104 protein-coding genes, 1 tRNA gene and 2 riboswitches (2 of these 107 running past the window's edge) are annotated in these 115343 nt (G+C 70.9%); of the genes, 64 read left to right on the forward strand and 41 right to left on the reverse strand.

The annotated features are described in order from the left end of the window. From trpB to ACZ7CD_RS11655, 3 genes are all read left to right on the forward strand, one after another. Positions 1-459, forward strand: partial view of a tryptophan synthase subunit beta gene (gene trpB, locus ACZ7CD_RS11645; protein WP_360390347.1) — the final stretch only. The gene continues 762 nt to the left of window position 1, outside the view; only the last 459 of its 1221 coding nucleotides appear in the window; its start codon lies beyond the left edge, outside the window; the stop codon is at positions 457-459. Next, positions 459-1247 carry a tryptophan synthase subunit alpha gene (trpA, locus tag ACZ7CD_RS11650; RefSeq protein ID WP_458430764.1) on the forward strand — a complete coding sequence of 263 codons (789 nt, stop codon included), beginning with the start codon at positions 459-461 and terminating at the stop codon, positions 1245-1247. Before trpB ends, trpA begins: the two co-directional genes overlap by 1 nt. Positions 1248-1477: 230 nt before the next feature. After that, a complete protein-coding gene (locus tag ACZ7CD_RS11655; RefSeq protein ID WP_360390344.1) occupies positions 1478-1999 on the forward strand; it encodes a Uma2 family endonuclease in 522 nt (173 codons plus the stop codon). Here the strand turns inward: ACZ7CD_RS11655 and ACZ7CD_RS11660 are convergent. Beyond that, positions 1996-3138, reverse strand: a complete 1143-nt coding sequence (locus ACZ7CD_RS11660; protein ID WP_470370672.1) for an FAD-dependent monooxygenase — start codon at positions 3136-3138, stop codon at positions 1996-1998. The genes ACZ7CD_RS11655 and ACZ7CD_RS11660 overlap by 4 nt on opposite strands. 86 nt (positions 3139-3224) lie before the next feature. On the opposite strand from ACZ7CD_RS11660, the gene lgt reads away from it, so the two are divergent. The 3 genes from lgt (at position 3225) to ACZ7CD_RS11675 (ending at position 6370) form a co-directional block, all read left to right on the forward strand. Next, on the forward strand, positions 3225-4226 hold the full coding sequence (lgt, locus tag ACZ7CD_RS11665) for a prolipoprotein diacylglyceryl transferase (protein WP_458430767.1): 1002 nt from the start codon (positions 3225-3227) through the stop codon (positions 4224-4226). A gap of 4 nt (positions 4227-4230) precedes the next feature. Further along, a complete protein-coding gene (locus tag ACZ7CD_RS11670) occupies positions 4231-4893 on the forward strand; it encodes a response regulator transcription factor (protein ID WP_360390339.1) in 663 nt (220 codons plus the stop codon). A 130-nt stretch (positions 4894-5023) separates the two neighbouring features. Further along, a complete protein-coding gene (locus ACZ7CD_RS11675; protein ID WP_360390336.1) occupies positions 5024-6370 on the forward strand; it encodes a sensor histidine kinase in 1347 nt (448 codons plus the stop codon). Here the strand turns inward: ACZ7CD_RS11675 and ACZ7CD_RS11680 are convergent. Next, positions 6360-7262, reverse strand: coding sequence for a TAXI family TRAP transporter solute-binding subunit (locus tag ACZ7CD_RS11680; protein WP_360390333.1), 903 nt, complete (start codon positions 7260-7262; stop codon positions 6360-6362). The genes ACZ7CD_RS11675 and ACZ7CD_RS11680 overlap by 11 nt on opposite strands. Positions 7263-7375: 113 nt before the next feature. On the opposite strand from ACZ7CD_RS11680, the gene dctA reads away from it, so the two are divergent. From dctA to ACZ7CD_RS11695, 3 genes are all read left to right on the forward strand, one after another. Then, positions 7376-8734, forward strand: coding sequence for a C4-dicarboxylate transporter DctA (gene dctA / locus ACZ7CD_RS11685; RefSeq protein WP_360390330.1), 1359 nt, complete (start codon positions 7376-7378; stop codon positions 8732-8734). 531 nt (positions 8735-9265) lie between these two features. Continuing rightward, positions 9266-13789: a glutamate synthase large subunit gene (gltB, locus tag ACZ7CD_RS11690; protein ID WP_360390327.1), complete on the forward strand. Its 4524-nt coding sequence runs from the start codon at positions 9266-9268 to the stop codon at positions 13787-13789. Then, positions 13782-15287 (forward strand): glutamate synthase subunit beta, encoded by a 1506-nt coding sequence (locus tag ACZ7CD_RS11695; protein WP_360390324.1) that lies wholly within the window; start codon positions 13782-13784, stop codon positions 15285-15287. Before gltB ends, ACZ7CD_RS11695 begins: the two co-directional genes overlap by 8 nt. 75 nt (positions 15288-15362) lie before the next feature. On the opposite strand, the gene ACZ7CD_RS11700 is transcribed toward ACZ7CD_RS11695, so the two are convergent. Beyond that, the gene (locus tag ACZ7CD_RS11700) at positions 15363-16022 is read right to left on the reverse strand and encodes a hypothetical protein (protein WP_470378852.1); all 660 of its coding nucleotides are present in this window, start codon (positions 16020-16022) and stop codon (positions 15363-15365) included. Positions 16023-16302: 280 nt separating this feature from the next. Here ACZ7CD_RS11700 and ACZ7CD_RS11705 point away from each other — a divergent pair, with 280 nt between their 5' ends. The 4 genes from ACZ7CD_RS11705 (at position 16303) to ACZ7CD_RS11720 (ending at position 19602) form a co-directional block, all read left to right on the forward strand. After that, positions 16303-16623 carry a hypothetical protein gene (locus ACZ7CD_RS11705; protein WP_458430769.1) on the forward strand — a complete coding sequence of 107 codons (321 nt, stop codon included), beginning with the start codon at positions 16303-16305 and terminating at the stop codon, positions 16621-16623. Positions 16624-16784: 161 nt separating this feature from the next. After that, on the forward strand, positions 16785-17258 hold the full coding sequence (locus tag ACZ7CD_RS11710) for a carbonic anhydrase (RefSeq protein WP_360390315.1): 474 nt from the start codon (positions 16785-16787) through the stop codon (positions 17256-17258). A gap of 15 nt (positions 17259-17273) precedes the next feature. Next, a complete protein-coding gene (locus tag ACZ7CD_RS11715; protein WP_360390313.1) occupies positions 17274-18662 on the forward strand; it encodes a SulP family inorganic anion transporter in 1389 nt (462 codons plus the stop codon). Positions 18663-18777: 115 nt separating this feature from the next. Continuing rightward, a complete protein-coding gene (locus ACZ7CD_RS11720; RefSeq protein ID WP_470378853.1) occupies positions 18778-19602 on the forward strand; it encodes a DNA/RNA non-specific endonuclease in 825 nt (274 codons plus the stop codon). On the opposite strand, the gene ACZ7CD_RS11725 is transcribed toward ACZ7CD_RS11720, so the two are convergent. Next, positions 19592-22474 (reverse strand): NACHT domain-containing protein, encoded by a 2883-nt coding sequence (locus ACZ7CD_RS11725; protein ID WP_470378854.1) that lies wholly within the window; start codon positions 22472-22474, stop codon positions 19592-19594. The genes ACZ7CD_RS11720 and ACZ7CD_RS11725 overlap by 11 nt on opposite strands. Positions 22475-22509: 35 nt before the next feature. After that, complete coding sequence (locus ACZ7CD_RS11730; RefSeq protein ID WP_470378855.1) at positions 22510-24426, reverse strand: helicase-associated domain-containing protein; 1917 nt, start codon at positions 24424-24426, stop codon at positions 22510-22512. A 75-nt stretch (positions 24427-24501) separates the two neighbouring features. On the opposite strand from ACZ7CD_RS11730, the gene ACZ7CD_RS11735 reads away from it, so the two are divergent. Continuing rightward, the gene (locus ACZ7CD_RS11735) at positions 24502-25149 is read left to right on the forward strand and encodes a DUF2461 domain-containing protein (protein ID WP_360390303.1); all 648 of its coding nucleotides are present in this window, start codon (positions 24502-24504) and stop codon (positions 25147-25149) included. On the opposite strand, the gene ACZ7CD_RS11740 is transcribed toward ACZ7CD_RS11735, so the two are convergent. Continuing rightward, positions 25097-25441 (reverse strand): VanZ family protein, encoded by a 345-nt coding sequence (locus ACZ7CD_RS11740; protein WP_470378856.1) that lies wholly within the window; start codon positions 25439-25441, stop codon positions 25097-25099. The two genes, ACZ7CD_RS11735 and ACZ7CD_RS11740, sit on opposite strands and share 53 nt — an antisense overlap. Positions 25442-25505: 64 nt before the next feature. Here ACZ7CD_RS11740 and pyk point away from each other — a divergent pair, with 64 nt between their 5' ends. The 4 genes from pyk (at position 25506) to ACZ7CD_RS11760 (ending at position 28696) form a co-directional block, all read left to right on the forward strand. Next, the gene (gene pyk / locus ACZ7CD_RS11745) at positions 25506-26930 is read left to right on the forward strand and encodes a pyruvate kinase (protein WP_360390298.1); all 1425 of its coding nucleotides are present in this window, start codon (positions 25506-25508) and stop codon (positions 26928-26930) included. Positions 26931-26942: 12 nt separating this feature from the next. Beyond that, positions 26943-27842 (forward strand): acyl-CoA thioesterase II, encoded by a 900-nt coding sequence (tesB, locus tag ACZ7CD_RS11750; RefSeq protein WP_470378857.1) that lies wholly within the window; start codon positions 26943-26945, stop codon positions 27840-27842. Positions 27843-27854: 12 nt separating this feature from the next. Next, positions 27855-28442, forward strand: a complete 588-nt coding sequence (locus tag ACZ7CD_RS11755; RefSeq protein WP_470378858.1) for a Uma2 family endonuclease — start codon at positions 27855-27857, stop codon at positions 28440-28442. A 131-nt stretch (positions 28443-28573) separates the two neighbouring features. Continuing rightward, the gene (locus ACZ7CD_RS11760; RefSeq protein ID WP_470378859.1) at positions 28574-28696 is read left to right on the forward strand and encodes a hypothetical protein; all 123 of its coding nucleotides are present in this window, start codon (positions 28574-28576) and stop codon (positions 28694-28696) included. On the opposite strand, the gene ACZ7CD_RS11765 is transcribed toward ACZ7CD_RS11760, so the two are convergent. Beyond that, positions 28693-29175, reverse strand: a complete 483-nt coding sequence (locus ACZ7CD_RS11765; RefSeq protein ID WP_360390287.1) for an Lrp/AsnC family transcriptional regulator — start codon at positions 29173-29175, stop codon at positions 28693-28695. The two genes, ACZ7CD_RS11760 and ACZ7CD_RS11765, sit on opposite strands and share 4 nt — an antisense overlap. A gap of 54 nt (positions 29176-29229) precedes the next feature. Here ACZ7CD_RS11765 and ACZ7CD_RS11770 point away from each other — a divergent pair, with 54 nt between their 5' ends. After that, positions 29230-29856, forward strand: coding sequence for a LysE family translocator (locus tag ACZ7CD_RS11770; protein ID WP_470378860.1), 627 nt, complete (start codon positions 29230-29232; stop codon positions 29854-29856). On the opposite strand, the gene ACZ7CD_RS11775 is transcribed toward ACZ7CD_RS11770, so the two are convergent. Then, positions 29839-30138, reverse strand: a complete 300-nt coding sequence (locus ACZ7CD_RS11775; protein ID WP_360390281.1) for a DUF2218 domain-containing protein — start codon at positions 30136-30138, stop codon at positions 29839-29841. The two genes, ACZ7CD_RS11770 and ACZ7CD_RS11775, sit on opposite strands and share 18 nt — an antisense overlap. 121 nt (positions 30139-30259) lie before the next feature. Between ACZ7CD_RS11775 and gndA the strand changes: the two genes are divergently transcribed. After that, positions 30260-31690 carry an NADP-dependent phosphogluconate dehydrogenase gene (gene gndA, locus ACZ7CD_RS11780; RefSeq protein ID WP_360390278.1) on the forward strand — a complete coding sequence of 477 codons (1431 nt, stop codon included), beginning with the start codon at positions 30260-30262 and terminating at the stop codon, positions 31688-31690. After that, a complete protein-coding gene (gene dacB, locus ACZ7CD_RS11785; protein ID WP_360390275.1) occupies positions 31687-33225 on the forward strand; it encodes a D-alanyl-D-alanine carboxypeptidase/D-alanyl-D-alanine endopeptidase in 1539 nt (512 codons plus the stop codon). Before gndA ends, dacB begins: the two co-directional genes overlap by 4 nt. A 58-nt stretch (positions 33226-33283) precedes the next feature. Here the strand turns inward: dacB and ACZ7CD_RS11790 are convergent, their stop codons facing one another. Further along, positions 33284-35509 (reverse strand): SulP family inorganic anion transporter, encoded by a 2226-nt coding sequence (locus tag ACZ7CD_RS11790; protein WP_360390272.1) that lies wholly within the window; start codon positions 35507-35509, stop codon positions 33284-33286. A 405-nt stretch (positions 35510-35914) separates the two neighbouring features. Beyond that, positions 35915-36232, reverse strand: coding sequence for a hypothetical protein (locus ACZ7CD_RS11795; RefSeq protein WP_360390270.1), 318 nt, complete (start codon positions 36230-36232; stop codon positions 35915-35917). Between the two features lie 149 nt (positions 36233-36381). Here ACZ7CD_RS11795 and ACZ7CD_RS11800 point away from each other — a divergent pair, with 149 nt between their 5' ends. The 13 genes from ACZ7CD_RS11800 to ACZ7CD_RS11860 all read left to right on the forward strand — a co-directional run bounded on the left by ACZ7CD_RS11800 (position 36382) and on the right by ACZ7CD_RS11860 (position 54148). Next, the gene (locus ACZ7CD_RS11800) at positions 36382-37230 is read left to right on the forward strand and encodes a helix-turn-helix domain-containing protein (protein ID WP_360390267.1); all 849 of its coding nucleotides are present in this window, start codon (positions 36382-36384) and stop codon (positions 37228-37230) included. A 24-nt stretch (positions 37231-37254) separates the two neighbouring features. Then, positions 37255-37446, forward strand: a complete 192-nt coding sequence (locus ACZ7CD_RS11805; protein ID WP_360390264.1) for a DUF397 domain-containing protein — start codon at positions 37255-37257, stop codon at positions 37444-37446. A gap of 335 nt (positions 37447-37781) precedes the next feature. Next, positions 37782-40610: an AfsR/SARP family transcriptional regulator gene (locus tag ACZ7CD_RS11810; RefSeq protein ID WP_360390262.1), complete on the forward strand. Its 2829-nt coding sequence runs from the start codon at positions 37782-37784 to the stop codon at positions 40608-40610. An 82-nt stretch (positions 40611-40692) separates the two neighbouring features. Beyond that, a complete protein-coding gene (locus tag ACZ7CD_RS11815) occupies positions 40693-40848 on the forward strand; it encodes a hypothetical protein (protein ID WP_360390259.1) in 156 nt (51 codons plus the stop codon). Between the two features lie 11 nt (positions 40849-40859). Then, positions 40860-43832 (forward strand): helix-turn-helix transcriptional regulator, encoded by a 2973-nt coding sequence (locus ACZ7CD_RS11820; RefSeq protein WP_470378861.1) that lies wholly within the window; start codon positions 40860-40862, stop codon positions 43830-43832. Positions 43833-44027: 195 nt separating this feature from the next. Continuing rightward, positions 44028-44780: an ABC transporter ATP-binding protein gene (locus tag ACZ7CD_RS11825; RefSeq protein WP_360390253.1), complete on the forward strand. Its 753-nt coding sequence runs from the start codon at positions 44028-44030 to the stop codon at positions 44778-44780. A gap of 4 nt (positions 44781-44784) precedes the next feature. Further along, on the forward strand, positions 44785-47301 hold the full coding sequence (locus tag ACZ7CD_RS11830; protein ID WP_470378862.1) for an ABC transporter permease: 2517 nt from the start codon (positions 44785-44787) through the stop codon (positions 47299-47301). A gap of 490 nt (positions 47302-47791) precedes the next feature. Next, positions 47792-49054, forward strand: coding sequence for an ABC transporter substrate-binding protein (locus tag ACZ7CD_RS11835; RefSeq protein ID WP_458430780.1), 1263 nt, complete (start codon positions 47792-47794; stop codon positions 49052-49054). Between the two features lie 71 nt (positions 49055-49125). Further along, positions 49126-50031, forward strand: a complete 906-nt coding sequence (locus ACZ7CD_RS11840) for a carbohydrate ABC transporter permease (protein WP_458434337.1) — start codon at positions 49126-49128, stop codon at positions 50029-50031. A 7-nt stretch (positions 50032-50038) separates the two neighbouring features. After that, positions 50039-50863 carry a carbohydrate ABC transporter permease gene (locus ACZ7CD_RS11845; RefSeq protein ID WP_360390245.1) on the forward strand — a complete coding sequence of 275 codons (825 nt, stop codon included), beginning with the start codon at positions 50039-50041 and terminating at the stop codon, positions 50861-50863. 4 nt (positions 50864-50867) lie between these two features. Beyond that, positions 50868-52289, forward strand: coding sequence for a GH1 family beta-glucosidase (locus tag ACZ7CD_RS11850; protein WP_470378863.1), 1422 nt, complete (start codon positions 50868-50870; stop codon positions 52287-52289). A gap of 223 nt (positions 52290-52512) precedes the next feature. After that, positions 52513-53043 (forward strand): GNAT family N-acetyltransferase, encoded by a 531-nt coding sequence (locus tag ACZ7CD_RS11855; protein ID WP_360390239.1) that lies wholly within the window; start codon positions 52513-52515, stop codon positions 53041-53043. A gap of 79 nt (positions 53044-53122) precedes the next feature. After that, on the forward strand, positions 53123-54148 hold the full coding sequence (locus ACZ7CD_RS11860; RefSeq protein WP_360390236.1) for a LacI family DNA-binding transcriptional regulator: 1026 nt from the start codon (positions 53123-53125) through the stop codon (positions 54146-54148). Positions 54149-54191: 43 nt separating this feature from the next. Here the strand turns inward: ACZ7CD_RS11860 and ACZ7CD_RS11865 are convergent, their stop codons facing one another. Then, positions 54192-54575: a hypothetical protein gene (locus ACZ7CD_RS11865; RefSeq protein ID WP_360390234.1), complete on the reverse strand. Its 384-nt coding sequence runs from the start codon at positions 54573-54575 to the stop codon at positions 54192-54194. A gap of 351 nt (positions 54576-54926) precedes the next feature. Here ACZ7CD_RS11865 and ACZ7CD_RS11870 point away from each other — a divergent pair, with 351 nt between their 5' ends. After that, positions 54927-55499 (forward strand): DM13 domain-containing protein, encoded by a 573-nt coding sequence (locus ACZ7CD_RS11870; RefSeq protein WP_360390231.1) that lies wholly within the window; start codon positions 54927-54929, stop codon positions 55497-55499. Between the two features lie 224 nt (positions 55500-55723). Further along, positions 55724-56674, forward strand: a complete 951-nt coding sequence (locus ACZ7CD_RS11875) for an AraC family transcriptional regulator (protein WP_360390228.1) — start codon at positions 55724-55726, stop codon at positions 56672-56674. Positions 56675-56774: 100 nt separating this feature from the next. Here ACZ7CD_RS11875 and ACZ7CD_RS11880 read toward each other — a convergent pair whose 3' ends face one another. From ACZ7CD_RS11880 to ACZ7CD_RS11890, 3 genes are read right to left on the reverse strand one after another with little or no spacing between them, the layout of a single operon-like run. Further along, positions 56775-58757, reverse strand: a complete 1983-nt coding sequence (locus ACZ7CD_RS11880; RefSeq protein ID WP_470378904.1) for a 3-hydroxyacyl-CoA dehydrogenase NAD-binding domain-containing protein — start codon at positions 58755-58757, stop codon at positions 56775-56777. A gap of 49 nt (positions 58758-58806) precedes the next feature. Next, positions 58807-60009, reverse strand: a complete 1203-nt coding sequence (locus tag ACZ7CD_RS11885; RefSeq protein WP_360390226.1) for an acetyl-CoA C-acetyltransferase — start codon at positions 60007-60009, stop codon at positions 58807-58809. A 56-nt stretch (positions 60010-60065) separates the two neighbouring features. Then, a complete protein-coding gene (locus ACZ7CD_RS11890; RefSeq protein ID WP_470378864.1) occupies positions 60066-60500 on the reverse strand; it encodes a GNAT family N-acetyltransferase in 435 nt (144 codons plus the stop codon). 107 nt (positions 60501-60607) lie between these two features. Here ACZ7CD_RS11890 and ACZ7CD_RS11895 point away from each other — a divergent pair, with 107 nt between their 5' ends. The 8 genes from ACZ7CD_RS11895 (at position 60608) to glyA (ending at position 67566) form a co-directional block, all read left to right on the forward strand. Continuing rightward, entirely contained in the window at positions 60608-61744 is a 1137-nt protein-coding gene (locus ACZ7CD_RS11895) for an acyl-CoA dehydrogenase family protein (RefSeq protein ID WP_470378865.1), read from the forward strand. Further along, positions 61741-62865 (forward strand): CaiB/BaiF CoA transferase family protein, encoded by a 1125-nt coding sequence (locus ACZ7CD_RS11900; protein ID WP_360390220.1) that lies wholly within the window; start codon positions 61741-61743, stop codon positions 62863-62865. The genes ACZ7CD_RS11895 and ACZ7CD_RS11900 overlap by 4 nt, the downstream gene beginning before the upstream one ends. Positions 62866-63202: 337 nt before the next feature. Further along, the gene (locus tag ACZ7CD_RS11905; protein WP_360390217.1) at positions 63203-63382 is read left to right on the forward strand and encodes a hypothetical protein; all 180 of its coding nucleotides are present in this window, start codon (positions 63203-63205) and stop codon (positions 63380-63382) included. A 164-nt stretch (positions 63383-63546) separates the two neighbouring features. Beyond that, the gene (locus ACZ7CD_RS11910) at positions 63547-64038 is read left to right on the forward strand and encodes a helix-turn-helix transcriptional regulator (RefSeq protein ID WP_360390214.1); all 492 of its coding nucleotides are present in this window, start codon (positions 63547-63549) and stop codon (positions 64036-64038) included. Positions 64039-64167: 129 nt separating this feature from the next. Next, positions 64168-64551: a hypothetical protein gene (locus tag ACZ7CD_RS11915; RefSeq protein WP_360390211.1), complete on the forward strand. Its 384-nt coding sequence runs from the start codon at positions 64168-64170 to the stop codon at positions 64549-64551. A 14-nt stretch (positions 64552-64565) separates the two neighbouring features. Next, on the forward strand, positions 64566-64868 hold the full coding sequence (locus tag ACZ7CD_RS11920) for a DUF3817 domain-containing protein (RefSeq protein ID WP_360390208.1): 303 nt from the start codon (positions 64566-64568) through the stop codon (positions 64866-64868). Positions 64869-64913: 45 nt separating this feature from the next. Further along, a riboswitch (glycine riboswitch) is annotated at positions 64914-65004 on the forward strand. Between the two features lies 1 nt (position 65005). After that, positions 65006-65093, forward strand: a riboswitch (glycine riboswitch). Positions 65094-65192: 99 nt separating this feature from the next. After that, a complete protein-coding gene (gcvT, locus tag ACZ7CD_RS11925; protein WP_360390205.1) occupies positions 65193-66287 on the forward strand; it encodes a glycine cleavage system aminomethyltransferase GcvT in 1095 nt (364 codons plus the stop codon). Positions 66288-66300: 13 nt separating this feature from the next. Then, positions 66301-67566, forward strand: coding sequence for a serine hydroxymethyltransferase (gene glyA / locus ACZ7CD_RS11930; RefSeq protein ID WP_458430785.1), 1266 nt, complete (start codon positions 66301-66303; stop codon positions 67564-67566). 252 nt (positions 67567-67818) lie between these two features. Here glyA and ACZ7CD_RS11935 read toward each other — a convergent pair whose 3' ends face one another. After that, on the reverse strand, positions 67819-68373 hold the full coding sequence (locus ACZ7CD_RS11935) for a COG4315 family predicted lipoprotein (RefSeq protein ID WP_360390199.1): 555 nt from the start codon (positions 68371-68373) through the stop codon (positions 67819-67821). 295 nt (positions 68374-68668) lie between these two features. Here ACZ7CD_RS11935 and ACZ7CD_RS11940 point away from each other — a divergent pair, with 295 nt between their 5' ends. From ACZ7CD_RS11940 to ACZ7CD_RS11950, 3 genes are read left to right on the forward strand one after another with little or no spacing between them, the layout of a single operon-like run. Beyond that, entirely contained in the window at positions 68669-69862 is a 1194-nt protein-coding gene (locus ACZ7CD_RS11940; RefSeq protein ID WP_470378905.1) for a class I SAM-dependent methyltransferase, read from the forward strand. Next, positions 69859-70629, forward strand: coding sequence for a DUF1295 domain-containing protein (locus ACZ7CD_RS11945; RefSeq protein ID WP_470375705.1), 771 nt, complete (start codon positions 69859-69861; stop codon positions 70627-70629). Before ACZ7CD_RS11940 ends, ACZ7CD_RS11945 begins: the two co-directional genes overlap by 4 nt. 9 nt (positions 70630-70638) lie before the next feature. Then, a complete protein-coding gene (locus tag ACZ7CD_RS11950; RefSeq protein WP_470378866.1) occupies positions 70639-72687 on the forward strand; it encodes a S9 family peptidase in 2049 nt (682 codons plus the stop codon). Positions 72688-72757: 70 nt separating this feature from the next. Here ACZ7CD_RS11950 and ACZ7CD_RS11955 read toward each other — a convergent pair whose 3' ends face one another. The 4 genes from ACZ7CD_RS11955 to ACZ7CD_RS11970 form a co-directional block, all read right to left on the reverse strand. Continuing rightward, entirely contained in the window at positions 72758-73573 is an 816-nt protein-coding gene (locus tag ACZ7CD_RS11955; RefSeq protein WP_360391446.1) for a spermine/spermidine synthase domain-containing protein, read from the reverse strand. Positions 73574-73602: 29 nt separating this feature from the next. Further along, a complete protein-coding gene (gene speD / locus ACZ7CD_RS11960) occupies positions 73603-73998 on the reverse strand; it encodes an adenosylmethionine decarboxylase (RefSeq protein WP_030466682.1) in 396 nt (131 codons plus the stop codon). A 34-nt stretch (positions 73999-74032) separates the two neighbouring features. Then, positions 74033-75199 carry a type III PLP-dependent enzyme gene (locus ACZ7CD_RS11965; protein WP_360390188.1) on the reverse strand — a complete coding sequence of 389 codons (1167 nt, stop codon included), beginning with the start codon at positions 75197-75199 and terminating at the stop codon, positions 74033-74035. 107 nt (positions 75200-75306) lie between these two features. Further along, the gene (locus ACZ7CD_RS11970) at positions 75307-76491 is read right to left on the reverse strand and encodes a metallophosphoesterase (RefSeq protein WP_360390185.1); all 1185 of its coding nucleotides are present in this window, start codon (positions 76489-76491) and stop codon (positions 75307-75309) included. 89 nt (positions 76492-76580) lie between these two features. Between ACZ7CD_RS11970 and ACZ7CD_RS11975 the strand changes: the two genes are divergently transcribed. The 3 genes from ACZ7CD_RS11975 (at position 76581) to pabB (ending at position 79996) form a co-directional block, all read left to right on the forward strand. Next, a complete protein-coding gene (locus tag ACZ7CD_RS11975; protein WP_360390182.1) occupies positions 76581-77078 on the forward strand; it encodes a SigE family RNA polymerase sigma factor in 498 nt (165 codons plus the stop codon). Continuing rightward, positions 77075-77920, forward strand: coding sequence for a hypothetical protein (locus ACZ7CD_RS11980; RefSeq protein WP_470378867.1), 846 nt, complete (start codon positions 77075-77077; stop codon positions 77918-77920). The genes ACZ7CD_RS11975 and ACZ7CD_RS11980 overlap by 4 nt, the downstream gene beginning before the upstream one ends. Before the next feature lie 90 nt (positions 77921-78010). Further along, a complete protein-coding gene (pabB, locus tag ACZ7CD_RS11985) occupies positions 78011-79996 on the forward strand; it encodes an aminodeoxychorismate synthase component I (protein WP_470378868.1) in 1986 nt (661 codons plus the stop codon). A 123-nt stretch (positions 79997-80119) separates the two neighbouring features. Here pabB and ACZ7CD_RS11990 read toward each other — a convergent pair whose 3' ends face one another. Continuing rightward, positions 80120-80461 (reverse strand): histone-like nucleoid-structuring protein Lsr2, encoded by a 342-nt coding sequence (locus ACZ7CD_RS11990; protein ID WP_030466676.1) that lies wholly within the window; start codon positions 80459-80461, stop codon positions 80120-80122. A 323-nt stretch (positions 80462-80784) separates the two neighbouring features. Here ACZ7CD_RS11990 and ACZ7CD_RS11995 point away from each other — a divergent pair, with 323 nt between their 5' ends. The 5 genes from ACZ7CD_RS11995 (at position 80785) to ACZ7CD_RS12015 (ending at position 83407) form a co-directional block, all read left to right on the forward strand. Continuing rightward, positions 80785-81066 carry a metal-sensitive transcriptional regulator gene (locus ACZ7CD_RS11995; protein WP_360390172.1) on the forward strand — a complete coding sequence of 94 codons (282 nt, stop codon included), beginning with the start codon at positions 80785-80787 and terminating at the stop codon, positions 81064-81066. 52 nt (positions 81067-81118) lie between these two features. Beyond that, positions 81119-81192 (forward strand) — tRNA-Leu (locus tag ACZ7CD_RS12000). A gap of 150 nt (positions 81193-81342) precedes the next feature. After that, positions 81343-82089, forward strand: coding sequence for a hypothetical protein (locus tag ACZ7CD_RS12005; RefSeq protein ID WP_470378869.1), 747 nt, complete (start codon positions 81343-81345; stop codon positions 82087-82089). 122 nt (positions 82090-82211) lie between these two features. Further along, positions 82212-82823, forward strand: a complete 612-nt coding sequence (locus ACZ7CD_RS12010) for a ClpP family protease (RefSeq protein WP_360390166.1) — start codon at positions 82212-82214, stop codon at positions 82821-82823. Next, positions 82820-83407, forward strand: coding sequence for a ClpP family protease (locus ACZ7CD_RS12015; RefSeq protein WP_360390164.1), 588 nt, complete (start codon positions 82820-82822; stop codon positions 83405-83407). The genes ACZ7CD_RS12010 and ACZ7CD_RS12015 overlap by 4 nt, the downstream gene beginning before the upstream one ends. Here the strand turns inward: ACZ7CD_RS12015 and ACZ7CD_RS12020 are convergent. From ACZ7CD_RS12020 to ACZ7CD_RS12035, 4 genes are all read right to left on the reverse strand, one after another. Continuing rightward, positions 83404-83766: a helix-turn-helix domain-containing protein gene (locus ACZ7CD_RS12020; protein WP_470378870.1), complete on the reverse strand. Its 363-nt coding sequence runs from the start codon at positions 83764-83766 to the stop codon at positions 83404-83406. The two genes, ACZ7CD_RS12015 and ACZ7CD_RS12020, sit on opposite strands and share 4 nt — an antisense overlap. A gap of 65 nt (positions 83767-83831) precedes the next feature. Beyond that, complete coding sequence (locus tag ACZ7CD_RS12025) at positions 83832-84203, reverse strand: MerR family transcriptional regulator (RefSeq protein WP_470378871.1); 372 nt, start codon at positions 84201-84203, stop codon at positions 83832-83834. A 9-nt stretch (positions 84204-84212) separates the two neighbouring features. Further along, entirely contained in the window at positions 84213-84644 is a 432-nt protein-coding gene (locus ACZ7CD_RS12030) for a hypothetical protein (protein WP_470378872.1), read from the reverse strand. Between the two features lie 44 nt (positions 84645-84688). After that, positions 84689-85378 (reverse strand): hypothetical protein, encoded by a 690-nt coding sequence (locus tag ACZ7CD_RS12035; RefSeq protein ID WP_470378873.1) that lies wholly within the window; start codon positions 85376-85378, stop codon positions 84689-84691. 97 nt (positions 85379-85475) lie between these two features. Between ACZ7CD_RS12035 and ACZ7CD_RS12040 the strand changes: the two genes are divergently transcribed. After that, the gene (locus ACZ7CD_RS12040) at positions 85476-86051 is read left to right on the forward strand and encodes a DUF4232 domain-containing protein (RefSeq protein ID WP_360390150.1); all 576 of its coding nucleotides are present in this window, start codon (positions 85476-85478) and stop codon (positions 86049-86051) included. 82 nt (positions 86052-86133) lie between these two features. Beyond that, positions 86134-86742, forward strand: coding sequence for a LysE family translocator (locus ACZ7CD_RS12045; RefSeq protein WP_360390147.1), 609 nt, complete (start codon positions 86134-86136; stop codon positions 86740-86742). Positions 86743-86762: 20 nt separating this feature from the next. On the opposite strand, the gene ACZ7CD_RS12050 is transcribed toward ACZ7CD_RS12045, so the two are convergent. The 4 genes from ACZ7CD_RS12050 to ACZ7CD_RS12065 form a co-directional block, all read right to left on the reverse strand. Next, positions 86763-88883: an ATP-binding protein gene (locus ACZ7CD_RS12050; RefSeq protein WP_470378874.1), complete on the reverse strand. Its 2121-nt coding sequence runs from the start codon at positions 88881-88883 to the stop codon at positions 86763-86765. Positions 88884-88976: 93 nt separating this feature from the next. Beyond that, positions 88977-91454: a rhomboid family intramembrane serine protease gene (locus ACZ7CD_RS12055; protein WP_470378875.1), complete on the reverse strand. Its 2478-nt coding sequence runs from the start codon at positions 91452-91454 to the stop codon at positions 88977-88979. Then, entirely contained in the window at positions 91451-92752 is a 1302-nt protein-coding gene (locus ACZ7CD_RS12060) for an alpha/beta hydrolase (protein WP_470370641.1), read from the reverse strand. The genes ACZ7CD_RS12055 and ACZ7CD_RS12060 overlap by 4 nt, the downstream gene beginning before the upstream one ends. 91 nt (positions 92753-92843) lie before the next feature. Next, on the reverse strand, positions 92844-93782 hold the full coding sequence (locus ACZ7CD_RS12065; protein WP_470378876.1) for an iron-containing alcohol dehydrogenase: 939 nt from the start codon (positions 93780-93782) through the stop codon (positions 92844-92846). 99 nt (positions 93783-93881) lie between these two features. Here ACZ7CD_RS12065 and ACZ7CD_RS12070 point away from each other — a divergent pair, with 99 nt between their 5' ends. Both ACZ7CD_RS12070 and recQ read left to right on the forward strand, forming a co-directional pair. Next, complete coding sequence (locus tag ACZ7CD_RS12070; protein WP_470378877.1) at positions 93882-95732, forward strand: Xaa-Pro dipeptidyl-peptidase; 1851 nt, start codon at positions 93882-93884, stop codon at positions 95730-95732. A gap of 39 nt (positions 95733-95771) precedes the next feature. Then, on the forward strand, positions 95772-97796 hold the full coding sequence (recQ, locus tag ACZ7CD_RS12075; protein ID WP_360390132.1) for a DNA helicase RecQ: 2025 nt from the start codon (positions 95772-95774) through the stop codon (positions 97794-97796). A 7-nt stretch (positions 97797-97803) separates the two neighbouring features. Here the strand turns inward: recQ and ACZ7CD_RS12080 are convergent, their stop codons facing one another. From ACZ7CD_RS12080 to ACZ7CD_RS12090, 3 genes are all read right to left on the reverse strand, one after another. Then, positions 97804-98493: a hypothetical protein gene (locus tag ACZ7CD_RS12080; RefSeq protein ID WP_360390129.1), complete on the reverse strand. Its 690-nt coding sequence runs from the start codon at positions 98491-98493 to the stop codon at positions 97804-97806. Positions 98494-98545: 52 nt separating this feature from the next. Beyond that, on the reverse strand, positions 98546-100582 hold the full coding sequence (locus ACZ7CD_RS12085) for a hypothetical protein (RefSeq protein ID WP_470378878.1): 2037 nt from the start codon (positions 100580-100582) through the stop codon (positions 98546-98548). A gap of 232 nt (positions 100583-100814) precedes the next feature. After that, on the reverse strand, positions 100815-101003 hold the full coding sequence (locus tag ACZ7CD_RS12090; protein ID WP_360390123.1) for an antitoxin: 189 nt from the start codon (positions 101001-101003) through the stop codon (positions 100815-100817). Positions 101004-101170: 167 nt separating this feature from the next. Between ACZ7CD_RS12090 and ACZ7CD_RS12095 the strand changes: the two genes are divergently transcribed. Beyond that, on the forward strand, positions 101171-101866 hold the full coding sequence (locus tag ACZ7CD_RS12095) for a peptidylprolyl isomerase (RefSeq protein WP_360390121.1): 696 nt from the start codon (positions 101171-101173) through the stop codon (positions 101864-101866). Between the two features lie 4 nt (positions 101867-101870). Here the strand turns inward: ACZ7CD_RS12095 and ACZ7CD_RS12100 are convergent, their stop codons facing one another. The 6 genes from ACZ7CD_RS12100 to ACZ7CD_RS12125 form a co-directional block, all read right to left on the reverse strand. After that, positions 101871-102464, reverse strand: coding sequence for a TetR/AcrR family transcriptional regulator (locus tag ACZ7CD_RS12100; protein ID WP_360390118.1), 594 nt, complete (start codon positions 102462-102464; stop codon positions 101871-101873). A 63-nt stretch (positions 102465-102527) separates the two neighbouring features. Beyond that, a complete protein-coding gene (locus ACZ7CD_RS12105; protein ID WP_360390115.1) occupies positions 102528-103688 on the reverse strand; it encodes an acyl-CoA dehydrogenase family protein in 1161 nt (386 codons plus the stop codon). A 1-nt stretch (position 103689) separates the two neighbouring features. Continuing rightward, positions 103690-104769 carry a CaiB/BaiF CoA transferase family protein gene (locus ACZ7CD_RS12110; RefSeq protein ID WP_360390112.1) on the reverse strand — a complete coding sequence of 360 codons (1080 nt, stop codon included), beginning with the start codon at positions 104767-104769 and terminating at the stop codon, positions 103690-103692. After that, positions 104766-105890 carry a Glu/Leu/Phe/Val family dehydrogenase gene (locus ACZ7CD_RS12115; protein WP_360390109.1) on the reverse strand — a complete coding sequence of 375 codons (1125 nt, stop codon included), beginning with the start codon at positions 105888-105890 and terminating at the stop codon, positions 104766-104768. The genes ACZ7CD_RS12110 and ACZ7CD_RS12115 overlap by 4 nt, the downstream gene beginning before the upstream one ends. A gap of 25 nt (positions 105891-105915) precedes the next feature. Continuing rightward, complete coding sequence (locus ACZ7CD_RS12120) at positions 105916-107085, reverse strand: NAD(P)/FAD-dependent oxidoreductase (protein WP_470378879.1); 1170 nt, start codon at positions 107083-107085, stop codon at positions 105916-105918. A gap of 126 nt (positions 107086-107211) precedes the next feature. After that, a complete protein-coding gene (locus ACZ7CD_RS12125; protein WP_470378880.1) occupies positions 107212-108693 on the reverse strand; it encodes an aldehyde dehydrogenase family protein in 1482 nt (493 codons plus the stop codon). Between the two features lie 81 nt (positions 108694-108774). On the opposite strand from ACZ7CD_RS12125, the gene ACZ7CD_RS12130 reads away from it, so the two are divergent. Together ACZ7CD_RS12130 and ACZ7CD_RS12135 are read left to right on the forward strand one after the other, a co-directional pair. Next, positions 108775-109692, forward strand: coding sequence for a LysR family transcriptional regulator (locus ACZ7CD_RS12130; RefSeq protein WP_470378881.1), 918 nt, complete (start codon positions 108775-108777; stop codon positions 109690-109692). Positions 109693-109726: 34 nt separating this feature from the next. After that, positions 109727-110254, forward strand: coding sequence for a PH domain-containing protein (locus ACZ7CD_RS12135; RefSeq protein WP_360390097.1), 528 nt, complete (start codon positions 109727-109729; stop codon positions 110252-110254). Between the two features lie 8 nt (positions 110255-110262). On the opposite strand, the gene ACZ7CD_RS12140 is transcribed toward ACZ7CD_RS12135, so the two are convergent. The 3 genes from ACZ7CD_RS12140 to ACZ7CD_RS12150 are packed head-to-tail and all read right to left on the reverse strand — an operon-like array spanning position 110263 to position 112731. After that, the gene (locus tag ACZ7CD_RS12140) at positions 110263-110748 is read right to left on the reverse strand and encodes a mycothiol transferase (RefSeq protein WP_470375680.1); all 486 of its coding nucleotides are present in this window, start codon (positions 110746-110748) and stop codon (positions 110263-110265) included. Positions 110749-110803: 55 nt separating this feature from the next. Next, positions 110804-112384, reverse strand: a complete 1581-nt coding sequence (locus tag ACZ7CD_RS12145; RefSeq protein ID WP_470378882.1) for a thiamine pyrophosphate-binding protein — start codon at positions 112382-112384, stop codon at positions 110804-110806. A gap of 59 nt (positions 112385-112443) precedes the next feature. Then, entirely contained in the window at positions 112444-112731 is a 288-nt protein-coding gene (locus tag ACZ7CD_RS12150; protein WP_458430817.1) for a hypothetical protein, read from the reverse strand. A 261-nt stretch (positions 112732-112992) separates the two neighbouring features. Here ACZ7CD_RS12150 and ACZ7CD_RS12155 point away from each other — a divergent pair, with 261 nt between their 5' ends. Beyond that, positions 112993-113811 (forward strand): hypothetical protein, encoded by an 819-nt coding sequence (locus tag ACZ7CD_RS12155; RefSeq protein ID WP_470378883.1) that lies wholly within the window; start codon positions 112993-112995, stop codon positions 113809-113811. A 42-nt stretch (positions 113812-113853) separates the two neighbouring features. Beyond that, on the forward strand, positions 113854-114465 hold the full coding sequence (locus ACZ7CD_RS12160; protein ID WP_360390086.1) for an ANTAR domain-containing response regulator: 612 nt from the start codon (positions 113854-113856) through the stop codon (positions 114463-114465). Here the strand turns inward: ACZ7CD_RS12160 and ACZ7CD_RS12165 are convergent. Then, on the reverse strand, positions 114446-115343 hold the 3' portion of the coding sequence (locus ACZ7CD_RS12165) for a hypothetical protein (RefSeq protein ID WP_470378884.1). It continues 509 nt past the right edge of the window; 898 of the gene's 1407 nt are visible here — the last part of the coding sequence; the start codon falls outside the window, past its right edge; it ends in the stop codon at positions 114446-114448. The genes ACZ7CD_RS12160 and ACZ7CD_RS12165 overlap by 20 nt on opposite strands.

The raw sequence follows: 115343 nt of genomic DNA on the forward strand, positions 1-115343 counted from the left end.
GACGCGGACGTGCGCCTGGTCGGCGTCGAGCCCGGCGGCTCCGGCCTGGACAGCGGCAGCCACGGCGCGACGCTCACGGCCGGCACGCCCGGTTCGCTGCACGGCGCGATGTCGTACGTGATGCAGGACGACGACGGCCAGATCACCGAGGCCCACTCGATCTCCGCCGGTCTCGACTACCCCGGCGTGGGCCCTGAGCACTCGCACCTGAAGGACATCGGCCGCGCCGAGTACTTCCCGGTGACCGACGCCGAGGCCATGGAGGCCTTCGCGCTGCTCTCGCGCACCGAGGGCATCATCCCGGCGATCGAGTCGTCGCACGCGCTCGCCGGCGCGCTGAAGCTCGGCCAGGAGCTCGGCCAGGACGGGCTGCTCGTCGTGAACCTCTCCGGTCGCGGCGACAAGGACATGGACACGGCCGTGGAGTACTTCGGCCTCGCTGACGGGGGACGGGCCTGATGTCGTTGTCCGAGGTTTTCGCCACCGCACGCGCCGAGTCGCGGGCGGCGCTGATCGGGTACCTGCCCGCGGGCTTCCCGACCGTCGACGGTTCGAAGGACCTGCTGAAGGCCATGGTCGAGGCCGGCTGCGACCTCGTCGAGGTCGGCCTGCCGTTCTCCGACCCGGTCATGGACGGCCCGACCATCCAGGCCGCCGCCGAGCAGGCACGGCGTGCGGGCTTCCGGGTGAAGGACCTGTTCGACGTGGTCGACGCGGTGGCGCAGGCCGGTGGCCGCGCGGTCGTGATGACGTACTGGAACCCGGTGCTGCGCTACGGCGTGGACGCGTTCGCCCGCGACCTCGCCGCGGCCGGCGGGCTCGGCATCATCACCCCGGACCTGGTGCCGGACGAGGCCGATGACTGGATGGCCGCCTCCCAGGCGCACGGGCTGGACCGGACGTTCCTGGTCGCGCCGTCGTCGACCGAGGAGCGCATCGCGATGACCGCGAAGGCGTCCTCCGGCTTCCTGTACGCCACGGCGGTCATGGGCGTCACCGGCGCCCGCGACGTGGTGTCGTCGGATGCTCCCGAACTGGTCGCGCGGGTGCGTGAGCACACCTCGCTCCCGATCGGGGTCGGGCTGGGCGTGCGCAACGGCGCGCAGGCCGCCGAGATCGCCGGGTTCGCGGACGGCGTGATCGTCGGGTCGGCGTTCGTGTCCGCGGTCGCCGAAGGCGATGGCGCGGTGCGCGCACTGGCGGCGGACCTCGCGAAGGGCGTGCGGTCGGCCGCGGCCACCGTCTGACGGTCCCTTGGAGTGAATCCAAGGGGCTCTGGTTCGAACGCCTGATCGAATGAAATCGGCCCGTTCGAGGTCGAAAACGCCGAAAACCGCTGGTCGAGCTGCGATCGTGGTCGTATGCACAAGCCAGCTCCCGTTCCGGCGTGCCACACTGGTGTGCGCCGGGCGGTTTTCGGAGGTGATGCGCGGTGGCGGCTCCAGCCGAAGCCAAGTCTGACTACATACTCAGCCACGTGGGCCCGTGGTCGCTCGACGACGTCCTCGCCCTGCCGGAGGACCACCGGCAGCGCATCGAACTCGTCGACGGGACGCTCCTCATGAGCCCCCTCGGGTCCTTCCGGCACCAGGACCTGGTGTTCGGCGTCGCAGCCACACTGCGGTCCGCCTGCCCGAAGGACTTCAAGGCGACGATCGAGATCAACGTCGCGCTGTCCGACGGCCGATTGCTGATCCCGGACTTCACCGTGGTCGAACGGTGCGATGCCGGTGTGACGTTCCCGGTCGAGAAGGTGCTGCTCGTCGGCGAGGTGCTGTCCAAGAGCACGCGGGTGACCGATCTGGTCGTCAAACGGCAGCTGTACGCAGAGGGCGGCGTGCCTTACTACCTGGTCGTCGACCCGGTGCCGGATGCTCCGGTGTCCACGCTGTACATGCGGGGTGAGAAGCCCGAGTACTTCGAGATCGCGCGCAGCGTGAACGGCGTGCTCACGCTCGACCGCCACCCGTTCCCCGTCACGATCGACCTGAACGACTAGCCGTACAGCCACTCCAGCCGGCCGTGCAGGTCAGCCGCGCTCCACGCCGCGAACATCGCGTCACGGGCCGCGGCCGCCTCCCCGGCCGGGTGGTAGACCTCCCGCCCCATCGACCGTGAGGCGTGGTGCACGCGCGCCGTCCGCTCGGAACGCAGGGCGACGTACCGCGCGAAGGAGCCGTCCACGTCACGCGGGTCGAACACCGAGGAGAGGCACACGGCGTCCTCCAGCGCCTGGCAGGCGCCCTGCGCGGCGTACTGCAGCACCGGGTGGGCGGCGTCGCCGAGCAGCACGACCCGGCCGTCCCGCCAGTCCGCGACCGGCTCGCGGTCGCACAGCACCCAGGCCCGCCACTCGTCGGCCAGCGCCATGACCCGCGCCGCGTCCGGGCACAGCGGTGTGAAGTGCTCCAGGACGTCGGCGTGCTCGACGGGCACGCCGGACAACGGGTCGCGGGCGCCGTTGTCGGTGGTGGCGACGAGGTTCACGAGCCGGCCACCGGCGATGACGTACCAGACGACGTGGAAACGGGGACCCGCCCACAGCGTGACCACGTTCTCCTTCAGCTCCGCGGGCACGGCGTCCGCCGGGATGACCGCGCGGAACGTGGTGTGGCCGGACACCACCGGGTCGCCGTCGCCGACCAGCTGGCGGCGGACCGCAGAACGCAGGCCGTCGGCGCCGACCAGAGCCGTGCCGCGGACGCGCGCGCCGGAGCGCAGCACCGCCGTGACCCCGGAGCCGTCCTGCTCGTAGGACGTGACGGCGCTGTCCGGGCGCAGGTCCACGAGGTCGCGGCAGGCGGCGAGCAACGGCGCCAGCACGTCGTCGCGGTGTACGACCGCGTACGTGCCGAACCGGGCCCGGAAGCCCTCGTCGACCGGCAGCGACGCCACCACCCGGCCGGAGACGCCGCAGCGCAGCCGCAGCTCGTCGACGTGCACGGCCCGTGACCGCACCGCGGGACCGACGCCCAGCGCGTCGAGCGCGCGGAAGCCGTTGGGACCGATCTGGACGCCCGCGCCGATCTCGGTGAACTCGGCCGCCGCCTCCAGCACCGCCACGCGGTGCCCGGCGCGGGCGAGACCGAGCGCTGTCGCGAGGCCGCCGATGCCGCCGCCGACCACCAGGACCGTCATGTCAGGCCTTCCTCACCGGGGACGGTCAAGATAACGATCGAGCGTCCCCACAGGAGGCTCACGGGGCCACCGGTACGGTGGGCGGCGTGTTGAACGGGTTGAACTCCGTCGTGCTGGCCACGATCCCGAGCCCCGACCGCGGTGTCTGGTACCTCGGTCCGCTCCCCCTCAGGGCCTACGCGCTGTGCATCATCGCGGGCATCGTCATCGCCATCTGGTGGGGCGAGCGCCGCTGGGTCGCGCGCGGGGGCGTCAAGGGCGAGGTCACCGACATCGCCGTGTGGGCGGTGCCGTTCGGTCTCGTGGGTGGCCGGCTCTACCACGTCATCACCGACAACCAGAAGTACTTCGGGCCGGGCAGGAACCCGCTCGCGGCGCTGGAGATCTGGAACGGCGGCCTCGGCATCTGGGGCGCGATCGCCCTCGGTGCGGTGGGTGCCTGGATCGGTTGCCGGCGCAAGGGCATCCCGCTGCCCGCGATGGCCGACGCGCTGGCGCCCGGCATCGTCGTGGCGCAGGCCGTCGGACGCCTCGGCAACTACTTCAACCAGGAGCTCTTCGGCGCCGATACGACGCTGCCGTGGGGCCTGGAGATCTACCGCCGGGTCACGCCGGACGGCCGTGAGGACATGCTCGCGGGCGTCGCCGTCGACCACACGCCCATCCAGGTCGTGCACCCGACGTTCCTCTACGAGCTGCTGTGGAACCTCGGTGTCGCCCTGCTGCTGGTGTGGGCCGACCGCCGGTTCCGCCTGGGCCACGGCCGGGTGTTCGCGCTGTACGTCGCGGGCTACACCGCGGGCCGGTTCTGGATCGAGCTCATGCGCACCGACGAGGCGACGCTGGTGTTCGGCCAGCGCGTGAACGTGTGGGTGTCGGCGCTGGTGTTCCTGGGCGCGGTCGCCTACTTCGTGATCGCGAAGTCGCGTGGGCCGCGGGAGGACGTCGCGGCACTGCGCGGCACCGGCGAGCCGAAGACCGAGGACGGCGGCACCGAGACCGCGGAACCCGCCGAGACCGAGACCGCGGCCGTGGCGGCCGACAAGGACAAGACCGGCTCCCAGGCGGAGTCCGTCAAACCGGAGTGACCGAGTGCGCGTGCTCGTCGTCGAGGATGACGACCGGGTGGCCAGGGGCCTGCTGACCGCGTTGCGGCACGCGGGCTACGAGGTGCACCGGGTGGCCACGGCCGCCGACGCCCTCAAAGCCGCGCCCGCGGACGTGGTGCTGCTCGACCTCGGCCTGCCCGACGGCGACGGCCTGGACGTGCTGCGCGAGCTGCGGCACCGGCCGGGCACCGCGGTGATCACCGTGACCGCGCGCGGTGAGGAACGCGAACGCGTCCTGGGCCTGCGCGCGGGTGCCGACGACTACGTGGTGAAGCCGTTCGGCACCTCGGAGCTGCTCGCCCGCATCGAGGCGGTGCTGCGCCGCACCCGCACCCACCGGGCGGAGCCGGAGGCCGAGGGCCCGGTGCGGGTGGGCGCGCTGAGCATCTCCGTGCCCACCCGCGTCGCCACCCTCGACGGCACGCCGCTGTCGCTCACCCGCAAGGAGTTCGACCTGCTCGCGCTGCTCGCGACCAGGGCCGGTGAGGTGGTCAGCCGCGACTTCATCGTCGACCAGGTGTGGCAGGCGCACTGGGAGGCGCCCTCGCGCACGCTGGACACGCACATCGCGGCGTTGCGCGGCAAGCTCGGCACCGACGTGAAGATCGAAACCGTGAGGGGCGTCGGCTACCGCCTGGCCACCTAGCTTCTCCGGCAGGTGCGGGGCGAGCAGGGTTACCGGGGGTGACTTCGGGAACACGGCACTGCGGGGTGTCGTCGCGGTACCGGATGATGAACGCCGTGAGGTGCCCGATGCGAACCAGTGACGGCGGCTGATGCTGCGCAGACTCCTCGTCATCACCGTCCCGCTGCTCGTCGCCCTCGTCGCCGCGCTCGGCATCCCGCTCGCCTCCGCCGTGGTGCAGCGCGAGACCCAGACGACCTACCTCGACCGCCTCGGGGACGCCAGCCGGTTCGCCTCGCTCGCGGAGAGCGCGTTGCAGTCGGACCGCACGGAGCTGCTGCGCGACGAGTTCGACCGGTACGACGACGTCTACGGCATCACGGTGGCGCTGGTCAGCGCCGACCGCAGCGTGCTCATCACCTCCCGCAACGGCTTCGACCCGCACGACGACCTGGTCGAGGGCGGGCTCAGCGCGGCGCTGTCCGGGTACTCGCCGCCGGCCGGGTACTCGGGCTGGCCGTGGCGGACCGACCCGATGGTCGTGGTCGAGCCGGTCGGGCGGGACAGCGAGGTGGTGGCGGCGGTCGTCACGATCTCGCCGACCGCCGCGCTGCGCGGCGAGGTGCTGCGGCAGTGGGGGCTGATGGGGCTGGCCGGGCTCGCGCCGATGCTCGCGGTGGTCGCGGCGGCGTGGCCGATGTCGCGGTGGGTGCTGCGGCCGGTGCGCCGGCTCGACGAGGCCACGGCAGCGGTCGCGCAGGGCAACCTGGAGGTGCGCGCGGACGAGGTCGGCGGACCGCCGGAGCTGCGCAGGCTCGCCCGCAGCTTCAACACCATGGTCGACGTCGTCGGCAGGGCCCTGACCAGGCAGAAGGCGTTCGTGGCCGACGCGTCGCACCAGCTGCGCAACCCGCTGGCCAGCCTGCGGCTCGCCGTCGACAACCTGGAGCCGCACGTCGGCGGCGAACACGGGCGGGAAGCGCACCAGATCGCCGTGGACGAGGCGGAGGAGATGGGCCGGGTGCTCGACACGCTGCTCGCCGCGACCCGCCTCGACAGCGCCCGCGACACCGAACCCGTCGAGATCGACCAGCTCCTCGCCACGCACCGGGCCGGCTGGCAGGCGCTCGCCCACCGGGCCGGGGTCGAGCTGAAGGTCACCGTGCCACCGGGGCTCACCATGCAGGAACCGCCCGGCGGCCTGGGCAGCGTGCTCGACGAGCTGGTCAGCAACGCCATCCGCCTCGCCAACGCCACCGAGGTCGTGGTCACCGGCGCGAAGGGTGAGCTGCACGTGGTCGACAACGGCGACGGGCTCACCGCCGACGAACGCGAGCACGCGCTCCAGCGGTTCTGGCGCGCGACCAAGCACCAGAACGTGCCCGGCACCGGCATGGGCCTCGCGATCTGCGCCGAGCTGATCGAGTCCGCGGGCGGTGCGCTCACGCTGCACGACGCCGGTCCCGGCCTCGACGTGAAGATCAGCCTCAGCGCTTGACCGAGCGGAACCACCGCATGGCGCCCTCGTGCAACGGCACCTCACCGGTCGCGATGCCGGTGCGCACGTTGATCCGCGACGCCTCGGGGTGCCCCTCCACGATCCGCGCGGTCTCGGTGAACACCGTCCGCGTCACGACCTCCACCACGTCCGCGCTCAGCGACTCGTGCGCGAGCAGCAGGTTCGGCACCGCGAACGTGTGGCAGGCCGGGATCGGGTTGTACACCGACTGGGGGATCGTCGCCGGGATGTACGGGCCGCGGAACTCCCGGTGGAGCCGCACCGCCTCGTCCTGGAGGTTGATCAGCCGCACCTGGTCCTTGATGTTGTAGACCGCGTCGGTCGGGATGCCGGTCAGCGCGAGCAGCGCGTCCAGCGAGCCGTCGGCGAGTCGGCGCGAGGCCACCGCGTGCGCCATGCGTTCGTCCACAGCGGACGCACCGCCGAGGTACTGCAAGAGCCGCCGTCCGGTGAACTCCGTGCCGGAACCCACGGGCCCCAAAGAGATCCGCTTGCCCGCGAGGTCCGCGAGCCGTTCGATGGACGACTCCTTGCGCACCGCGATCTGCATGAAGCTGTCGTAGAGCCGCCCGACCGCGCGCACGCTCTCCGGCGGCTCGATCGCGTCCAAAGAGGACAGCGCCAGGTCGGCCTTCCCCTCGGCGAGCAGCCGCAGGTTCTCCACCGACGCGCCGGTCGGCTGCGCGACCACCTCGGTGCCGGGCAGCTGCTCGGCGAGCACCCGTGCGAGCGCCGCCCCGATCTCGCGGAACACCGCCCCGTCCGGGCCGGTGGCCAGCACGAGCCGCGCGGGTGCCTCGACCTTCCGCGGGGTGCACCCCGTGAGAGCGAGGGCACCCCCTAGCAGAAGTGTGCGACGGCTGAGCGACACCACCGAAGACTAACCGTTACGTCAGGTCTGTCTGAAGTTTCCGGGCACCGCCTTGTCGCTGTGCGTGGCGCGGCTCACCCTCCTACCCAACGCGAAGTGTTCGAGGAGGAACAGTGGCGACCACCACCACAGGCCGCAAACCGATCTACAGGCACCTCTACTTCTGGGTGCTGGTCTCCATCGTGCTGGGCGCCGCGGTCGGGTTCCTGTTCCCGAAGCAGGCGTCCGAGATGAAGTGGCTCGCCGACCTGTTCGTGAACCTGGTCAAGGTGGTGATCGCCCCGACCATCTTCGCCACGATCATCGTCGGCATCGCCGGCCTCGGGAACCTCGCCAAGGCGGGCGGTCTCGCACTCCGCACGATCCTGTACTTCACCGCGATGACGACCGTGGCGCTCGCCATCGGCCTGCTCGTCGTGAACATCGTGCAGCCGGGTCACCACGGCGGCGACATCCAGCTGAACGCGAGTGCCGCCGACAAGACGCTGAAGGACGCCTCCAGCGCGGAGACCGGTGTCACCGGCTTCATCCTGAGCCTCGTGCCGAAGTCGTTCGTCAGCGCGTTCACCGACGGGCAGCTGATCCAGGTGCTCGTGGTCGCGATCCTCGTGGCCATCGCGGTCGCCGGCATGGGCGAGCGCGGCGCCAAGGTCGTGTCCGCGATGGAGACGCTCTCCAAGGTGATGTTCGGCATCATCAAGATCGTCATGTACGTCGCGCCGATCGGTGCGTTCGGCGGCATCGCCTACACCGTCGGCAAGTTCGGCGGCAGCGTGCTCGGCAAGCTGCTGTGGCTGATGGGCTCCTTCTACGCCACCTGCCTGCTGTTCGTCGTCGTGGTGCTCGGCATCGTCGCGAAGGTCGCGGGCTTCAGCCTCTTCAAGTTCCTGCGCTACATCAAGGACGAGATCCTGATCGTGCTCGGCACGTCGTCCTCGGAGTCGGTGCTGCCGCGCATGATGGTCAAGCTGGAGGCGGCGGGCGCGCAGAAGTCGGTCGTGGGCCTCACCATCCCGACCGGGTACTCGTTCAACCTCGACGGCACCTGCATCTACCTGACCATGGGCGCCATCTTCATCGCCCAGGCCACCGGTCACGACGTGTCGATCGGCGTGCAGATCGGCCTGCTGCTGTTCATGCTGATCGCGTCCAAGGGCGCGGCGGGCGTCACCGGCGCCGGCCTGGTCACCCTGGCCGCCTCGCTGCAGGCGTTCGAGGCGCACAGCGCCATCCCGGCCGTCGGCATCGCGCTCATCGTCGGCATCGACCGGTTCATGTCCGAGGCCCGCGCCATCACCAACGTCATCGGCAACGGCGTCGGCTCGCTCGTGGTCGCCGCCTGGCAGAAGTCCCTCGACAGGGACCGCCTGACCGAGGTGCTGAACAACCCCGGCAGCGTCGACGTCGACGACCTGCTCGCGAAGCAGTCCGGCGAGGACGAGACCGCGAAGGTGGCGGTCCCGGCCCACTGAGGCGTCCGTGGCCGGGGGCGACCCCCTCTCGCTCCCGGCCACGTGACCTGACGGCGGCCAAGCCCTGCGAAGACCGAGGTCCCGGTCCTCCCGCACGCGACGCGGAGGACCGGGACCTCGGTTTTTTGACCGGAAACGAACGACATCCCGGCGGAGCGGGCGGTGCGGTGTGAGCGTCCGCTAACTGGGACGGCAGGCGTCTGACCAGGAAGAAGGAGGGGTTACCCAGCTGATCTTGTGGCAACACGCGAATGTTGTGCAGCTCTCATCGCGCTGGCCGAAGTTGAACGTTCGGTTACGCTAACTCAGCCGTAACGGGCCTCGACGTTCGCTGCAATGTCGCTCAGCGCTGGGAAATCGTTACGCTTCCATGACCTGGATCACCCATTGGATGGTGTCCCCGGGTTTCGCGGCTGTTAAAGTCGCGTCAACACGCGGGCCATCGTCGTCCCGTGCTCCCACCTGTTGGTTCGAGGTCTGAGCACGAGGACTTTAGTTCTTTACGCGAGGACGACGAAGGAGGTCTGCGCAGTGATCTTCTCCGCCATCCCCGGCCCCCAGGGTCTCTACGACCCCGCTGATGAACGCGACGCCTGTGGTGTCGCGATGGTGGCCGACATCCAGGGCAGGCGTTCCCACGGCATCGTGAGCGACGCGCTCACCGCCCTGGCCAACCTGGAACACCGTGGCGCAGCCGGAGCAGAGCCCACCTCGGGCGACGGCGCCGGCATCCTGCTCCAGCTGCCGGACGAGTTCCTGCGCGCTGTCGTCGACTTCGACCTGCCGCAGCGCGGCGGGTACGCGGCGGGAATCGCTTTCCTGCCGTTCGAGGCCGAGGACCGCGAGGCCGCGCGGGAGCAGATCGAGCGCATCGCCGTCGAGGAGAACCTCGAGGTGCTCGGCTGGCGCGACGTCCCGGTCGACGCCGAGAAGGCGAACGTGGGCCCGACGGCGCTGTCCGTGGCACCGCACTTCGCCCAGCTCTTCGTGAAGGGCACGCGCGACGAGACCGGCGTCGCCCTGGACCGCCTGACCTTCTGCCTGCGCAAGCGCGTGGAGCACGAGGGCAGCGTGTACTTCCCGTCGCTGTCGGCGCGCACGATCGTCTACAAGGGAATGCTGACGACCGAGCAGCTGCCGGCGTTCTTCCCCGACCTGCACGACGAGCGGCTGCGGTCGGCGATCGCGCTGGTGCACAGCCGGTTCTCCACCAACACCTTCCCGTCGTGGCCGCTGGCGCACCCGTTCCGGTTCGTCGCCCACAACGGTGAGATCAACACCGTGCGCGGCAACCGCAACCGCATGCGCGCCCGCGAGGCACTGCTGGAGAGCGACCTCATCCCCGGCGACCTCGCGCGGCTGTTCCCCATCTGCGACCCGGACGGCTCGGACTCCGCGTCGTTCGACGAGGTGCTGGAGCTGCTGCACCTCGGCGGCCGCAGCCTGCCGCACGCGGTGCTGATGATGATCCCGGAGGCGTGGGAGAACCACGCCACGATGGACCCGAAGCGCCGCGCGTTCTACCAGTTCCACGCCTCGCTGATGGAGCCGTGGGACGGCCCGGCGTGCGTCACGTTCACCGACGGCGAGGTCGTCGGCGCGGTGCTCGACCGCAACGGCCTGCGCCCCGCCCGCTGGTGGCAGACCGCCGACGGCCGCGTCGTGCTGGCCTCCGAGTCCGGTGTGCTGGACGTGCCGTCCGACCAGGTCGTCGCCAAGGGCCGGCTGCAGCCGGGCCGGATGTTCCTCGTGGACACCGCCCAGGGCCGCATCGTCGACGACGAGGAGTTCAAGTCGGGCCTCGCCTCCGAGCAGCCCTACGACGAGTGGCTGCACGCGGGCCTGCTCGACCTCGCCGACCTCGCCGCCCGCGAGCACGTGGTGCAGAGCCACGAGTCGGTCGTGCGCCGCCAGCTCACCTTCGGCTACACCGAGGAGGAGCTGCGCATCCTGCTCACGCCCATGTCGGTCATGGGCCAGGAGCCGCTCGGCTCCATGGGCACGGACACCCCGGTCGCCGCGCTGTCGCAGCGCTCCCGGCTGCTCTACGACTACTTCGTGCAGAACTTCGCCCAGGTCACGAACCCGCCGCTGGACGCGATCCGCGAGGAGATCGTCACCTCGGTCAAGCGCGTGATGGGCCCCGAGCAGAACCTGCTCGACCCCGGTCCCGTCTCCTGCCGGCACGTCACCCTCGACTACCCGGTGATCGACAACGACGAGCTCGCCAAGCTCATCCACATCAACGACGACGGCGACCTGCCCGGCTTCGCGTGCACCGTCCTGTCCGGACTGTACGAGGTGGACGGTGGTGGCGACGCGCTGGCCGCGGCGGTCGAGCGGGTGCGCCGCGAGGCGTCCGAGGCCATCGCGAACGGCGCCCGCACGCTGGTGCTGAGCGACCGCGACTCCGACCACCGGATGGCGCCGATCCCGTCGCTGCTGCTGGTCTCCGCGGTGCACCACCACCTGGTGCGCACCAAGGAACGCCTGCGCGTCGCGCTCGTCGTCGAGTCCGGCGACTGCCGCGAGGTCCACCACGTCGCCGCGCTGCTGAGCTACGGCGCCGCCGCGGTCAACCCGTACCTCGCGTTCGAGACGATCGAGGACCTGATCAGCCAGGGCGCCATCACCGGCGTCCCGGCGCACAAGGCGATCCGCAACTACGTCAAGGCGCTCGTCAAGGGCGTCCTGAAGATCATGTCGAAGATGGGCATCTCGACGGTCGGCGCCTACACCGCCGCGCAGATCTTCGAGGCCGTCGGCCTGTCGAACGACCTGCTCGACGAGTACTTCACCGGCACGCAGTCCAAGCTCGGCGGTGCCGGCATGGACGTGCTCGCCGAGGAGGTGGCGCTGCGCCACCGGCGCGCGTACCCGGACAACCCGACCGACCGCGCGCACCGCCGCCTCGAGGTGGGCGGTGACTACCAGTACCGCCGCGAGGGCGAGCTGCACCTGTTCACGCCGGAGACGGTGTTCCTGCTGCAGCACGCCACGAAGACGCGCAAGGAGGACGTCTTCCGCCAGTACACGGCGGAGGTCGAGCGCATCTCCCGGCAGGGCGGCACGCTGCGCGGCCTGTTCAAGTTCCGCACCGAGGGCCGCACGCCGATCCCGATCGACGAGGTCGAGCCGGTCAGCGCGATCGTCAAGCGCTTCAACACCGGCGCCATGTCCTACGGCTCGATCTCGGCCGAGGCGCACGAGACGCTGGCCATCGCGATGAACCGCCTCGGCGGCCGGTCGAACAGCGGCGAGGGCGGCGAGGACCGCGAGCGCCTGTACGACCCGGAACGCCGTTCCGCGGTCAAGCAGGTCGCGAGTGGACGGTTCGGCGTCACGAGCGAGTACCTCGTGAACGCCACGGACATCCAGATCAAGATGGCGCAGGGCGCGAAGCCCGGCGAGGGCGGCCAGCTGCCCGGCTTCAAGGTCTACCCGTGGGTGGCGCGCACCCGGCACTCCACGCCCGGCGTGGGCCTGATCTCGCCGCCGCCGCACCACGACATCTACTCGATCGAGGACCTGGCGCAGCTCATCCACGACCTCAAGAACGCCAACGAGCAGGCCCGCGTCCACGTGAAGCTGGTCTCCTCCATCGGCGTCGGCACGGTCGCGGCGGGCGTGGCCAAGGCGCACGCGGACGTCGTGCTCATCTCGGGCTACGACGGCGGCACCGGTGCCTCGCCGATGAACTCGCTCAAGCACGCGGGCACGCCGTGGGAGATCGGCCTCGCCGAGACCCAGCAGACGTTGCTGCTCAACGGGTTGCGCGACCGCATCACCGTCCAGGTCGACGGCGCCATGCGCACCGGCCGCGACGTCGTGGTCGCCGCGCTGCTCGGTGCCGAGGAGTTCGGCTTCGCCACGGCACCGCTGATCGTCGCGGGCTGCGTGATGATGCGCGTCTGCCACCTGGACACCTGCCCGGTCGGCGTCGCCACGCAGAACCCCGACCTGCGCGCCCGCTACACCGGCCAGGCCGACCACGTCGTGAACTTCTTCGAGTTCATCGCGCAGGAGGTCAGGGAGCTGCTGGCGGAGCTGGGTTTCCGCACGATCGACGAGGCCGTCGGCCACGCCGAGCTGCTCGACAAGGACGAGGCGATCGAGCACTGGAAGATCGAGGGCCTGAACCTCGACCCGGTCTTCGAGGTGCCCGAGACGCCGTACCCCACGGCCAAGCGCCGCGTCCGCGACCAGGACCACGGCCTCGACCGGGCCCTGGACCGCACGCTCATCCAGCTCGCGGAGGCGGCGCTGGAGGACGCGCACCAGGTGAAGCTGGAGCTGCCGGTCCGCAACGTCAACCGCACCGTCGGCACGTTGCTGGGCGCCGAGGTCACCCGCCGCTACGGCGGCGAGGGCCTGGAGGACGACACGATCCACGTGAAGCTCACGGGTTCGGCCGGCCAGTCGCTCGGCGCGTTCCTGCCGCGCGGCATCACGCTGGAGATGGTCGGCGACGCCAACGACTACGTCGGCAAGGGCCTGTCCGGCGGCCGGATCGTCGTCCGCCCGCACGACGACGCGCCGTTCCGCGCGGAGCTGCAGGTGATCGCGGGCAACGTGATCGGCTACGGCGCCACGTCGGGTGAGATCTTCCTGCGCGGCCGGGTCGGCGAACGCTTCTGCGTCCGCAACTCCGGTGCCACGCTGGTGGCCGAGGGCGTGGGCGACCACGCGTTCGAGTACATGACCGGAGGCCGTGCCGTCGTGCTCGGCCCGACCGGTCGCAACGTCGCGGCCGGCATGTCCGGCGGCATCGCGTACGTGTTGGACCTGGACCCGTTGTCGGTGAACCAGGAGATGGTGCAACTGCAGCGCCTCAGCGCCGAGGACCTGCGTTGGCTCAAGGACGTCGTCACCAGGCACCACGAGCTGACCGGCTCCGCCGTCGCGGCCTCGCTGCTCGGTGACTGGACCCGTCGAGCCGGTGCGTTCACGAAGGTCATGCCCGGCGACTACCAGCGCGTTCTCGAGGCCATGCGCCTCGCCCGCGCCGAGGGCCGGGACGTTGACGCGGCTGTCATGGAGGCGTCTCGTGGCTGATCCACAGGGTTTTCTCAAGCACTCCCGCTCCGACGCGCCCAAGCGCCCGAAGCCGGAACGGTTGCAGGACTGGAACGAGGTCTACCTCCAGGAGGCCCCGGAGGAGCGCAACGCCGCCGTGCGCACGCAGGCGACGCGGTGCATGGACTGCGGCATCCCGTTCTGCCACAGCGGAACCGCCGGTTGCCCGCTCGGGAACCTGATCCCGGAGTGGAACGACCTGGTGCGCCGCGGCGACTGGGAGCTCGCCTCCGACCGGCTGCACGCCACCAACAACTTCCCGGAGTTCACCGGGCGGCTGTGCCCGGCACCGTGTGAGGCCGCCTGCGTGCTGGCGATCTCCCACGATGCCGGTGGTGCCGTGGCGATCAAGCGGGTCGAGGAGACCATCGCGGACATGTCGTGGGAGAACGGCTACGTGCAGCCGTCCACGGCCGCGGTGTCCTCCGGCAAGCGCGTCGCGGTCGTCGGGTCCGGTCCCGCCGGTCTCGCCGCCGCCCAGCAGCTGACCCGCGCGGGTCACGAGGTCGTCGTCTACGAACGCGACGACCGCCTCGGCGGCCTGCTGCGCTACGGCATCCCCGAGTTCAAGATGGAGAAGAAGGTCCTCGACCGCAGGCTGTCCCAGCTGCGCAAGGAGGGCACCAGGTTCGTCACCGGCTGCGAGGTCGGCGTCGACATCACCGTCGAGCAGCTGCGCTCGGACTTCGACGCCGTCGTGCTCGCCGTCGGCGCGCTGCGCGGCCGTGACGACAAGTCCACGCCCGGCCGCGACCTCGACGGCATCCACCTCGCGATGGACCACCTGGTCCCCGCGAACCGGGCCTGCGAGGGCGACGGGCCGAGCGGCATCTCGGCCGAGGGCAAGCACGTCATCGTCATCGGCGGTGGCGACACCGGCGCCGACTGCTACGGCACCGCGACCCGCCAGGGTGCGCTGTCCGTGACGCAGCTCGACCAGTACCCGATGCCGCCGTCGGTCCGCGACGACGACCGCTCGCCGTGGCCGGTGTGGCCGCACGTCCTGCGCACGTACCCCGCGCACGAGGAGGCCGGCGAACGCCGCTTCACCGTGGCGGTCCGCCGCTTCGTCGGCGACGAAGCCGGCCACGTGCGGTTCATCGAGCTGCAGCAGGTGCGCGTCGAGCGGGACTCCTCCGGCCGCCGCCAGGTCGTGCCGGTGTCCGACGAGGTCGAGCTGCTGCCCGCGGACATGGTGCTGCTCGCCATCGGCTTCGAGGGTGTCGAGCACATGAAGGTCCTCGACGACTTCGGCATCCCGCTGTCGTCGCGCGGCACCATCTCGTGCGGTTCCGACTGGCAGACGACCGCCCCCGGCGTCTTCGTCTGCGGCGACGCCCATCGCGGCGCCTCGCTGGTGGTGTGGGCGATCGCCGAGGGCCGGTCCGTGGCGCACGCCGTGGACAGGTTCCTCACCGGCTCGTCCAACCTGCCCTCGCCCGTGATCCCCAACCAGCTTCCGCTCGCCGTGGTCTGACAACGACGTCCGACCAGCGGTCAGCAGCATGGCGCCCCGGCCCCGACAACGACGTCGGACCGGGGCGTTCGCCTTTCAGCGGACGGGGTAGCCCGTGGCGGCCACCCGGTCCGCCACCGCGGCCAGGGTCGTGGCGGGGTTGAGCGCGGTCACCACGTCCGAAGTCAGCGGCCGCCCGGCGTACACGTGCCGCACCGCGCCGAGGTCGACCGGCATCTCGTAGTAGTCCCGCGCCCAGTCCTGGTACGCCTCCGGTGTGCGGTCGGTCAGCAGCGCGAACAGCCAGTCCGCCCCGTCCTGGTCGTCGTCGGGGAAGTCGATCTCCCCGTGCTGCCAGGCGGTGTCGTCGGTGCGCCGCCACAGGCACACCGTGCTGCGCGGGACGCCCTCGTCGCAGAACGCCGGCTCCTCCACGCACTGCCGGAACACCTCGGGCACGGCGTCGACGACACCGGGCCACGGCTGGTCGTCGTCGGTGGCATAGGGACTCATCGGCGACTCGTGGTCGAAACCGCGCACGTACGCGCCCGCCGCCGTGAACACGACGGAGTACTCGTTGCCCGAGCCGTCGTCCATGGACGCCAGCTCCTCACCGGGCGCCCACGAGGCGTCGAACCGGTGGCGCCGGACGTCGTCGTCCGGGTTCAGCACGAGGTCCAGAACGGCAAGCGAACGGCACAACGCGCGCAGTTCCTCGATGACGGGCAGGAGCCGGGCGACGTCGTAGGCGGTCACGCCGTCATCCAAGCAGTTCCGCGCCGGTAAAAGTCCGCGTGAGGTGTCCTTCGTGATGGGAACGAGAAAGGTTCGGCCCTTCGCTGATGATTTGCGCCACAAACTGAATGGAGGACTAGGGTGTGTGTCAGGCGTGAGCGTCGTTCCACTCCGTGAAACGCGAAGCACCTTTCGGGTGAATTTGCCGGTTGAGACGGTGCAATCGCGCCCCCGTTAACCCATTGGTCATCCGCTCGGGTAAAACTGGAAGTGCGAGATCAACTCGGTCGGGGGGTGAACCATGCGCAGTGTGTTGCTGGCCGTCGTGGTCGCCCTGTGCGCCGTGCTGGCCCCGGCGGTGTCGACCGCGTCGATCGGCGCGCCGCCGCCCAAGTCCAAGACGTCGGCCCCGAAGGAAGAGGCGCCGCGCGAGGAGCGCGAACCGAGCCGGTTGCGCCTGCTGACGGCCGCTTCGGCGGTTGAACGTTCATCCACCGTGGCCAAGCCCCGTGAGGTGGCCCTCGCGCCGCGCGTCGAGGCGACCGGTGCCAAGCCGGTTCCCGCCGCCGAACCGACAGCGGTCTGGCGCACACCACCCGCACTGCAGGTGTTCCGGAACTGATCGGTCCCCGCCGGTCGGTTCCAACTGAACACAGATCTCAACCCCAGCAGTGAGGGATTCCCGTGGACTTCCACCGCTTTGTTCAGCATGCCCGCGCACACGCCAAGTCGCGGCCCCAGGCCATTGGCGAGCAGCTCGCGCGGGGGCAGAAGCCGTCGACGATGTTCATCACGTGCGCCGACTCGCGCATCGTCACCGCGGCCATCACCGGCGCGGAACCGGGCTCTCTCTTCGAGCTCAGGACGGCGGGCAACGTCATTCCGCCGTATTCGCTGAACGCGCCCACGAGTGAGATGGCGACGATCGAGTTCGCCGTCCTGCAGCTCGGCGTCAGCGAGATCGTCGTGTGCGGGCATTCGCACTGCGGTGCGGTGATGGCGCTCAACGGCGCCGCGATCGACCACCTGCCGGCCATGCGCGGCTGGCTCGGTGAGCAGCGGCCGCGCAGCTCCGCGGACCCCGCCCTGCGCGGCGAGGGGCAGGAGCACGTGCGCGCGCAGCTGAGGGCGTTGCTCGACTACCCGTTCGTGGCGGAGAAGGTCGACCGAGGCGAGCTCCGCGTGCACGGCTGGTTCTACGACATCGAGACCGGCGAGGTCTCCGCGTGCGCCGAGCACGCGTTCCTGCCGCTGTAAGGGGGCGGGGTCCGGATGAAGAACAAGGTGTGGGCCGACCTGGGTGCGTCGGTCGTCGTCTTCCTCGTGGCGCTGCCGCTGTGCGTCGGTGTGGCGGTGGCGTCGGGGGTGCCGGCCGAGCTCGGGATCGTGACGGGCGTGGTCGGCGGGATCGTCGTCGGATTGCTGCCGGGCAGCACGATGCAGGTGAGCGGACCGGCGGCCGGGTTGACCGTGCTGGTGGCGGACGCGGTCGGCACGCACGGGATCGCCGCGCTCGGCGTGATCGTGCTCGGCGCCGGACTGCTGCAGGTGGTCCTGGGCCTGGCGCGGTGCGGGCGGTGGTTCCGCGCGATCTCGCCGTCGGTGGTGCAGGGCATGCTCGCGGGCATCGGCCTGGTGCTGGTGCTCGGGCAGCTCTACCCGCTGGTCGGCGCGCAGGCGCCGGCCACGACGGGGGAGAAGGTCGCGGGACTGGTCGACCTCGCGGTGACGCCCGCGGCGGTGCTGCTGGGCGTCGCGACGATCGCGATCATGCTGCTGTGGCAGCGGTTCGCCTGGCGTGCGGTGCCGGGTGTGCTCATCGGAGTGGTGGTCTGCACCGCGGTCGCCGAGGTGGCGGGACTGCCGGTGGCGCGGATCCAGGTCGGTGAGCTGGCCACGGACGTGCACCTGCCGGAGTTCTCGCTGCTCGGCGCCGGGGTGGTCGGCTCCGCGGTGGTGTTCGCGCTGGTGGCCTCCGCGGAGAGCCTGTTCAGCGCGGCCGCGGTGGACCGGATGCACGAGGGGCCGCGGACGAAGTACGACCAGGAGCTGGTGGCGCAGGGCGTGGGCAACACGATCTGCGGCCTGCTCGGCGCACTGCCGATGACGGCGGTGATCGTGCGCAGCTCCGCCAACGTGGCGGCGGGCGCGCGGACGAAGGCGTCACGGGTGCTGCACGGCGTGTGGCTGCTGCTGTTCGTGGTGGCGCTGCCGGGGCTGCTCGCGCTGATCCCGGTGGCCGTGCTCGCCGCCGTGCTGGTGCACGCCGGGTGGAAGCTGCTCGGGCTCAAGCAGGTCGTCGCGCTGTGGCGCACCGACCGGGCCGAGGGCGCGGTCCTGGTGCTCACGGCTGGGCTCATCGTCGCCACGGACCTGCTGACCGGCACGCTGGTCGGCCTGCTCGCGGCGATCGTGAAGACCGCCTGGGACGTGTCCCGGCTGTCGGTGGTCGTCACCCCGGACGGGCTGGAGCTGAAGGGCAACGCCACGTTCCTGCGGCTGCCGAACCTGCTCGACGTGCTCGACGGCGTCGACAGGGACCACGTCAGGATGGACCTGAGCGGGGTCCGGCACCTCGACCAGGCCTGCGTGCAGGCGATCGACCAGTGGGTCGACGAGTCCCGCCGCGCGGGCCGCACCGTCGAGCTGGTCGGCAGGTAGTGCGGGGTCCGGTGCCGCGGCCGGCTGTGGTCGCGGCACTGGGCCGTTCGGGTGTACGCCGCTAACGGTCGTGGTGACACTGTCGATCCTGCAGGTGAGTCACAGGGGGCGACACATGACCAGCACAGCGGTGCAGACGGGCTTCGACACCGGCTTCCTCGGCACGGACGCCGGGATTCCGGTGCTGACCGGGGCGGGCGCCGAGGACGCGGTCGAGCTGAACGGCTCGACCACCATCGACTACACCCACTTCTCGCTCGCGCTGAGCAGGTCGCGCAGGTTCGCGAGCTGGGTGGCGTGGAACATCGACGGCGCCGCCATGAAGGCGTTGAGCCGCACCGGCATCCCGTTCGTCAAGGACCCGAGGGTGCCCGCGGAGTTCCAGACCGGTGACGAGCTCTACCGCGACAACCGGCTCGACCGCGGCCACATCGCGCGCCGCGCCGACCTGTGCTGGGGGCCGACGGCGGAGGCGAAGAAGGCCAACCGGGACTCGTTCTTCTTCACGAACATCACCCCGCAGATGGACGACTTCAACCAGAGCACCAAGGAAGGCCTCTGGGGGCGGCTGGAGGACGCGGTGCTCGCCGACGTCGACGTGGACGACCTGAGGGTGAGCGTCTACGGCGGACCGGTGTTCAACGTCGACGACCGGGTGTTCCGCGGTGTCCCGATCCCGCGCGAGTTCTTCAAGGCCATCGCGTTCGTCGTGGACGGCGAGCTGCGCTGCAGCGCGTTCCTGCTCACCCAGAACCTCGTGCTGGCCGAGGCGCTCGACCTCGACGAGTTCCGGGTGTTCCAGGTGTCGCTGACCGAGCTCGAACAGCGGGTGAGCTTCACGTTCCCGGCCGAGCTGCACGCCGCCGAGACGTCCGCCGTGCAGCCGCAGGACGCGTCGCGGCGCCCGCCGCTGGGCAGCCTCGCCGACATCAGGTGGTGATCCGCAGCCCCGGCAGCTCCCGGCGCAGCCCGGCCAGCCGGGCCGGTGACTCCGGCTGGTGCACGACGAGGTGCTCCAGCGCGGGCAGCACGCGCAGCTCGTCCGCCGCGGGCACCCCGAACACCTCCAGCGTCGTGATGGTCGGCCACCGCTCCAGCCCCGCCAGCGGGTAGGGCGGGCGGTGGTCGAGGGCCAGGTGCCGCAGCGCGGGCAACGCGGGCAGCGCCGCCAGACCGCCGTCGAGGCCCTCGTCGCGGACCTGCAACCGCCGCAGCGCACCGCCCTCCAGCGACGCGAGGTCGACCCGGCTGAAGTGCAGGTGCAGCTCATCGAGTCCCCGCACCGGCGCCAGGTCGAGCCGCCCCAGCGGCCGGCACCGGCTCAGGTGCAGCTCCCGCAGCGACCCCGACAATGCGAGCGGGGCCAGCTCGCGCACCACCTCGTTCTGCCACAGCTCCAGCCGGTGCAGCGCGGGCATGGCGCCCAGCGGGTCGAGCGGGTTGATGTTGCCGATGCACCGCACGTACCGCAGCTTCGCGAGGTGCGCGATGAACTGGATGCGGTGCCAGCCGCGGACGTCCACCCGCCGGTCGCCGAAGTCAACCCCGGACAGCACGGTCCGCGCGTAGTCCTCCGCGTCCGGGGTGTTCCGCCACGCCCTCAGCAGCTCGTCGACGACCATCACCTGGTCCACGGCCACGAACTCCGCGAGCCGCTCCCACGCGCCCTCACCGCCGATGTTCGCGAGCGTCCGCACGACGAACGCGGCCTCGGCCACCGCCTCCGGTCCCGGCAGCAGGTCCACGACGAACGACCCGGCCTCGGCCAGCGCGTCGGCGTGCGCGAAGCTCGTCGGCGGGATCAGCGCGGCCGCCGCCGACGTCACCTGCGCGCGTGCGGTCTCCGGTTCGATCACGTCGGCCTGCTCCAGGCACGCCAGCGCGAGCAGCCGCAGCCTGTCCCGGCCGCGTTCGTCCTTGCGCGTGTCGTCGTTGCCCGCCAGCAGGTCCATCAGCACCCTGGCCCGTTCGCGCGGCCGGGCGTGCGCGACGGCCATGACCACCACGTCGTGCCACTCGTCCAGGTGCGCCCGGTCCACCAGCAGGTTCAGGTCGCCCGCGTCCACGACCTCCTTGGCCGCCAGGTAGTCGCGGAACGTCCGGTGCACGAACTGCACCCGTTCCCCGGCCGCCTCCCGCAGCAGCCCGGCGCGTTCCAGCAGCCGCTGCATCGCCTCATCCGGGTCCACGTCGTGCGAGCGCAGGCCGCGCATCGCGTTCCCCAGCCGGTGCACCGCCTCCTCGCGCGGCACCATCAGCTCCCTGTTGCGCACCAGCGAGTACGCGAACCGCTGCAGCAGGACGAGCTGCTCCTCCTTGGAGAACGCCGGCAGCACCAGGCCGCGGTCCTCGTCCCAGCGCACCAGCAGCAGGTCCAGCGCCGCCTCGTACAGCGACCGCCGGTCCCGCGGCAGGTGCATGTTCCGGTCCTGGTGCAGCGCGCACAGCAGTCCCGCCAGCAGCGGGCTCGACGCGAGCCGCCGCAGGTCGGGGCGCTTCGCGAGGGTCGCCACCAGCCGCGTCTCGCACTCGGCGAGCCACACCCGCGCGTCCCGCGGCAACCCCGGCTCGTCGCGCGCCGCCGTGTGCCAGGCCTCGACGAAGTCGCGGACCCCCTTGTCGCTCAACGGCAACAGGTCGAACGCCGCGAAACCGCAGTCCTCCAGCCAGTCCTCCGGCACCGCCGCAGGCCGGGTCGTGACCGCGTACCGCGCCTTCGGGTAGGCCGCCACGAGCTGCGCGAGCCACTGCCGCGCCTCGGCCCGCCGCTCCCACACCAGCTCGTCCACGCCGTCGACCAGGACCAGCGCCCTGCCCTCCCGCAGCCGCGCGGTCACCCACCCGGACGGCTTCTCCTCCTCGATCACGGCCGCGGTCCAGGCGATGAGCTCCTCCGGCTTCGGCAACGCCGTGCACTGCCGCAGCGGCACGAAGAACGGCACCAGGCCGAGCCACTCGTCGCCGGAGGTCCTGGTCTCGCCCAGCGCGTTCATCGCGAGCCAGCGCAGGAACGTCGTCTTGCCCGCACCGGCGCCGCCGCGGACCAGCACCCGCGGCGTGTCCGCCAGTGCCGCCGCCACCGGCAGCCCGGCACCGGTCAGCTCGCCGGTGTCACCGACCCTGGCCACGGCCAGCGACACGTACGAGCTGTCGAACGAGTGCCGGCGCGGCGCCCGTCCCCGCGAGACCCCGAACACCTCCAGGCCGCCCAGCGCGTGCGCGACCTGCTCGGCGTACCGGTCCTCGAACTCGCGGTGCGCGGCGACCACGGCCGCGCGCTGCTGCTCGGGCAACCGCGCCACGGCGTCCGCGGTGCGCTGACCGAGCTGGAACATCGCCACGGCCAGCCGCCGCGCGTACTCCGGCTGCGACCGCACCAGCTCGACGATCGCGACGCACACCCGCGTGAGCAGCGCGTCGTAGCCGGCCGAGGCCGCCTCGGACAGCCCGGCCGCCCGCCGCACCGCCACCGACCTGGCCAGCACGTGCGCCCGCAGCGCCTCGGGCGTCAGCACCACGTGCAGCGCCTCGTCCTCGCGCAGCGGCAGCGCGGCCTCGACCGACTCGCGCACCGCGGCCACGGCGGCGCGCCACTCGTTCTCCGCGACCCCGCCGAGCTCACCGCGGGCGAGCTCGGTGCCGATCCGCTCGACCAGCGGACCCGGCCTGGTCAGCTCCCGCTGCCGCTTCTTGTCCCGCGCACCCTTGTGCGCCGCGTCGAAGAGCCCGAGCAGGAAGCGTTCCAGCACGGTCTCGAGCACCATCAGCAGTCCGGCGGAGAACGGGTCGGGCACGGTCCCCAGTATCAGCACGTGATCACCGGTGCGGCGGCGACTTCACCAGGTGTTCACCCGCCGGGCACGTGCACCGCGCGGACGTGCTCGATGCGGAACTCCCGGCTCACACCGCCCTCGCAGTCCGCCGTCAGCACGCCGTCGAGGTGCTTGACCGGTGTGATCAGGACCGACTCCGTCTGCCGCGGGCCGCTCGCGTACCCGATGCGCACCGGCCGGCCGTCGACCAGCGCCGACGCGAGCCGCTGCACCTCCTCGTCGCGCAGGAAGACGTTCTGGTCGCGCAGCAGCCGCGCCGCGTTCGCCCTCGGCGTGCCCCGGCCGAGGACCTGCCGTTCCTGCTCCACCAGCCGCACCGCGAGCTGGGTGAGCTCCAGGTCGTCCAGCTCGGCGCGCTGCCGGTCCGGTCCGCGCTCACCGCGCGCGGGCGCCCGGTCCGGCCGTGAACGCTCCACAATGGACCGGTCAGCGCCGTCGACGCCCTTCGGCGCGTACCCGGCCGCGCGCAACGCCGCCAGCGTCTCGGGCATGGGCGCCGCGGACGCCAGCACGGTCGGCGCGAGGAACCGCAGTCCCAGCTGCGCCAGCGACCGGGACCGCGCGATCTCCCGCAGCAGCGCGGGGTCCTCCGCCCGCACGCAGCACGCGACCTCGGTCACCGTCAGCTGCCCGTGCCGCCGTGCCACGTCCTGCACCAGGTGCTCGACGGCCTGCGGCAGCGGCCCGTCCGCCACGACCCCCAGCCGCAGCAGCACCTCCTCGGACGGCAGCCCGGCGTCGAGCGCCCGCCGGATCGACCCCGCCGACAGCCGCCACACCCGCGCGGAGTCGCCGTCCTCCAGGTCCGCCACCAGGTCCAGCGTGGCGGCGAGCACCGTGCCCGGCAGGCCGTCCACCACCGCGGTCAGGTCCGCCAGGAACACCGCCCTGTCCGCGGCCGGCGGCATCAGCTCCACCGCGGCCGCCGCCACGTCACCGCCGTCGCGCACCGCCAGTCCCAGCGGCGTCAGCGCGCCACCCGCGACCAGCCCCAGCGCCTCCAGCTCGGTGATGACGACCGCCGTGGCCCGCAGGTCGTGCACGGCCGGGCGGGCCCACTCCAGCTCGGCGACCAGCTCACCGGGCTCCACGACCGCGTGGCCGGTGCTGAACGCCGCGAGCGTCGACCGCCGCAGCTCGGCGCCGCACTGCCCGGCGTAGTCGCGCAACGCCGCCCGCGCCTGTTCGGCGTCGGGCCGCCAGTCCATCCGCCGCCACGCCGCGACCAGCCGCGCGAGCCGGTCCCCGGGGTGCGCGTCCCGCCACGCGTCGGCGTGCCGCGTCGGCAGCAGGCGCCCGCGCTCCAGCCCCAGCAGCTGCGCCTCGACCGCCAGCTCCAGCCGCAGCCGCAGCACGCCGTCGGTGACCCGCAGCGCCCGCGCGACCCGCCGGATCTCCCCGGTCGCGACACCGCCGGTGTGGCGGGCCTCGAAGGCGTCCCGCTCGCAGTGCGCCAGCAGCCGCGCCACCCCGTCCACGGTGGACGTCGCGGGCCCGACCGGCGAGACCCGCGGCACCGGCCCGCGCCGCGCCGCCGGTGGCCGCGGCGTGAGGTGCGGCCGGGCGTGCAGGGCCCGCACCGAGTTGACCTCCTTGAGCACCGGCCCCTCCGGCCAGGCCAGCGCGCGCACCTTGAGCTCGGCGAACGCCCGGTCGAACTCCCGCACCGAGCACCGCAGCTCCGCGCACACCGCGTCGACGCTCGCCGAGCGGCCCAGCCGGACGATCGCGCCGAGCACGTCCACCGCGCCCTGGTCGAGGTCCTCCTCCGCGCGGTGCACCGAGTCGGGGTCCGTGAGCTGGTACGCGAGGTCCTTGAGGGTGCGCAGCAACCGGTCGCCCACGTCCCTGCGGTGTGTCAGCACCGCCGCCACCGCGTCCTGGTCGAGCCGCTGGAGCCAGTTCGCGAGCGCGGTGGTACGGCGTGGCATTCGTCCGAGTATGCCCCGACCGTCTGCGCTCAAACGAGTTTTCACGCATTCGGGCGTGCCGCCTAGGCTGACTCGGTGACGTTCGAAGGTTTCGGCGAGTACGCGATCGACTTCTACGACGGCCTGGTGCTGGACAACTCGAAGGCGTACTGGGACGACAACAGGGAGACCTACCTGCGCGACGTGCGCGCCCCCATGGAGGCGCTGCTGCTCGCGCTGGAGGGGGAGTTCGGTGAGGGCAAGGTGTTCCGGCCGTACCGCGACGTGCGGTTCGCCAAGGACAAGACGCCGTACAAGGACCACTGCGGCGCCGTGATCGAGAAGGGCCGCGGCGGCGGCGCGTACTACGTGCAGCTCAGCCCGGAGGGCCTGATGGTGGGCGGTGGCTCGTTCCACATGCAGTCCGACCAGCTGGCCCGCTACCGCGCCTCCGTCGACGCGCACGGCGTCCTGCTGCGCAAGGTCGTCGACAAGCTCGTCAAGCAGGGCTGGAAGCTGCACGGCGACGTGATGAGGTCGAAGCCGCGCGGGTTCGCCGACGACCACCCGCACCTCGACCTGCTCAAGCACCGGTCGATCTGGGTGCGCAAGGTCTGGGAGCCCGACGACGTGCTGCACGAGCCGGGCGCCCTGGACCGGGTGCGCAAGGCGTGGCGGCAGCTCAGGGACCTCAACGCGTGGTGCGAGGACCACGTCGGCGTGAGCGAGAAGCCGCGGCGATAGCCCAGCCGAGACCGATCCCGGCCACGTCGACGAGTGCGTCGAGGACGTCCCCGCTGCGGTGCAGCGGCGTGATGAGCTCCTGCAGCACCTCCGAGAGCCCCGCGTACGCCACCAGCGCCCACAGCGCGTGAGGGATCTTCGCGTGCAGGCCGGTGAACGCGAGCAGGCCGAAGAGCACCAGGTGCACGACCTTGTCGGTGCCCGGCGGCGAGGAGGGCACACCTGACTCGGGGGTGAACAACACGACGACGCTGAGCAACGCGGCGAACACGAACGGGAACACTCGACCCATTGGCAGAACATTACCGAGGAGTAGTTCGGGATCGGTCCAGGAACGAGGACTACTCTCTCTACACGTGAGTCGACGCGCAAAGATCGTCTGTACCCTCGGTCCCGCCACTGGCACGCCCGAAAAGGTCCGTGACCTGGTAGCGGCCGGTATGGACGTGGCCAGGATGAACTTCAGCCACGGCAGCCATGCCGACCACAAGCAGGTCTACGACATGGTCCGCGCCGCAGCGGACGAGTCCGGTCGCGCCGTGGGCATCCTCGCCGACCTGCAGGGCCCCAAGATCCGGCTCGGCCGGTTCGCGGCCGGCCCTGTCGACTGGAACAACGGCGACATCGTCCGCATCACCGTCGAGGACGTCGAGGGCACGCACGACCGCGTGTCGACGACGTACAAGGAGCTCGCGAAGGACGCCAAGGTCGGCGACCGCCTGCTCGTGGACGACGGCAAGGTCGGCCTCGTGGTCGTCGAGGTCGAAGGCTCCGACGTCGTGTGCGAGGTCACCGAGGGCGGACCCGTCAGCAACAACAAGGGCCTCTCGCTGCCCGGCATGGACGTCTCCGTGCCGGCGCTGTCGGAGAAGGACATCGAGGACCTCGAGTTCGCGCTCTCGCTGGGCGTGGACTTCATCGCACTGTCGTTCGTCCGCTCGCCCGCCGACATCGACCTGGTCCACCAGGTCATGGACCGCGCGGGCAGCAAGCGCCTCCCGGTGATCGCGAAGATCGAGAAGCCGGAGGCCGTGGACAACCTCGAAGCCATCGTGCTGGCCTTCGACGGCGTCATGGTCGCCCGCGGCGACCTGGGCGTCGAGCTGCCGCTGGAGAGCGTGCCGCTGGTGCAGAAGCGCGCGATCCAGATCGCCCGCGAGAACGCCAAGCCGGTCATCGTCGCGACCCAGATGCTCGACTCGATGATCACGAACTCCCGCCCGACCCGCGCCGAGACGTCCGACGTCGCGAACGCGGTGCTCGACGGCGCGGACGCCCTGATGCTCTCCGGTGAGACCTCGGTCGGCCGCTACGCCATCGAGTCCGTGCAGACCATGGGCCGCATCATCGAGGCCGTCGAGACCGAGTCGGTCGTCGTGCCGCCGCTGACGCACGTCCCGCGCACCAAGCGCGGTGTGATCTCCTACGCGGCCCGCGACATCGGCGAGCGCCTCAACGCCAAGGCCCTGGTCGCGTTCACCCAGTCCGGCGACACCGTCCGCCGCCTGGCCCGCCTGCACACGCACCTGCCGCTGCTGGCGTTCACGCCGGAGCCGTCGGTGCGCTCACAGCTGTCGCTGACGTGGGGCACCGAGACGTTCATCGTGCCGCGCGTGGAGTCCACCGACGAGATGGTCCGCCAGGTCGACGTGGCCATGCTGGAGATCGGCCGCTACCAGGCCGGTGACCTCATGGTGGTGGTCGCCGGATCGCCTCCTGGCACCATTGGGTCGACGAACCTCATCCGGGTGCACCGGCTGGGGGAGGAAGACCACGCGTAGGAGTGTTGGAACGTGACTGAGGCCGCCCGTGCCGCTGCCGCCGGACCACCCGGTGTGAGTGGCCAACCCGCAGTGGACGACCTGGTCGCGTTGCTCGACCTGGAACGCATCGAGGAGAACATCTTCCGCGGTGTGTCCCCCGCCGAGTCGCCGGTGCGCGTCTTCGGCGGGCAGGTCGCCGGTCAAGCCCTGGTGGCCGCGGGTCGGACCGTGCCGGTGGAACGACGGGTGCACTCGCTGCACTCGTACTTCATCCGGCCCGGCGACCCGCGGGTGCCGATCGTGTACGAGGTGGACCGCATCCGCGACGGCCGCTCGTTCACCACCCGCCGCGTCGTGGCCGTGCAGCACGGCAAGGCCATCTTCGCCCTCTCCGCCTCCTTCCAGCTGGAGGAGCAGGGCGTCGAGCACGCCTCCTCCATGCCCTCCGTGCCGAACCCGGAGACCTTGCCGACGTGGACCGAACAGGCCGCCGGCTACTCCCTGGTGAACTCGAAGTTCCCGCGTCCGATCGACGTGCGCTACGTCACCGAGCCGCCGTGGGAGTCCCGTGAGGACGGTCCCGGCGAGGCCGTGTCCCGCGTGTGGATGAAGGCCGACGGCAAGCTGCCGGACGACCCGATGCTGCACATCTGCGTGATGACCTACGCCTCGGACATGACGCTGCTGGACGGCGTCCTGGCCAAGCAGGGCGTCTACTGGGGACTGGACAAGGTCCTCGGCGCCTCCCTGGACCACGCGATCTGGTTCCACCGCCCGTTCCGCGCCGACGAGTGGCTGCTGTACGACACCGCCTCGCCGTCCGCCTCGGGGAACCGCGGGCTGGCGACCGGGCAGTTCTTCACGCAGGACGGGCAGCTGGTGGCCACGGTGGTGCAGGAGGGGCTGATCCGGGTCGTCAAGTCGGACTGAGGCCCTGTGTGAGTGATCAAGGGCGGGTCGTCGCACGTCGATGACCTGGCCGTGATCATCACGCTGGCCGACTACGACGAGATGTCCGAGGAAGACTGCCGCCGCCACGAGCTGGTGGACGGGGTGCTGGTGGAGATGCCACCGCGCTATCCCGTGCACCAACGCGCGGTGCGCCTGCTGGCGGACCAGTTGGAGGCCCAGCTGCCCGTCGAACTCGACGTCGTGCACGCGTTCGACGTCCTCCTCAAGGACAGCGCACGCCCGCTCATGCGCAAGCCGGACGTCGTCGTGGCTTCGAGCAAGCTCTTCGACGCCGGGGTGACGCGCTTCGACGCGGCGGACGTGGCGCTGGTGATCGAGGTCCTGTCCGAGGGCTCGGAGGACGTGGACCTGCGGGTGAAGCCGCGCGAGTACGCCGCCGCAGGAATCCCGGACTACTGGGTGGTCGCGCTGGACGAGCCGGTCAGCATGGCGGCGTACTCCCTGGTGGACGGCCGGTACGAGCTGGCCGGAGGAGGCTCGCGGATGCTCGACGTGCGCAGCCCGGCACCGATGACGGTGGACCTCGCCGCGCTGGTTCGACGTCGCCTGATGGAGTAGCTCCTAGCACGCCTGTTCGAACCACCCGTGCGGGTCATCAAGCCGGGTCGGACCTGAAGATCAAGCCGGATGAGTACGCTGCTGCGGGTATCCAGTACTACTGGATCGTCGATCTCAAGGACCCGATCAGCATGGCGGCACACGTTCTGGTCGACGGTCGCTACGAGTACGTCGGCGGCGGTACCGGGAAGGTCGAGCTCCTCAGTCCCGCACCACTGGTGATCGACCTGGATGCGTTGACCCTCAACCGCTAGTCCGCGCGGCGCCGCCGGTGCGTCGGCCGCAGGGTCGCCGGCGGGGTCAGCGCCCGTGTCTCCACCCGCTCCAGCACCACCGACGACGTCAGGTTCCGCACCTCCGTCCGCGACGCGATCTTGTCCATCAGGAACGCCTGCAGGTGTGTGGAGTCCGCCACCGCGATGTGGATCAGGAAGTCCGCCTGCCCGGAGACGTGGAAGATCGACCGCGTCTCGGGCTGGGCCATCACGAACGCGCGGAACGCCGCCACCACCGGGCGCGTGTGCGGCCGCACGTTCACCGAGATGACGGCCTCCAGCGGCAGTCCGAGCACGGCCGGGTCGACGACGGCGTGCGAGCCCGTGATCACGCCCAGCTCGCGCAGCCGGCGCACCCGCTGCAGGCACGACGACGGGGCCAGGCCGACGATCTCGGCGAGCGACCGGTTCGGCAGGGTGGCGTCGTTCTGCAACTCCTCCAGGATGTGCCAGTCCACCGAATCCAGTTCGGCTTGTTCGCGCATAAGCGAACATCGTACTGACCAGGTGGAATGTGGCAGAACGAGTGGCGGACGATCCCGCTCATGCACATCGCGTGGACGTCTTTCCTGCTGGCACTCGTGGTGATCACGGTCGTGCCCGGTCCCGACTTCGTCCTGATCATGGGGAACGCGGTGCGCAGCCTGAGGCTGGGCGTCACGGCGGCGCTGGGCGTGGTCACCGGGCTGCTCGTCCACGCGACGCTCGCGACCGTCGGACTGAGCGCGCTCGTGGTGGCGGTGCCGACCGCGCTCTTCCTCGTCAAGGCGGTCGGCGCGCTGTACCTGGCCCACCTCGGGTTCATGACGCTGAAGGGCGCGGGCAAGGAGCAGGAGCTGCCGCGCAGCGGTGGCAACGTGTTCCTGCGCGGCCTGCTCTGCGATCTGTTGAACCCCAAGGTGATGCTCACGTTCCTGAGCCTCATCCCGCAGGCGATGGACCCGAACAGCCCACCGCTGCCGCAGGCCGCGCTGCTGAGCGCCGTGACGGTCGGTGTGTTCGCGGGGTTCTGGGTGGTGGTGGTCCCGCTGGCTCGTCAGCTGGGCACGGTGCTGAGCAGGCCGAAGGTTCGCACGGCGTTCGAGCGGGTCTGTGGTACCGCTCTCATCGGGATGGCGGCGTCAGTTCTCGCCGCTTGAGTCCCACGAGACGCTCAGCTCGTCGCGCGTCCCGAACCGCACCAGGTGCCGTTCGACGACGTCGCGCAGCCGGGCGGCGTCCTCCTCCGAGGAGGCCTCGACGCGCAGCCGCAGCGCGTCCGGAAGAGCGGCGAAGGACGCCGTTCCCGCGGAGAAGCGGACGAAACCGCGTCCGTCCTCCCAGGACCCTTCCAGGTCCTTCTGCGTGAAGTGCTTGACCAGCTGGGACCCGTAGCGCTCGGCGCGGTCCGTCGCCGAGGTGCCCTCGCTCACGAACGTCATGAAACCAACTTACGCCTTGCTGTACGTACCGTTGGGTGACGCGGTTCACCTGGCGAAACGATGGCTGAGAAGACGCTGTGACATCTCGCGCAAAGCTTGAGAACACGGCAGGCTGTCGGCCATGACGGAAGGCAAAGCACGTATCGCGGTCACCGGTCTCGCCACCATGGGCAGCAACCTCGCGCGCAACCTCGCGCGGCACGGTTTCAAGGTCGCCGTGCACAACCGGACCCCCGCGAAGATGAAGTCGCTGCTCGACGAGCACGGCCACGAGGGCGACTTCGTCGGCGCCGAGACGCTGGAGGAGCTCGTGCAGAGCCTCCAGACGCCGCGCCAGATCATCATCATGGTGAAGGCCGGTGGGCCGACCGACGCCGTCATCGACGAGCTGAGCGGGCTGCTGGAGCCCGGCGACATGGTCATCGACGGCGGTAACGCCCACTACGCCGACACGCGCCGCCGCGAGGCCGCCCTGAAGGAGAAGGGCCTGCTGTTCGTCGGCGCCGGCATCTCCGGCGGCGAGGAGGGCGCCCTCAACGGGCCCAGCATCATGCCCGGTGGTCCCGCCGAGTCCTACGAGCACGTCGGGCCGGTGTTCGAGGAGATCGCCGCCAAGGTCGACGGGCAGCCGTGCTGCGTGCACGTCGGGCCGGACGGTGCCGGGCACTTCGTCAAGATGGTGCACAACGGCATCGAGTACGCGGACATGCAGCTGATCGCCGAGGCGTACGACCTGCTGAGCCGCGTCGGCGGGCAGACGCCGGCGGAGATCTCCGAGGTCTTCACGCAGTGGAACTCGGGCGACCTGGAGTCGTACCTGGTCGAGATCACCGCCGAGGTGCTCAAGCACGTCGACGCGGACGGCACGCCGCTCGTGCAGGTCATCGAGGACGCCGCCGAGCAGAAGGGCACCGGCCGCTGGACCGTGCAGGAGGCGCTGGAGCTCGGCGTCCCGGTCACCGGCATCGCCGAGGCCGTGTTCGCGCGCAGCCTGAGCGGCCACACCGACCAGCGCAAGGCCGTGCGCGACGCGTTCGGTGCGAGCGAGGTCGTGGCGAAGCCGGACGCCGAGCTCGTCGACGACGTGCGGCAGGCGCTGTACGCGTCGAAGGTCGTCGCGTACGCGCAGGGCTTCGACATGATCCGCGAGGCGTCGAAGAACTTCGACTGGGACATCGACCTCGGCGCGATGGCGACGATCTGGCGCGGTGGCTGCATCATCCGCGCACGGTTCCTCAACCGCATTCGCGAGGCATATGACGCGAACGCGGATCTCGCGTCTCTTCTGGTGGACGACTACTTCCGCGACGCCGTCCGGAATGCCGAGGCCGCTTGGCGGCGCGTCGTGGTCCGCGCGGTCGAGTCCGGTGTCCCGACGCCCGGTTTCGTGTCCGCTTTGGCCTACTACGACGGACTTCGCTCGGAACGGCTGCCCGCGGCACTCGTTCAGGGACAACGCGACTTCTTCGGCGCACACACTTATCGGCGCACCGACAGGGCCGGTAGCTTCCACACGTTGTGGTCAGGCGACAGGTCTGAGGTGGAAGCGTGAAACTTCGTTTACTGGGGGCGGTCGTCGTCGCGGCGGCGGGGTTGACCCTGACGTCCAGCGGTGGCGCCGTGGCGGTCGGCAACGAGGCGCTGACCCGCGATCTCGACGCCATCCTCGCCGACTCCGGGCTCAAGGGCGCGGACGTCGGCATCACCGTGCGGGACGCGAACACCGGTGAGGTCGTGTACACCAGATCAGGTGGTAAGCGCTCTCAGGTCGCGTCGAACCTGAAGGTGCTCACGACCGCGGCGGCGCTCGACCTGCTCGGGCCGGACCACCGGTGGAAGACCGAGCTGCAGTCGTCCGGTGCCCGTTCGGGTTCGACGCTGACCGGCGACCTCGTCCTGCGCGGCACGGGCGACCCGACGATGTCCGCCGCGCGCTACCAGGCGCTGGCGGCGGCGTTGAAGAACAGCGGTGTCACGCAGGTGACCGGCGCGCTCGTGCTGGACGACACGGCGTTCGACGCGCAGCCGTACGGCAGTGGCTGGGCGTGGGACGACGAGCCGTACTCCTACAGCGCGGAGACGTCGGCACTGACGCTCTCACCGGACGAGCGGTACAGCGCCGGCACGGTCCTCGTGCGGGTGAAGCCGGGCGCCGCGACGGGCGCGCCGGTGCAGGTGAGCGTCGAGCCCGCGAACGACGTGGTGCAGATCCAGAGCACGGCGACCACCAACGGGGACGCCGGCATCACCGTCGAACGCGAGCACGGCACGAACGTGATCAAGGTCAGCGGTTCGACCTGGGTCGAGACGACCGCGCTGTCCACCGTCAAGGATCCGACCGGGCTCGTCTCGTCGGTGTTCGGCAAGGCGTTGGAGCAGAACGGGGTCCAGGTCCTCGGCGGCGTCAAGCGGGCCAAGGCGCCGCAGGGTGCCGCGGTGCTGGCCTCCGACACGTCGCAGACGCTCGGCCAGCTGATCACCCCGTTGCTGAAGAACAGCAACAACATGCTGGCCGAGGTGCTGGTCAAGACCGCGGGCGGCTCGTTCGCCAACGGTGTCAACCAGCTCAGCCGCAAGTGGGCGGGCCTGGGCATCGACCCGAACTGGGTCGAGGTCTTCGACGGCTCCGGCATGTCCCGGCTGAACCAGATGTCGCCGGACGACCTGACCTCGATCCTGGTGAAGGCGAAGACCAAGCCGTGGTTCGGCACCTGGTCGGCGGCGCTGCCGGTCGCGGGCAGGGACGGCACGCTGGCGGGCCGCATGAAGGGCACCGCCGCCGAGGGCACCGTGCTGGCCAAGACCGGGTCGCTCTCGGGCGTCTCGGCGCTGTCCGGGTACGTCACCACGGCGTCGGGCCGCCAGCTGGTGTTCTCGCTGGTGCAGAACAACGTGGTGCTGTGGTTCAGCCCGAAGGCGGTCGAGGACAGGGTCGCCGTGCGGCTCGCCTCCGACGGCGGCGCGCAGGTGGCGACGCCGAAGGTCGAGTCCGTTCCGCAGCAGCGGAAGGCCCCCGCGCAGGAACGCGTGACGGTTCCCCCGCAGGAGCGCTTCGACGTCGAGTGCTCGTGGATCGGCACCTGCTGACCCACGCGTGAGACCACTGGAGCCGCCCCGGGACGAACCGGGGCGGCTCCGGCGTTTCCTAGGCCGGTGACGGCACGGGTTCGAGCCCGTTGCGGTCCGGGTCCACCAGGTACACGCGGGCGTTCGAGATGTCGAAGTACAGGCCCTTCAACGAGAGCGCGCCCGCGGCGACCGCCTCCCGCACGCTCGGGTACCCGAGCAGGTTGTCCAGCTGCTGCGCCACGTTCGCGACCGCGAGCCGGTCGGCCACCGGCAGCTCCGCGCAGCCGGGCGCGGTGGGGGCGTGGAAGCGGATCAGCGACGGTTCGGCGTTGCGCAGCCAGGAGTGCAGGTGTGAGCCGCGGGCGGCGCCGCCGCTCACCAGCGCCTTCATCGCACCGCAGTCGGAGTGCCCGCACACGACGATCGAGCGGACGCCGAGGACCTCCACCGCGTACTCGACCGCGGCGCCGACCGACCGGTCCTCAGCGGTGTGCATCGGCACCAGGTTGCCGATGTTGCGCACGCAGAACAGGTCGCCCGGCCCGGACGTGGTGATCAGGTTCGGCACCACCCGGGAGTCGGCGCAGGTGATGAAGAGCTGCCGCGGTCGCTGCCCGCGCACCGCCAGCTCCCGCAGGAACGGCCGGACCAGCGGCGCCGACCGCGTCTCGAACTCGTGCATGCCCCGCAGCATGGGATCGCTCTCCGGCGACGGCCGCTGCGACGGCAGGTGCACCGTGGTGCCCGCGCCCTGCCAGTGCGACCACGGCGCGAACCAGCGCGGCAGCGGACCGGGCAACGTCTTGCGCCGCCCCGGCCTGCCCTGGTCCGCCTGGTCGAACCAGGTGTCGTGCACCTCGTCGACCTGAACCCGGCCACCGAGCCGTTCGTAGCCCTCGCGCCAGTCGTCGATCGCCTCGTAGGACGCGTGGTCCAGGTAGTCGACGTGCAGCTCCAGCACCACGGTCTGCCCGAGCGGCAACCGGCGCAGCTCGCGCACCAGCCCCCCGACGCCGAGGAACACCAGCGACCCGCGCACGCACACCCGGTTGCCCTCGACCCGCACCGAGCAGTGCGTCAACCGGTACAGCGCGCGCAGCAGCGCGATCGTCAGCCCCGCGACCACGCCCTCCAGCAGTCCGAAGAGGACGACGCCGAGCACGGTCGCCGCGTAGACCAGGAGCTCCTGGTGCCGCACCAGGTTGCGCATCCGCTCGACCGACACCAGCCGCAGGCCGACGACCAGCAGCACGCCCGCCAGCGCCGCCAGCGGGATCTGCTCCAGCGCGGGAGCGAACGCCAGCACCGCCACCGCGATCCACAGCCCCTGCATCATGGCGGCGCAGCGGGTCTTCGCGCCCGCGGCGACGTTCGTGGAGCTGCGCGCCAGGCCACCGCTGATCGGGAACCCGCCGAGGGCGCCCGCGAGCACGTTGCCGGTGCCCTGCGCCATCAATTCCCTGTCCAGCCGGGCCCGCGGCCCGTCGTGCAGCCGGTCCACGGCCACCGCCGACAGCAACGACTCCATGCTCGCCACCAGCGCGACCGTCACCACGGCCACGACCACGGTTCCGGCGCTGCCCTGCGGCATCTCCGGGAACACCGGGGAGTGGCTGTCCGGCAGGTCGACCCGTGCGACGTCGAGGCGCAGCGCGACCGCGAGCCCGGTCGAGGCGGCGACGGCGACGAGCGGCGCCGGCACCAGCGAGGCGCGCGGGACCCGCGGCCACAGCAGCAGGACCGCGACCGCGACCGCGCCGGCCAGCACTGATCCCAGGTGGGACCCGGCCAGCTGACCCGGCAGCAGGGCGACGTTCGCGGGAACCGACGACGCCGCCGTGCCGCCCAGCACCACGACGAGCTGACCGGCCGCGATCGAGATGCCGATGCCCGCCAGCAGGCCGTGCACGACGGCGGGGGACAGCGACATCACCAGCCGGCTGATCCCGGTGAGGCCCAGCGCCACCTGGAGCACCCCGGCGGCCAGCGTGATCGCGGCGGTCGCGGCCCAGCCGAACTGCGCCACCAGCCCGGCGACGATCACCACGAGCCCGGTGCCCGGTCCGCTGATCTGCAACGGCGCCCCGCTGAGCGCGCCGACCACGACACCGCCGACGACGGCGGAGATCAGCCCGGCCATCAGCGGCGCGCCGGTGGCGTGGGCGATGCCCAGCGAGAGCGGGATCGAGATCAGGAACAGCACGAAGCTCGCGGGCAGGTCGTGCCGCAGGACCAGGCGCACCCCGCCCGGAGGACCGTGCGGGGTGTGCTCGCCGGCGTTGGACCGCTGGAGGTGGTTCACGTCTTCTTGCCTTTCGTGGGAACGGCGGAATGACCGCATGGCCCTGTGCGACCGGCACAGGACATGGGGAAGGGGGAGAGCGCGGGTGAAGGGGCGCTAGCGGCGCTGTAAGGGCAGCAGGCGGCGCGGCCGGACGGCAGCGAGCGCGTCGGCGCGGTCATGCGGGGTCGGCACGGGAACACCTCCGTGTCGGCACGAGGATCCGGGGTCGGGACCAGGCCGCGTCACCACAATGATGCGGGCGGAGGCGGCGCTGTGACAGACCTTTCAGCCGGTCGTGTTGATCTTCGCGGTGATCGTCACGCGAGGTGATGGCCGACCGGCACGAGAAGGGCCGGCTCCGGTCGGGGGGTGCGGAGCCGGCCCAGGCCGGGGCGGAGCTGAAGAACTATCGAGTTCCGGAGTTCAGCCCACCGGGCGCAGGTGCTTGCCGTGCGAAGTCCCCTGTCCCACGACGGTCAGGACGAGCTGCGCCGACAGGTAGGCCCGGCACGGCGCGGGCATCCGCCGGGAGAACCAGCCGCGCCTGCACGTGGCGCAGCGGCCGTGCTCGTCGGGCTGGTGCTCGTCCAGCAACGCCTTGACGACCGCGACCACCCTCGGCAGCTCTACCCTGGCGAGCACGAGGGCCGTCTGGTCGTCACCGCGCTCGGCGAGGTCCGCGAGCGTGGCCAGGTGGGAGTGCAGCGACCTGTCCAGTTGGCTGAACACCGTGACGGCCATCAGGCTCAGAGCTCCAGTCCTCGCGTGAGCAACCCATGCAGCCTGGCCCGGCCCGGAGCCGAACTGCAAGTTGCAGTACACGAATGGATGACGTCCCTTTGCGGGCGTGTCCTTTGCTCTCAAACTTGGACGCGGACCAGGAGGTGTGGATGCCACGGGGTAGCAGCCCGACCCTGCGCAAACGCCGGCTCGTGAGCGAGCTGCGGCGGTTGCGCGAAGCGGCCGGGCTGACGATCGAGGAGGTCGGCGAGCGCCTCGAGTGCTCGGCTTCCAAGATCAGCCGCATCGAGACCGGGAGGGTGGGGGTGAGCCCGCGCGACGTGCGGGACATGCTCACCGCCTACGGTGCGGACGCCACCACCCTGGAAGAGCTGGTCCAGCTGGCCAGGGAAGCCCGCCGCAAGGCGTGGTGGGACGAGTTCGGCGACATCGTGCCCGGTCGCTACGTCGGGTACGAGGCCGACGCCGACTCCATCAGGACCTACCAGGGCCTGATGATCCCCGGCCTGCTGCAGTGCGAGGCGTACACGAGGTCGTTGATCTCCCAGGTGCTCCCAGAGGCGAGCACCGCGGAGATCGACCGGCGGGTCCGGTTGCGCAAGGCTCGGCAGGCACTGCTGAGCGAGGACGACCCGTTGCGCCTGCACGTCGTGATCGACGAGGCCGCCCTGCACAGGCTCGTCGGCGGCGCGAAGGTGATGCGCACGCAGATGGCGCGTCTGCTCGAAGTCGGTGCACTGCCGAACGTCACGATGCAGGTCGTGCCGTTCAGCGCCGGTGGTTACGCTGCGATGGACGGGCCGTTCGTCATCCTGAGCTTCCCCGAGCAGCTGGACCCCGACGTGGTGTACATCGAGAGCACGAGAAGCGGCGTCTACCTGGAGCAGTCCGGTGACGTCAATTGGTACGCCGAGGTGTTCGAGCGTCTGGTGCGGACCGCCCTCAAGCCGGCGGACTCCGCGACCCTGATCACGGAAGTCGCTCGCGCTCTCGGCTGATCGCAGACCGGGAGTGAACAGACAGTGGAAAGCCTGCGTTGGCGCAAGAGCAGCCGATCGTCCGCCAGCGGACCCGACTGCGTGGAGATCGCGCTCGTCCCGGCCGGCGCGGCCGTGCGTGACAGCAAGAACGCGGACGGGGCCCAGCTCCGGTTCGGGTCCGCCGGGTGGGAGGGCTTCCTCTCCGCCGCCAGGACCGGCACGTTCGCCAGCTGATCGACGACAAGCCGCGAAGAACCGCGAAGCCCCGGCTGGATCGCCCAGCCGGGGCTTCGTCGTGTGCGGAAAGGGGGACGTGGGCCGGCCGGCGTTCCGCCGCCGCGGGCTGGATGCCCCTTGCACGCCGGCCAGCCCACGTCGATCATGGGGAGCAGCGGGTGTTCCGCTGTCCGGTCCAACCCCGTCGACTGCTCGACCCCCGGGTTTCCGTTGATCTCGCCGTCTGTGGTTGGTTGGACACGCTAAGCGTAAGAATGCCTTCTACAGCACGACTGGAGCCCGACTGAAGTGGTCCTCAAGCTCCAGCTGGCCACCAGGCGAAGGACAGATCGGTGACACTGCGCGAGGAACCCCTGCGGTTCGAGGTTCTCGGCCTTCTCCGGGTCGTTCGCGCAGGTCATGAGGTCGATCTCGGTGCGGCCAAGCAGCGCGCCGTGCTCGCCGTGCTGCTGCTGTCGCGCAACACCCCGGTGAGCAGGGGCACGATCATCGAGGCCGTCTGGGGCGACAACGTGCCCTCCAGCGCGGTCAACCTGGTGCAGACCTACGTCGCCGGACTGCGCCGCGCACTGGAGCCGGCCCGCGCGCGCCGGGCCCCCGCGGAGCTGCTGACGTCCGTCGGCGACGGTTACCTGCTGCGGGTCGAGACGGGCGCGCTGGACCTCGACGTGTTCGAACGCCAGGTTTCGCTCGCGCACCGCATGCGCGCGGCGGGGGACCTCGCCGGAGCCGCGGTGGAGCTGGACGACGCGCTGGCGTTGTTCCGCGCCGAGCCGCTGGGCGGGGTGTCCGGTCTCTTCGCCGACGTCGAACGCGGCCGGCTCGTGGAACGCCGGCTGGCCGTGGTCGAGGAACGCGCCGAGCTCGGTCTCGCGATCGGCCAGGGCCCCGAGCTCGTCTCGCAGCTCACCTCCCTCGTCGCCGAGCACCCGTTGCGCGAACGCGGGCACGGGCTGCTGATGCGCGCCCTGGTCCAGGCCGGCCGGCAGGCGGAGGCGCTGGCCGCCTACCGCGAGGCCCGCCGGGTGCTGATCGACGAGCTGGGCGTGGAACCGGGGCCGGAGCTGCGCCGCGTGCACCAGGCCGTGCTGGCGGGGGACAGCCCCGAACCGGAACGCGCGCCGGTCCGCCTCCCGGCGCAGCCGGCCCCCGAGCCCGTCGTGACCGTTCCCGCGCAGCTGCCGCGCGCACCCGTCGCGTTGATCGGGCGGGACGCGGAGCTGGCGCGGATGGACTCGTTGCTGAGCGCGCACGACGGTCCCGTGCTGCTGGTGACCGGTCCGGCCGGCGTGGGCAAGACGGCGCTGGCGCTGCACTGGGCGCACCGGGTGCGCGAGGAGTTCCCGGACGGCCAGCTCTACGTCGACGTCCACGGCTACGACCCGAACCGGGAACCGCTGGAGATCGGCGAGGTGCTGAACCGGTTCCTGCGCGCCCTCGGCGTTCCCGCCGGCGACACCCCGGTCTCGGTCGACGAGCGGTCGGCGTTGCTGCGCACGCTCCTGGCCGACCGCCGGATGCTGGTGATGCTCGACAACGTCCGCGGCTCCGGTGACCTGTTGCCGCTGCTGCCGGGCGCGCCGTCGTGCGTGGTCGTCACCTCGCGCCGGCGCCTGGTCGGCCTGGTGGCGCAGGTCGAGGCGGAGCTGGTCGAGCTGGACATGCTCACCGCGGACGCCGCCGTCGACGTGCTGGGCCGCGTCGCGGGCCGCGGTGCCGCCGAAGCCGCCGCCCTGCGGTCGCTGGCCGAGCTGTGCGACGGTCTGCCGCTGGCGTTGCGGATCGCCGCCGCCCGGCTGGCGGTGTCCCCGAAGCTGCGCGTCGCCGAGCTCGTCGAGGAACTGCAGGACGAACACGGGCGGTTGGCCGCTCTCGGGCTGGAGGACGGCGAAGGTCCCGTGCGCGCAGCGCTGGACGCATCACGCCGTGCGCTGCCAGCGGTTCCCGCTCGCCTGTTGCCCGTCATCGGCCTGCACCCCGGCGCCGACCTGACCCCGCACGTCGTCGCGGCGATGGGGGAGGTCTCCCTGCTGGAGGCCCAGCGCGCGCTGGACGCACTGGCCGCCGCGAACCTGCTGTCCGTCTCCGAACCGGGCCGCCTCGTCGCCCACGACATGGTCCGCGTCTACGCGAAGACCCTGGCGGGCGAGCTCTCCGAACCGGAGCGCCGGGCCGCCACCGGCCGCATGCTGGACTACTACCTGCACTGCGCGGACCTCGCCGACGGCCTGCTGCCCATCAACCGCGGCAGCGTCCTGGTGGCCCCGGAGCACCGCCCGGCCGCCGTGCCGTCCCTGACCGGCCCCTCCGACGCGATGGCCTGGTTCGACTCCGAACGCGCCAACCTCATCGCCGCCACCGAGCACGCCGCGTCCTCCGGCTGGCACGTCCACGCCTGGCAGCTGCCGTACACGCTGTCCCGCTACCTCTGGCTCCGCACCGAACGCGAGACCTCGCTGCGCATCACCCAGGCCGCGCTGGCCGCCGCGAACGCCCTCGGCGACGACGAGGCGCGGTTCGTCATGCAGTTCAACCTCGGCGTGGCGCTGTTGCAGGTGGAGCGCAAGGAGGAGGCGCTGACCGCCCACCGCGGCGCCCTGGAGGTGGCCCGCGGCAAGGCCGACGTCCACCAGCAGGCCCGCGCCCTCACCACCGTCGCCGGCACCCTCATGGACCTGGGCCGCACGGAGGAGGCGGAAGCGCACTACCGCGAGGCGATGGAGGTCTCGCGCATCGCGGGCTCCCGGTGGGCGGAGGCCAACGCCCACCACCACCTCGGCCTGCTCTACCTCGCCAACGACCGCTACGACGACGCGATGCCGTGGCTGCGCGTGGCCCTGCGGATGTACCACGAGGTCGGTGAGCAGTGCGGGGAAGCCGCCTGCCACGTCGACCTCTCCACCGCGCTCCTGGAGACCGGTGACACCGAGGGCGCCCTGTCGTCGGCCCGCACCGCGCTGGCCGTCGCGTGCGACGCGGTGTCGCCCTACCACCAGGCCCTGGCCCACGACCGGCTCGCCGCGGTGTTCGACCGGCTCGGGGCCGCGGGTGCGGCGGCGCACTGGCAGCGGGCGCTGGCGCTGTTCACGGAGCTGGGGGCACCGGAGGCGGACGGCATCCGGGCGAGGCTGGCACGGGCGCGCGCGGTGACCGCGGTGTAGCAGGCGGGGTAAGGCTTCTCGCTGCCGATCGCACCCGTTCTGCCAATGTCCCCGGCCCACCCTCAGCACCACCCTCAGGTCCATGACCGAGTGGACCCTCGAAGCCGTCAACGCCGAGATCGCCTACCGCCGCGCGAACGCCCGCTGCACCTGGCAGCGGTCCAACGGCGGCCCGCGCCGCTGGTTCCACCGGGTGATCCACCGCACCTCCCGGAAACACGGCGGCACCAGCCCGTGAGGTGTGCGAGCATGCCTCCCGTGGCACGTCTGGGTTCCGGAATTCCCCTGGTCGCCCGCGACCGCGAGCTGGCCCGGTTGCGCGCCGCCCTCACCGGCGCCGGCAACGGCACCGCCGCCGCGGTGCTGCTCGCCGGTGACGCCGGCGTCGGCAAGACCCGGTTGGTCGACGAGCTGGCCGCCGCGGCCGACGACACGCTCGTCCTCTTGGGACGCTGCCTCGACGCCGGTGAGACCGGGCTGCCCTACCTCCCGTTCGCCGAGGCCCTCGGCCAGCTCAAGACCGGGACCGCGCACCGCCCGGCGCTCGCGATGCTCCTGCCGCAGCTGGCACTTCCGGCCGAACGCGAGCCCGGCACCGAGGCGATGCTGGCGCCCAGCCTGATCCCCGGCCGCCGGCCCGTGCAGGACGTCGGCCAGCTCCAGCTCTTCGACGCGGTGCTCGGCCTGCTGACCGAGCTGTCGGAGCGGCAGCGGGTGCTGCTCGTCGTCGAGGACCTGCACTGGGCCGACGCGTCCACCCGCTATCTGCTGTCGTTCCTGTTGTCCCGCTTGAGGTCCCAGCGCCTGCTGGTGGTCGGCACCTACCGCAGCGACGACCTGCACCGCAGCCACCCGCTGCGGCCCCTGCTGTCGGAGCTGGTGCGGCTGCCCGCCGTCGAACGGCTGGACCTCGCGCCGTTCAACGCCGCCGACGCGCGCAGGTTCGTGGACGCGTTGAGCGACGACCTGCCCGCCGACGTCGTGCAGCAGGTCGCGGAACGCTCGGAGGGCAACGCGTTCTTCGCCGAGGAGCTCATCGCGGTGGCGGCGTGCGACGACCGCTCGCTGCCGAGCGCGCTGGCGGACGTGCTGCTGAGCCGGGTCGAGCGGTTGAGCCCGGAGGCGCAGCACGTCGTGCGGGTGGCATCGGTGCGGGGCCGCCGGGTGCGGCACGAGCGGCTCAGGGAGGTCGCCGGGATGAGCGACCTCGCGCTCGACACCGCGCTGCGCGAGCTCGTCCAGCACCACCTGCTGGTCGTGGACGACAACGAGGTCTACACCTTCCGGCACGCGTTGCTCAGGGAGGCCGTGTACGGCGACCTCCTCCCCGGCGAACGGGTCCGGCTGCACGCGGCGTACGCGCACCACCTCGCGCGGCACCTCGACGAGCGGGGCGCCGCGGCCGCGCTGGCGCACCACGCGTTCCAGAGCCACGACCACGGGCAGGCGCTCACGGCGTTCATCAAGGCCGCCAAGGAGGCCGAACGCGCCGGGGCGCCCGCGGAGTCGTTGCAGCACCTGGAGATGGCGCTCAACCTGTGGAACGCGGTGCCCGCGGCGGACCGTCCGTCCGATGTGGACGAAGCAGTGCTGCTGCGGCGGGCGTCCTGGGTGGCGGGCACGGCCGGGCAGCCGGAGCGGGCGGTGGCGTTCGGGCGCAGCGCGACGAAGGCGCTCGCCGGGCAGTCGCCGGAGGAGCAGGCCGAGGTGCTGCTGCGGCTCGCCCAGGCGTTGTCGATCCTGGACGGCAACGACCAGGAGCACCACGAGGTCATGATGGCGGCGTGGAACCTGGTCTGCGACCGGGACGCGAGCCCGACGCGGGCCCGCGTGCTCGCCGGAAAGGCCTCCCTGCTGCGGCAGGAACGGCGCGGGGAGGAGGCGCGCGAGGCGGCGGAGCTGGCCATCGCCGACGGGCAGGCGGCGAACGCGCCGGGAGCCGTGGCGGACGCCCTCGGCACGCTCGGCATCCTCGACGACTACGCGAACCGGCCGGAGGACGCGTGGCGGAACTTCGAGCGCGCGATCGAGTGCGCCAGGGAGGTCGGCGCGGTCAACACCGAGCTGCGCGCCCGGTACTACCACGGCCTGATGCACTACGACCGCGGTGACCTCACCGCCGCCGCCCGCGTCTACAACGAGGCGGGCGAGCGGGCCCAGGAGACCGGGCTGACCTGGAGCATGTTCGGCCTGGAGATCCGCATCCAGCAGGTGCTCGTGCACTACTACCTGGGCGACTGGGACTACGCGGACTGGGCCAGCGAACCGCCGGGCATGTCCGTGTCCTCGACGGTGCTGGCCAGGTTGCGCGCCGCGAACACCCACCTCACCATCGGCCGCGGGCAGCTCGCCGAGGCCGAGCGGGTGATCACGAAGCTGCGCAGCGACTGGCACCGCGACATCCAGATCGCCCTGATCACCGGCGGCACCGGCGGTGAGCTCGCGCTGTGGCGGGGACGGCCGGAGCTGGCCGTCGAACGGGTCACCGACGTGCTGGAGTGGACCCGCAAGCTCGGCGGGCCGTGGATGCTGGCCGACATCCGGATCGGCGCGATCGGCGTCGCCGCCCACGCCGACATCGCCGCGAAGGCCCGCCGCAAGCGGGACCGGCAGGCGGAGGAACAGGCCGTCGCCGAGGGCCGCAGGCTGGCCGAGCACGTCCGGCTGACCGCGCGCAACGGCGTCCCGCGCTCCGGTGCGCTCGGACCGGAGGGCCGCGCCTGGCTGGCCCGCTCGCAGGCGGAGGAGTCCCGGCTGACCGGCCCCGGCGACCCCGCGCTGTGGCGGGCCGCGGTCGACGGGTTCGGCTACGGCCTGGTGTTCGAGCAGGCGCTGTGCCGGTGGCGGCTCGCCGAGGCGCTGCTGGGCGCCGACCGCAGGGAGGCCGCGGCCGAGGAGCTGCGCCGGGCCGACGAGACCGCGGCGAAGCTCGGTGCGAAAGCGCTCGCGGACGCCGTGGCCGGTGTCGCCAAACGGGCCCGCATCACGCTGAGGGCCGACGCGCCGGTGCGCGAGCAGGTCGACCTGTTCACGCCGAGGGAACGCGCAGTGCTGGAGCTGGTGGCCTCCGGGCGGACGAACCGCGAGGTCGGCGAGGAGCTCTACATCAGCGAGAAGACCGTGTCCGTGCACCTCTCGCGCATCATGGCGAAGCTGGGCGCCTCCCGGCGCGCGGAGGCCGTGGCGATCGCCTACGACCGCGCCCTGCTGGCACCGCCCTGACCCCCTGCTTCCCGCCGCAGATGCCATCGGCCAACAGAGGGGCGGGCGGGTACGACCGGGGGCTGCTCGAATCGCCGTGGGTTGTCATCCCACAGGCTGATGCGGAACGCGTCGGCGAGATGATGTCCGCGCACGAGCCACCGAAATAGCTTCTTCCTCGTCAAGGACAGACCCCCTGCGAGGAAGGCACGAGACATGTCTGCACTGGTGTCCGAGGTCGGCACCCGGACCGCCGCGGCGGCCCACAACCTGGTGAAGGTCTACGGCAAGGGTGACACCGCCGTGCGGGCGCTCGACGGGATCGACGTCGCGTTCCAGGCCGGGCGGTTCACCGCCATCATGGGCCCGTCCGGGTCCGGCAAGTCGACGCTGATGCACTGCCTCGCCGGACTGGACACGGTGGACAGCGGCGCGATCCACATCGGACAGACCGAGATCACGAAGCTGAACGACAAGGACCTCACCAAGCTGCGCCGCGACCGCGTCGGGTTCGTCTTCCAGGCGTTCAACCTGCTGCCGACGCTCACCGCCGAGCAGAACATCCTGCTGGGCCTCGAACTGGCCGGCCGCAAGCCCGACCAGGAGTGGTTCGACACCATCGTCACCGTCCTGGGCCTGCGCGACCGCCTCACCCACCGCCCGACCGAGCTGTCCGGTGGCCAGCAGCAGCGCGTGGCCTGCGCCCGTGCCCTGGTCGCCCGCCCCGAGGTCATCTTCGCCGACGAACCGACCGGCAACCTGGACTCCCGCAGCGGTGCCGAGGTGCTCGACTTCCTGCGCATGTCGGTGCGCAAGCTGGGCCAGACCGTGATCATGGTGACGCACGACCCGGTGGCCGCCAGCTACGCCGACCGCGTGGTCCTGCTGGCCGACGGCCGCCTCGCCGGTGAGATCCACCAGCCCACCACCGAGTCCGTCGTCAACGCCCTCACGCACCTGGGGGCGTGAAGCGATGCTGAAGACGATCCTCGCGGGCCTGCGCGCCCGCACGGCGCGGCTGGTGCTGTCCAGCATCGCCATCGCGCTCGGCGTCGCGTTCGTGACGGGCACCCTCGTGCTCGGCGACGCCGTCGAGGAGCAGACCAGGGACAACTTCGCCCGCAGCGCCCGCAACGTGGACGCGGCGGTGCACCTGTCGGAGAACAGCCCCGACCGGGACAACGGCATTCCCGTCGACTTCCTGCAGAAGATCCGCGCCGCCACCGGTGTGGCCGGCGCCGACTCCCGCGAGTTCGGCAGCGCCGCACTGCTCGGCGGTGACGGCAAGGCCCGCAACGCGCTGGTGCAGCCGCTGCCCACCACGGAGGCGCTGCGCGACTTCAACCTCAGGGACGGCCGGTTCCCGGCCAAGGCCGACGAGGCCGCCGTCGACACCAAGACCGCGCAGATCGCGAAGCTCAAGGTCGGTGACCAGGTCAAGCTGCTCGACGAGGACAACGCCGAGCACGTGTTCACCGTCGTCGGCACCTACCAGCAGGGCGCCGGCAGCCTCTCGATGTCCGGCAGCGACCACGTCGTGGTGTCGCCGGAGGGCCTGCGCACGGTCATCCCGAAGCAGCGCGTGTACGAGATCGTCGCCGTGGCCAAGGACGGCGTGTCGCAGCAGCAGCTCGTCGACACCATCAAGGGCGTCGTCGGCACGAGCTACCAGGTGCAGACCGGTGAGCAGCTGACCCAGGAGACGCTCAAGCAGGTCGGTGACGCCGCCGCGGAGATCAAGACGTTCCTGCTCGCGTTCGCCGCGATCTCGCTCGTCGTCGCGGGCATGGTCATCTACAACACCTTCACGATCCTGGTCGCCCAGCGCACCAAGGAGCTCGCGCTGCTGCGCTGCGTCGGTGCCGAACGCGGCCAGGTGTTCCGCAGCGTGCTCGCCGAAGCGGTCTTCATGGGCCTCGCGGCGTCCGTGCTCGGCATCCTCGGCGGTCTCGGCGTCTCGGCCGGCCTGCAGGCACTGGTGGGCACGGTCGGCGGCCCGAGCGGGGACGACGTAGCGATCCGCCTGCCGATCTCGTGGGTGACCATCGCCGCCGGCTTCGGCGTCGGCGTGGTCGTGACCGTGCTGTCGGCCGTGCTGCCGGCCCGCCGCGCCACGAAGGTCGCCCCGGTGGCCGCGCTGCGCTCGCAGCCCGACAGCCACGACGACGTCGCCCGCACCGGCAAGGTCCGCATCGTCCTCGCCGCGTTGATCGCGCTGGCCGGTGGCGTCGCCGTCTACTTCGGTCTCCGGCAGGAGGAGGAAGAGCTGGCGATGTTCATCACCGGCGGTGCCACGATGGTGCTGCTGCTCGCGGTCCTGCTCCTCGGCCCGCTCTACGTCGGCCCGGTCAACCGCCTGTTCGGCAAGGTGCTGCGCGGTGTCCCGGCCAAGCTGGCCTCGGCCAACGCCGGCCGCAACCCGAAGCGCACGGCCGCGACCACGGCGGCGCTGATGATCGGCGTGACCATCGTCGCGATGGTGACCGTGGTGGCCGGCAGCGGCCGCGAGACGATGAGCAAGAAGGTCGACGAGCGGTTCCCGTCCGACTACGAGGTCAGCTCCAGCGTCTACAGCCAGCCGCTGACCTCCAAGTTCGCCGACGAGCTCGCGAAGGTCCGCACCGTCGCCCAGGTCGCGCCGCAGCTCACCGCGTCCACCGAGTCGCCGCAGCTGCCCTACGCCTACGTCACCGGCTACCCGGCGGACGCGATCGGCTCGCTGGTGCGGGCGGAGACGACCACCGGGCCGCTGACCCCGCTGAAGGACGGCGAGATCGCGATGCGCGAGAAGGAGGCCAAGGAAGCGGGCCTCTCGATCGGGTCGTCGCTGAAGCTCGGCGGCAAGGACTTCACGGTCGTCTCGCTGCTCAAGGACAACAGCTACGGCACCGGCATCGTCACGCTGCCCTCGGCCACGGCCCTGCTCCCCGAGGCCCCGAAGGGCTACGAGAAGCTGCTGGTCAAGCTCGCTCCCGGCACCGACGTCGCGACCGCGCGGGCCGACCTGGAACGCGTCATCGCCACCTCGCCGGTCGCGGTGCTGAACTCGGCGGCGGAGACGAAGGCCGAGCTCAACGGCCAGATCGACCAGATCCTGCTCTTCATCTGGGCGCTCGTCGGCCTGGCGCTGGTCATCGCGTTGTTCGGCATCGCGAACACGCTGACGCTCTCGGTGCTGGAGCGGACCCGCGAGTCGGCGCTGCTGCGGGCGCTGGGCCTCACCAGGGGTCAGCTGCGGCAGATGCTGGTGGTCGAGTCGATCCTGATGGCGCTGATCGGCGCGGTCGTGGGCGTCGTGCTCGGCGCCGGGTTCGGGTGGCTGCTGGTCCAGGCGATCTCCAACTCGGAGCTGCAGATCAGCTTCTCCGTCCCGTACGGCCAGATCGGCATCATGCTCGGCCTCGCCGTGGTCGCCGCGGTCGTCGCGGCCGCCCTCCCGGCCCGCCGGGCGGCGAAGAGCTCCGTGGTGGCGGGCATGGCGGAGGCGTAGGACGTCCGTTCCGGCCGGGTGAGTTCGGGGACCCGCCGGAACGGACCGGGTGGTGCGGAACAGGGGCCGCACGACCGGGGATCGGCAGAGGTCCGGTGCACTCGGGGCACCGGACCTCCGCTGTGTCGAGTGCACGCGGGGAGCTTTCGTACTCTCCTGGTGCACGGAAGGGCCCCGCGTGCCCACCCGGCAGGGGGGACGGGCGGGAGTGGAAAAAATCTTGGGAGCGCGCGTCATGTTTTGGGCGCGACGCCCTCTACCTGGGGTGAGAGGGACGACCGGAGCGAGGGCCCGGTCGTCCCTCTCTCCGTTCCGGCGCTTCCGCGCCACCCGGTTGAGACGCCGCGGGAGTTCGTCCCAGGTTTTTGTTGCTCCTGTCCACAAAGTTACGGAACGATGTCGACCGCTTGACACCGGCGCGTCTCCAGTTGAGTGTGAGAGCGCTCTCACCGAGGTTCACATGCGCCAACGGCGCCGTCGAGGAGGACGGATGAACAGAAGGCTGGTCGGCAGCGCTGCTGCGACCCTCGTGATGGTTCTGGTCGCGGGATGCGGCGGGAGTTCCGAGGCTGACGGCAAGGTCGAGCTGTCACTCGGCCTGTTCTCCGACTTCGGTTACGACAAGCTGATCGAGGAGTACATGGCCTCGCACCAGAACGTCAAGATCGAGCAGCGCAAGGTCAAGATGGAGCAGCACAACACGCAGCTCGCCACGCAGCTGGCGGGTGGCCGCGGTGCCGCCGACATCGTCGCGCTGGAGGAGGGCGTGATCTCGCAGTTCCGCGCCTCCAAGGACAAGTTCGTGAACCTCGCCGAGTACGGCGCCAAGGACCTGAAGTCGCAGTGGGCCGACTGGAAGTGGAACCAGGGCACCGCCGACAACGGTGAGTTCGTCCTGGGCCTCGGCACCGACATGGGCAGCCTGGGCCTGTGCTACCGCAGCGACCTGTTCGCCGCGGCCGGCCTGCCGACCGACCGCGCCGAGGTCGCGAAGCTGTGGCCGACCTGGGCGGACTACGCCAAGGTCGCGGACCAGTTCACGGCCAAGACGCCGAACGTGAAGTTCGTCGACACCGGCCGCAACGTCTACAAGGCCATCCTCGACCAGACCGAGGAGGGCTACTTCGCGAAGGACGACTCCTACATCGCGGAGAAGAACGACAAGGTCAAGACCGCGTTCGACACCGCGGCCGCGCTCGGCACCAAGCAGCAGACCGGTGCGCTGGAGCCGTTCAGCCAGGAGTGGAACGTCGCGCTGAAGCAGGGCTCGTTCGCCACCACCACCTGCCCCGCCTGGGCGCTCGCGCTCATCAAGGCCGGTGCCGGTGACGGTGCGGCCGGCAAGTGGGACGTCACGACGGCGCCCGGCGGTGGCGGCAACTGGGGCGGGTCGTTCCTCGCGATCCCGAAGCAGGGCAAGCACCCGAAGGAGGCCTACGAGCTGGCCAAGTGGCTGACCGCGCCCGAGCAGCAGAAGCGGATCTTCAAGGAGACCGGCAACCTGCCCAGCCAGCCGAAGGTCTACCAGGACGCCGAGGTCCAGGCCACGGTCAACGAGTACTTCAACTCCGCGCCGGTGGGCCAGATCTTCGCCACCTCCGCCGAGTCGCTCAAGCCCACCTACCGCGGCACGAAGGACTCGAAGGTCGGCCCCGTGTTCGGCACCGCGCTCACGCGCGTCGAGCAGGGCAAGCAGTCCGGAGCAGACGCCTGGACGCAGGCGTTGAAGGAAGCACAGGACCTCGTCAAGTGACGTTGACGCGTCCGGAGACCGAGGCGGCCAGGGCCGCCTCGGTTCCTCCGTCCTCGAACGAGCCCCGGCGGCTGGGGCTGAGCCGCTGGGACGCCAGGTACACGCCCTACCTGATCATCGCGCCGTTCTTCCTGGTCTTCGCGGTCTTCGGGCTCTACCCGCTGCTGTACACGGCGTGGGTGTCGCTGCACGACTGGCAGCTGATCGACGGTGACCAGGGGTTCGTCGGCCTGGAGAACTACAGCCGGCTGTTCGGCGACCCGAACTTCTGGAACGCGCTGTTCAACACGATCAGCCTGTTCGTGCTCTCGACCGTCCCGCAGCTCCTCGCCGCGCTCGGCCTGGCCGCGCTGCTCGACCGGGGGCTGCGCGGCAGGGCGTTCTGGCGCGCGGGAGTGCTGCTGCCGAACGTCATCTCGGTCGCCGCGGTCGCGCTGGTGTTCGCGCAGTTCTACGGCCGCGACTTCGGCATCGTGAACTACCTGCTGGGGCTGGTGGGCATCGACCCGGTCGACTGGCGCGCCGAGACGTGGGCCTCACACCTCGCCGTGTCGTCGATGGTGATGTGGCGCTGGACCGGCTACAACGCGCTGCTGTACTTGGCGGCCATGCAGTCGGTGCCGAGGGACATGTACGAGTCGGCCACCCTGGACGGTGCTTCGCGCTGGCGGATGTTCTGGTCGATCACCGTGCCGTCGATCCGCCCGACGATCCTCTTCACCGTCGTCACCTCGACGATCGGCGGTCTGCAGCTGTTCGCCGAACCCGCGCTGTTCGACCCCGGTTTCGCGGCCAACAACTCGACCGGCGGCAGCGACCGGCAGTTCCAGACGCTCGTGCTCTACATGTACGAGAAGGGCTTCCGGCTGTTCGACGCGGGCTACGCGGCCACCGTGGCGTGGATGCTCTTCCTCGTCGTGCTGGTGGTCGCGGTCATCAACTTCACGCTGACGCGGCGCATCGCGTCGAAGGGGTGATCGGCCGATGACTCGCACGAAGGCCGGACCGCTGCTCTACGGGTTCCTGGTCGCGGTGCTCGCCGCCTCGGTGTTCCCGCTGTACTACTCGTTCATCGTGGCGTCGAAGGACAACTCGGTGCTCGGCGAGAAGCTGCCGCCGCTGGTCCCCGGCGGCAACCTCGTCGAGAACGTCACCCGCGTCTTCGACACGGTCGACTTCTGGCTCGCCATGCAGAACTCGTTCATCGTCGCCTCGACCGTGGCCATCTCGAACGTCGTGCTGGGCACGCTCGCGGGCTTCGCGTTCGCCCGGCTGCGGTTCAAGGGCCGCGACTCGCTGTTCCTGGTCGTGCTCGGCACCGCGATGGTGCCGACGCAGCTGGGCGTGATCCCGCTGTACATGCTGATGTCGGACCTGGACTGGTACGGCACGCTGCAGGCGGTCATCGTACCGGTGCTGATCGGCTCGTTCGCGGTGTTCTGGATGCGCCAGGCGTGCGAGGAGACCGTGCCACACGAGCTGATCGAGGCCGCGCGGGTGGACGGCTGCTCGGTGCTGCGGACGTTCTGGCACGTCGGGTTCCCCGCCGTCCGGCCGCAGGCGGCGGTGCTCGGCATGTTCACGTTCATGACGTCGTGGAACGACTTCTTCTGGCCGCTGATCGTGCTGGACCCCAACGACAGCCCGACCGTCCAGGTCGCGCTGTCGACCCTGGCCAGCGGCTACTACACCGACTACTCGCTGATGCTGGCCGGCGCGTCGCTCGCCGTACTGCCGGTCATCGCGATCTTCGTCCTGCTCTCCCGCCAGATCGTCGGAGGAATCATGCAGGGTGCTGTGAAGGGGTGAGTGAATGACGACCGACTCGGACGTCGAGGTCGAGCGGGAGGTGCTGAGCTTCCCGCCGGACTTCCTGTGGGGAGCGGCGACCGCGGCGTTCCAGATCGAAGGATCGACCACAGTGGACGGTCGGGGGCCTTCGATCTGGGACACCTTCGCGACCACGCCGGGCAAGGTGCTGAACGGCGACGGCGGCGACCCGGCCTGCGACCACTACCGCAGGTACGCCTCCGACGTGGACCTGATGGTCTCGCTCGGGCTGGCCGCCTACCGGTTCTCCATCGCCTGGCCGCGCGTGCAGCCCAGCGGCAGCGGCGCGGTCGAGGAGCGCGGGCTCGCGTTCTACGACCGGCTGGTGGACACGTTGCTGGACAAGGGCATCCAGCCGCTGGCCACGTTGTACCACTGGGACCTGCCCCAGGTGCTGGAGGACTTCGGCGGCTGGCGCAACCGGGACACGGCCTACCGCTTCGCGGAGTACGCGGCCGTCGTGCACGAACGGCTCGGCGACCGGGTGGAGGCCTGGACGACGCTGAACGAGCCGTGGGTATCGGCGTTCCTGGGCTACGGCAACGGCATCCACGCCCCCGGCGTGGCCGACCCGGTGGCCTCCCTGGAGGCGGCCCACCACCTGCTGCTCGCCCACGGCCTCGCCACGCAGGCGCTGCGCGCCCAGGCCCCGGCCTCGCACCGGCTGTCGCTCGTGCTGAACTTCAGCACGATCTGGGCGGACGACTCCTCGGAGGCGTCGCTGGAGGCGGTGCGCAAGGTCGACGGGCTGCAGAACCGCATCCTGCTCGACCCGGTGCTCGGCCGCGGCTACCCGCTGGACGTCCTGCAGGACACCGCCTGGCTGGGCGACTGGACGAACGTGGTGCGCGACGGCGACATGGAGACCATCGCGACCCCGGTCGACTGGATCGGCGTCAACTACTACAACCCGACCCGCGTGGCACCGGCCGAGGAGGACTTCGTGCCCGAGGGCCCGCACGCAGGCCTGCGCGGGGTGGCGCTGCAACCGCCGCGCGGTGAGCTCACCGGCTTCGGCTGGGAGCAGAACGCCGACGCGTTCACCGAGCTGCTGGTGCGGCTGTCGAAGCACGTCGACGGCATCCCGCTGGTGGTCACCGAGAACGGCTCCGCGTTCCCCGACGAGGTCGACGAGCTCGGTCGCGTCGTGGACGTGCAGCGCACGAGGTACCTGGTGGACCACGTGCGCGCGGTGCACCGGGCCATCTCCGAAGGCGCGGACGTCCGCGGGTACCTGGCGTGGTCGCTGCTCGACAACTTCGAGTGGGCGGCCGGGTACTCGCAGCGGTTCGGCATCGTGCACGTCGACTTCGAGACGCAGCAGCGCACGGTCAAGGAGAGCGCGGCGACGTTCTCCCGGATCATCGGGAACAACGGCCTGCCGGCGCACGGCTACGCGGTCTGACCGCTCGGCCGGACCGGGGACTCCGGCGCTCTCACCCGCGGACACGCCCGTCCGCAGGTGAGAGCGCTCTCTCGTTTTTCCGGCCGCTCGGCGTCACTGGCCAGGACGGCGGAGTTCGCCGGGGACGCGCGACAATTCCCCCCATTTCGAGACCCCGGGCTTTTCTGGATCGTTTTACCGCGGTGTCGCGTTCCCGCAACAGCACCCGGCGATCCTGGTTCGCATGATGCGAGGAGTGCTCACCGAGGACCTGGTGCTGCGTCCGGGCACGGCCGCGGACACCGACGCCGTCGCCGCGCTGCACGGCAGATGTTCGATGGGGACGTTGTTCAACCGCTACCACTCCGGGATGAGCACCGTGCCGCGGCGCTGGCTGCACCGCCTGCTCAGCCCCTCGCGCGGGACCACGACCGTGGTGCAGAACGGTGACCGGCTGATCGCGCTGGGGCAGCTCATCCGCACCGGGCTGCCGGGCTGCGCGGAGGTGTCGTTGCTGGTGGAGGACGCGTGGCAACGCCGTGGAGTCGGTGCCGCGCTGCTGTCCGCACTGGCTTCCGAGGCGGAGCTGTTCGGCTGTCGGGAGCTCGTGGCGTGGTGCCTGCCGTCGTCGACCGCTCTGGTGCGGACGGCCGTTTCCGCCGGTTTGCCCGTTGCGACCCGCCGGGAGGACGGACTGGTCCGGGTCTCCATCGCGCCACGGGGAAGCACGCCCGATCCGCCGAAAGTGGCCGCTATTGGGGAAAAAACGCGCTGAAAAACGCGGAAACCCTCCTCCGAGATCGCTTGCGGCTAAGCTGACCAGCGACTCAAAGGCTTTTCATCGAGGAGTGGTGGTGCTCGTGTCCAACCACGCGCGACCGACGCTGGAGGACGTGGCCGCGAGGGCAGGGGTCTCCCGCGCCACGGCGTCACGGGTGCTGAACGCGTCGCCGAGGGTGAGCCCCGAGGCACTGGAGGCCGTGAACGCCGCCGTGCACGCGCTGGGCTACCAACCCAACCGCGCGGCCAGGGCACTGGTCACCCGCCGCACCGGCGCCGTCGCCGTCGTGTTCTCCGAGCCCGAACCCAAGATCTTCGACGACCCGCACTTCGCGCGTCTCATCCGCGCGGGCGCCCGCGCGCTGGCCGACGTCGACGTGCAGATGGTCCTCATGCTCGTCCACTCGCTCGACGACCAGGCCCGCGCCCACCGCTTCCTCGCGGGCGGCCACGTCGACGGCGCGCTGGTGTTCGCCCCGCACCGCAACGACGAGCTGGTCTCGATCGTGAAGAAGCTGCCGCTGCCGGTGGTCTACGCCGGCAAGCCCTGGGGCTCCCTGCGCGGCATGCACCTCGTCGACAACGACAACGAGGGCGGCGCCGTCCTCGCGACCGAGCACCTCAAGTCGCTGGGCCGCCGCAAGATCGTGCACGTCTCCGGCCCGCTCGACGAGCTGTCGGCGATCGACCGGCTGAACGGCTTCAAGTCCGCGCTCAAGCTGGACGACAAGGCCGCGGCCCGCCTCACCGAGGACGGCGGCTTCACCCGCGAGGGCGGCCGGAAGGCCATGTCGGCGCTGCTGGCGAAGGTGCCCGCGCTCGACGCCGTGTTCGTCGCGTCGGACCTGATGGCCGCCGGCGCGCTGGAAACGTTGAACGAGGCCGGGAAACGGGTGCCGGAGGACGTCGCCGTGGTCGGGTTCGACGACCACATCGCGATCGCCGAGCACACCGTGCCGCCGCTGACCTCGGTGCGCCAGGACTCGGACTCGCAGGTGAAGCACATGGTCGCGCACCTGATGAAGCTGCTGCGCGACGAGACGGTGAAGCGCAAGCAGGAGATGCTGCCGACGGCGCTGGTGCGGCGCGAGTCCGCCTGACCGGCAGGGGAGTGCGCGCACCGGCTGAGCGGGGCGCGCGGACTCACCCCGGGTTCTTGCAGGTGGGCGGAGGCAACGGGTTCAGCGGGCTGCACGGCCACCCCGACGGCGTCGCCGTGGTCGTCGTGGTCGTGCTCACCGGTGGCGGCGGTGCCGGGTTGGTGACGGCCGGCGGCGGGGTGGTCTTCCTGGGCGTCTGCTGCGTGCTCGACGTGGAGCTCGGAGGACTCGGCGGAGCGCTGCTCGACGGCGTGGTGGTCTCGGTGCTGCTCAGTGACGTGCTCGGGGTGGTGGTGATCCAGCTGGAACCGGGTGTTCCGGCCGACGGGGCCTCTTCCGAGACACCGTGGATGGCCATACCCACCAACACACCGAGCAACGCGGAGCCGAGCACAGCGGAGCCGCCAGCGGCCCACAGTGCGCGCACGGCAGTCCTCCTCAATTGCTCACGGATGGAAGTCAGGTGGTCACGCTCACGGCAGGCTACCGGTAGTAAGGGCGCAGGAGAACGCTCACCTGACTGCCTTATCGGCGCCCTGACGCCCCTGGTTGAGTGGCCGCCGTCAGCGGACCGCAGTCCGGGCGAGCACCGGACCGGCCCCCGCAAGCCCTGCCACCAGCACGGTTCCGGTCAGGCGCCACGCCGGAGCATCACCCGAGCAGGTGAACACCTCGGCGAACTGCTCCATCGAGTGACGCGGACCCGAACGCGCGCACAGGGGGAGGCCGGCGTCGACCGTGCCGCCTTAACAACTCAGTAAGGTCTTGCCGGTCCGATTTGCGCCAGTATTTCGGTATGCGCCATCGTCGATTCCTGATCCCCGTCGCACTCGTCCTCGTGGTCGCGCTCGGGGTCGGCCTGTACCTGTTCCAGCCGTGGCGCCTGCTGACGACCCGCGAAACGAACGAGGCGCTCCTCGTTCCCGCGGGACCCACCTCGTCCGCGCCGATGACGACGTCCGGGACGAGTGCGGAAGCCACTCCCGTCGCACCCCCGCCGGTCGAAACGCCGCGAGAGGTCGCCACCGGCGCGTGGCGGTCGCTCGAACACGCCACCACCGGCCAGGCGAGCTTGGTCGAACTGCCTGGTGGCGGGCACTCCGTGCAGTTCGCGGCGCTCGCCACCAGCGACGGCCCCGACCTGTACGTCTACCTCTCGCCGCACGCGTCCACCGCGGCGGAGAAGACCTTCGGACAGGGATTCACCAGTCTCGGCAAGCTGAAGGGAAATCGTGGCGACCAGGTGTACGAAATTCCGGCCGGAGTCGACGTCTCCACCATTCGGAGTGTCGTGATCTGGTGCAAGCGCTTCTCCGCGGGCTTTGCCGTAGCACCGTTGGAACAGGCCTGAAACACCCGCTCCCGCCTGCTCTGTTCGCACTATTGACTTTTGTGGTCTAGACCACATAGCGTCATTGTGAGATCACGACATCGTCCCTTGCCGGTGGGTGGGCGGTCAGCCCCATCGGTGAGGAGCACGGCTCACCGGGTGGGCCTTCTCCGGCGGTGGCACGACCCCGGCTCTCCCCGGGGTCGCGCCACCGCCGGTGGCCCGCAGGCGTTTTACTGTGGCTCGTGCACACCCGGACCGTGGCGATCCACTACGTGCGAGCGGCCCTGCGCGCCTGCCCGCGCGCGGACGAGGTGCTCGCCGGTGCCGGGGTCCCCGCCTCGCTGCTCGCCGACGACCGGGCGCGCGTCACGCCGGCCCAGTACACGCGGCTGGTCCAGACGCTGTGGGAGGTCCTCGACGACGAGTTCATGGGCTTCGGCCCGCGACCGTCCAAACGCGGCACCTTCGCCATGATGTGCCTGCTGGCCGTGCACTGCCCCGACCTCGAGTCGGCGCTGCGCAGGGGGCTCGCGTTCTACTCGCTCTTCGACGAGCCGCTGGACCTCGCCCTCACCGGCGGCACCTTCCGGCTGCACGTCCCCGGCGACCCCGACCACTTCCTCACCGAGTCGCTGCTCGTGCTGTGGCACCGGTTCTCGTCGTGGCTGATCGGCCGGCGCATCCCGTTGCGGCAGGCCACCTTCGCCTACCCCGAGCCCGCGCACGCCGGGGAGTACCACCTGATCTTCAGCTGCCCGATGGCGTTCGGCGCACCGGACACGACGATCAGCTTCGACCCCCGGTTCCTGCGGATGCCGGTGGTGCAGGACGAGGCGGCGCTCAAGCGGTTCCTGCGGCACTCTCCGGCGGAGCTGTTGTCGCGCAGGGACTACGGTGCCGACACGGCCGGGCACGTGCGCAGGCTGCTCGGCAGCGGGGTCACGGGCCTGGAGGCGGTCGCGGCACGGCTCGGCATCTCCGCGCCGACGTTGCGGCGCAGGCTGGCCGCGGAGGGCACGTCGTTCCGCGAGGTGCGCGAACAGCTGCTGCGCGACCAGGCCGTGGCGTCGCTCGTGCGCGGCGGTGAGTCGGTGGAGGAGCTGGCGCTGCGCCTCGGGTTCTCCGAGGCGAGCGCCTTCCACCGGGCCTTCAAGCGGTGGACCGGGTCCTCACCCGGCTCCTACCGCGCCTGAGCACCTGGTGCCAGAAATCTCGTTCGCCCCTCGTTGCAGACGCCAGCAGAGCCAGGTGCGGGAACTTGGGGCGTCACAGGCACGACATCTGGCAACCTGCCTAGAACTGGTCGCGCTCCCGCAGCGAAGCCGGAGGGCGGAACCGTTCGCCGTAGGTGTCCGCGAGGTAGTCCGCCCGCTCCACGAACGCCTGCACGCCGAACCAGTTGATGAACTGCAGCGTGCCACCGCTCCACGGCGCGAACCCGAACCCGAAGATCGAGCCGATGTTCGCGTCCGCCACGGAGGTCAGCACGCCCTCGTCGAGGCACCGCACGGTCTCCAGCGCCTGCACGAACAGCAGCCGGTCGCGCACGTCCTGCTCGGACACGCCCGCGTCGGCCTTCGCGTACCGGGTGGTGAGCTCTGGCCAGAGGAACTTCTTCGAGCCGTCGGACGGGTACTCGTAGAAGCCCGCGCCACCGGACTTGCCGGTGCGCCCCAGCGAGACCATCTCGCGGATCAGGTCGTACGCCGGGCTGTCCGACACCAGCGACGGGTCGTCGGCGAGCGTCTGGTCGTGGATCTTCAGCTGCAACGACAGCGTCACCTCGTCCGACACCGCGAGCGGGCCGACCGCCATGCCGGACTTCTTGGCGACGTTCTCGATCAGCGCCGGCGCCACGCCCTCGGCCAGCATCGTGATCGCCTCGATCACGTACGTGCCGAACGTCCGCGAGGTGTAGAAGCCGCGCGAGTCGTTGACCACGATCGGCGTCTTCCCGATCTGCCGCACGTAGTCCAGGGCGCGCTGCAACGTCTCCTCGGACGTCTTCTCGCCGCGGATGATCTCCACGAGCCGCATCTTCGGCACCGGCGAGAAGAAGTGCAGGCCGATGAACCGCTCCGGCGCGGACACCGACGACGCGAGACCGGTGATCGGCAGCGTCGAGGTGTTGGACGCGATCACCGCGTCGGGCAACGCCTTCGCCTCGGCGGCGGGCAGCACCGCGTTCTTCAGCTCGCGGTTCTCGAAGACGGCCTCGATGACGAGGTCGCAGCCCGCGAGGTCGTCGTCGGAGTCGGTCGGCGTGATGCCCGCCAGGCCCTGAGCGCCCTTCTGAGCGCCTTCGAGGCTGACGTCCTTCAGCACCACCTCGATGCCCGCCTTCGCGGACACCTCGGCGATCCCGGCGCCCATCATGCCCGCGCCCAGCACGCCGAGCTTGGCGACGCGCTTGCCCGTGGCGGACGCGCGGCCGTTGACCTCGTTGAGGTTGAACCAGAACGCCGTGATCATGTTCTTCGAGACCTGGCCGGACGCCAGCTCCACGAAGTAGCGGCCCTCGATCTTCAACGCGGTGTCGAAGTCGACGTACGCGCCCTCGACCGCCGTCGCCATGATCTTCTCCGGCGCCGGGTAGACGCCGTGCGACTTCTTGCGCAGCACGGCGGGTGCGGCACCGAGCAGGCCGTAGCTGTTCGGGTCGCCGAACTTCAGGTCCGGCACACCCGCGCCCTGCACGTCCCACGGCTGCACGGGCGTCGGGTTCGCCTTGATCCACGCACGGGCCTCGGAGACCAGCTCCTCGCGCGTGTCCACGAGCTGGTGCACGATCCCGGCCTGCAGCGCCCGCTCCGGCCGCAGCTGCTTGCCCTCCATGAGCAACGGCAACGCCTTCTGCACACCCAGCAGCCGCACCATGCGGGTCACGCCACCGCCGCCGGGCAGCAGGCCCAGCGTCGCCTCCGGCAACCCGACGCGGATGCCGTTGTCGTTCAGCAAGATCCGGCGGTGCGCGGCCAGCGCGATCTCGAACCCGCCGCCGAGCGCGGTGCCGTTGATCGCGGCCACGACCGGTTTGCCGAGCTTCTCCAGCCTGCGCAGCTGCGCCTTGAGCTCCTCGACGCCCTCCAGCGCCTGGGAGGCGTTCTCCGGGGTGATCGCGATGAGCACGTTCAGGTCGCCGCCGGCGAAGAAGGTCTTCTTGGCGGACGTGATGACCACACCGGTGATGTCGTCACCTTCGAGCTTCGCGACGGCATCGCCCATCAGCTCGCGGTACTCGTCGTTCATCACGTTGGCGGAGCCGGACATGTCCATCGTCAGGGTGACGATGCCGTCGGAGTCCTTGTCGTAGTGGAAAGGCACCTCAGATCCTCTCGATGATCGTCGCGATGCCCATGCCGCCGCCCACGCACAGCGTGGCCAGGCCGCGGCGCAGGTCCCGGCGCTCCAGCTCGTCCAGCAGCGTGCCGAGGATCATGCAGCCGGTCGCGCCCAGCGGGTGGCCCAGCGCGATGGCGCCGCCGTTGACGTTGACCCTGTCCTCCGGGACGTCCATGTCCCGCAGGAACTTCAGCACGACCGACGAGAACGCCTCGTTGACCTCGAACAGGTCGATGTCCTCGACCGAGAGCCCCGCCCTGTCCAGCGCCTTGCGCGCCGAGGGGGCCGGACCGGTCAGCATGATCGTCGGCTCGGTGCCCACGACCGCGACGGACACGATCTTCGCGCGCGGGGTGAGGCCCAGCGCCCGGCCGGCCGCCGCGGAGCCGATCAGCATGGCCGCGGCGCCGTCGACGATCTGCGACGAGTTGCCCGGCGTGTGCACGTGGCTGATGCGCTCGACGGTGGGGTAGCGGTCGATCGCGACGGTGTCGTAGCCGAGGTCGCCGTGGAACTGGAAGCTGGGCTTCAGCCTGCCGAGGGACTCCACGGTGGACTCGGGGCGGATCGTCTCGTCCTCCTTGAGCACCACCGTGCCGTTCTGGTCGACGACCGGGACGACGGACCGCTCGAAGAAGCCGTTCTTCTGCGCCTCGAACGCCTTCGCGTGCGACCGGGCGGCCCACGCGTCGACGTCGGTGCGGGAGAAGCCCTCCAGGGTCGCGATCAGGTCGGCCGACACGCCCTGCGGCACGAACGACAGGTCGAAGTTCGTGGCCGGGTCGATCGCCCACGCGCCACCGTCGGAGCCCATCGGCACGCGCGACATCGACTCGACGCCACCGGCCACCACCAGGTCCTCGAACCCGGACGCGACCTTGGCCGCCGCGAGGTTCACCGACTCCAGGCCGGAGGCGCAGAACCGGTTGAGCTGCACACCGGCGGGACGCTGGTCCCACCCGGCGGCCAGCACCGCCGCGCGGGCGATGTCACCGCCCTGCTCGCCGATCGGGGACACCACGCCGAACACGACGTCGTCCACCGAGGAGGTGTCCAGGGAGTTGCGCTCGGACAGCGCGCGCAGGACACCGGCGGCCAGCTCGACGGGCCGCACGCTGTGCAACGACCCGCGCTTGCCCTTGCCGCGCGGCGTGCGCACCGCGTCGAAGATCAAGGCTTCGCTCATGGCACCCACGCTAAGCCCGGCTCCTGACGCTGGCCATGACCGTGGAGGGTGACCGATTAGCTCAGGAGGAGCTCCATGTGCTCGGGTTCGTCGCAGTCGATGAACCCGAGCCTCCCGTAAAGCCTGCGTGCGGGCAGGTTGTCCTCGTACACGCGCAGCCGCACGACCTTCCAGCCCTCGTCCGCAGCCCACGCCAGGACGCCGTCCACCAGCGCCTCCCCGACGCCGCGGCCGCGGTGGGAGCCCCTGACCCACATCGAGCAGAGGTGCAGGCCGGTGGGCTTCGGCGTGGCACCGACCAGCCCGACCGGCTCCGGGACGAACGCGATGAGCCTCAGCCCCCGCTCGACGGCCTCCCGCCAGTCGTCCTCGGTGAACGCCTGCTCGTGAGCCAGCGCCGACCCGAAGCCGTCGGGGTCGGTGGCCAGCGCCTCCAGCCGCACGTCACGCCACACCCGCCAGTCGTCCTGGCTGACCCGGTGAATCCGCACACCGGGCAGTCTGACCGACCGAGGTGGTTTTTTCGCTCAGTTTTTCGGGTGACGGGCAGGCGCGGCGGTCATGGCGTCGGCCACCCGCCGGTGGTTTCGTTGACCGCATGGCAGAGCGTCGATCGCGGTGGATGGACAGCGACCTGGACCAGTTGCGCCAGCTCGCGCGCATGTTCATGGAGAAGGAGGTCGTGCCGCACCAGGAGCGCTTCGCCGAGCAGAAGCAGGTCGACCGCGACCTGTGGACCAAGGCGGGCGAGCTCGGGTTGCTGTGCCTGAGCATCCCCGAGGAGTACGGCGGCGGTGGCGGCACGTTCGCACACGAGGCCGTTCTGCTCGAAGAACAGGCACGTGCCGGCGACAGCTCGTGGGGCAACAGCGTCCACAGCGGCATCGTGGCCCACTACCTCAACTCCTACGGCACCGAAGAGCAGAAGCACCGCTGGCTGCCCAAGCTCGCGTCCGGCGAGTACGTCGGCGCGATCGCGATGTCGGAACCCGGCGCGGGCTCGGACCTGCAGTCCATCCGCACGAAGGCGATCCGCGACGGCGACGAGTACGTCATCAACGGCTCCAAGACCTTCATCACCAACGGCGTGCACGCCGACCTCGTGGTCGTCGTCGCGAAGACCGACCCCGGTCAGGGCGCGCAGGGCATCTCGCTGCTCGTGGTCGAGCACGACATCCGGCGCGGCCGCGTGCTCGACAAGGTCGGCATGAAGGGCCAGGACACCGCCGAGCTGTTCTTCGACGACGTCCGGGTGCCCGCGGAGAACCTGCTGGGCGGCCAGGAGGGCATGGGCTTCGTCCAGCTCATGCAGCAGCTGCCGCAGGAACGCCTCATCATCGGCGTCGCCTCGATCGCGGGCATCGAGGCCGCCGTCGACGTGACGCTGAAGTACGTGAAGGAGCGCACGGCGTTCGGCAAGGAGCTGATCAAGTTCCAGAACACCCGCTTCAAGCTCGCCGAGTGCGCCACCGAGGCGGCCGTGACCAGGGCGTTCATCGACGAGTGCGTCGAGAAGCACCTCAGGGGCGAGCTCGACGTGCCGACCGCCGCGATGGCGAAGTACTGGGCGAGCGACCGGCTGAGCCGCGTCGTCGACGAGTGCCTGCAGCTCTTCGGCGGCTACGGCTACATGAACGAGTACCCGATCTCCCGCGCCTGGACCGACGCCCGCGTGCAGCGGATCTACGGCGGCACGAACGAGATCATGAAGGAAATCATCGCGAGGTCGCTGTGAGCGGGCCGCTCGCGGGGCTGAAGGTCGTCGAGCTCGCGGGCCTCGCGCCCGCGCCGTTCGGCTGCATGGTGCTCGCCGACCTCGGCGCGGACGTGGTCCAGGTGCACAAACCGGGCGCCCACCCGGCGGTCCCCGGTGACTTCCTCGGCCGCAACCGGCGCTCGATCGCGGTCGACACCCGCACGCCCGAGGGCGCCGAGCTGGTGCTGACCCTGGTCGAACGCTCGGACGTGCTGGTCGAGGGCTTCCGGCCGGGCGTCACCGAACGGCTCGGCATCGGGCCCGCGCAGTGCCTGGCCCGCAACCCGCGCCTCATCTACGGGCGCATGACCGGGTGGGGCCAGGACGGGCCGCTGGCCGACCGGGCCGGGCACGACATCAACTACATCGCCGTCGCGGGCGCGCTGGAACCGCTCGGCCGGGCCGGCGGGCCACCGTCGTTCCCCATCAACCTCCTGGGTGACTTCGGCGGGGGAGGGCTGCTGCTGGCCCTCGGCGTGCTCGCCGCGCTGTACGAGAGGGAGCGGTCCGGGCGCGGCCAGGTCGTGGACGCGGCCATGGTCGACGGTGCCGCGCTGCTCACCACGTTCCTGCACGGCATGCGCAACGCGGGCATGTGGTCCGGTGGCCGCGGCGAGAACATGCTCGACGGCGGGGTGCCGTTCTACGACGTCTACGAGGCCGCGGACGGCAGGTACGTGGCCATCGGCGCGCTGGAGGAGAAGTTCTACGCCGACCTGGTGCGCGTGCTGGGGCTGGCGGACGCACCGTCGCGCAACGACCCGGCCCGGTGGCCTGAGCTGCGCGAACACATCGCGGCGGCGGTCAGGACCCGCACCAGGGACGAGTGGGCCGACCTCGCGCGGGACACGGACGCCTGCCTGGCGCCGGTGCTGACCCCGGCCGAGGCGGCGGAGCACCCGTTCACCGCGGAGCGCGCCACCTTCGTGGACGTCGCCGGTGTGCGGCACCCGGCGCCGGCGCCCCGGTTCGACCGGACCCCGGCGGCGGTTCCGACCCCTCCGGTGCCGGTCGGGGCGAACACCGCGGAAGTGCTCGCGAACATGGGTGTGGCGGAAGACCGAATTGCGGAACTGCGGCGGGCTGGAGCAATTGCGTGAACGGTCGGAGGCGCATTAATGACGACACCACGCCGTGACGGAGCGTGATGCCGGGCATTCGGCATCCGGGTGAGGCCCGGTGCACCTGTGTCTTGTCCAAGCTGTGGGATTCGAGGGTCCTCGCGCTCACCTCGTGCCCAGGACATCGGCGCTGGAAACCGGCGGCTTTAGCCGCCATTCGGGTGACAACAGGCCCGGTGCAGACGTGCGGTGGCGGTGGATCCGCCGCCCTGCCTGGCGTGGTGGTTGTTCATCGCACGGGTGAATGAGGGAGCATGTCGGGTGACACGGGCGGTTCGCCGCCCCACCTGTGAGCGACATGGACGGAGAGGGACCTGTGAACCTCAAGAAGGTGCTGGTGCTGGCGGGCGTCGCGCTGGTGCTGTTCCTCCTGATCACCCAGCCGGAAGAGTCCGCGTCGGGGGTCCAGACGGCCCTCGGCTGGCTGCGCGAGGGTGCGGAGTCGATCATCACCTTCGTCAGGAGCCTCTTCGGGACGGCCACCCCCGTCGCCTAGTGACCCTCGGTGATCCTCGGCCCTCCGCGTTGAGCCGGACGGGTGGAATGAGGCCAATCACGCACTGGTAACGGGTGTTCTGGCGATTCAGGGTCTGGCGATTGTCAGACCTACCGAATACCTTCCGCTGCAATGGCCGATCCCCGACCGACGAGGAGGCATGGATGGTCGAGGACTCCGGGGTCCACGAGCTGTTGCAGCAGTGGGCGGCTGAACGGTCTGACGACGCAGAGATGCAGGAGGTGAACCGGATCAAGAACGCGTGGCTCGCGGAGGCTCCCCCCTCGGCGCCCGGCATCCCCGTGCAGCGGGGAGGCAGGAGTGGGCCGCGTGGCTTGGTCAAGGTCGACTCGGCGGATCCGGCCTACGTGGCCGCGATGCGCAAGCGGGCGCCGGAGGCACCCGAGGCACTGCTCGCCGCCGCGGCGAGCTACTGGCAGCTGGTGGGCGACGTCGCCGAGGCCGAGCAGTGGTGGGACGCGGGCATCAGCCCGCTGGACCAGCGCGCGCTCGACTACCGCGCCGCCGGCCTCACGCCTGCCGACCTCGGAAGGCGCCTGGGACCGATGACGGTTCTCCAGCACCTCCGCCGCGGTTCGGCCGCGGCCTGGTGCGTTGCTCGTCTGCAGAGGCAGCGCCGGGACGGCGTGGCGTAGGAGAAGCGGGCTGTCGAGGCATCGGCAGCCCCGAAGTTCACTCGCAAACGGGCACGCGCGCTCCCGTGGCGCGCTACCCCTCACGGGTGGCCTCCTGACAGGAGGCCCCACCCCAGTAGTGTGGAGGTCGTGCGCGGCCTCCTTACTCCCCAGCGTGTGCTGATCGCGCTCGCCTGTCTGGCGGCGCTGGTCCTCTGCTGCGGGCTCGCGTGGTGGCAGTGGCAGCGCTTCGAGTCCGCGAGCGGCACGTTCCAGAACCTCGGGTACGTGCTCCAGTGGCCGCTCTTCGGCCTCTTCCCCCTCTTCATGGTGTGGCGGTTCCGCCGTCTCGCGCGCCAGCGCCGTGACGAGGCTCTCTCCGCACCGGAGCCGGTTGCACCCCCCGTCGCACCGGTGACTACCGTTGACGCCGTCAAACCCGCGCCTGTCGAGCACTTCGACGACGAAGAAGACGCGGAGCTCGCGGCCTACAACCGCATGCTCGCGGACCTCAACGCGCGGGACGGTCGTTGAGCGAAGGCGGGCAGATGAAGGGTGCGTTGACCCGGTTCCGGGTCATGGCTTACGTGGTCGGTGTCTTCCTGCTGCTGCTGGTCGTGGCGATGGTGCTGAAGTACGCCGCCGGCATGGACCAGGCGATGAAGGTCGTCGGCCCGATCCACGGGTTCCTCTACGCCATCTACCTGGTGCTTTCGGTCGACCTGGCGCTGAAGCTGCGCTGGTCCATCAAGGGCACCGCGCTCGTGCTGGTCGCGGGGACGATCCCGTTCCTGTCGTTCTGGGCGGAGCGCAAGGTGGTGGAGAAGACTGCTCAGGGCGTGCCGCTGTGACGTTCGGCCTGCTAGCGTCTGGGGCAACCAACTGAACACGGCCGTCGATGTCGCGCGGGAGAGCTCCCTTCAGCGGGAGCGCCGAAGGAGCAACTCCTCCCCGGAATCTCTCAGGCACAGATACCGCACGACGAAGGCAACTCTGGAAAGCAGGCTCATCAGGAGCCTCGCCCACGGTGCAAGTCGCTCCGGCGACGAAGCTCTCAGGCTCATGACAGAGGGGGAGGCTCGCTCTGGTGAGGAGTCTCCGGTGGACCGTGTCATTCTTCTGTTGCCTCAGCCGGCCTGGCCCGGCTCTTCGGCGCACCCTGGAGGAGCGTTCTGATGTCCCGCCTCACGCCACTGAACGCTGAGCACGAGTCGCTCGGCGCGATGTTCACCGACTTCGCGGGCTGGAAGATGCCGCTGCGCTACTCCAGCGAGCTGGCCGAGCACCACGCCGTGCGCACCACCGCCGGCCTGTTCGACCTCACGCACATGGGTGAGATCGTGCTGACCGGGCCGCAGGCCGGTGCCGCACTCGACTACGCGCTGGTCGGCCACATCTCCGCGCTCGCGGTCGGCAAGGCCCGCTACACGATGATCACCCAGGCCGACGGCGGCGTGGTCGACGACCTGATCGTCTACCGGCTGGGCGACGAGGAGTTCATGGTCGTCGCCAACGCCTCGAACGCCGCCGTGGTCGCCGAGGCGCTCGTCGAGCGGGCCGCCGGGTTCGACACCGTCGTCACGGACAGGTCCACGGACTACGCGTTGATCGCGATCCAGGGCCCGAAGTCGGTGGAGGTCCTGGCCGGGCTGACCGACACCGACCTGTCGACGGTGAAGTACTACGCCTCCTACCCCTCGAAGGTGGCCGGGGTGGACGCGCTGCTCGCGCGCACCGGCTACACCGGCGAGGAGGGCTTCGAGCTGTTCGTCGCGCCCGACGACGCCGCCGCAGTGTGGACGGCGCTGCTGGAGGCCGGGCAGCCGCACGAGCTCAAGCCGTGCGGTCTCGGCTGCCGCGACACGTTGCGCCTGGAAGCCGGAATGCCGTTGTACGGCAACGAGCTGACCACCTCGCTCACCCCGTACCACGCGGGTCTCGGCCGGGTCGTGAAGCTCGACAAGCCGGGCGACTTCGTCGGCCGCGAGGCGCTGACCGAGGTGTCCGAGTCCGATGTGGACTCCGTGCTGGTCGGCCTGAAGACCCCCGAGCGCCGCGCGCCCCGCCACGGTTACGCCGTGCTGAACGGCGACGAGGTCGTCGGCGAGGTGACCTCGGGCGCGCTGTCGCCGACCCTGGGCTACTCGGTGGCGATGGCCTACGTGAACCGGGCGAGCTCCGCGCCCGGCACCCCTCTGCTGGTGGACGTCCGCGGCAAGAAGCAGCCGGTCGAGGTCGTCGCACTTCCGTTCTACAAGCGCGCCAAGTAGGGAGATCCTCCAGATGTCCGACCAGTTCAACGCCTCCCTCGCGGAGTACGACCCCGAGGTCGCGCAGGCCGTTGCGGCCGAGCTGGCGCGCCAGCAGGGCACCCTCGAGATGATCGCCTCGGAGAACTTCACGCCGGTCTCGGTGCTGCAGGCCCAGGGTTCGGTGCTGACCAACAAGTACGCGGAGGGCTACCCCGGCCGCCGCTACTACGGTGGCTGCGAGCACGTCGACGTCGTCGAGCGCCTCGCCATCGAGCGCATCAAGTCGCTCTTCGGCGCCGGTTTCGCCAACGTCCAGCCGCACTCCGGCGCCCAGGCCAACGCCGCCGCGATGTTCGCGCTGCTGCAGCCCGGCGACACGATCCTCGGCCTGGACCTCGCGCACGGCGGTCACCTGACCCACGGCATGCGCATCAACTTCTCCGGCAAGCTCTACAACGTCGTGCCGTACCACGTCTCCGACGGTGACGGCCGCGTCGACATGGCCGAGGTCGAGCGCCTCGCCACCGAGCACCGCCCGAAGCTGATCGTCGCCGGCTGGTCCGCCTACCCGCGCCAGCTGGACTTCGCCGAGTTCCGCCGCATCGCGGACTCGGTCGAGGCCTACCTGATGGTCGACATGGCGCACTTCGCGGGCCTCGTGGCCGCGGGCCTGCACCCCTCGCCCGTCCCGCACGCCCACGTCACGACCACGACGACGCACAAGACCCTCGGCGGTCCGCGCGGCGGCGTGATCCTGTCGAACGACGCCGACATCGCCAAGAAGATCAACTCGGCGGTGTTCCCCGGCCAGCAGGGCGGTCCGCTGGAGCACGTGATCGCCGCCAAGGCCGTGGCGTTCAAGCACGCCGCGTCGGAGGAGTTCGCCGACCGCCAGCGCCGCACCCTCGACGGCGCCCGCATCCTCGCCGACCGCCTCTCGCAGCCCGACGTCGCGCAGGCCGGCGTGAAGGTGCTGACCGGCGGCACGGACGTGCACCTGGTCCTGGTCGACCTGGTCAACTCCGAGCTGGACGGCAAGCAGGCCGAGGACGTGCTGCACCGGATCGGCATCACGGTCAACCGCAACGCGGTCCCCAACGACCCGCGCCCGCCGATGGTCACCTCGGGTCTGCGCATCGGCACCCCGGCACTGGCCACCCGCGGCTTCGGCGAGGTGGACTTCACCGAGGTCGCCGACGTGATCGCCGAGGCCCTCAAGCCGGGCGCCGCGATCGACGAGCTGCGCGCCCGCGTCGAGGTGCTGGCCGCGAAGCACCCGCTGTACTCCACGCTCTGACCCTGCGGCAACGACAAGGGGCGGCACCGGACCTCCGGCGCCGCCCCTTCTCCGCCTGTTCGAACGTCACGCGGGGGGCCCCGCGTTTCCCTGTAGGGAACGCGGGGCCCCCGCGTGACATGAAAGACCACTCGATCGGGTGAGAGCGGAACGACGGGAACCCCGGCCCCTTCCCCAGGGCCGGGGTTTCGCGTGTCAGGGTGTCGTGTGTGTCAGGTGGACCGTCCTAACGGGATGGTCGTTGCAAGGGGACTAGGCCGCGGGCACCGTCACGCCGGGGGGAAGGCATTCGACGTTGCGCTTGCCGTCGGGCTGGATCACGAACCAGGTGTTGCCGACGCCCTGGCCTTTCCAGGCGCCCGGCTTCGGGTCCTGCGAGTAGGCGTAGAGCGCCCAGCCGTCGATCGCGACCTGCTTCTTGCCGTCAGCGCGGGTGATCAGCGAGACGAGCTTCGAGTCGATGCCCTCGACCTGCGGGATCGTGTCCGACAGCAGCGGCGGCCACGTGATGGCGCACTGGCCGTTGCAGTTCGACTTGCCTTCCGGCTTCGGGGTGTCCTTGTCGAAGCGGTACATCGTGCGGCCGTCGCCGTCCTGGACGACCAGGCCCATCTTGTCGACCGGCTTGCCGACCAGCTTCAGCGAGCTGACCGGTGCGGCTGCGGGGGGCTGCTGCGCGGCCGGGGTCTCCGGTGCCTGCTGCTGAACCGGGGTCTCGGGCGCCTGAGCGGGTTCCTGGAGCACCGGGGGCTGACCCACGTCGCCGTAGTCACCGAGGACGCCCAGGTCGGTTTCGGTCTGTGCCACCGGCTTCGAGTTCGTGCCACTTCCCGTGGCGCTCCAGACACCAAGACCCAGCACAACTGCCAGTCCCGCGGCGAGCCCGATGGCAATGCGGTTACGTCGGATCACACTCATGTCCTCCTTGTCCGTCGTTCGCTCTACCGGGCCATACGGGCGTGGTTGCGTCTCGGTTCAGAAACGAACCGAACCTCTTGCCGTCCCGAACGTCAGGCGGAGCCGGTTTCGCAGGAGGTGCAGGGTGGTCGTCGCTGGTCAGCTGGCAGGAGTGGCGGAACGGGTGCTGGGTGCGCCGCTTCCGATCGGGATTCGGGCGTGGGACGGGAGCGTGGCCGGCCCACAGGACGGGACCGTGCTCGTGCTCCGCTCCCGCGACGCGCTGCGCCGGCTCGTGTGGAGCCCGAACGAGCTCGGGCTCGCGCGGGCGTACGTGAGCGGCGAGCTCGACGTGGAAGGCGACCTCGCGGCCGGGCTCTCCCAGGTCTGGGGACTGGTGCGGCGTGGTGTCACGCGCAGGCCGAAGCTCACCGAGGTGGTGCGGCTCGCGCTGGACCTCAAGGTGGTCGGGCGCAACCCGGACGCGCCGAAGGAGGAGGCACGGCTCAAAGGCGCACTGCACAGCAAGAAGCGGGACCGGGACGCGATCTCGCACCACTACGACCTGAGCAACGCCTTCTACCGGCTCGTGCTCGACCCGAGCATGGCCTACTCGTGCGCGTACTTCACCGCCGAGGACGAGGAACTGGAGCAGGCGCAGCACAACAAGCTCGACCTGGTGTGCCGCAAGCTCGGCCTGCAGCCCGGCCTGCGGCTGCTCGACGTCGGCTGCGGGTGGGGCTCGATGATCATCCACGCGGCGAAGCACTACGGCGTGCACGCCACCGGGGTCACGATCTCCGCTCAGCAGCGCGAGCACGTCCTCTCGCGCATCGCGGCCGAAGGGCTGGAGGGCCGGGTCGAGGTGCGGCTGCAGGACTACCGCGAGGTGCGCGGCGAACCGTTCGACGCGATCTCCACGATCGAGATGGGCGAGCACGTCGGCGAGCGGAACTACCCCGAGTACGCCGCGACGCTGCACCGGCTGCTCAAGCCAGAGGGGCGGCTGCTGCTGCAACAGATGTCGCGCGGCCGGAACGCGCCAGGCGGTGGTGCGTTCATCGAGTCGTACGTGGCACCGGACATGCACATGCGACCGGTCAGCCAGACGACCGGGTTCCTGGAGGCGGCCGGGCTGGAGATCCGGGACGTGCACGCGTTGCGCGAGCACTACGTCTGGACCGTCCGCGCGTGGGCGCGGACGCTCGAAGAGAGGTGGGACGAGGTCGTCGCGCTCGTCGGCGAGGGTCAGGCGCGCGTGTGGCGGCTCTACCTCGCCGGCGGCGCGCTGACGTTCGAGGAGGGACGGATGGGCGTGGACCAGGTCCTCGCGGTGCGCAGGAGCGAGAACGGCCGCAGCGGCATGCCGCGCGTGCGCCGTGAGCTGGTGGCCCGGTGAGCTACCCGGTCAGCTTCCTCGTGGTGCTGGTGGTGCTCACCGCGTTGTTCGGCTACGCGGACCGGCGCAAGCGCTACGACCTGGTCGACTCCGCCTGGGGACCTGGCTTCGCGGTGATCGCGGTGGTGACGTTCCTGTTCGCGGACGGCGAACCGGTGCGGAACGTGCTGGTCACGGCGCTCACGGTGATCTGGGGCGTGCGGCTCGGCGTGCACATCCTCCTGCGCAACCGGACCAGGGACGAGGACCCGCGCTACCGGGACATCCTCAAGCGCGCCAAGGGAAATCCGCGGCTGCGGATGTACCGGGTGTACCTGTTGCAGGCCGTTCTGATGTGGATCGTGTCGCTGCCGGTGCAGGTCGCACAGCACCTTGACGCGCCGTGGGGAGTGCTAGATTGGGCCGGAACGACCTTGTGGGTGGTCGGCTTCACAGTTGAGTCAGTCGGTGACTGGCAGCTCTCGCGGTTCCGGGCGGACCCGGCGAACGAGGGCGCCGTCATGGACCGCGGGTTGTGGCGCTACACCAGGCACCCCAACTACTTCGGGGACGCCGTGGTGTGGTGGGGCCTCTTCCTGTTCGCGGTGCACTCCTGGCCGGCGGCGCTCACGGTCATCAGTCCGGTGGTCATGACGTGGCTGCTCGCCAAGGGCACGGGCAAACCGCTGCTCGAGAGGGACATCGTGTCGCGCCGGCCGGGGTACGCCGAGTACGTGCGTCGTACCAGCGGTTTCGTTCCCATGCCCCCGCGTTCGCGCGCGGGATAGTGTGAGCGGGTGGGCAACGACATCTCCTTCCCGCGCCAACAGGCGCGCTCTCAGCGGTTCACCGTCGGCGCACCGCGCACCTTCGCGGTGTCGCCGGACGGTTCGCGCGTGTTCTTCCTGCGCCCGGCCACGGCCACGAGCCGTGCGAACGGGCTGTGGGAGCTGAACACGACCACCGGCGTCGAACGGCTGGTGGCCGATCCCGGCCGCCTGCTGACCGATCCGGAGGACCTGCCCGCGGAGGAGAAGGCCCGCCGCGAACGCACGCGCGAGTCCGGCGCGGGCATCGTCGGCTACGCCCTGTCCGGTGACGCGAACGTCGCCTCGTTCGCCCTGTCCGGCCGCCTGTTCGTGGCCGACCTGGTGAGCGGGGACGTGCGCGAGCTGCCGACCGGTGGCGGCGTCATCGACCCGCGCGTCGACCCGACGGGTCAGCGCGTGGCGTACGTGACGCGCGGGACCCTGCGCGTGGTCGAGCTGGACTCGGGCGACGACCGCGCGGTCGCCGTGCCCGACGGCGAGGACGTCACGTTCGGCCTGGCCGAGTTCATCGCCGCCGAGGAGATGTCGCGCTACCGCGGCTACTGGTGGGAGCCGGACGGCACCCGCCTCATCGCCGCGCGCGTGAACAACTCCCCGGTGCGCCGCTGGTACATCGCCGACCCGGCGAACCCCGCGACGCCGGCCACCGAGATCGCCTACCCGGCGGCGGGCACGGACAACGCCGCGGTGTCGCTGCACGTGGTGTCGCTGGACGGCACCTTCGTGCCGGTGCTGCTGGAGTTCGACTACCTCAACGACGTGCACTGGTCAGCCGGTGGTGCGCCGCTGATCACCACGCAGACCCGCGACCAGCGCACCCGCCGCGTCCACTCGCTCGCCCCGGAGACCGGTGCGGTGTCCGAGCTCGCCGTCGAGACCGACCCGGTGTGGCTGGAGGTCAGCGACGGCGCCCCGGCGTGGACGCCCGACGGCCGCCTGGTCCGGATCGTGCACTCCGGCGACGAGTACGCGTTGCAGGTCGGCGACGACGTCGTGACCGAAGGCCTGCAGGTGCGCCGGGTCCTGGACATCACCGACGACTCCGTGCTGATCGCGGCCTCCGCCGACGACCCCACCCAGGTGCACGTCCACTCCGTCGGCGCGACGGTCGAGCAGTTGTCCACAGGGGATGGTGTGCACACCGCGGTCCGGGGCGGTGGCACGGTTGTACTCGCATCGTCCTCTTTGGACTGGTACGGCCCGAAGGTCACCGTCGGCGGTCGCGAGATCGAGTCGTGGGCCGAGACGCCGGTCATCAGGGCGTCCCCGCGCATGCTGACCCTCGGCGAACGCGACCTGCGCGCCGCCCTGCTGCTGCCCACCGATCACGTGCCGGGCACCAAGCTCCCGGTGCTGCTGGACCCCTACGGCGGCCCGCACGCCCAGCGCGTGCTGTCCGCCCAGAACGCCTTCCTCGCCTCGCAGTGGCTCGCCGACCAGGGCTTCGCGGTGCTCGTCGCCGACGGCCGCGGCACCCCCGGTCGCGGTCTGGCCTGGGAACGCGCCATCGCGTTCGACTTCGCCGGCGCCACCCTGGAGGACCAGGTCGACGCCCTGCACGCCGCGGCGGCACTCGAACCCGACCTCGACCTCGGCCGGGTCGCCATCCGAGGCTGGTCCTACGGCGGTTACCTGTCGGCACTGGCCGTCCTGCGCCGCCCGGACGTGTTCCACGCGGGCATCGCCGGCGCCCCGGTCACCGACTGGCGCCTCTACGACACCCACTACACGGAGCGCTACCTCGGCCACCCCGACGAGCGGCCAGAGGTCTACGACTCCAACTCGCTCATCGCCGACGCGGACAAGCTCTCCCGCCCGCTGATGATCGTCCACGGCCTCGCCGACGACAACGTCGTGGCCGCCCACACCCTGCGCCTCTCCAGCGCTCTGCTGGCGGCGGGCCGGCCGCACACCGTGCTGCCGCTGTCCGGTGTCACGCACATGACGCCGCAGGAACAGGTCGCGGAGAACCTGCTGCTGCTCCAGGTGGACTTCCTGAAGCAGGCGCTCGGCTAGGCGCGCACGAACGGAGGAAGGGCGCCTCCCGGTGACCGGGAAGCGCCCCTCTCTCGTGCCGGAAACCGGCTCAGGCCAGCGACTGCCGCACCCGGTACGGCGGAATGCTGTTGCCCAGCAACGCCAGGTCGTCGATCGACTCCGGCCGGTACCCGGCCGTGGCCAACCGCTCGACCATCAGCGCCGTCGGGTCCTCGACGACGTCCGCGCGCCCGAACAGGTACGCCCACTCGTGCTCGTCAGAGCCGTAGTACGCGACCGTCTCGAACACCTCGTTGAACCGCTGCCAGGAGCGGATCAGCGTGGTGTTGCGCCACATCGTCTGGCAACCGGACTGGTTGACGACGACGCCGCCCGGACGCAGCAGGGCCTTGCACATGCGCAGGAAGTCCGCGCCGTACAGGCGGTTGTGCTGCGCTTCCTCCTCACGCTCGTCGGGCAGGTCCACCAGCACGATGTCGTACTTCTCCGACGTCGTGCGGATGTACTCGAACCCGTCGATGTACTGCACGCGGATCGGGCCCTCGCCCTTCTCCGCCAGCGCCAGCTCCTCGGTCGTGTAGCCGTACGGGAGGTGCTCCGCGCACAGCTTCACGGCCTGCTCGTCGATGTCGATGTGGTCGACGACGGTGGCGCCGTGCTGCACCGCCATCTGGCACACCACGCCCTCGGACGAGCCGATGACCAGCACCCGCTCGACCTGGTCGGCCAGCAGCAGCGCCGGCACCATCAGGGCCTCGTGGTAGGTCAGCTGGCTGAGCTCCGTGGACTGGCGGTCGTCGTCGCAGAACAACGACAGGCCCTGGGCGGTGCGGGCGATCACCAGGTGCTGGAAGTCGGTCTTGGTGTCGACCAGCACCTCGTCCACGCGCCAGTGGCGGGTCATGCCCTCGGCGAGCGGCTCGTTGATCGTGTTCACGCGGCGTGCTCCTTGATGCCACGAGTGACGAGGTCCGTGCTCACGTGAGCAGCGCCCAGAGCGTCAGCGAGTAGCTGGACGGCGAGCGCGGGTTTCGCACGAGTACCGCAGGTGAACACGTCGACGAACACCGACCCCACCTCGGGGTAGGTGTGGATGGACGCGTGGGACTCCGACAGCAGGGCCAGCACGGTGACTCCTTGGGGATCGAACTTCTTGGAGATCACCTCCAGCACGGTTGCGTCGGCCTGCGTGAGAACCTCACCGAGGGCGTGGCGCAAGAACTGCTCGTCGTCGAGCAGATCGGCACTCACACCCGAAAGCTCTGCAAGTACGTGCTGTCCCGCGAACAAACCGACGGTCTCCTCGGTCTGACAGGGCGCTTCGGACATCAATCACTCCAAACTATGTGAAGTACAGGCGGACTCAGACGCAGTACGTGGCCAGCGGCGGGAAGCCGTTGAAGCACACGGACGAATAGGAGGAGGTGTAGGCGCCGGCGTGGAGGATGTCCACGTGGTCGCCCGCCCTCAGGTCGAGCGGCAGGTCGTAGCGGGTGTGCTGGTAGATCACGTCGTCCGCGTCGCAGGTCGGACCGGCCAGCACCACCGGGCCGGTCGGCCCGCCGTCGCGCGAGGTGCGCAACCGGTACGCGATCGCCTCGCCCTCGGTCTCGGCGAGCCCCTGGTAACGGCCGATGTCGATGTACACCCAGCGGCGTTCGTCCGCATAGGACTTGCGCGACACCAGCACGACCGACGAGCGGATCATCCCGGCCTCCGCGGAGATCGCGCGCCCCGGTTCGATCATCACCCGCGGGCGTGCGGCACCGAAGTGCCGGGCCAGCGACTCCTCGATGGCGGCGGCGAAGGCCTCAAGGCTCGGCGTGTCCTCCTGGTACACGGCCGGAAGCCCGCCGCCCAGGTTGACCGTGGTGGTCTCGATGCCCTCCGCGCGCAGCTTCGCCGCGATCAGGGCGGCGTCGGCGATGCCGGAGTCCCAGCCCGCCACGGACAGCTGCTGCGAGCCCGCGTGGAAGGCGACGCCCAGAGGAACGAGCCCCAACCGGTGCGACAACCGCAAGAGATCCGTCGCCATCTCCGGATCGCAACCGAACTTGTTGCCGAACGGGTAGGTGGAACCCTTGCTGTGGACGAGGATCCGCACCAGGACGGACGAACCGGGCGCGTGCTCGGCGAGGAACCGCACGTCCTGCTCGCTGTCCGACACGAACAGCCGCACCCCGCGGGAGAAGGCGTACGCGATGTCGGCGGCCTTCTTGATGGGGTTGCTGTAGGAGATCGACGACGGTGCGGCGCCGCGCGCCAGGCACAGGTCGATCTCCGCGGGGGAGGCGACGTCGAACTGGGCGCCCTGGGCGACCAGCGTCGCGACGACGTCGGCCTCGGGGTTCGACTTGACCGCGTAGAAGATGTCGATGGACGGCATCGCGGCGTGGATCGCCTGGTAACGCGCGCGGATCGTCTCGAGGTCGATCACCAGACACGGTGTCGACGGGTGCTCCTGGTCCAGGAAACGCCGAATACGAGCCTCTGCCTCGTAACGCCGGTCGACGGCGAAGCTCTCGGTCATTTCCCCAGGGTTCCCCCTTCATCCGCCTCGCGTCCGTACGCGGGCACGGCCGTCCACTCTACGGCCTGCACACCGCAAGTGCGCAATCCCGTGGGGCCGAGTGTGATTTAGCCAGCAGACCGGAGCTCGACCAGCGTGATGTCCGGGGGAGCGCCCACGCGCACCGGCGGCCCCCAGAAACCCGCACCACGACTGACGTACAGCCACGTGTCGTCCACCTTCGACAGCCCCGCGACAGCGGGTTGCTGCACCGGCACCACGAAGTTGAACGGCACCATCTGTCCACCGTGTGTATGACCGGACAACTGCAGGTCGACTCCGCGTGAAGACGCGTCGCCCACCTGCACCGGCTGGTGCGCCAGCAGCACGGCGGGGTTGGCGCGGTCGCGGCCGGTGAAGGCGCGGTCGAGGTCGGGGCCGTCGCCGTAGGACTTCCCGGTGACGTCGTTCACGCCGACGAGCTCGATCCCACCGGCGACGGTCAGGCCCTCGTTGCGCAACGGGTGCACGCCCAGCCGGTCGAGCTCGGAGATCCACTGCTCGTGACCGGAGAAGTACTCGTGGTTGCCGGTCACGAAGAAGCTGCCGTGCCGGGACACCAGGTCCCGCAGCGGTGCCGCGGCCTCGCCCAGCTCGGCCACGGTGCCGTCGACCAGGTCGCCGACGATCGCGACGAGGTCGGCCTCCTGCTCGTTGATCATCCGCACGATCCGCTCGGTGTGCGAGCGGCCGAGCAGCGGGCCGAGGTGGATGTCGCTCACCACCGCGATCCGGAAACCGGACAGCGAGGGCTTCAGCTTGTCCAGCGTCACCGGCACGTTCAGCAGCTGCGGGTCGCCGAGCGCCTGCGTCATGCCGTACCCGACGACACCGCCCGCGGCGATGCCGGAGCCGATCGCGACCGACCGCGCGATGAACAGGCGGCGACCGGGGTCGGGCACGACCTCGACCGGCTCGGCCGCCTCCGCGCCGGTGCCGACGGGCACGGGTGCGGCGCTGGCCCTGCGCAGCAGGATGCGCCGCGGGACCTCGGCGATGCCCAGCGCGATGGCCAGGTAGAACAGCACGGCCAGCCACACGAAGCCCGGCCAGGCGAAGAACTTCCCGTACTCCGGCGGCACCCGGCGCGTCACGACCAGCGCGCTCATCAGCACCAGGAACGCGCCGGCGATGGCGGCGGTGCCGACGCGGCGCCCGAGCGAGCGCGGCCGGGTGGTGTCCACGACCAGCCTGCGCCACAGGTAGAAGTGGCCCAGTGCGGTGGGGACGCCGAGGAGCAAAAGGAAAATCACGACATCAGTATGCGTTTCGCGAACTCCGTGCAACCCGCCAGGTTGGCGGTGGCGTGAGTAACCCGGTACCGCAGACAGGGGGAGACCTGATGAGTGACCGGGACGCCGCGTTCCAGGAGTACTTCGCGGCCCGTTCCGACGCCATGCGCGGCACGGCGTATCTGCTGTGCGGCGACTGGCATCGCGCGGAAGACCTCGTGCAACAAGCCTTCACGAAGCTCTACCTGGCGTGGCGGCGAATAGACCGGCACGAGGCGCTGGACGCCTACACCAGGCAGGTACTGGTGCGGACGTTCCTGTCCGAGCGGCGGCGCGGGTGGTTCCGGTTCGAGTCGGTGAGCGAGGACCTCGCCGACTCGGCCGCTGCACCGGGTCGCTACCCGGAGGAGCGGATGGTGCTGCTGGAGGCGCTGGCGAAGGTGCCTCCGAAGCAGCGCGCGTGCCTCGTGCTGCGGTACTGGGAGGACATGTCCGTCGACCAGACGGCCGCTGTCCTCGGGGTTTCGGGAGGAACGGTCAAGAGCCAGGCCGCGCGGGGGCTGCAGACGCTGCGCGGTCTGCTCTCACAGCAGGAGAGGGTTCGATGAACGAACAGGACCTCAGGACGGCTTTCCAGGACGTGGTGGTGACCAGCAGCCCCCCGCCGGCCATGGATCCGAACCGTGCGCTCGACGTCGCGCGCAAGGCCCGGTCCAGGCGGCGGTCGTCGCAGGTCGGCGCGGTGGTGGCGGTGCTCGTGGTGGGCATCGGCCTCGGGTCGGCGTTCGCGCTCGACCCCGGCGGCACGCAGGACTACCTCATCGGTGCGGGGCCGAGCAGCAGCAGCTCCCAGCCGGGTGCCTCGTCGAAGATGGCGTGGCCGTCCGGGCAGAACGACCGCACCGCGCAGCAGGGCCCGCAGGCGGCGCGCGGCGTGCAACTGCTGGAGGCGGTCAAGCAGTCCGCCCAGGCGCACGGCTTCGAGACGCCGTCGCTGAAGTACCAGGACACGAAGTACCAGAACGGCGACCTGCTCCACACCCAGGCGCAGATCTCGTCGAACGAGGGTGAGCCCGAGGTCTGGGAGTACACGTCGTACGTGCCGGTCCGCAAGAACGGCAAGGTCGGCAAGCTGATCGTCGAGGTGTCCACGCCCAGCCAGGGCAACGCCTCCGAGCCGTGTGCCCTGGCCAGGCAGTTCTGGGGCATGAGCCGGGCGATGTGCAAGGTGCGCGACGTCGACGGGAAGAAGGTCGGTGACGCGGCCAGCACGGACCAGGGCCGCGTGATGGGCTGGATGTCGTACAAGCACCCGAACGGCTGGGTCGTGAACGTCGCCCAGAGCGCGGGCTACGACGGAGGCGGCTACCCGGCGCTCGACGTCGAGCCGTTCTCCGGCTCGGAGCTCGCCGCCATGGCGGTCGACCCGAAGTTCGTCCTCGGGAGCTGACCCGGTCGCACACGGAGGGCGGTCACGTTCTGTGGCCGCCCTCTCTCCTGCGTCCGATCGGGTGTTTTGGCAGGTAGAGTGCCGCCCGCGATGCGGACTCTGCTCATCGACAACTACGACTCGTTCACGTTCAACCTCTTCCAGCACCTGGCCGAGGTGAACGGCGCCGAACCCGTGGTCGTCACCAACGACGACCCGCGCTTCCGGCTGTCCGCGCTGCGGTCGTTCGACAACGTGGTGATCTCACCGGGGCCCGGCCGGCCGGGCAACCCCGCCGACTTCGGCCTCTGCCGCGCGGTGGTCGAGCACGCCGAGATCCCGTTGCTCGGCGTGTGCCTGGGCCATCAGGGACTGTGCCTGTCCTACGGCGCCACGGTCGGTCCCGCACCGGTGCCGCGCCACGGCATCGTCTCACCGGTGACGCACACGGGCGTCGACGTGTTCGCCGGTCTGCCGTCACCTCTCGAAGTGGTCCGCTACCACTCGCTGGCGGTCACCGAGCTGCCTCCCTCCCTGGAAGCCGTCGCGTGGAGCGACGACGGCGTGCTGATGGGTGTGCGCGCGCTCGACCGCCCGGCGTGGGGCGTGCAGTTCCACCCCGAGTCGATCTGCACCCAGTCCGGCCGGGAGCTGCTGGCGAACTTCGCCGCCCTCACCCCCACCCGGACCGCCGCCGTCCCCGAACCCGCGGTGGTTCGTACAACGGCTCAGAAGCGCCCTGTGCACGTTCGCCGCCTGGACCTGGCCGTGGACGCGGAGCAGGCGTTCGCGGCCCTCCACGGGACCGCTGAGACCGCGTTCTGGCTGGACAGCGGCTCCGGCGGGCGGTTCTCGTTCCTGGGTGACGCCTCAGGGCCCCTCGCGCGGGTGGCCCGGTACTCGGTGCCGGACCAGGAGCTGGTCGTCGACGGTGAACGCCTGCACTGCCCGTCGTTCTTCTCGTGGCTGGACGAGGACGTGGCCGCCTGGGTCGTCGAACAACCCGACGTGCCGTTCGACTTCGCGCTCGGCTGGGTCGGCTACCTCGGGTACGAGCTGAAAGCCGAGTGCGGCGGTGACTCCGCCCACCGGTCCGACCACCCCGACGCGTCGTTCGTCTTCGCCGACCGCGCCGTCGTGATCGACCACCACGAAGACACCGCTTATTTGCTGTCGCTGTCCGACGACGACTGGTTCGACCAGGTATTGGTCGTATTGAACGCACTCACCCCGTTGCCGGCCCCCGAACCGCCCGCCGCGGTCACCGTGCAACTGCGGCACCCGCGCACGCACTACCTGAAGCTGATCAACGCGTGCCAGGAAGCCATCACCGCCGGCGAGACCTACGAGGTCTGCCTGACGAACATGATGTCCTGGCAGGCCGACATGGACCCCTGGGCCGCTTATCGGCTGCTCCGCGCCGCAAATCCCGTACCGTTCGGCGCGTTGCTGCGTTTCGGTGAACTGTCCGTGCTCAGCGGGTCACCCGAACGATTTATCCGCGTCGACCGGGATGGCGTCGTCGAGTCATCGCCGATCAAGGGCACCCGCCCCCGCGGCGAAGACGCCGCCGAAGACGAGATGTTGCGCACAAGCCTGGCCCGATCGGTCAAGGACCGCGCCGAGAACCTGATGATCGTGGACCTCGTCCGCAACGATCTCGGCACCTGCGCGGAAGTCGGTTCCGTCGAGGTGACCCGGTTGTTCGACGTCGAGACCTACACCACCGTCCACCAATTGGTGAGCACCGTGCGGGCACGACTTCGACCGGACAGTTCCGCCGTCCGATGTGTTCGAGCCGCGTTTCCCGGCGGGTCCATGACCGGAGCACCGAAGATCCGGACCACGCAGATCCTCGACGGGCTCGAAGCTGGTCCACGTGGCGTGTACTCGGGAGCCCTCGGATACTTCTCGCTCAACGGCGCCGCGGACTTCAGCATCGTCATCCGAACGCTGGTCCGCAACGGTGCCCAGGTCAGTTTCGGCGTCGGCGGAGCAGTCATCTCGCTGTCCGAGCCGGACGCGGAATTCGAGGAGACGGCGGTCAAGGCGACAGCCGTGTTGCGGCTGTTCGGAGCGGACTTTCCCGGTCGCTGATCCCACGCGTTCCGGGGATGGTGTGAACGAACCGGGACGTGTTACACCTTTGTGCTTCTGTTCTTGGTAACACGTCGGCCGGCCACCCGGCCGACGTGTGGAAACCCCGCGAGTCCGCGCAGGTCAGGACGCGTGCGCTTCCTGGAACTGCACGACCAGGTTCTGCGGAATGCGGCCGCGGTCCGAGATCTGGTGCCCCTGCGCACGGGCCCAGTCCCGAATGCGCTGCGCCTCAGCCTTGTCACTGGCCTTCACCGTGGACTTGCCGGTGCCCTTGCGCTGCTTGCGGCCACCCGCACGACGAGCCTTGGCGACGAAGTCCGCCAGCGACTCGCGAAGCCGCTCCGCATTTCCCTTCGACAGGTCGATGGCGTACTCGACACCGTCAAGTGCGAAGGTCACGGTCTCGTCGGCTTCTCCGCCGTCGAGGTCGTCGATGAGTTGGACGACGGTCTGCTGTGCCACTGTTCCTCCGTTGGGTACTCACATAGCACGCGGATCCTCGACCAAACCACGTGCACCGACAACACCATAGTCCACACGAGGAAAAACGGCGAACCTTTCGCCGCTGAAATGTGACCCAACCGCCCGGTCGGGGCATTTTGCGGAGGAAACCGCAGGGGTGTTATGGGTCCAAAATGTGCAGCTAGTCGTCTCATCACGCCGCTGTTGCTGGGCTTGCCGGACGCTTCACCATTCCCGCTGACGGAGCAGCGTTGCACATAACGCACCACCCGTCCTCCGGGTATCCTGCACATACCCGCCAGGGGTAGGGAAGGTCAGGAGCGATGCACGGGTACACCGCGGACAAGGACGCATACCTCAAGCGACTGCGCCGCATCGAGGGACAGATCCGCGGCCTCCAGCGCATGGTCGAGAACGACGAATACTGCATCGACGTCCTCACCCAGATCGCCGCCGCCACGAAGGCCCTCCAGGCCGTCTCCCTCGGCCTCCTCGACGAGCACCTCAAGCATTGTGTCGCCCAGGCCGTCGCCGAAGGCGGCCCCGTCGCCGAGGAGAAGCTCGCCGAAGCCACCGCGGCCATCAGCCGTTTGGTGAAGTCCTAGGGGTACCCGCAACAAACCACACCGCCAGATCCGCTACAGTTCACCCCGTTACGCCCCCGTAGCCCAATCGGCAGAGGCAGCGGACTCAAAATCCGTCCAGTGTGCGTTCGAGTCGCACCGGGGGCACGACCTTCGGGCGGGGTATGTCTGCGGAACGCGCGGACATACCCCGCCCGTGGTGTTTTCTGGGCTCCCAGGTCCCCGGCCGGGCGTTGTTTTGCGCCTTGGTGCGTGGGAGGGTCGGAACGCGATGACCTTGCTGGCGGGGGTGGTGTGGTGGGGTTGCGGGTCGAGGTGGACCACTCGCTCGGCGGGCGGTGGACGTCGTTGCGCAGCGGGGAACGCGAGTGGCTGTGGGCCAGAGAGGACCCGGCACGCGCGGCGGTGTCGCCCGGAGACCCGTGGGTGGACGCGGGCGGGCTGGAGGAATGCGTTCCGACGCTGCGCGGGCTGCCCGACCACGGTGACGTGTGGAGCCGGCCCTGGCACGAGGTCGACGGCTGGTGGGCGGTGGAGACACCGGAGTTCTCGTTCCGGCGGCGCTTCGGCGGTGAAGGCGACGTGGTGGTCGTCGACTACGAGCTGACGGCCGAACCCGGCTATCGGTTCGTGTGGGCGGCGCACGCGTTGCTGGAGCTCAGCCAGGAAGCCCGTCTGGAGGCACCGGAAGGAGTCCCGGTGCTGATCGCGGACCCCGCGCCGGTGATGAGCGAGTGGTCGGCGGGACTGGCAACGCTCGGACCGGACGACGGCACGGCGACCGGTGCGGTGCTGCGCCACGACCGCATCCGGGTGGTCGACGGCGAGCACGCGCTCGACTTGCGGGTGGAGTGCGCGGGACAGCCGGTGTCGATCGCGCTGTGGCGGAACCTCAAGGGCTGGCCGGAACCGGAGCCCTACCGCAGCATCGGGGTGGAACCCATGGTCGGCGCGAGCTTCGAACGCACCGACCCCGACAACCCGGTCGCCGTCGTGCCCGCCGAAGGGATCGTGCGGTGGCGGCTCACCGTGGAATCGGCGTGACCGTGCGGCCCCCGAAGATGTCCTCAAAGGACTGAAGCTCCGGGTGCGTGCCTGCCGTGAGCTGATCTGCCCACAGCAGCAACGGAAGCGGCCGCGGCGGTGGCACCGGCATCGTCGGGTGCATGACGAACGACAAGATGTTCAGCCCCGGTCTGAGGGACCGGTTCTTCGCGCAGCGGGTGCTGATCCTCGACGGCGCGCTCGACGACGACAACGGCACGGTGCTCGCGACCCAGATGCTGTCGCTGGCGAGCGAGGACCCGCGGCAGGACATCGCGCTGTGGATCCACTCGCCCGGCGGGTCGGTGCCGTCGATGCTGGCGATCCGCGACGTGATGCGGCTGGTCCCGTGCGACGTGGCGACCCTCGCGCTGGGTCTCGCGTGCAGCGCGGGCCAGTTCCTGCTCTCCGCCGGCACCAAGGGCAAGCGGTTCGCGTTGCCGCACGCCCGCATCCTCATGCACCAGGGGTCCGCGGGCATCGGCGGCTCCGCGGTCGAGGTCGAGGTGCAGGCCGACGACCTGCGCCACACCAGGGACACCGTGCTCGGGCTGATCGCCGAGGACACCGGCCAGCCGTTCGACCGGATCTTCACCGACTCGCTGCACGACCGCTGGTTCACCACCGACCAGGCCCGCGAGTACGGGTTCATCGACCACGTCGTCAGCGACCTGGGCCAGGTCGTCCCCGTCCGCACCCACCAGTTGGGCCTGCACTCCGGAGCCGTCGCATGAGCACCTACACCATCCCCAACGTCATCACCCGCGACGCCCGCGGCGAGCGGATCATGGACGTCTACTCGCACCTGCTGTCGTCGCGGATCGTCTACCTGGGCACCGGGATCGACTCGGGCGTGGCCAACGCGCTGATCGCGCAGCTGCTGCACCTGGAGTCGGACAACCCCGACCTGGAGATCAACCTCTACATCAACTGCGAGGGCGGCGACCCGTCGGCGATGCTCGCGCTCTACGACACCATGCGCTACATCAAGGCACCGGTGGCGACGACGTGCGTGGGCCAGGCCGTCGCGGCGGGCGCGGTCCTGCTGGCCGCGGGCGCGGAGGGCCGCCGGTCACTGCTGCCGCACGCCAGGGTCGTGCTGCACCAGCCGGCGGCACAGGGCAGGGGCACGATCCCGGACCTCATCCTCGCCGCCGACGAGGTCGTCCGGGTGCGCTCCCAGTTGGAGAACGTGCTGTCGCGGCACACCGGGCGCGACGTCGCCCAGCTGCGCCACGACACCGACCGCGACCGGGTGTTCGATGCGGAGGGTGCCGTGGCGTACGGACTGGCCGACCAGGTGCTGGAGCAGCGCTAAGCCGCCATGAGCACCGGTCCGCTGGGACGGCCGAGGGGCCGCGTGGTCATCACCGGGCCGCCGGGGCGGTGCACCGGACGCGCGGTCTGGAAGTGCCGGACCTGGCCCGCGATGCCGACGAGCAGGTCGGCCAGGTCCACGCCCAGCGCACCGGTGACCGCGGCGATCATCTCGCTCGACGGCTCCTTGCGCCCGCGTTCGATCTCGGAAAGGTACTGCGTCGAGATGCCCGCCCGTTCGGCCACGTCGACCAGGCGGGCACCCTGGAGCTCCCTGATCTCGCGCAGCTTCCGGCCGAGCGCCTCGCGCCACAGCGGCTGCGGCTCGCGCTTGCCCTTGAAGTCGAAGATGTCCGCCATGCCGCCATCGTGACAGCAGCCGCACCGGCCGGAAGGTGCGTTCTGCTGTCGGCAGAAAGATGCCGTCAGCTCAACGCGGCGACCACCGGGCACGTCTCGCGCGGCCCGTTCGCGGCCACGTCGAGCAACGCCAGCCGCACCCGTTCGAGGTCGCGCACCCGTTCCTCGATCTCGCCCACCTTCTCCTCGATCACCCCGCCCAGCCCGGCCACGTCGGCCGGACCGGCGGACAGCGCGAGGATCTGGTCGATCTCGGTGAGCGTGAACCCGAGCAGCTGCGCGCGGCGGATGAACTTCAGCCGCTTCACCACCTCCGGCTCGTACTCGCGGTACCCGCCGCTGGTGCGCGCCGACGGGACGACGAGCCCGCGCCGTTCGTAGAACCGCACCGTGCTGATGCCCACACCCGCCGACCGGGCCAGTTCGGAGATGCGCACCACCGGACGCTACCCCGCCCTGCGCCCGGCCAGCAGCGCTCGCAGCTGCGCCGCACCCCACGCCACCTCCAGCACCAGGAACACCGCCAGCACCGGCGTCTCACCCTGCCAGAGCGCCTGGGTGAACCACCCGCTGAACAGCACCCTGCCCACCGTGTCCGCGGCGATCAGCACCGGTTCCGGCCGCACCCACCGGACCACCGACCACAGCACCACGACCGTGCCGAACAGCGTGGCGAACAACAACGTCATCGCGTTCGGCGGGGGAGGCGGCGCACCCGGCAGCCCGAGCGCCGCGTGCAGGTCCCCGATCAGGCCCAGCGCGAACGCGGCGGTCCACGGCGTGAGGAAGGCGGCGCTCGCCACCAGGTCGTACAGCGCGCCCGCCCGGCCCCACCTGGTCACCGCGGCGCGTTCCGAAGTCTCGACGGTCTCGATCACACCGCCACCCTCGACCCTGCACCACGGTGCAGGGTCAAGCCCGCTCAGGAGAACGCGATGGACCGCGCCGACCGCAACGCCCTGTCCACGTCCCGCCAGTAGGCGCGGAAGCCGGCCGGCGCCGACCGGGCGTGCTCGCCGCCCTCCGCGCGCAGGAGGTCCATGTGCTCGGCCGTGAGGATGACGAAGAACTCCCACCGGTTCTGCCCGGTCATCGCCGGAACGGCGCGGTCGCGCCCGCGTTCCAGCTCGCGGTGCACCATCTTGAGGTCCAGCAGCCGTTCGCACCCCGCCGAGTCCCGTGCCGCGTCGATCAGGGTGCCCACCAGTGCGATCAGCCGGTCGTAGTCGTCGAGCAGCAGTTCGACGGTGTAGGTGGAGCGGTGCGTGCTGACCCGGTTCTCCTGCTTGCGCCGCCACCAGACCGGCGCGAGGTCGTGCGCGAGGACGTCCCCGTCCTCGCGCAGCCGCCGAGCCAGCTCGCGCAGGTTCCCGTCGCCGGCGTGCTCCCGGTACTCGAACGCGACCGCCCGCAACGAGGTCCGGTCCGGGTGCAGCGTGCTGAAGTGCTGCAGCAGCACCGACTGGTCCTCTTCGGACAGCGTGCCCCACTCGCCGTACGGCCCTCCGCAGGCCTCCGCGAGCTCGTCGAGGCACAGGGCGGCCGCGAAGAGCTCGTCACCGCCCCACTCCTCGTTGATCCACCGGACGAAGCCGGGATGCGCGGCGTTCATCGGTATCCCTCCCCGGAGCAGAGGGTAGCGCCGCGGCGGAACGCCGGCCGGTGCCAAATCAATGACATCCCCTCCGGTCACGGGCATGATCGGTCGCATGAGATCTGGGGGCGGAGCTCTTCTGGCGGTGGTGACCGCGCTCGTCGCACTGACCTCGTGCGGCAGGCACACGGCGTTGCGGCAGGAACCGGTGCTGCCGCCACCCGCGCTGACCACGGCGGCGCCGGCGGAACCGGCCTGCACCGGCGGCCTGCGGTTCACCACGAGTGGCGGCGACGCGGCCACCGGCCTGCGCGTGATGGCGGTCGAGGTGGTCAACTGCGGCATCGAACCGGTGCAGCTCAACGGCCACCCGCAGGTGCGCCTGCTCGACGAGCGCTGGCAGCCGCTGGACGTGGCGGTCCTGCCGGGTTCCGGCGGCATCGCACGGCTCGAAGGCTTCGACGACCCGCCACAACCGATCACCGTGCAACCGGGCGAGCGCGCGCGTTCGGCGATCCTCTGGCGGAACACGCACACCACGCTCGACCCGCCGCAGGTCGGCAGCCACGTCGACCTGGCGGCCGCACCCGGCGGCGCCTGGCAGTCGCTGGTGCCGGTCGCACCCGAGCGCAGCATCAACATCGACCTGGGCAGCACGGGCCGCATCGGTGTGCGGGCGTGGTACCGCTGAGGTCCACTGTAGACGGTGTCGCGCACGTGTCGGCCGAGTAAATTCTTCCGGCACCGCAGCGTTTCCGTGTTCTGATGGCCGCATGTCGACCACCGCACTGCTGAGCTTCACGCTCGTCGCGCTGCTCACCGTCATCACCCCGGGCCTGGAGACCCTGCTGGTGCTGCGGACGGCCCTGCTCGTCGGCCGGCGCGCGGCGCTGGGCGTCGTGGTCGGCAGCACCCTGGGCTGCCTGGTGTGGGCGGCGGCGGGTCTGGCCGGCCTGACCGCGCTGCTGACCGCGTCCGAACTCGCCTACGACCTGGTCCGCGTCCTCGGCGCCGCCTACCTGGTGTACCTGGGCGTGAAGGCGCTGTGGACCGCCCGCACACCCGTTGACCTCGACGAACCGGCCCCGGTCCCGTCGGTCCGCGCCGCCGTGCGCGTCGGCCTGCTGACGAACCTGCTCAACCCCAAACCCGGCGTCTTCTACCTCTCGCTGCTGCCGCAGTTCCTGCCCGCGTCCGCACCGTCGTGGGGCGTGCTGCTCGTCGCCATCCACCTCGGCATCGGCCTGCTGTGGTTCCCGGTCCTCATCGGCCTGGCCGCCCGCGCCCGCGCCTTCCTGCTGCGCCGGCGACTCCTGCTCGACCGGCTCACCGCCACCGTGCTGATCGCGCTGGGGCTGAAACTGGCCGCCGAGACGCGGTGAGCCGGTGCCGGGCGAACCGGCTACCAGCGGCGGTCGGGGTCGTCGCCGGTCACCGACCGGTGCCACGCCGCCAGCGCCACCCGGCTGGGCAGGCCCAGCTTCGTGCGGATGTTGACCACGTGCCGGTCCGCCGTCCTGGGTGAGATGAAGAGGCGGGCGCCGATCTGCTTGGCCGAGAAGCCGTCGGCCACCAGGCCCGCGATCGTGAACTCCTGCCTGGTCAGACCGCCGGGCAAGGTCGGCCGGGGCGGGCGGCGCTCGGAGTCGGGCACCGGTTCCAGCGCGAGCTCCATCGCCTGGTCGGGGCGTAGGTCGGCGCCCAGGGTGGCGATCACCGGGTGGTCGTCGCCCAGTGCGCGGCGGACGGTGCGGTCCGCGCGTTCCAGCAGGACGCGGAACGGGGTCAGGCCGGCGAAGGAGATCCGGGTGGTGCGCTCCTGCGACCGCAGCGCGCCCAGCAGGCGGGTCGCGCGGTCGTGGGCGCCCAGTTCGGCGCAGGTGCACGCGAGCAGCCACAGGCTGTGGGCGGGACCGTGGGTGTCGCCGAGGGTGAGCTGGATGCGCAATGCCTCCGCGGCGTGCGGGTGCGCGAGGGCGGGGTCGCCGTGCAGCAGTTCGTAGAGGCCGCGGTGCCACAGCGCCCACGCGGTCGACCAGGCCACCCCGGTGCTCTTCGCGGCCAGCGCGGTCGTCGCTTTGTCGGCGGCCTCGGCGTCGAGCAGGAGGCAGGAGGCGGTGGCGAGGAACAGCTCGATGACGTACGTGTCGCCCGGCGCCGAGCGTTCCCTGGACAGCTCGGCGAGGCGCTCGTACACCGGCACGCAGTCCGCAGAGCCCGCCACGAGGAAGAGCTGCGTCGCCTCCACCCACATCAGGTCCACATCGGACTCCGCATCCGGTGGCTGCCCGCGCAACTCGCTCAGCAACGGGCCCGCCGCCGCGAGGTCGCCCTGCGTCAGGGCCAGCAACGCCTGGTGCGCGGCCAGCGACGTCCGCAGCGGCGGTCCGACGGCCTCGCGTGCGATGGCCAGCAGGTCCTGGAACTGGCCGAGCACGCCCGCGAGAACGGGGAACCGGGTCCGCCCCAGGTCGATCAGCATCGTCGCGCCGGTGGGCGCCAGGCCGGGGAAGCGCAGCGCGTACCCGATGGCGGTCCGGAGGTTGGGCCACTCCTCCCGCAGGCGCGCGACCCACCGCGAGTCGTCCGGTGAGAACCACGACCTCGCGGCCTCCTCCGCCACCGCGCTGTAGTGCCGCACATGTCTGCGCCGCACCGCATCGGGGTCCGTCAGCAGACCTGTGCCGAATCGCGCGACCGTGTCCTGCAGCCGGTACCGCGTCCGCTCCACCACCGGGTTCGCCGACACCGTCACGAGCGCCCTGTCCACCAGTGCGGACAGCGAAATCTCCCTGCCGCACAACGCTGTCGCCGCGGCGAGGTCGAAGTCCGCCGGGAACACCGACAGCGCCGCCCACAGCTCGCGCTCCTCGTCGGAGCAGTTCCGCGCCACCCACTCCAGCACCGGTGCGCGCACCGGCTCGCCCGGTCGCGCCGCGGCCAGCTCGACCGCCAGCGGCGTTCCGTCCAACGCCTCCGGCAGCCCTGCCTCGGCGACCGCCACCCGGTCGCGGAACAGCGCCAGCGCATCATCAGCGGACAACGGCGGCACCAGCAGCACGCACTCGCCGTACAGGTTCAGCGGCGCACGCGAGGTCACCAGGACCGTGAGCCCCTCGCAGTGGCGCAACAGGTGGTGCACCAGGTCCCGCACGGCGTCGAGCAGGTGGTCGCACCCGTCCAGCACGAGCATCAAGTGCTTGTCGTACAACGCCTCCACGAGGCGGCAGGGGCCGGCGTCCCGCCCGTTGTCGACGACGCGCAGCCCGGCCGCGACCGTCCTCGCCAGCAGCGCCGGGTCGTCGAGCTCGCCCAGCGGCACCAGCCACACCCCGTGCCGGAACGCGGTGTCGTCCCGCACCGCGCGCGCCGTCTCGACCGCGATCCGCGTCTTGCCCACACCGCCCGTGCCGACCAGCGTCACCAGCCGCGACCGGCCGAGCAGCGCCCTGGCCTCGGCCAGCTCGGCGTGCCGGCCGATGAACGTCGTGGGCCGGTCGAGCAGATCGTCCCGCACGGTCATCGGCGCATCCTTGCCCAGCTCGCGCGCGCCACGGCGAGAAGGATCGACTCACCACCCTTTCGGCCTAGCACTCTCACCCGGCGCGCCCACAGGTCAGCGCACGGGCGCGGGCTCGCGGTCGCGGGAACGGATGATCATCTTGCCGGCCAGGCGGACGCCCTGCCGCGCGTTCAGGTGCGGCAGGTAGGCGCGGCTCACCGCGTTGGCGATGCGGGGCAGCGCCGCCGAGTCCGGGTACGCCATGAACATCGGCCGGTAGGTCGGCTGGAACTTCGCCTTGAACGCGAACAGCGACCGGAACCCGTACACCGGCTCCAGCACCTGCCCGGTGAGGTCCAGCACGCGCTGCACCCCGCGCGGGGGTTCGCCGCGGTCGAGGCGGGCCAGCGGGGCACCGGACAGGCTGAGGAACCGCGCGCCCTCCTCCTTCAGCGACGTCGCGGCGGAGGCGATCAGGAACTCCATCGAGCCGCGGAACCCCTCCGAGCGTCGGCGCATGAAGTCCAGCGTCCAGCCCACGACCTCGCCGTCGGCGTAGACCGGCAGCCAGCTCGTGACACCGTGCACCGTGCGGTCGGCGTCGACCGCTACCAGGCAGCGCACCCCCTCTCCGGTCAGCTCCTCCAGCCCGCCGAGCGTGAACCCCATCTCGGGCAGGCCCTTGTCCGCCACCCACTCCGCCGAGATCGACCGGATCTGGTCGGTGATCGCGAACGGCGCGTCGGCGAAGGTGCACCACTCCGCGGTGATGCCCGCCTTCGCCGCCTTGTTCAGCGCGGTGCGGACGTCCTGCCACTTCTTGCCCGTGAAGCTCAGCGCCTCCAGTTCCACCACGGTGTCCTCGGCGACCTGCACGGCCGACCAGCCGAGGCCCGCCACCGCGTCCCTGGTCGCCGCGCCCACGCTGTACAGGCACGGCGTCCAGCCGTTGCGCGCGCAGAACTCGGCGAACCCGCGCACGGCCGCGAGAGGCGCCGGACCGATCGGGTCGCCGACGGTCAGCGCGATCGTCGCGACCACGCGGTACGCGATGGCCGTCTCGCCGTCGGGCGTGAACCAGTACTGGTTGCCGCGCCACGTCGTCATGTACGACAACGACGAACCGCCGTGGCGCCGCATCAACGCACGCGCGCGCTCGGCCGCCTCGGTGCACGCGGTCGGCCAGGAACGCCACGACGCCATCAGCAGACCGGCGAGCGCGATCAGCCAGAACACCACGCCGGTGTACTCGAACAGCAGCGCGCCCACGAACCCGTCCGCCGAGAACTGCAACGGCACGAGCCCGACCAGGTACCCCGGCGGCAGGAACCGCGCGGGCAGGTCGGCGAGCAGCTCGGAGAACCCCGGCGCCGGCGTGAGCTCGTCGCGCACCAGGTACCCGCCGAACACGTACAGCGCCGACAGCAGCGCCACACTGCCCAGCGTGAACCGCCAGAACCGCACCACGGCACGCGGGGGCAGCGCGACGTCGAAGTGACGACGCGTCACCAGCAGCACGACCGTGATCGCGAGCGGCACCAGCATCGGCACGCTGTACGAGAACGCCAGGTCCAGCGCCCCGCGTTCGGGGATCTGCGCAGCCTCCACGACGTACCACCCGATGAACGCCGCGTACGCCGCGTTGCAGACCAGCGCCGACCACCACGCGAACCGCCGTCCGCGCCGCAGGCCTTCCGCGAGCACCAGCAGCAGCATCGCCGGCAGCACCGACATCACCAGCGCCGGGAACCGCCCGTACGACAGCTGGACCAGCATCGTCCGGCACAGGTCCACCGCGTCCGGGTTGCCGCACACGACCGCCACCTCGTCCTGCGACGGCTGCACGACCGCCACGACGTCGGCGAACCACCACAGCGGACCGTCCTGGTTGGGCGACAGCATCGCCACCACCGGTCCCAGCGCCGAGGCCGCCAGCAGCAACGCCACCAGCACCCGCGTCTCCTGCAACGTGCGCGCCCTGTGCTCGCCACCTCCCTTCAGGAACAACGCTCCGACCAGCAGACCCACCACACCACCGGACAGCCGGAGCAGGTCCTCCAACCATCCCGAGTAGAGCGTAAGGACCAGCACCGACAAGATCGTGAACAAGCGCACCCGGCGCCGCCACAGCGGTGGCAGGCGGAACGTCAGCGCCAGCGCGAGCCCCACCCCGCCGATCGACGGCCCCGCGGCCACGTGGCCGACCAGCGAGTCCAGCCACCACCAGCCCGCGGCCTGCCCGAGCAGCACCCACGAGATGCCCAGGAACGCGCCGACCACGTGTGACACCAGGAAGATCGCCGCCGTCCGCAGCGATCCGAACTCCCGTTCCGCCAGCGCGCCGAAGACCAGCAGGAACACCGTCGTCGCGACGTAGCCCGGCAGGTCCATCGCCCACAGCACCGAGGTCAGCACCGTCCACGCCGGACTGTCCGTGCCGAACCCGACCCGCTCCAGCATCTCGTCGACCGGCGGCGCCAGCGTCCCGACGGTCCAGAACACCACCAGGAACGAGCACGTCAGCGGTGCCGTCCGGAACAACCGCGCGATCATCCGCCGCGCCCTGCGCGCCACGGCCACCACCCCGTTCACCTGCTCAACCCCGTCCGTGCCGCGAGCCACGGCAGCGCGTGTTCGTAAAGCCCGGCCCGCCACACGTTCCAGTCGTGCCCGCCGGGTAGCTCGTGCCGCACCACGTCCATGCCCGCCTTGCGGCAGACTTCGAGCACCAGCGCGTTCGCCTCGCGGAACCCCGGGTCGCCCAGGCCGACGACGATGACCCCCGCGGTGTGCGGGAACCGTTCGCGCGCGAGGACGTCCAGCGGGTTGACCCGCAGGAACGCCGCCTCGTCCCCGGCGAAGGCGGCCTTGACGGTCTCCTCGCGCGTGCCGAGCGTGGGCTCGGCCTGGCCGCTGAGGTCGATGAAGTTGCCGTAGACGTCCGGCGCGCGCACGGCCAGCTGGAACGAGCACGTGCCGCCGTGCGAGAACCCGCCGACGGTCCACGCCTCCCGGCGTTCGTCCACGGTCAGCCGCTTCCTGACCCACGCGGGCACGTCCCGCGCGAGGTACGTCTCCGACTGCCCGAGCTTCGAGTCGAGGCAGAGTGGGTTCGCCGTCACCGCACCGAGTTGGTCGGGCACCACCACGACCGGCGCGAGCCCGTCGTGCGCGCGTGCGAACGCGTCCATGTTCTCGACGAGCCGTCCGGCGTCGTGCCAATCGCGCGGACTGCCCGGTTGACCCGCCATCAGCACGATGACGGGCAATCGGGGCCGTGGGGTCGCCGAGTACGCCGGTGGTAGATACACCCACGCCGGACGTGCCTTGAAGGCGCCCGGGATGTCGACCTCGGAGACCGTCCCCTTGTCCGGCAGGTCCGGCGGCTTGCGCCACACGTCGGCCAGCCGCTTGCCCGCGGGCACCTCGAGGACGGCCGAACCGGGCTTCGCGGCCTCGTCGAGGTCCACGGTCGGGTTGCTGAAGACCTCCAGCGCCGCCCGCATCGTCGGGTACTGCCCGAAGAACGCGTTCGTCGCCGTCACCGCGCTCGACACGACGACAAGAGCGGCCACCACGCTCAACGTGCGCAGGTACCACCGCCCGGCCCGCAGCCGCGCGACCGCCAGGCAGAGACCGACCAGTGCCGCGCCCAGCCACCCGAGCAGGACCGCCGGCAGCGGTTCCGGCCACGGTTTCCACACGTGGTCGACCACGTACGCCAGCCCCGCGACGACCAGCGCACAGCCCAGCACGGTCAACGGCAGCACGCGCGTCCACCACGTCCGTTTCGCCCGCATCGCCAGGAAGAGCAGCGCGACCACGCCCGCGGCAGTCGCGGCGACGGGGATCGGCCCGTGTAGCAGGGACAGATCCAAGGGGCTGGACATGCCGTCAGTTCATCAGCAGATCTACAGGTTCCACATCGGAGATTGGTCTCGGTTCGATGACGTGAACATCAGCCTTAAGGCTGACAACGCTTCAGCTGATCGGTGCGTCGCGCCACGCGTTCGCCAGCACGCGCAAGGCCTCCGGGTGCTCGGCGATCTCCGCGGCGCGGGACAAATCGGACTCCGCCAATCCCAGCTCCCGCAACGAGGTCGCGGCTCCGAACCGTGCCGCGGTGTCGTGGACGCGCCCGCCCAGGTCGGCGGGTGCGGTGTGGGGGAGCAACACCGTGTGCGTTGCGGCATGGGGCATTCCGAACGATCCACCCAAAACGTGCGCCAGTTTGTGGTGCAGCCCCATGGGAACCGACGCCAGGCACGTTCCCGCCAACCACGCCGAGTACAACAACTCGGTCCGTGCGTCCACCGTGGACGGATCGTCAGCCAGTGCGTGCAAGATGCCGTCGATGGCCTTGACGGCGATGGCGTCGATCAACGGGTTCTCGTTGCCGCGTGCCGTCACGGCGTGCGCGAGCGCGTTCACGGCGCTGGTCACCGTGACGTCCAGCGGCAGGTCCAGCGTCAGGTCGACGTCGTAGACAACCGTGTCCGGCTGCACCGCCGCGTCCCGCCGGGTCTTCTTCAGCCCGTCCGCCGTCTCGCCCAGCACCGGCGTGACCTCGGAGCCCGCGTAGGTCGTCGGAACGATGACCTGGGGCACGCCCGCGCGCACCGACAACGCCTTCGCGAGCCCGGTGCCGGACCCGCCACCGACCGACACGACGCAGTCCGCGCCGTGCTCGCGCAGCACCGCGAGCGCCCGGTCGGTGACCTCGACCGGGGTGTGCACGGTGGCGCCGGTGAACCGGGCCGCGAGCAGCGGTCCCAGCGCCTCGGCGACCCGGTCGCCGCCGTGCCGGGCGATCAGCAGGACCCGCGCGGCGCCCAGGCGCTCGACCTCGGCGGGTACGGAGGAGGAGGTGCCGCGACCGAACACGATCCGCGTGCGCGCCGGCTCGAAGGTGAAGCTCACGAGGTCGTATGTTCAGCGTCACGGGGACCGGTCGCAACTCTGCGGAACCAGACTTTCGACTCTGCTAGGTGACTTTGTCACTCCGTAGCGTGAAAGTTCATGAACCGTGCTCGTGTTGTAGTGGCGTTAGTAGGGGCCCTGACCCTCGCGCCAATCCCTGCCACAGCGGCGACACCGGCGTTCACCCTGTCCGGCGGCGTGTCCGCTCCCATCCACTCGATGGCCGACGCCGTCCGCGAGAGCGTCTGGGTCGACACCGGCCTCGACCTCGACGGCGACGGCCGCGGCGACCGCGTCACGGCCGACGTCATCAGACCCGCCACCACCGGGCGCGTGCCCGTGATCATGGACGCCAGCCCGTACTACCAGAGCGCGGGCCGCGGCAACGAGAGCGAGGTCAAGACCTACGACTCGGCCGGCGTCCCGGTGAAGTTCCCGCTCTTCTACGACAACTACTTCGTCCCGCGCGGCTACGCCGTCGTGCTGGTCGACTTCCTCGGCACGAACCGGTCGCGCGGCTGCGTCGACGTCGGCGGGCGGGCGGAGATCGCGTCCGCCAGCGCCGTGATCGACTGGCTCAACGGCCGCCGGACCGGCTACACGACCGTCACCGGCAGCACGACGAAGTCCGCGAGCTGGTCGACCGGCGCCGTCGGCATGATCGGCAAGTCGTGGGACGGCTCCATCGCGAACGGCGTCGCGGCGACCGGTATCGACGGTTTGAAGACCATCGTCCCGATTGCCGCTATCAGCTCGTGGTACGACTGGTTCCGTTCCGACGGCGTCTCCTACCGCAGCTACAGCTCCCCGACGGGCCTGGGTTCGCAGTTCGAGAACTCCAACGCCAGCTCGCGCTGTGGTGCCGTGCGCACGGAGATCAACAACGGCTCTCCGGCCAACGGCGACTACACGGCCATGTGGCAGCAACGCGACTTCGTGCGCAACGCCTCGCGTGTGAAGGCGTCCGTCTTCGCCATCCACGGCCAGAACGACCTCAACGTGAAGACGCTGCAGTACGGCCAGTTCTGGGACGCGCTGCCGGCGACCGTGCCGAAGAAGCTGTGGTTCTCGCAGACCGCGCACGTCGACCCGTTCGACTTCCGGCGCGCCGAATGGGTGCCGACGCTGCACCGGTGGTTCGACCGCTGGCTGCTCGACGTGCCCAACGGCATCGAGAACGAGGCCCAGGCGTCCGTCGAACGCAACCCGGACCAGTGGGAGGACACGCAGACGTGGCCGCCCGCCGGGACCACCACGCAGGTGCTGCGGCCTTCTGCCGCGGGCCTCGGCACGACGCCCGGTACCGGGACCGCGGCGTTCACCGACAACGGCAGCGGCACGCCGTCCTCGTGGCTCTCCGGCTCGAACACCGGCCGGGTCGTCCACTCGACCGCGCCGCTGACGTCGGACCTGCTGGTCGCGGGCACGTCGTCGATCACGGTGGGGGTGTCGTCCTCGACGCCGACCGCGCACCTCACGGCGTACCTCGTCGACTACGGCCCGGCGCGGGTCCGCACCGGTGAGGGCATCCGCACGCTGACCGCGGAGTCGTGCTGGGGCGAGAGCCGCACCGGCGACGACGCCTGCTACCGCAACACCGAGACCACGGCGGGCAACGTCGACGCGCAGGTCATCGCGCGCGGGTGGGCCGACCTCGCGAACTACGAGTCGCGTTCCACCACGCGCACCATCACGCCGGGCACCAAGTACCGCATCACGTTCCGGCTGTCCACAACGGACCACCTCGTCCCGGCGGGCCACCGCCTGGGCCTGCTGATCGGCGGCACCGACTCCAGCGTGATCGTCGCGCCGGGTCGGCTGCCCCGGCTGACCGTGGACCTGGCGGACACCTCGGTGCGGGTCCCGATCCGCGGCACGGTGCCGGCCGCGTCCGCCGCCCCGATCACCGCGCTCAGCGTTTCCGCAGGTACGCAGAGCGCGCTGAGCTAGCTCCCCGCGTTGTCGGTGCCGCTCGCTAGCATCGGCGGCATGGGTTCAACCGACCACGGAGACGCGCTGCAGGTCCTGCAGCGCGTCTTCGGGTACCCCGAGTTCCGCGGCGAGCAGGCCGACATCGTCGAGCACGTGATCGCGGGCGGCGACGCGCTCGTGCTCATGCCGACCGGCGGCGGCAAGTCGTTGTGCTACCAGATCCCGGCGCTGGTGCGGTCCGGCACCGGCGTGGTGATCTCCCCGCTCATCGCGCTGATGCAGGACCAGGTCGACGCGCTGCGCGCCCTCGGCGTGCGCGCGGGCTTCCTCAACTCGTCGCTGTCGTGGGACGAGCGCCGGATGGTGGAGGCGGAGTTCGTCGCGGGCGAGCTCGACCTGCTCTACCTCGCACCCGAGCGGCTCAGCTCCGAGGCGACCGTGCAGCTGCTCGACAAGGCCGACATCGCGCTGTTCGCGATCGACGAGGCGCACTGCGTCTCGCAGTGGGGCCACGACTTCCGGCCCGACTACCTCTCGCTCGCCCACCTGCACGAACGCTGGCCGAAGGTCCCGCGGATCGCCCTCACCGCCACCGCGACCGAGGCGACCCGCAAGGAGATCCTCACGCGCCTCGACCTCGGCGACGGCCGCCTGTTCGTCTCCAGCTTCGACCGCCCGAACATCCAGTACCGGATCGTGCCGAAGAAGGAGCCCAAGAAGCAGCTCCTCGACCTGCTGCGCGGCGAGCACGCCGGTGACGCGGGCATCGTCTACTGCCTGTCGCGCGCCTCGGTCGAGAAGACCGCCGAGTTCCTGGTGGCGAACGGCGTCGAGGCGCTGCCGTACCACGCGGGCCTCGACGCCTCGGTCCGCCAGCGCAACCAGGCCCGCTTCCTGCGCGAGGACGGCCTGGTCATGGTCGCCACCATCGCCTTCGGCATGGGCATCGACAAGCCGGACGTCCGGTTCGTCGCCCACCTCGACCTGCCGAAGTCCGTCGAGGGCTACTACCAGGAGACCGGCCGCGCGGGCCGCGACGGCCTGCCGTCCACCGCCTGGCTCGCCTACGGCCTCGCCGACGTCGTGCAGCAGCGCAAGATGATCGAGTCCTCGGAGGGCGACCAGGCGTTCCGCCGCCGCAGCCAGGCGCACCTCGACGCGATGCTCGCCCTCTGCGAGACCGTCAACTGCCGCCGCACCTCGCTGCTCGACTACTTCGGAGAACCCGGCACCCCCTGCGGCAACTGCGACACCTGTCTCACCCCGCCCGAGTCGTGGGACGGCACGGTCGCGGCCCAGAAGCTCCTCTCCACGGTCTGGCGCCTGCGCACCGAGCGCAACCAGAAGTTCGGTGCCGGCCAGGCCATCGACATCCTGCTGGGCCGCAAGACCGCCAAGGTCCTGCAGTTCGACCACGACCGCCTCAGCACCTTCGGCCTCGGCGAGGATCTCACCGAGTCGGAGTGGCGCGGTGTGGTCCGCCAGCTCCTCGCCCAGGGCCTCCTCGCCGTGGAGGGCGAGTACTCCACGCTCGTCCTCACGCCGGCCAGCGGCGACGTCCTGTCCCGCAAGCGCACGGTCATGATGCGCAAGGACATGACCCCGGCCCGCTCCACCACCCGCACCGCCACACCGGGTGCCAAGCCGAAGGCCGCCGCCGACCTCCCCGCGGAGGCCGCCCCGCTCTTCGAGACCCTTCGCAAGTGGCGCGCCGACCAGGCCCGCACGCAGGCGGTCCCGGCCTACGTGATCTTCAACGACGCCACCCTCCGCGGCATCGCGGCCTCCCGCCCCACCACGCTCGCGGCCCTCGGCACCGTCAGCGGTGTGGGCCAGGCCAAGCTGACCAAGTACGGCACCGCGGTCCTCGAACTGGTGGCCGACGCCGGTCCCGGTGCCGCGGCACCGGACCAGGCGCTCCTCGGCACCGGCACCCCGGCGAAGCCCGCGCGGTCCGCCCGGCCGTCGTCGCGCGCCACCGCAGCCGGTGCCTGGGCCCCCGGCGCCTCGGACGACGACGGGTTCTCCTCGCTGCCGGAACCGGAGGAGTGGCCCGAGCCCGAGGAGCCCCTCGACTGGTGACGGGGCCTCACCCCACCGCTTCGATCCGCACCCCGCCCACCACGTTCCTGCCCGACGTCCCGACCGCGGCGAACCCCGTCCGGTTCAACACCAGGCACCCGCGTCCCACCCCGACGACGGGCGCTGTCACCTGCCGCCCGCTGTCGAGGTGCGTCACCCGCACCACGGTCCCGACCGGCAGGACGGACGAGAACGCCTCGGGTGCCCCGCCCACGTCGGACAACGCGACCGAAGCCCCCTCGCACACAACTCGTCCCGCGGTCCCGGAAGCCCGCACCTGCGCCTTCGCCGACGGGTCCGGCGCCGGCGCATTTCCCACTATCTCCACGAGCACGCGCCGGAGAACCGTTTCCGCTCCACCTCGCGCGGCGTCCGGCGACCGCAGCGTCTCGTACGCCGCGTAGTTCAGCACCGCGCACTTCTGCGCCGTCCCCACCACGGGAACGGTGATCCTGCGCTTGTTGGCGAGATTCGTGATGCGCAGCGAGGTCCCCACCGGGATCTGGTCCGACAACACCCCGGCCGGCCCGCCGACCTCCTTGAGCTCAAGTGGTTTTCCGGCGCAGACCTCCTTGCCGGCGACCGAGGTCTGCGCCGACGGCGAACCCGATCCGGCCAGAGCGAAGGCCGTACCCCCGACCGCGGCCACGACCGAGAACACCCCGGCGGCCGCGATCCAGCCCTTTGACCAGCGCATGTGCAACACCCGACCCTTCTGTCAGGCCGTACGGCCCGCGGAACGGCCCGGTTCAACGACGGGTGGCCCTCACCAGCGCGGTCGGGTCGCAGGCAGCCAGGTGGTCGCGCACCACGACGTGGGTGAAGCGGTACTCGCCGTCGACCTGCGTGAGCAGCAGCCGGTCCTCGGCGAGGTGCAGCAAAGCCGTGCGGCGGAACGACAACTCACCCAGCGACAACGGCCGGGTGAGGCCTTCCGCCGCCCATTCCGCGAGCGCGTCGAACGGCCAGACGTAGTCGCGGGCGGCGACCGGTGTCACCATCAACCCGAGCGCGACGCCCAGCGCCGCACCCCACGACCCGAACGACGCGATGCCGCCCAGCAGCCCCACCGCACCGGCCAACGGCACCGCGGGCTGCACCCACCACGGCCGGCCGAGCCGCATCCGCTGGTGCTGTGCCGGGCGCACCGTGCGCCACACCCGTCCCACCGCCGCCGCGAACACGCCGCCCGCCACACCCGCGGAGAACCCCAGTCCCATACCGGCCAGGACGGAATGCGGCCCGACCCACACCATGGACACACCGGGCGCCGCCGTGATCAGGATCGACCACGGCACAGGCGCGTCACCGGGGACAAAACCCAATGCCAAGAAGAATGTCGCCACCACCACGAACGCATACGCGGCGAAGTACGGCCACGGCGTTGCTATCCCGCCGAGCCACAAACCCACGAAACCGACTAACAAGCCCATGACCAGACCGGCCAGGAAACCCATCCCGGCGGTTATCAGACCGTGTGCGCGCCCTGGCGGATGGAACACGTGCGGCAGCTTGTTCACCCACACCAGCATCAGCGAAGCCGACACCACGAACGTCAACGCGGACCAGAAGCCGAGCTGCAGCCCGGTTATGAACGTCACCGCACACACCCCACCGGCGAATGCGGCGGGTACGGCCCGGATGAACAGCAACCACAGCGGACGCGTCGGCAGCAGCGGTAACCACGCACGGCGGTGTGGCATGTGCACGGGCGCACCGAGGTCCGGTCGGCCGAGCCGGGCCAGGAACTTGAGCGCGCGGATCGCAGGACCGGCCCCGCGCTGACCGGAGAGCCGCTCGACGACGAAGGAACCGACGAGGTCCGTGCCGATCGTGTCGACCTGCTTGTCGAGGTGCGTCAGCGCCAGGAGGTTCAGCGCCAGCGGGGAGGTCAGCTGCTCCCACACCTCCGGGGTCAGCGCGGCCTCCAGGCTGTCGAGCCGCGGGCTGACCGACGCGACGTACTCCAGCACCTCGCCGCGGGACAGGGGGTCGACATGGACGGACGGCAGGTTCTCGATGGGTCCGGTCGAGACCACGACCGAGGCGAACGGCGCCAGTTCGGACTCGCAGTGCTCGCGGTCGGCGCGCGGCACCTCGTCGAGCCCGTCGACCAGCACGGCCACCCGGTTCCGGCGCAGCCAAATCGTGCCGGCGGAGCGGCTGATCCCGTAGCGGCGGTTCATCTCGCGCAGCAGCCACGCGGTGAACTCGGTGGGCTTGCGCGCGCCGTACGGCCGCCAGGTCGCGAGGTCGACCACGACCGGGATCGGTGCGCCGGGGTCGTTGCGGGCCCGTTCCACGAGCACCAGGCAGAGTTCGCGCAGCAGCGTCGACCGGCCGCTGCCGACCGGTCCGACCAGCACCATCGTGTGGCCGAGCCGGTCGTACACGGCGGGCAGGTCGGTGGAGGAGATCTCGTCGCCGTCCGCACGGACGGACAGCTTCGGCTGGCGCAGCACACCGAGCTTGACCTGGGTCTGCGCGGCGAGCGAGGAGGCGAGCAGGGCCTTGACCCGCGCCTCGACCCGGTTCAGCGCGGCCGACCGGCTCGACGTCTCGTGCCCGCGGACCCGTTCCCAGACGGCCAGGACCACCGCGACCAGCACGATCACGCCCACCGCCGGCCACAGCCAGCGCCCGAACTCGCCGAGGAACTCCGGAGCGGTGCCGCCGGTGCTGACGCTGATCGCCGCCGGGAGCAGCAGGAGGACCGTGACCAGGCACAACCCGGCCAACGCGGTGAGCCGTGCCGCTCTCGACAGCCCGCTCGGATCCACCTTCACCTCCGCGATCCCGGCGAACGACGGTAACCGGGACGGCAGGATCGCGGAAGTAACTCGGACGGGTGGTGCGCAGACAGCGCGTTCGGCGGTTTCCCGCCTAACTCACATGCGACTCACCCGCACGAACAGCCTCAGATGCCCACTTCCGGTGGGTTCGGCTGCACGGGGTGCTGGTCGCGTGCTGAAGCGAAAGCGGCCGGCGCACTCCAGATGAGTGCGCCGGCCGCGGAGGTCACTGCTGGCCGCCGAACTTCCGGAGACCTTCCTTGAGCTTGTCCTCGCCCTGGTCGATGTGCTCGCTGTGCTTGCCGCCGGTCTTCTCGTCGGCGAACTGGCCTGCGCGCTCCACGCCCTGGTCGACCTTGTCGCCGTGCTGACCGACGAGGTCCTTTGCCTTGTCCTTCAACTCGTCGAAGCCCATGACTGCATCACCTCCCTATGGAGTCGGGATACCCGGTCTGGCATCCGGTACACGTCGCTGGATGGGGTGAAGCGTGGCGAGCCACGCGTGGAGGGACGCAGATGACCGGCAGCTGAGTGATCCGTTAACCCTTGCCGGGCCACGACCCCCTCCACTAGGAAACGCGCATGAGGCGAATCGCAGCTGGACTGGCAGTGGCGGCACTCGCCGTCGTCTTCGGCACGACGGGCACCGCGGCCGCGCAGGAAGACCTGGCCAGGCCGGACTGCGGCTACACCGCGACGCCCGAGGAGCCCGCAGCCCGCCCGGTGCCCGTGCCGCACGACCCCTGGTTCACCAGGGGCAAGGTGCTGGTCAAGGTCAAGACCAACCAGGGCGACATCCCGCTCGTGCTCGACCGCACCAAGGCGCCGTGCACCACGCACAGCTTCATCCACCTCGCCCACCGCGGCTTCTACAACAGCACCGAGTGCCACCGCCTCACCGCGTACCCGACGCTGAAGGTGCTGCAGTGCGGCGACCCGTCCAACACCGGCGAGGGCGGCCCTGGGTACAGGTACCGGGACGAGCTGCCGACTGACCTGCAGCCCGTGCCGAACGACCCGACCGGCCAGCGCCGCATCTACCCGCGCGGCACGCTCGCCATGGCCAACGCCGGCCCGGACACCAACGGCTCGCAGTTCTTCCTCGTCCAGTCCGACTCGGTCCTGCGCCCGAACTACACCGTGTTCGGCCAGATCCTGCCCGAGGGCCTGAAGACGCTCGACAAGATCGCCGCCGGCGGCATCGCGGGGGAGAACCCGGTCGACGGCCGCCCGAACGTCAAGTCCGAGCTCAGGTGGGTGCTCCCGCTCGGCATCTGACCCGTCAGGCCCCGGAACGGGCCCACCCCGACAACGCACCGTAGAAGGCGTCCGAGAGCCGCCGGACCACCTGCTCGCCAGGGAGTCCGGCGGCTCTCGTGAGGTCGAGGATCTCCCGCGGGTCGAACAGCGCGTTGTGCAGGAACCGGCCCACCGGCAGCAGCGGGTCCGGCAGCGCCAGGTCGATCAGCACGCCGCGCAAAGCCCGGTCCCACGCGCGGCAGAACACCGCCGCCGTGGCGTCGGAGCAGCGCAGCCGGTCGAGGAACCCGCGCTGGGACCAGAACCGCGCGATCACCGGACCGTGCACGTCCTGCAGCTCGACCCAGTGCGCCACCTGGTGCTCGAACAGGTCCTTGCCGGTCTTGCGCGACTTCTCGCCGTGCTCGGCCAACGACGTCATGACGTCCTCGTGGTAGGCGACGACAAGCGCCTCCACGGACGGGAAGTGCCGATACGCGGTCGCCTGCGAAAGGCACGCCTCGCGAGCGATGGACTGCATCGTCGCCGTCGTCGGCTCCTCCCGCAGAACGTGCGTCGCCGCCTCCAGCAACCGCTTGCGGTTGCGGCGCGCGTCGCTGCGGCTGCTCGTGTCCACTGGCAGGACGTCCTCCCCGTCGAACGTCTTTCGACGAACTGCCAGTGCAGGATAGGGCGAAGATCAGCGGAATGCGGCGATTCCGGTCAACGCGTGGCCGATGGAGAGCAGGTGGATGTCGGAGGTCCCCTCGTAGGTCAGCACCGACTCCAGGTTGTTCGCGTGCCGCAGCGGCGAGTACTCCAGCGAGATGCCGTTCGCGCCGAGCACGGTCCGGCTCTCCCGCGCGATCGCGATGGCCGCCTCGACGTTGTTGAGCTTGCCGACGCTGATCTGCTCCGGCCTGAGTCGGCCCTCCTCCTTCAGCCGCGCGAGGTGCAGCGCGAGCAGCATGGCGTTGTTCACCTGCACCGCCATCGTCGCGAGCTTGCGCTGGGTCAGCTGGAACGCCGCGATCGGCTGGTCGAACTGGATCCGCGTGGCCGCGTAGCCCAGTGCCGTCCGCAGGCAGTCCCTGGCGGCACCGACCGCCCCGAACACGATCCCGAACCGGGCCTCGTTCAGGCACGACAGCGGTGCGCCCAGCGACGTCGCCCCCGGCAGGCGGGCGCTGTCGGGCAGCCGCACGCCCTCCAGGACCAGCTCGGACGTGACGGACGCCCGCATCGACAGCTTGTGCTTGATGTCGTGCGTCGTGAACCCCGGGGTGCCGCGCGGCACGAGGAACCCGCGGATGCCGTCGCCGGTCTGCGCCCACACGGTCGCGACGTCGGCCAGCCCGCCGTTCGTGATCCACGTCTTGGTGCCGTCGAGCACCCAGTCGGAGCCGTCGCGGACCGCGCGCGTGCGCATGCCCTTCGGGTTCGAGCCGTGGTCGGGCTCGGTCAGGCCGAAGCACCCGATCGCCTCGCCCGCCGCGAGCCTCGGCAGCCACTCCTGCTTCTGCTCCTCCGACCCGTACCGCCAGATCGAGAACATCGACAGCGAGCCCTGCACCGACACGAAGCTGCGGATGCCGCTGTCCACGGCCTCCAGCTCCAGGCACGCGAGCCCGTAGGCCAACGCCGACGTGCCCGCACACCCGTAGCCCTCCAGGTGCATGCCCAGCACACCGAGCTTGCCGAGCTCACGCGCCAGCTCACGCGGCAGCACGCCCTCCTCGAACCAGCCGGCGACGTGCGGCCGGACGTGGTCGGCCAGGAACGCCGCGACGGTGGCCTGGATGTCGCGCTCCTCGTCGCTCAGCAACGACGGGATGTCCAGCAGCTGCAACGGGTCCTGCACTTCACGGCTCCAGCTTCGGCGGGCGCAGCCGGTAGCTCACCGGTGTGCGCGACAGGCGGATGGGGTTCGCGACGAGCGTCATGCCGTCGATCGTCGTGGTCGGAGCGAGGCCGAGCGACTCGGCCAGCGCGAACGCGTGCGCGATGTCGTTCACCGGCCCGCACGGAACGCCCAGGGGCGTCAAGGTCTCGAACCAGTGCCGCGCCGGCCGTTCCCGCAGCTGCCGCGCGAGGACCTCGAACAACGCGTCCACGTTCTCCACCCGGTCCGGGTTCGCCGCGAACCGCGGGTCGGTCGCCAGCTCCGGCACGTCGAGCACCGAGCACAACCGGCGGAACTGCCGGTCGTTGCCCACCGCGAGCGCGATTGGCTGGTCAGCCGTCGGGAACACCTCGTACGGCGCGATCGACGGGTGCCGGTTGCCCAGCGGCTCCGGGATCGCACCGGCCAGCGTGAAGCCCGCGCTCTGGTTCACCATGCTGGACAACAACACCGACAACAGGTTGAGTTCGACCCGCTGCCCCAGCCCGGTCTTCTCCCGGTGCCGCAACGCGGCCAGGATGCCCACGCAGGCGTGCAAGCCCGTCAGGACGTCGACCAGCGCCACACCGGTCTTCACCGGCGTGCCGTCACCGGTCACGCTCATCAACCCGCCGACGGCCTGCACGAGCAGGTCGTAGCCGGGCAGGTCGGCCCCCTTGCCGGAGCCGAACCCGGAGATCGAGCAGTACACGAGGTCGTCGCGGCCGAGCGACTCGTAGTCCAGTCCGAACCTCTTCATCGTGCCGGGCTTGAAGTTCTCCACCACGACGTCGGCGCGCGCGATCAGCTCGCGCGCCTGCTCCCGGCCCGCCGCGGTGCCCAGGTCGATCTGCACGGACGTCTTGTTCCGGTTGACGGACAGGAAGTACGTGGCCTCGTCGCCGTGGTGAGGCGGACCCCACGTGCGGGTCTCGTCGCCCCGGCCGGGCTGTTCGACCTTGACCACCTCGGCACCCAGGTCACCGAGCACCATGGTCGCGTAGGGCGCGGCCAGCACCCTGCTGAAGTCGGCGATCACCACCCCTTCGAGCGAGCTCATGCGACCCGCCCCCGCAGCCGCATCGCCGCGAGCACGCGTTCCTGAGCCACCTCTCTCGCTGCTGCATGTGTTGTCGTACCCCGGTTGCGCGCTTCGGCGAGCACGGTGGCCGCGTTCGCGCGCAGCTTCACCGACACCGCGTCGAGCACCACCGCGGGGTCGACGGGGAACGGCGAGTACCGCGCGTCCATCCCGAAGGCCGCCGCGACCACGCCGCCGGCGTTCGCGATGAAGTCCGGCACCACGGTGATCCCGCGCGCGGCCAGCACCTCCTGCGCCGCGGGGGAGGTGGGCAGGTTCGCCCCCTCGACCACGAGCGCGGTGTCGAGCTCCTTCGCGAGATCGGCGTCGACGACGTCCTGCACCGCCGCGGGCACCAGCACGTCGCACGGCACCCGCAGCTCGGCGCCGAGCGCCCGCAGGGCACCGCCGCCGTGTTCCTCCACCGCGAGATCGCCGCACTCCGCGCGCAGCCGCAACAACCGGTCGACGTCAAGACCTCCGGCGTCCACCAACGCGCCGTGAACTGAAGAGACGGCCACCACGATCGCGCCCAGCTCGGCGCACCGCTTCGCCGTCGCGGCACCCACCGCGCCGAAGCCCTGGATCGCGACCCGCTTGCCGCGCAGGGGCATCAGCTCGTCCGCCACCTCGGCCACACCGAACCCGGTGACGCCCAGCTCGTCGTACGGCAAGCCGCCGAGTTGAGCCGGTGCGCCCATCATAGCGCCGCGGTCCGACAGTTCGTCCTGGACGATCGCGGCGTCCCGTTCGGTGAGGCCCATGTCGAGGCCCAGCACGTACTCGCGCGGCACCTCGTTCGACAGCTTGCGCGCGAACGCCCGCAGCGCCGCCTCCTTGCCGGGGGAGGCGGGGTCGAACCGGATCCCCGCCTTGGCGCCACCGAAGAAGAGGTCGACCCCGGCCCACTTCCACGTCATCACCCTGGCCAGCCGCGCGATCTCCGCGACCGTCACGCCGGGGCTCATCCGCGTGCCGCCCTTGCCCATGCCGCGCGCGGTGTTGTCGATGACCAGCACGCCCTTCATGCCGGTGCGCCGGTCCGACACCGCGACGACCTTCTCGGGTCCCCACTCGTCCATGAGCTGGAGAACGTCCACCGCACTTCCCCCTCCCGGTCGGGCTTCACACGCAGTTGAGCTCCGGCCGCGCCTGGCCGGCCGTGAACCTGGAGGCGTCCAGGGCGGACACGTCGAGGAAGGGCTCCCGGCCCAGCACGAGGTCGCGCACGACCTCGCCGACCGCGGGTCCCTGCAGGAAACCGTGCCCGGAGAACCCGGTGGCGTAGAAGAAGCGGCCCGCGCCCTCCGCCTGGCCGATGAGCGCGTTGTGGTCCGGGGTCACCTCGTACAGCCCGGCCCACCCGGTGCGCACGCCGACGTCGAGCAGCCGCGGTGCCCGCCGGCCGATCGCCTCGGTGAGCCGCGGCAGCCACGCGTCGGACACCTCCAGCTTGAACCCCGGCGTCTCGTCCGGGTCGGACATGCCCAACAGCAGGCCGCGGCCCTCGCGGTGGAAGTAGAAGGTGCTGCCGAAGTCGATGGTGAAGGGAACCACCCGATCGAGTAACTCCGGCATGGGCCCGGTGAACACCACCTGCCGCCGCAGCGGGGAAACCGGCAGGTCGACGCCCACCATCTCGCCGATCGAGCGCGACCACGCACCGGCCGCGCAGACCACCGTCCGGGTGATGACGGTGCCGCGGCCGGTTTCGACCCGAAAAGTGTCGGACCCGGCCCCTACTATCGATTCCACGGCAGTTCCGGTGCAGAAACGGGCCCCCATCCGGCGGGCAGCGGTGGCATATCCCAGGACCACGGACTCGGGCGTGCAGTGTCCGTCTTCCGGCGAATAGGCCGCCGCCAGCAGACCGTCCGTTTCGACCAGCGGAGACAACCGCCGGGCTTCCTCGACCGACAGCATCCGGCTCGGCACGCCGAGGGAGTTCTGCAGGTCGACGTTGCGCTCGAACGCCGTCACGTGGTCAGCCGAGGAGAGGAGGAACAGGTAGCCGACCCGGTGGAGATCGATCTCCTGCCCGGGCCGCTGCGGAAAGCGCTGGAACGCTTCGAGAGACCGAGCACCGAGCCTGATGTTGAGCTCGTCGGAGAACTGGGCGCGCACCCCGCCTGCAGCCTTGCAGGTGGACCCGGAGCCCAGCTCGTCCCTCTCCACGACGACGACATCGCGGACGCCCGCTTCGGCGAGGTGGAAGGCAATGGACGTGCCGATCACCCCGCCACCGATGACGACGACCTCAGCCCGCGCAGGGAGCTCCACTGAGCCGGACGTCATGGCAGGCCTCCGATCTCGTGGCGCCACGGCGGTCCCGGGCGCGTCGGCCGGACCGAGCCGCAGGCCACCCGCTGCACCGGTGCAGCGGGAGCCGGGCTCACGACGGCACTCGGCGCCCCGCCACCGTCACAGCCGGAAGCCAAGGTCCGCCTCGATCTCGAGCGTGTCCATCTGCGCTTTCTGCAGCGTGCCCGAGTAGTCCCAGTTCATGGACTGCCACCGGGTGAACTGGTCGAGCACCCACACACCCGACTGCCGGGAGCCGTTGCCGCTCTTGCCGTTGCCGCCGAACGGCAGGTGCGCCTCGGCCCCGGACGTCGAGTTGTTGACGCTCACCATCCCGGCGGAGATGCCCGCGCGGAAGCGGAACGCCTTGTCCGGGTCCGTGGTGTAGATCGAGCACGACAGGCCGTAGCCCGGTGCGTTGCCGAGTTCGACGGCCTCGTCCAGCGACGAGTACGCCATCACGCCGACGATGGGGCCGAAGGTCTCCTGCAGGAACAGCTCGTCGTCCGCGCGGACGCCGGAGACGACCGCCGGGTGGTAGAAGAAGCCGCCCGTGCCCGTGAACCCACCACGAGGGTGGGAGGAGGTGATGCGACCGATCGGGCCGTGCACCACGTGGTGCTCACCGATCCAGCCGAGGTACTTCTCGTACGCCAGCGCGAACTTCTCGTCCAGCAGCGGTCCGTAGAGGACGTCGCCGGTCGGGTCGCCGACGACGGCGTCGGACACGGCCGCGGTGAAGCGGGCCAGGAACTCGTCGTACAGCGACTCGTGCACGATCGCCGTGCCGAGCGAGGTGCAGCGCTGGCCGGCGGAGCCGAAGCCGGCGAACAACGCGCCCTGCACGGCGAGGTCGAGGTCGGCGTCCTCGGTGACGACCATCGGGTTCTTGCCGCCGAGTTCGAGGCACGGCGTCTGGAGGTGGCGGCCGCAGAGCTCGCCGATGCGCACACCGACCTCGGTGGAGCCGGTGAAGCCGACCTTGTCGACGAGGCCCTGCTGCAGGGCCCGTTCCAGGCCGGTGAACGTCTCCGCGCCCTCGGCGAACACGACCTCGAACACGCCCGAGGGGAGGCCGGCTGCCTGGAACAGGTCGTAGAAGGCCTGGGCGGAGGCGGCGGAGTACTCGGCGGGCTTCCACACGACTGAGTTGCCGCACAGCAGCGCGGGCACGACGTACCAGGACGGGACCGCCACGGGGAAGTTGCCCGCGGTGATCACGGCGGCCACCCCGACCGGGTTGCGGAAGGTGAAGAGCTGCTTGTCGGGCATCTCCGACGGGACGGTCTGCCCGTAGAGGCGGCGGCCCTCGCCCACGAAGAAGTCGCAGGTGTCCACGATCTCCCGCACCTCGCCGCGGGCCTCGCCGATCGGCTTGCCGATCTCGCGGGTCACGAGCTGGGCGAGCTTCTCGGCGTTGGCCTCCACCAGGCGGCCGATGTTGCCGATGACCTGACCGCGCACGGGGGCGGGCACCCGAGCCCACTCGCGCTGCGCCGCCTTCGCGCGTCCCGCGGCGTCGATGAAGGTCGCGCTGGTCCCGAGCTCGATCTCGATGACCACGTCGGAGGTGTTCGACGGGTTCGTGGAGACGTAGGCCATGCCTCCACCCTGGTAGCTGCCCGGCGAGAACACCAGAGGCGGCAGAGCGAAACCTCGCGTTGTCGAGCATAAGCTGGCCTGGTGCTCAACCCGGTGCATCTCCGCACGCTCGTCGAGGTCGTGAGGACCGGTTCGTTCGCCGAGGCGGCCCGCCGCCTGGGCTACACGTCGTCGGCGGTGTCCCAGCAGGTCTCGGCGTTCGAGCGGGCGGTCGGCGTGACGCTGTTCGAACGCGAGGCGCACTCGATCCGGCCCGCGTCGGCCGCGCTGCTCATCGCCGACCGGGGTGCGGAGCTGCTGGCCGCGTTCGACGGGTTCGAGCACGAGGTGAAGGCGGTGGTGCAGGGCCTGCGCGGGCGGCTGCGGATCGGCACGTTCCCCACGGCGTCGTCGCGCGTCGTACCGAGGGCGCTCGCCCGGCTCACGGCCGAGCTGCCCGGTGCCGAGATCCGGCTGGACGAGGGCGAGCCGGAGTACGTGCTGCCGCTGGTGCTGACCGGGGAGCTCGACCTGGCGCTGGTCTACGCCTACGACCTCGTTCCCCGGACGTGGCCGGAGGAGCTGACGGTGCGGCCGATGCTGGACGAGGCGCTGCTGGTGATGGTGCCGGAGCACCACCCCGCGGCGCGGGTCACCGTGCGGCTGGAGGACCTGCGGGACGAGCGCTGGATCGCGTCACGGGACGGCACGTCCGGGGCCACCTGCCTGACCCGGCTGTGCGCCGCGGCCGGGTTCGCACCGCGGATCGCGTTCCGCAGCAACGACTACGAGGTGGTGCAGTCGCTCGTCGCGGCGGGCGTCGGCGTCGCCCTCGTGCCGGCGCTCGGCCACAAGGCGCTCAGCGGCACGCACGCGATGCCGTTGCGCGGCAAGCCGTTGCGGCGGCACGTGCACGTCGTGCACCGGACGGCGAACACCAACCCGTTGCTGCACGACGCGGTCAACGCCCTGCACCAGGCCTGCGAGGACGCCGTGGGCGACCACGTCGGCCTGCCGTGACCGGGAGAACGGGGAGTCGGCGACAATGCGTCGGGTGAAGGCGAGAGCAGTGCTGCGCAGGAGGTCCGACAGCGCGGTCGGCTGGTCCCTGGCCATCGGTGGGACCGGCGGCACGGCCTACGTCCTGCTGCACCCGCTCCCCGGTGCCGGGTTCGCGCAGCAGACGGAGCTCGTCGCGGTGATGGCGCCGCTGATCTGGTTCTGCTGGATGGTCTTCGCGCACCCGGCGGTGCGCGTCCACGAGTCCGGGGTGCGGGTCGTCAACTGGTTCCGCTCCTACTGGGTGCCGTGGACGGCGCTGCGCGAGGTCGAGGTGACCCGCGAGGTCGTCCTGGTGCTCACGACGGGGGAGCGGGTCGACGTGACCGCGGGGGCGTTCTCGCTCGCGAGCGCACTGGGCGGCAGCCGGGTGCAGCACCGGATGCGCGAGGAGATCGAGCGGCACCGCCCGGCCGTGCCGCCCGCGGGTGAGGTGCCCGGCAGGCGGCTCGACCTCTGTCCGTGGCACTTCCTGGGGCTGGTCGCCCTGCTGCTGGTCGTGGCCTGGGCCGGCGTTTCCTGATCGCGCCCCTACTCGCCCGTCTGACCGTCGGCGAGCTCGCGCAGCAGGTCGAGGTGACCGACGTGGCGTGCGGTCTCCTGGGCCACGTGGGCGAGGATCCAGCGCACCGTGCGCTTGCCGTCCGCCGCGACAGCGTCCGCGCCGCGGTCCCGGAGGGCTTCGGCGTTGGCCCACTCCGCGCGGTAGGCGGCGATGAGCGTCTCCGGCGTGTCGGCCGGGTCGAGGTCCCACGACGGGTCGGGGTCGCCCTCCCACAGCGACGGCAGGCCGAGGCCCGCGCCCGCGATGCAGAGCCAGTAGCGCTCGACGGCGACGAGGTGCTTGAGAACGCCGAGCGCGGTCAGCTTCGGCGAGGTGGCGATCGGGGCGGCGGCCGCCTGCTCGCGGGTCAGGCCGTCGACCTTCAGGACGGCCGTCCTGCGCAGGAAGTCGAGGAACTGCCAGGCGAGCACACCTTCGTCGGTCGCGAGGTTCTCGGGCCAGGTTCGGGTCACGGCAGGAGTCTGCCAGCCGACTGCTCGGCGGGCTCCCGGTCGATCGCGAACATGATCAGCCGGTGGTTGTGCGGTACCAGCGCGGAGAGGTGTTGACCGGAGGTTGCAGCCTGGCGTTGACCACGACCACGTTCGGGCCCTCGGCCGTCAGCGCCTCGGCAAGGCCGCCGAACCCGTCGAGCGTGACCGCCGGGATGCCGAAGCTTTCGGCCAGCTTCGCGAAGTCAGGGCGGGTGAGGTCGACGCCGGTGACCGCGTGGCCGGCGATCTGCTGGTCGTAGCGCAACATGCCGTACCCGCCGTCGTCCACGACCACGACGGTCAACGGCAGCCCTTCCTGCCGCACCGTCGCGAGGTCGCCGCACGCGAACAGGAACCCGCCGTCGCCCACGACCGCGATGGTGCGCCCGTGCACCGCCGCGCCGATGGCAGCGGGGAAGCCGAACCCGAGCGTGCCCCAGCCGACCGGGTAGGCGAGCCCGCGCGGCCTGCGGACGTGGTGGAACCCGCCGAGCCAGTAGCCGGGGATGCACATGTCGGCGACGATCGTGGCGTCCACGCCCGCCATCGCGTCCAGGAACACCGCCGCCTCCGGCGAGTCCGCGCGCACGAACTCCCGCACCGCCGCGTTGACCCGTTCGACGTCCACGGCGGCCTTCTTGACCGGGACCGCTTCGGCGAGCGCCGCGGTCACGTGTCGCGCGTCGCCGAGCAACGCCACGTCGGCCGGGTAGTTCTTCGACAGCTCGGCCTCGTCGATGTTGATCGACAGCAGGGCGCGTGGCTTGGGCTGCGACCAGTTCTGCGTCATCATGCCGTCGAAGTCGGTGCCGATGGCGACCACGAGGTCCGCCTCGTCCCACAGCGCGCCGACCACCGGTGCGTGCACCGGTCCGCGCACGACGAGCGGGTGGTCGCTGATGCCGCGCGCGCCGTAGGTGGTGATGATCGGTGCGTTCAGCCTGTCGTTCACCGCGCTGATCGCCGCCCCGGCCCCGGACCGCGCCGCACCGCCGCCCACCCACAGCAGCGGCCGTTCGGCCTTCCCGACCAGCTCCACCGCCTCGGACAGGTCCGGAACCGGCGGCTGCTCGCCGGTGGCAGACCTGACACCCCACTCCACTTCCGCGGTCAGGAAGTCCGTCGGCACCCCGAGGTACACCGGCCCCTGCGCGCCTTCGAGAGCGGTGCGCACCGCCCGGTCGACGTACGCGGGCAGCTCGTCCGCCGCCGGCACGTCGAACGCCGCCTTGGTCACCGGGCCGAACAACGCCCGCTGGTCCCGCGTCTCGTGCAGCACCCCGCGGTACACGCCGGGCCGCCGCACCGCGCTGGAGATGTCCGTCGCGATGACCAGCACCGGACTGCCCGACGCCATCGCCTCGCCCGTCGCACCGAGCGTGTTCGCCGCCCCCGGCCCCGTCGTCACCACCGCGACACCGAGCCGCCCGGTCGCCCGCGCGTACCCGTCCGCCGCGTACACGGCCGTCTGCTCGTGCCGCACGCCGATCATCCTGACGCCGGACGCCGCAAGCGCTTCCCACACCGCCAGGTTGTGCACACCGGGCAGGCCGAAGACCACCTCGACGTCGTGCGCGGCCACCATCGCCAGCAGGCTCTCGGCACCATTGGGCATGCGCTCGACGCTAAGGGGCGCTTATCGCACCGGCAACGGTCGTGCAGCAGGTCTGGTGCTCAGGACCACCTGTTCGATGCCTCTTCGACGGACCCGCGCCCGCCGGGCGTCGTCACGACCGGCGAGGGGGCCGTGCGCACCTGCCGAAGATCGGGTGGCGGGGCGTCCGGTGCACGACGAGGGCTGGTCTTCCTGTTCGCCGGCTGCGGGTCAGGGGCCCGGACGGCGGCGCCACCGCCCACCACGTCGTCCACATCGGACGAACCGGCCCGCGGAGTTCCAGGCGCGGTGGTGGACCAGTCCTCGACCACGAACCCGGTGACCGACACGTCCGGGCGGTTCTGCATGCGCGACCAGCGCGCCGCGGCTCACCGTCGACGTGCGGTACCGGTTGATCGTCGGCGCGGACAGAAAATCGGGTGCGCAGATCCGGTACCGTGGTCGGTGGCGTCGAGCAGACGTGGGGCTGGAGCCGCTCTCCCGGCAGTGGAGCGGAGTCCGTCGCAGAGTTCAGCAACTCCTGCTCACGAACTGCGCACTGACCACGTAGACGCGTGCACATGCGTCCTTGTCGGCCGAGCCGGGCGGCGGAAACGAGGACTGCTGCCATGGCACGTCTGTCCACCACGGACCAGCTCGCCGACCTGCGGCGCACCTATACGGGCGAGAACCTCTCGCAGGCCGTTCCCGCCGTGCGCGACGGGGCGCCGTTGCCCGACGCGACCACCGCGGCCCAGCAGCAGCTGGAGGCCAAGGTGCTGCTCGCCGGCTGCACGGCGGCGAGCATCGTCCAGCTCATGCCCCCGGCGAGCATCACGACGCCCACCCACGCGTTCCGCGCGGTGGAGCCGGGGGAGGCGGTCCGGCTGCACCTCGCGCCGCGCGTGCTGGGGCCGTTGCTGTTCGAGCTGCTGCCGCGCACCGAGGGCGGCTACGGCATGGGTGTCGCGGGGCTCGTCCACCGGCAGCACCGGCGCTCCGCCGAGCTCACCACAGGGGAGGCGTCGGTGGTCCTCGCCGGTGTCGACCAGGCGGTGTGGGACCAGGGCATGCGGTACGTGCGGTGGATGCACGAGTTCCGCGGCGTCGAGTACGCAGACGGCGGCGGGCTCGACGAGGAGGTCGCGGAAGGAGCCACTGGGAGCGCTCTCCTGCGCCGGGTGCACCTGTGGCACGACGCGTGCTGGCTCCGTGCGCTTCCGCTGGGCGACGGCTGGTTCGTCGAGTGGCCGGGCGGTCCTTCCGAGGCCGGCGTCCGGGAGAAGCTCGCCCACCCGCGGTTCGGCACGGCGCACGAGGTCGTGCTGCAGCGCAGCGAGGCGCCGGCCGAGGACGTCGACCGGCGCATGCGCACCTACCCGTGGCCGGAGGAGTTCGTGTCTGCCGTCACGGCTGATGAGCCCGATCAGCGCCACGGGCGCCGGTAGACTGCCCTTTCGCCCGCAGGAACGATCGTCAGGAGGACCCCGGTGACCCAGCAGGCTGCCGAGGCCCAGTCCGAAGCCACGCGCAAGGCCCCGCGCGTGCTCGTCGCCGAGGACGAGGCGCTCATCCGCCTCGACCTCGTGGAGATGCTGCGCGAGGAGGGCTACGACGTGGCCGGTGAGGCCGCGGATGGTGAAGAGGCGATCAAACTCGCGACCGAGCTCGACCCCGACCTGGTGATCCTGGACGTCAAGATGCCCAAGGTCGACGGGATCGAGGCCGCGCAGCACATCGCGGGCAACCGGATCGCGCCGGTCGTGATCCTCACCGCGTTCAGCCAGCGCGAGCTGGTCGAGCGCGCCCGTGACGCGGGTGCGATGGCGTACCTGGTCAAGCCGTTCGCGAAGCGGGACCTGGTGCCCGCGATCGAGCTGGCGATCAGCCGGTTCAACGAGCTCGCGGCACTGGAGCAGGAGGTCGCCGGTCTGACCGAGCGGCTGGAGACCCGCAAGGTCGTGGAACGGGCCAAGGGCATCCTCATGACCAAGCAGGGTCTGAGCGAGCCGGAGGCGTTCCGGTGGGTGCAGCGCACCGCCATGGACCGCCGCACCACGATGAAGGCCGTGGCCGAGGCCGTCATCGAGAACTTCGGCTGAGCTCCAGCCAGACCGAGTCCGCCTGCCGTCCCGGATCCTCGGGGCGCAGGCGGACTTCGACGTCGTGGCCGCCCTTGAGCGCGAGGAGCAGCTCGTGCCGGCCGCCGACGCCACCGGGCGTGGCGACCGTGGCCGCGTGGTGCCGATCGACGTACACCTCGAAGCCCGCCACGGGAGCCACTGACGGTGTGGCGCTGCCGTCGAGGGTGACCACGAGCGTTGCCTCGTTCGGGGTCACAGCGGCGAACTCAGCGGTCATCACGGGCACAGCGGGTGGCAGGGGTCCGGGGGCGTTCGGCAGCCGCGCCCGCGTCTCGCCCGGCACCTCCAGGTAGCTCTCCAGCACCTGCGCCTGCGACGCGCCCGGCATCCGCAGCACGAACGGCGACAGCGCCCCGGTCTCGGGTCCGAGCAGCTCGGCCGGGACGTCACCGGCCACGGTGACCTCGGAGTCCTGCGCCGCCGACCAGCCCTCGGTCTGCGGCCGCAACGGGATTCGCGCCGTTCCGAGCTGCGCCACCAGGCCGTTCACGTCACCGCCGTCGCCCAGCCGGACCGTGGCGCGCAGCCGGGCGGAAGGCGCGTTCCGCAACGGTGTGCGCGCCACGCCGATGCCCGGCGCCTCCTCCTCCGGCTCCAGCACGCGCAACGTGCCCGCCACGACGGGCGTCTCGACGACCTCGGTGACCGGCCGCGGTCCGCCGGAGATCCCGACGGTGTCGACCTCCACCCGTCCCGGCCGTCCCGGCGGCGCGGTCACGCCGACCAGCACGGTCGCCTGCCGCCACGCGGGCACCGCGGCCGAGCGGGAGATCTCCGCGCCGTCCTGCAGCACGCGCACGCCGTCACGGGTCAGCACCACCTCGAACCGGTGCAGC

The organism is Lentzea sp. NPDC036949 (assembly GCF_055608075.1).

Coding starts and splice junctions, on each gene's coding strand:
- trpA (WP_458430764.1), top strand. CDS start 459: ATGTCGTTGTCCGAGGTTTTCGCCACCGCACGCGCCGAGTCGCGGGCG.
- ACZ7CD_RS11660 (WP_470370672.1), bottom strand. CDS start 3,138: ATGACGGTCCTGGTGGTCGGCGGCGGCATCGGCGGCCTCGCGACAGCG.
- ACZ7CD_RS11675 (WP_360390336.1), top strand. CDS start 5,024: ATGCTGCGCAGACTCCTCGTCATCACCGTCCCGCTGCTCGTCGCCCTC.
- ACZ7CD_RS11705 (WP_458430769.1), top strand. CDS start 16,303: ATGCGCAGTGTGTTGCTGGCCGTCGTGGTCGCCCTGTGCGCCGTGCTG.
- ACZ7CD_RS11710 (WP_360390315.1), top strand. CDS start 16,785: ATGTTCATCACGTGCGCCGACTCGCGCATCGTCACCGCGGCCATCACC.
- ACZ7CD_RS11715 (WP_360390313.1), top strand. CDS start 17,274: ATGAAGAACAAGGTGTGGGCCGACCTGGGTGCGTCGGTCGTCGTCTTC.
- ACZ7CD_RS11720 (WP_470378853.1), top strand. CDS start 18,778: ATGACCAGCACAGCGGTGCAGACGGGCTTCGACACCGGCTTCCTCGGC.
- ACZ7CD_RS11730 (WP_470378855.1), bottom strand. CDS start 24,426: ATGCCACGCCGTACCACCGCGCTCGCGAACTGGCTCCAGCGGCTCGAC.
- ACZ7CD_RS11740 (WP_470378856.1), bottom strand. CDS start 25,441: ATGGGTCGAGTGTTCCCGTTCGTGTTCGCCGCGTTGCTCAGCGTCGTC.
- ACZ7CD_RS11760 (WP_470378859.1), top strand. CDS start 28,574: ATGGCGGCACACGTTCTGGTCGACGGTCGCTACGAGTACGTCGGCGGC.
- ACZ7CD_RS11770 (WP_470378860.1), top strand. CDS start 29,230: ATGTGGCAGAACGAGTGGCGGACGATCCCGCTCATGCACATCGCGTGG.
- ACZ7CD_RS11775 (WP_360390281.1), bottom strand. CDS start 30,138: ATGACGTTCGTGAGCGAGGGCACCTCGGCGACGGACCGCGCCGAGCGC.
- gndA (WP_360390278.1), top strand. CDS start 30,260: ATGACGGAAGGCAAAGCACGTATCGCGGTCACCGGTCTCGCCACCATG.
- ACZ7CD_RS11795 (WP_360390270.1), bottom strand. CDS start 36,232: ATGGCCGTCACGGTGTTCAGCCAACTGGACAGGTCGCTGCACTCCCAC.
- ACZ7CD_RS11800 (WP_360390267.1), top strand. CDS start 36,382: ATGCCACGGGGTAGCAGCCCGACCCTGCGCAAACGCCGGCTCGTGAGC.
- ACZ7CD_RS11815 (WP_360390259.1), top strand. CDS start 40,693: ATGACCGAGTGGACCCTCGAAGCCGTCAACGCCGAGATCGCCTACCGC.
- ACZ7CD_RS11820 (WP_470378861.1), top strand. CDS start 40,860: ATGCCTCCCGTGGCACGTCTGGGTTCCGGAATTCCCCTGGTCGCCCGC.
- ACZ7CD_RS11825 (WP_360390253.1), top strand. CDS start 44,028: ATGTCTGCACTGGTGTCCGAGGTCGGCACCCGGACCGCCGCGGCGGCC.
- ACZ7CD_RS11830 (WP_470378862.1), top strand. CDS start 44,785: ATGCTGAAGACGATCCTCGCGGGCCTGCGCGCCCGCACGGCGCGGCTG.
- ACZ7CD_RS11835 (WP_458430780.1), top strand. CDS start 47,792: ATGAACAGAAGGCTGGTCGGCAGCGCTGCTGCGACCCTCGTGATGGTT.
- ACZ7CD_RS11845 (WP_360390245.1), top strand. CDS start 50,039: ATGACTCGCACGAAGGCCGGACCGCTGCTCTACGGGTTCCTGGTCGCG.
- ACZ7CD_RS11850 (WP_470378863.1), top strand. CDS start 50,868: ATGACGACCGACTCGGACGTCGAGGTCGAGCGGGAGGTGCTGAGCTTC.
- ACZ7CD_RS11855 (WP_360390239.1), top strand. CDS start 52,513: ATGATGCGAGGAGTGCTCACCGAGGACCTGGTGCTGCGTCCGGGCACG.
- ACZ7CD_RS11880 (WP_470378904.1), bottom strand. CDS start 58,757: ATGGACATGTCCGGCTCCGCCAACGTGATGAACGACGAGTACCGCGAG.
- ACZ7CD_RS11885 (WP_360390226.1), bottom strand. CDS start 60,009: ATGAGCGAAGCCTTGATCTTCGACGCGGTGCGCACGCCGCGCGGCAAG.
- ACZ7CD_RS11895 (WP_470378865.1), top strand. CDS start 60,608: ATGGCAGAGCGTCGATCGCGGTGGATGGACAGCGACCTGGACCAGTTG.
- ACZ7CD_RS11910 (WP_360390214.1), top strand. CDS start 63,547: ATGGTCGAGGACTCCGGGGTCCACGAGCTGTTGCAGCAGTGGGCGGCT.
- ACZ7CD_RS11920 (WP_360390208.1), top strand. CDS start 64,566: ATGAAGGGTGCGTTGACCCGGTTCCGGGTCATGGCTTACGTGGTCGGT.
- gcvT (WP_360390205.1), top strand. CDS start 65,193: ATGTCCCGCCTCACGCCACTGAACGCTGAGCACGAGTCGCTCGGCGCG.
- glyA (WP_458430785.1), top strand. CDS start 66,301: ATGTCCGACCAGTTCAACGCCTCCCTCGCGGAGTACGACCCCGAGGTC.
- ACZ7CD_RS11955 (WP_360391446.1), bottom strand. CDS start 73,573: ATGACCCGCCACTGGCGCGTGGACGAGGTGCTGGTCGACACCAAGACC.
- speD (WP_030466682.1), bottom strand. CDS start 73,998: ATGTCCGAAGCGCCCTGTCAGACCGAGGAGACCGTCGGTTTGTTCGCG.
- ACZ7CD_RS11965 (WP_360390188.1), bottom strand. CDS start 75,199: ATGACCGAGAGCTTCGCCGTCGACCGGCGTTACGAGGCAGAGGCTCGT.
- ACZ7CD_RS11975 (WP_360390182.1), top strand. CDS start 76,581: ATGAGTGACCGGGACGCCGCGTTCCAGGAGTACTTCGCGGCCCGTTCC.
- ACZ7CD_RS11980 (WP_470378867.1), top strand. CDS start 77,075: ATGAACGAACAGGACCTCAGGACGGCTTTCCAGGACGTGGTGGTGACC.
- pabB (WP_470378868.1), top strand. CDS start 78,011: ATGCGGACTCTGCTCATCGACAACTACGACTCGTTCACGTTCAACCTC.
- ACZ7CD_RS11995 (WP_360390172.1), top strand. CDS start 80,785: ATGCACGGGTACACCGCGGACAAGGACGCATACCTCAAGCGACTGCGC.
- ACZ7CD_RS12010 (WP_360390166.1), top strand. CDS start 82,212: ATGACGAACGACAAGATGTTCAGCCCCGGTCTGAGGGACCGGTTCTTC.
- ACZ7CD_RS12015 (WP_360390164.1), top strand. CDS start 82,820: ATGAGCACCTACACCATCCCCAACGTCATCACCCGCGACGCCCGCGGC.
- ACZ7CD_RS12020 (WP_470378870.1), bottom strand. CDS start 83,766: ATGGCGGACATCTTCGACTTCAAGGGCAAGCGCGAGCCGCAGCCGCTG.
- ACZ7CD_RS12035 (WP_470378873.1), bottom strand. CDS start 85,378: ATGAACGCCGCGCATCCCGGCTTCGTCCGGTGGATCAACGAGGAGTGG.
- ACZ7CD_RS12040 (WP_360390150.1), top strand. CDS start 85,476: ATGAGATCTGGGGGCGGAGCTCTTCTGGCGGTGGTGACCGCGCTCGTC.
- ACZ7CD_RS12045 (WP_360390147.1), top strand. CDS start 86,134: ATGTCGACCACCGCACTGCTGAGCTTCACGCTCGTCGCGCTGCTCACC.
- ACZ7CD_RS12050 (WP_470378874.1), bottom strand. CDS start 88,883: ATGACCGTGCGGGACGATCTGCTCGACCGGCCCACGACGTTCATCGGC.
- ACZ7CD_RS12060 (WP_470370641.1), bottom strand. CDS start 92,752: ATGTCCAGCCCCTTGGATCTGTCCCTGCTACACGGGCCGATCCCCGTC.
- ACZ7CD_RS12070 (WP_470378877.1), top strand. CDS start 93,882: ATGAACCGTGCTCGTGTTGTAGTGGCGTTAGTAGGGGCCCTGACCCTC.
- recQ (WP_360390132.1), top strand. CDS start 95,772: ATGGGTTCAACCGACCACGGAGACGCGCTGCAGGTCCTGCAGCGCGTC.
- ACZ7CD_RS12080 (WP_360390129.1), bottom strand. CDS start 98,493: ATGCGCTGGTCAAAGGGCTGGATCGCGGCCGCCGGGGTGTTCTCGGTC.
- ACZ7CD_RS12090 (WP_360390123.1), bottom strand. CDS start 101,003: ATGGGCTTCGACGAGTTGAAGGACAAGGCAAAGGACCTCGTCGGTCAG.
- ACZ7CD_RS12095 (WP_360390121.1), top strand. CDS start 101,171: ATGAGGCGAATCGCAGCTGGACTGGCAGTGGCGGCACTCGCCGTCGTC.
- ACZ7CD_RS12110 (WP_360390112.1), bottom strand. CDS start 104,769: ATGAGCTCGCTCGAAGGGGTGGTGATCGCCGACTTCAGCAGGGTGCTG.
- ACZ7CD_RS12120 (WP_470378879.1), bottom strand. CDS start 107,085: ATGACGTCCGGCTCAGTGGAGCTCCCTGCGCGGGCTGAGGTCGTCGTC.
- ACZ7CD_RS12125 (WP_470378880.1), bottom strand. CDS start 108,693: ATGGCCTACGTCTCCACGAACCCGTCGAACACCTCCGACGTGGTCATC.
- ACZ7CD_RS12145 (WP_470378882.1), bottom strand. CDS start 112,384: ATGCCCAATGGTGCCGAGAGCCTGCTGGCGATGGTGGCCGCGCACGAC.
- ACZ7CD_RS12150 (WP_458430817.1), bottom strand. CDS start 112,731: ATGCAGAACCGCCCGGACGTGTCGGTCACCGGGTTCGTGGTCGAGGAC.
- ACZ7CD_RS12155 (WP_470378883.1), top strand. CDS start 112,993: ATGGCACGTCTGTCCACCACGGACCAGCTCGCCGACCTGCGGCGCACC.